This window comes from Flavobacterium ranwuense (assembly GCF_004349315.1).
Classification (GTDB): Bacteria; Bacteroidota; Bacteroidia; order Flavobacteriales; family Flavobacteriaceae; genus Flavobacterium; species Flavobacterium ranwuense.
Window position 1 is genome coordinate 173,015 of the sequence record NZ_SMLH01000004.1, and the last position, 115,343, is coordinate 288,357.

Below are 115,343 nucleotides of genomic sequence, written 5' to 3' on the forward strand. Positions count from 1 at the left end.
ATAATCATAAACATGCTGCATCAATTGCACATCAGAATAGCTACTGAGTCCACCAAGTAAATTAGTACCTTCAGGGGAAACTAAAGTTTTTATTGGTTCCGTAATAATGGTAGCCACAGAACTAATTAGAATAGTGCTACTGTGCATAAGTCGTGAAATAGTACAAAAGCAAGGGACAAGCAATTGCTCTTGGGTCATATAAATGAGCTCCTGAGTACTATTGTAGGTCGCATCCTGAAGTAATGCCGCAGCAACAGAATTCCATATCGGTAAGGATTCCTTCGAGAGTAAACTGCTGAAGGCTTTATTATATAGCCTATCAGGCGGAAAGCCTAATACTGAGGGAACAGCTGAATTATAACTTCTGATAGTAAAATCAGCGTCCAAAATAAAAGTGGTTTGAACAAACTGCTTATGGGTATAATGAGGATTGATAAATCCAGAATAAAAAAGAGATTCCTTCATTTCTTCTGCAACCATGTTAATAAGCACAACTAAGGCTTCCAATTCATCATCCTTTTCGGATCGTTGAATACGATTCGTAAAATTACCTCCTGCCATTTCGAGAAGCATTTGATACATCTTTTGAATGCGCCGTTGATCGATTTCTTGTTGCATAATGGGACACTAACTAAAATAGTCTTAAAAAAATGGTTTACTGTACTATTTATAAGTTTCCAAAAAAACTAAAGCGGATGACTCATCAGTAAAAATCCTTGTTGGAACACTTGGCTTACATATTTTAAGATAAAAAGAGGTCATAATTAGGGAAACACTCTGATTCGCAACTATGCTAACAGCTTTGGTTAAAACGGAACCGGATTGGGCTAAATAATCTCTGGCGGATTTGTCAGAATCCACAACACCTCTGATGTCACACAATATAGGATAGGCTTTCTCATTTTGCATTTGTATTCGATCGGCAACAATCCGGTGAGCTATGGTCAAATCAATGACAATATTAGGCTTGTATTCAAAAAAAAGAATGCTATTTCGAATCCAAAAATGGGCATATTCATTCTCATAGTAACCATCTGTGAGTCTCATAGTATTTTAAATATAATGGTGTTATTTGAGCAAAAATAACAATAATTAGTAATACAAAAAGTACCAAAATAGCACAATTAGCGTAAAAGGGTATGGAATTATCAAATCGGGAGTATAAGTTATCATATTTGGATTTTTGCATAATTGGATGCAAGTTTTTTTGTTTTTTATACAGAATTTTACCCACTAGACAGCACCAATCATATAGAAAATCTTCATAAAATTTTACATTTCAATAACTTAAACTTAAACAATATGGCAAAAATCAAGCACAACAATTTCATTGATACCGTCGATGAGGTAATCTCTGGAGCAAAAAAAGAAGGTGTACTACATCTCTATGTAGAAGATGAAGTTTTAAATGGGAGAACATTACAAATTAGGGGTAAAAAAATGTTTCATTTTGGCACTACCGGGTATTTAGGACTGGAGCAAGACAACAGATTAAAAGAAGCAGCAATAACAGCTATTCAAAAGTATGGTACACAATTCCCACTCTCCAAAACCTACATTTCCAATCCGTTATATAGCGAATTGGAAAATAAGATTGAGGCTATGTATGGAATCTCTCCAATCATAACTAAAAACAGCACATTAGGTCATCTGGCAGTAATTCCAACAGTGGTAAGGGATGAAGATGGAGTAATTCTAGACCATCAAGTGCATTGGAGTGTTCAGAATGCCTGCCAACTATTAAAGATAAGAGGGATTCCTGTAGAAATGATCCGACACAGTAATTTGGATATGCTGGAAGATAAAATTAAATTCCTCACTACAAGATGCAATAAAATATGGTATATGGCAGATGGTGTATATTCCATGTTTGGCGATTATGCTCCTATACGGGAGCTGATGGAGTTATGCAAAAAATACTCACAGTTGCACCTCTATTTTGATGACGTACACGGAATGAGTTGGAAAGGAAAAAACGGAACAGGATATGTATTAGACATTTTAAAAGAATTACCCGAAAATGTAGTATTGTTTGGTACTTTAAGTAAAACATTTGGTGCCAGCGGAGCGACATTACTTTGTACTGATAGCCGACTGCGTGAAAAAATTAAGAACTTTGGTGGACCGCTTACTTTTTCCGCACAACTGGAACCGGCTTCCGTAGCAGCTGCAATCGCTTCAGCTGACATTCATCTTTCTCCCGAAATCACAAGCTTACAATGTGATTTATCTGAAAAAATAGAATATTTCAAATCACTATTGGAAAAAACCACACTCCCAATGATAGCCTTAAATAATTCCCCAGTATTTTTCTTGGGTACCGCTATGCCGTTGACCGCATATAAAATGGTGCAACGGCTCTTTAACGAAGGTTTTTATGTAAATCCAGCCATTTATCCGGCAGTCCCAATCAAAAACACAGGTATTCGAACCACACTTTCACGACACAATCAAAAAGAAGAAATAAAAGCATTAGTAGAAGCGATGGAATACCATTATCCAAAAGCCTTAGAAGAATCGGGTAATAGTTTAAACAAAGTGAATACAGCTTTTGGCATAATGGAGACGATACTGCCAATAGAAACCCACAAGAAGAAAAATTTTCCTTCCGATGTAATGAAAAAGTGTGTTCCTGACGACCTTAGGCAAACAATAACTTTTTCGGAAGAAAATGTAGAGATAAAAACGGACTTAGTATTACAATACGAAACATCGATAGAAAAAATAAATAAAAAGAACTGGAATGAAATTTTAGGAAGACGAAGCACATTCGACTGGGAAGGATTATCTTTTTTAGAAAATGCTTTTACAAATCCGAACTATCCTGAAAACAATTGGGACTTTCATTATTATGTAATCAAAGACAAAAACGGAATTCCTGTACTGGCAACTTTTTTTACATACGGACTTTGGAAAGATGATATGTTGGCACCAGAATCGATTTCATTACAACTGGAAGAAAAAAGAAAACAAAATCCATTATACCTCACATCAAAAGTATTGGGAATGGGTTCCTTATTCACAGAGGGCAATCATTGTTACATCAATAAAGCACATCCATTAGCAGAAGAAGCCATAATGCTTTTACTAGAACAAGTTGAAACATTGTACCATCAATTAAACGCCGATATGGTAGTATTAAGAGATTTCGAGGTAGATGAAAAATTGAATCGTATTTTTCACAATCAAGGTTTCTTAAAAATAAGCATGCCTGAAACCTGCATTATAGAAAATACACAATGGAGTAGTATCGAAGAATTTTCTGCTTCGCTTTCTACCCGTTCTAGAAAACACTTTACAAAAGAGATACTGCCTTTTGAACAGGCTTTCGATATTGTAATAAAAAATCACTTAACAAACGAAGAATTAGAGCAGGCATATAAATTGTATCTGAATGTGAAAAATATCAATCATGCTATAAATACATTTACCTACCCGATAGAAGTTTTCCAAAAAATGGAAAAGCATTCCGGATGGGAATTCATACTTCTATATTTAAAAAACGAAATCTCAAATCCATTGGTTGGAATTCTGTTTTGTTATAAAAATACGTCGCACACTTATGTTCCAGCATTGATAGGAATGGATTATGATTATGCAAAAGAATTCCAACTCTATCGACAACTCCTGTTTCAGGCAATCAAACGCGCTCGAGAACTGAACTTAAATAAAATTGATTTTGGCGTATCTGCCACTTTTGAGAAAAGAAAATTAGGAGCCACAATAATTCCAAAAGTAGCCTACATTCAGGCAAGAGATAATTTTTCAATGGAATTAATGGGTACACTTCAGAACGAAGACAAAACACGCTCTGGCAATTAAAACTAATTACAACCAAAAAATATAACCAATCCACTTTTCACTCCCCTCTCCTTTTGGAGAGGGGTTGGGGGTGTGGTTTAAACCAGAAACCTATGTTTAAAAACACTGTTGAAGATTTTAATTCTAAAATAAATTCGATAATTTATTCCGAAGAAAACCATCTCAAAAAAGCAACTGGAGGTATTGATTTATGCAACAAAACGGTATCCAAATTAAAAGAGATAGTGGAGCAGAATGATTTCGAAACAGTACCCGCTGAGATTGATTTTTTCAAAAATATCAAACCACTCCCTATGAGTTACCTAATCTATTATACCGAAGTACGCTCTTGTGAACTGCGAAAGCCAAAAACAGGCACTTCATACCAAATAGAATTTTTCGAAAAGGAAATGCGCAAAATCAATAAGTTCTTTTCTCGAAACAGGGATTTTGTGAATTATATGGAACAAGGAAATACCTATATAGATCATCAGTTTTTTACAAGAAACCCTGGCAATAATTTCCCTTTCACTCCGATGACCGATTATTACCAATATCCCGAATTCTCCTCCTCACACGACATGCTCTGGGCAAAAATAAAAGCAATGTACCGTTTCATTCATTACATCCGCGAAGCAATGCAAAAGCTCAATGCTGGACATGAAATACTATTTGAAGAGAAAAAACATAAAGTACTGGCATGGACAGCTCCAAAAACAGCACTCACAGAATTAATCTATGCCTTACATTCCAATGGGGCTTTAAACCATGGCGCGGCCGACATAAATACAATAGCGGCATCATTCGAAGACTTTTTTAATATCAAAATAGAAAATATCTACAAAACCTACACCGAAATTAAAGAACGCAAGAGTAGTAAAACAAAATTTCTGGAAGAATTGATGGCGAATCTACGGCAAAAAATGAGTGATGAAGAGGAATAATTAAAAATCGGTAGTCAATCGGAACCTACGAAGAATAGTATTACAAAAACAAACTCGTAATCGACTGTCAAAGCCAAATAACAGGGACTTTTTGTATTTCTAAAGAACAGCTTAAAATTATGTTTTTTTAGCCTTTTCTTTTAGAAAACCCATCCTACGAGTCATTTTTCATTAGAAAATGATATTTTTTAAATACAGAACTACAACAACACAAAAAAAACACAGATAAAAAACGCCAATACCCACCAAAACAGGCTTTAAATAATGTTTAAATGTTAAATTTCTTCGGTAGTCCGGTTCGTATGGGGATAAAAAACAAATAAAAGCAGTCAATTTTGTCTCAGTAAAAAATTACAATAGATACAAACTTAAACCACTTTCAAATGGCTGCAACAATTATGACAGTAGAAGATTTTAAGGAATTCAAAATAGAACTCCTGGAACAAATCAAAAAAATAGTAGAATCCCAAAATACGGCTAGCATCAAAAAGTGGCTAAAATCCACAGAAGTACGTAAGCTACTAAACATTTCTCCCGGAACACTCCAAAACCTCCGCATCAACGGAACTCTTGCCTATACTAAAATCGGTGGCACTATCTATTATGCCAATCAAGACATTGATAAACTATTGGAACAGAACAAAGTCAACTCAATTCCCAATCTCTTCAAATAAACATTCACCTTCCTCTGGAGAGGTGCCCATAGGGTGGGGTAGAAAAATACACAAGCAATAAACCATAAATTCAAAACAATGAATTACATAAAACACCTAACTGGCTTTTTCGACAAAGTAGCCAAAGACAAAGTGCTCAATCCAACACATGTGAGTATGTATGTGGCTTTGTTTCAATTCTGGAATTGCAATCGATTCAAAAATCCAATCAGTATTTCGCGTGATGAGGTGATGCGAATCAGCAAAATTAGTTCTAAAGCGACTTATCATAAATGCTTAAAAAACTTGCATTCTTTAGGATACATCAATTATGAGCCGTCATATAATCCATTCAAAGGGAGTCAAGTATATCTTTTTAATCTTTCTGACGAACTAAAACCAATGCCCAAAAACGAAAAAAATACCAGTTCAAATACTGAACCTGTTTTTAAACTCGTTACTGAACAAGTAGTGAACAAGTCTTGTACTAGTAGTGGGACTGGTAGTGAACAAGCGCTGGTATCTTATATAAACAATACAAACATACCAAACATTTCAAACAATTTAAAGATTGTAAACTTGGATGAGCAAGCACAAAATTTTCAAATTGAAGATGATATTTTAAAAAATGTTGATACCGAAAAGAAAGAAAAAAAGTTGCGCGAAAAAAAGAAAGAAGATTTTATCACTTCGAGCGTGTCATCCCGAGCGCAGTCGAGAGACGATAAACCAACAATCGAAAAAGTCAAAACCTATTTCCTCCAACAAAACTTCCCGGAACTTGAAGCACAAAAGTTTTTTAATTATTTCTCAAGCATCGGTTGGCTAGTTGGTGGTAAAACCCCGATGGTCGATTGGCAAGCTGCAGCACAAAACTGGATACTAAACGCAAACAAATTCAACACCAATGAAAACCCAAACAGAGCAAAACACCTCAACACAGTCACTGACAAAGACTATTCGGAGCCACTTTAACAAGTCCCGTCAGTTCGAGTGTTTTTTGTGTAATGCAATGGAACAAAAAAAGTATCGAGAACCTATCAATAAACGAATCACCAAATGGAAACAGAAATAAAATCCCACTATAACTACGATGAAGTAATTATTTGGCTCGAAAAAAAAGGCGTTGAATTATACGGAAATCATTTCAAAATCCTTGAAAGCGATTACCCTATAATTTACAAACTCATCGCTTATTTCCTAAAAGACGAAGCAGCGTGTTTTCAATACAACATCAACCTCAACAAAGGAATAATGCTTTCTGGACCAGTCGGCTGTGGCAAAACATCACTTTTGAATTTAATGAAATACCTAACCCCAACGGAACACAAATTTTTCGTTAAACCTTGCCGAGATATCAGTTTTGAATTTATCCAGGATGGTTACGAAATCATCCACAAATACAGCAAAGGCAAACTCTACCAATCCGAACCCAAAACCATCTGCTTTGATGATCTTGGCACAGAAAACAACCTAAAATATTTCGGAAACGAATGCAATGTAATGGCAGAAATTCTATTAAGTCGTTACGATATTTTTACAACGAGAAAAGTCCAAACACATATAACTACAAATTTATCAGCAAGTGAAATTGAAAATGTGTATGGTAATCGTGTTCGCAGCAGATTAAGGGAAATGATTAATTTGATTGCTTTTGATAAAGAATTTGAAGATAAAAGAGTTTGATAAGTAGGTTAATAAGTCAAAACTAGACAAACAAATTAATCAGAATTATTTTCTATTTTGGTAAACCATATAAATGGTGGATTATGAAGATAAATAAAATAAAAATTGAAAATTTTAGACTTTTAAAAAACTTTCAATTAGATCTAGAAAATGAATTATCATTGGTTATTGGTAAAAATAATTGTGGGAAGACTTCTTTATTGGCAGTATTAGATAAATTCTTAAATCAGTCAGATAAAACTAAATTTTCATTTGATGATTTTAATATAGATTTTAAGAATGAAATTAAAGCATTAGTTGAGAATCCTTCCGAAAACGATGATATTTTTGAGCAAAAAGGCATCAAATTAAAACTATTTATTGAGTACAATGAAGAAGATAATTTATCTAATGTTTCAAGGGTAATGATGGATTTAGATCCAAATAATAACTTTATTGTTTTAGGCTTTGAATACGTTCTTGATTTCGAAAAATTAAATAAATTAAGAATTGATTATAATGAATTCGCAAAAAAAGAAGCATTAAAAATTAGAAAGAAAAAGGATGATGAATCCAAGTCGTTGAAAGATTTATTTTATTTTTTAAAAGCAAATCATCAAGAATACTTTGTGTTCGCTAGAAAATCGATTGAGTTTGATTTAAGTACTAATGAAGAAAATGAATTGAATTTTATCGATTTGATAAAAGAAAAAATTAGCATTAAGGAAATAATTAATTTTAAATTTATTAGGGCTAAACGTGATGTTTCTAACAAAGAAGCTGATAAAACGTTATCAATTCAAACATCAAAAATTTACACAAAGACAGAAGCAAGTGATGAACAGCAAGAGGCAATCGATGACTTTAAAGACAAATTAAGTGATACAGATTTTGTATTAAGTGATATTTATTCAAATCTATTTAAAAATGTAATTGAAAAAGTCAAAATATTCGGTGGTGTCAAAAAAGATGATTCAATTATTGAAATAGTTTCAACATTGCAGCATCGTGAGTTACTTGAAGGCAATACAACAGTTATGTATAATCATAATGAAAGTTCATTGCCAGAACATTACAATGGTCTTGGGTATATGAATTTAATAAGTATGATATTCGAAATTGAAATCCTTATTCAAGATTTTAAGAATAGTAAAGATGAAAAACCTTCGGATATAAATTTGCTATTTATTGAAGAACCGGAAGCGCATACTCATCCACAGATGCAATATGTATTTATTAAAAACATCAAAGAATTATTAAAACAAGGAATTAAAAGAGATGATGGTCAAAGTGGCGAATTGCAATCAATAATTAGCACACATTCTTCTCATATTGTTTCTGAAAGTAATTTTGATGATATTAAATACTTAAAAAAGAATGGCAATAATTCTGTAATCGCAAAAAACTTAAAAGAATTAAAAGAAGAATATAAAACAAATACCAAACAGTATGAATTTCTAAAACAATACCTTACAATCAATAGAGCCGAGATATTTTTTGCTGACAAAGCAATATTAATTGAAGGAGATACAGAAAGAATTTTGTTTCCAACTTTGATGAAAAAATATGATATTGAAGAAGAAAAAAAACATAAAAGCCTTGGAACCGTTGATAATTCACTTCCTCTTCTTTCTCAAAACATTTCAATTATAGAAGTTGGGGCATATTCTCAAATTTTTGAAAAATTCATAGAATTTATTGGCATAAAAACTTTAGTTATTACGGATTTAGATACTATTGGATTAGATGATAAAAAATGTGAGCCCTCAATTGGAGTTAACTATTCTAATGATGCTTTAAGCTTTTTCTTTAATAATCCGACATTAATTGATTTAAAAGGTTTTACTATTCAAAATAAGACTTTTAGTAACACTACTGGTTTATGGAATGTTGATGGTAATGGTAAACTATGTGTTGTTTATCAAATACTAGAAAATGGATTTAATTCTCGCAGTTTTGAAGACTCCTTTATTCATTTAAACAGAGATTTTATTACCCCAATAAAAAATGAATTTAAAGGCTTGAAAAATCGTACTGATTTTGATAATACAGCAAATAATGCTTATCAATTAGCTGAAAATTGTATTAATAAAAAAACTCATTTTGCTTTGGATATATTATATCATAGCAACGATGATTTTAGTAATTGGCAAATACCAGGATATATAAAAGAAGGATTGTTATGGTTGAAACAGGATTAGTTTTAGAAAAAAAAGATGAGTTTCAAGAAATTATGGAACACATCCGAAATGGAAATAACTTTCTTTTAAGTGGTGGAGCTGGAAGCGGAAAAACTTATTCTCTTGTACAAGTAATTAAACAAGTAATTGAAGATAATCCAACTTCTAAAGTTGCTTGTATGACATATACCAATGCAGCTGTTAAAGAGATTGAAGAAAGGGTAAATCACGATAATTTGAATGTTACCACCATACACGATTTTCTTTGGGACAATATCAAGCATTTTCAAAAAGAGCTTAAATCTACATTGGTAGAATTAATAAACGATGTAAATGAAACAAAAATAAAAATTGATAATGAAACTGTGTTGCCGGATTATTTCAATAGTTTAGACGGCGATATTCAATACAAAGAATATTTACGCCTTAAAGAAGGTATTATTTCTCACGATGAATTATTAATTATTGCCAACAGTATGTTTCATAGTTTTCCAAAACTATGTGATATTTTAAAAGATAGATACCAATTTATATTTATTGATGAATATCAAGATACTCACAAAGAAGTAATTGAAATATTCCTTACGCATTTAAATCAAAGTAAAAAGAAAAATATAATTGGCTTTTTTGGTGATGCAATGCAATCTATTTATCCAGATGGTATAGGTAATTTAGATGATTATAAAGGTACTGATGCCGAAAAGGTAAAAGAAGTTAAGAAAGAGCAAAACAGAAGAAATCCAAAATTGGTGTATGAATTAGCGAACAGATTACGAGTTAATTCCGATGGTTTGGTTCAAACTCATTCCGATGATAATAATGCACCCAACATGTCGGATGGAACTGTAAAAGATGGTAATATAAAATTTGCTTATTCAAATGATGGTAATTTACAAACTTTTAGAGATTATCTAGGCTGGGATTTTTCAGATTCAAAACAAACAAAAGAATTGAATTTAACCCATAATCTAATTGCAGGAAAAGCAGGATTTAGAGGTTTAATGGAAATATACGATCGTGATAGAATTATTGAATTAAAAAATAAAATTACAAAGAAAATCAAAGAAGATAATATTGAAATTTCTGATGATGCAACATTTGGTGAAGTCATTGATCAAGTCAATTTAACTGTAAATCCTTCGACACAAATTGGAATGTTTATTGCTCAAAATAATGATTTATATACAGCTGCAAGGAATTATAAATTTTCAGATTTTAGAAAAATATATTTGGAAAAAGACCAATTATTAGATGATAAAAAACAGGATAAAGAGGATGAAAATAAAAAAGGGTCAAAAAGAGATCATTTAATAAAACATCTTTTTAAAATTCAAAATATTATTTCATTATATCAAAACAAAAAGTATAATGAGTTTTTAAGAATTACTGATTTCAAATATAATTTTAATAGCATTGAACAAAAGCGATTACTACAAAAAAATATAAATGAATTAATTAATGTTGGAGATAAAACAATTGAACAAATAATTACAGAAGCTAATGAAAAAGGTATTTGTCTTATTGATGATAATTTACTAAAATTTATAACTGAGAAGAAATATGTTTATAATCGAGTAAAAAATATAAAATTTACTGAATTTCAAAAGCTATATGATTATTTAGAAGGTGCTACACCATTCTCAACACAACATAAAACAAAAGGCGATGAATTTAGCAATGTATTAGTTATTCTAGATAATGGTAAATGGAATGATTATAACTTTGAATATTTGTTTTTAAATACTGGTACACTGAGTGTTTTAGAAAGAACTCAAAAAATATTTTACGTTTGTTGTACACGAGCAAAAGATAATCTAGGAGTTTACTATCATAATCCTAAACCAACTGTTATTGAAAAGGCAAAAGAATTATTTGGAGCTGACAATGTGGTTTGTTTAGATTAATAGAAGTGTAATAATTAATTAAAAAGGAGTTCGATAATAATGACTAAATCAGAAGAATGGGCGTATAATTTATGTAGAGATTCTTTTTTCTCATTATTTAGCTTTGTGAATCCTATTGGTAAAAAAGGAAAAGAGCTTTGCGATGTTATTATTATTTGTGACAAGGATATAGTATTGATATCAGTAAAAGAAATTAATATTAATCTAACTGGCAACTATGAAGTTGATTACAACAGATGGAATACACGAGCAATTGAAGATTCTGTAAAACAACTCAATGGAGCAGAACGCTTTCTAAATACCGTTTCTTCGTTTAAATTGAAAGGTTCAGAGGAAGATATAGAATTACCAATAGAAAAAAACTTTTTCAAAATTGCTTTAGTAATTGGAGGAAGAGGCAAATTTCCTATTCTAGAATCTATTAGAAATAATGGATATGTAAATATAATGGATGAAGTCTCGTTTCATTCAATTACTTTGGAACTTGATACAATAACAGATTTTATTAGTTATTTAAGAGAAAAGCAAACCAAACTATCAAATGTTCATTTTACGGGTAATGGAGAAGAAGATTTGTTAGCTTACTATTTATTCAATGAATTTAATTTTCCAGACAAAACATATTTAATTTTTGATGAAGGATTATATAAAAGCCTCAAAAAAGATAAATTTTTTATTAAAGAAAAAGAGGAAAAACAAGAAAGTTATAAATGGGATTTCATAATTAATCATTCAGCTCAAAATCATTTTGCACAAAACGGTTATAATACCAAATCTTTAAATAGTTTGATGAAAGCGTATGAGATAATGGCGCAAGAAACAAGATTTGAAAGAGTAAAATTAATAAACAATTTAAATGAGGTAATTAAAACTAATATCAGGGCAAGAATTTATTTTTCGCCCACATTTAATCACGTTATTTATGTGTTTATTTCTGGGAAATTTAATAATCCAAAAGAAAGATTAAAAGAATTGGAGATTAGGTGTATGGTCGCTGCCTTTTTAATGAATAAATCGGCTGTTGTAATAGGTATTGCTTGGGAAATTCAAAAAGATACAGAAGTATATGATGTAGCATACCATAATTACAATAATATATGGAATGATAAGTTGGATAAATCCTCATTAATTGCAATTAATGAACTTGAGTATTTTAAAAAACATTATGACCAAATAATCTTGAACAGATAGTAAAATAGTATCATTGGAAAAAGAAACAGAAAATATAAGAACGATTGAAACCGTATTAAATCTTGATACAGGACAGATAATTTATGCGAATACTTTTTTGGAATTAGGTGACCATATTGTTTTTCCTTACAGAGAAAAATGTCAAGATGCTTATAAGAAAAAAAGAGAACCATTTCTTGTTTGTGATACTTGTGGTCAAATGGTACAAATAAGTGGCGGAAAAGGTGTAAAAGGAAAGATTAAATACTTTAAGCATTTAAAAGACAGTAATGATTGCCCAATTAAGACCGATACAAAATTATCCCGAGAAGACATTTTAAGAGGGAAATTTAATGGTCAGCAAGAAGGAGCTTTACATATTGAAACCAAAAATCTTATTTATGATTTTTTATGCCTAAATAAAGAAACTAAAGGAGAGATTTCGTTTGCTAAACCAGAAATGGTGAACAAAAGTGAACGAAATTATCTTGAATGGAAAAAGCCCGATATAACTTCCGTATTTAAAGAAAAGAAATTAGTTTTTGAAATTCAACTTGCAACTACTTTTTTAGATGTAATATGTGAAAGACAGCATTTCTACAAAGAAAATAAGACTTTTATAATTTGGGTTTTTAAGAACTTTGAAATAGAAGCAGATAAACAACGATTTACTCAAAAAGATATATTCTATTCAAATAACAGAAATGCTTTTATTTTAGATCAAGAAGCAATTAATTTGTCCAACATTAATAATGATTTATTTCTATTATGCCAATATCAAAAGCCTAAATCTAACGTAGAAAACATTGAGTATGAATGGGAAAGTAAATACATAAATTTAAACGAATTAACTTTTGACGAAGCTTCTTATAAAGTTTATTATTTTGATGTTGATAAAGCAGAAAATAAAGTTAAATTAGAAATTGATAAGAAAATTTTAGAACGAAAAGAAGCGGAAAGACTAATTAACGAAGAACAGAAAAAAATAAGATTACAAGAAATTGAAAGACAAAAGCAACACGAAAAAAATAAAACTGAAAGACAAAAAGCAATAGATGAAGAACAACTTGATTATGAAAATAAAAATGCTTTGTTCTTTGAAAGATTAAAATTGAATCATAGTAATTTAAGCCCTTTGCAAATTATATTCAAGTCAGAATTAAATGAAATACACACAAAAATTGATGAATTATTTAGAAACAGTTATACCCCAACAAAAAAAGATCTAAATTTCCTTATAAGTGAATATAAAATCGAATTGGATAATTATAAAACATCCTATCGAAACTCAATTCTATATTTTTTGTCATTAGCAGTAATTTACACAAAATTAAAAGACAATTTAGATTGCTTAAAACACTTATCAAAAATTGAAAGAGTATTGATTGCGGTTTTATCTATCAAAGAAAAAAAAGTAATTGGTTATAGTTTCAAAACTTTAGTAGAAATACCAAACTTTTATTTTAATCCAAAAGGTAAAATTGGGTTTGCACATATAATTTTAGAAGCAATTAATACTTACTATGGATTAGATAATTTTTTAAGAATTGAAGATAAAAAAGGGAATTTTAAAAGAAAATTAGAGGAGTATAATATTACTAATCCTATTAAGGAGGTAAGTTATAATCCAATAATTTCAAGTATATTCAAAGATTTAAAATTTGAAAATGACACATATTAAATATGAATACTTTTATTAATCTAACAGCTCAAAAATCTAAAGGTATTGATTACAGTATTTATAAAAATGCTCGTCAATTAAGAAAAGATGCATTGCTCATTGCAGAAAACAACAAATCCTTTGCTAGTGGTACTTCTTTACTTATTTTAAGCTCCGAAGAAGCAATCAAATCAATCTTGGTATTATTGCATAGTCAAGGTTATAAAACCTACCTTATAAAAGATGCTAAAAAGTTTTTTACAGATCATAGAGTTCGGCATCAATTGGCACAATTAATAGAATTGTCAATCGGTGTTCTAGAAAGTTTTGATAAAAAGGAATCTAATAAACCGGTTACTTTATTAAAAACAAAAAGTGACTTTTGGAATGGACTAGTAAATGGAATATTAGAGATTGCTTTGGCAAGCAAACCATTACTAAATTCGGTAGAAAGAGTAAAAAAGCTAACCGAATTCGACGATAAAAAGAATCAGGGTTTTTATGTCGATTTCAGAGATAGGTTATTAATTCCACAAATAGAAATAACAAAAACCGAATTTATAGAAACTAAAGTGGTTGTGGATAGAATCTTTAGGTTTTACAAAGGATTAAAAATTTTGTTCCATCCTAATATTAAGAATCATTACAAAGAAGAAAATATAGAAATTTTAAAAAATCAATTAAGAGTTTTTATTGATGGAGCCTTAAAGGATTATTCTTTTGAAAAAAATAAATTATGAAGAATGAAAATAATTTTAAATTAATAGCAATTAGACCTTTAAAAAATTGTAATAAGAGATTTTTAAAGAATTTGAAAGCTGGTAATATCTATAAGTTTTACAACGATTATACATTTTTAAATATAGATAAAAATGAGGTAATTGGATTTGAAGAAGTCTTCAATATAGATCATATACAAACAATTCCAGAAGATTTATATCATATTAAAACAGCAGATGGAAAAAAAATAGATGTTAATATTTCTGCGATTGTTGGAAATAATGGTTCTGGAAAAAGTAGTCTATTGGAATTACTATATTCACTTTGCTATGTAATTGCAACAAAGAAAGGAATTATTGAAGATGTTGAAAAATTAAACACCTATATCAATAATCCAAAAACTGATCATAATTTATTATTTAATAAAATTAATAATCTTCAAGGAGTTTTAGATGACTTACAAGTTGAAATCTTTTATGAAATTAACAACGAATTTTTCGCAATTAAATATGAAAAGCAACTAATATATCATAAAATAGTAACCCTTGAATCAGAATACAATGAATATTTTGAAGATAAATTTTATTTAAAAAATGAAGTAATAAAGAGAAAATTTAGATTTATATATGACAAATTATTCTTTTATACTATTTCAATAAATTATTCATTGTATGGCTTAAATACTGAAAGTGATAATGATTGGCTTTTTGATTTATTTCATAAGAACGATGGTTATCAAACTCCTTTGGTAATTAACCCTTTCAGAAAAAAAGGAAATATTGATGTGAATTCGGAGTACCATTTAGCTCAAACAAGACTGATGTCTAATCTTATGGATAATTCATTTAAAGTCAAAGGAATTGTAAATGGTAAAAAAATTGATTCAATATTATTTGAGCTTGATTTCGGTAAATTTAATCAACTTGGGGCATTAACTATCGACAATGTTATCGAAACTTTCAAAAAAGACTATGGAATGAGTGATAATAATTTTATCACAAATGTATATAATGCACTATATAGAAATAAGGAAGATAGAATTAAGGAAATTAATATTCAAGAAGTAAAACACTTTGATATTTTAAGTAAATATGTTTTTAGGAAAGTTTTTAAGATTGCAATGAACTACGATGAATACAAAGGTTTTTATGAAATTCCAAAAGAAGGTAAGCCAATACCTAAATTCAGAAGTTTTTTTGAACAAATTTTAAAATTAAGCGACGATAGAAGTCATATAACCCTTAAATTAAGACAGATTTTAAATTGCATTAGATTTAATACTTTAAATGAAGATTTATTATATAAATGGAAAATTAAAGATGATGACTATGAGAAAAGTGTAAATAAGATTAAAAAACATTACTTTGAAATTAAAACGACTGATTTTATAGAAAGAATAGAAAAAATTAAAAAGTCAAACCCTAATTTTGAAATTAGCGAACTCATCCCAGCATCTTGTTTTATTCCTTATTTAAGAATAGAGAATAGTATTTCTAATAATTCTATTTCAGATTTTAAAATATTGAGTTCTGGGGAACAGCAATTTATACATTCTATTCAATCAATTCTATATCATATAATAAATATTAATTCAGTATTCAAAAGTAAAAATGAAAAAATAAAATATAATTTCTTGAACATTGTTTTAGATGAAATTGAGCTTTATTTTCATCCAGAATTCCAAAGAAAGTTTATTTCTGAATTATTAGAAGGAATAAAGAGCCTTAACATAAAAAACATTAATGGTATAAATATTTTATTTTCAACTCACTCTCCTTTCATTCTCTCGGATATCCCACATCAAAATATTTTAAAATTATGTAATGGTGAAAATTTAAAGTTCGACTCTGATTACAAAACTTTTGGAGCAAACATTCACGATTTATTAGCAAATGATTTTTTTATGAAAGATGGGTTTATGGGAGAATGGGCAAAGAAAAAGATTGAAGAAGTTATTGTTTTTCTGAATTTTAAATATTTTGAAAAAAGAATACAAACAAATGGAGAAGAAAGTTTAACGAACTTTGAAATAGAAGAATTTAATCAATTAAAAAATCAAATTGGACATACAGAAAAATCTAGTATAAAAATCGATTTTGATTATTGTAATAATTTCATAAATTTAATAGGAGAACCAATTATTAAATATAAATTAAAATCAATGATGGAAGATGTGTATGAAGTTGAATTCAAAGAAAAAACTGCAAAAGAGAAAATTTTTGAAATCGCAAAACAGGCAGGTTTAAATATAAATTTCAATTAGAGTATTATGCTTCATTTAGATAGTAATAGTTTAGAAATAAGTAATGCAAGAATTCAACATTGGAACTTTTTTTCTTGTAGAACTTCCAAAAAAATAACTGGTATTAATTGTGCAACTGTAAATTGTAAAGTATGTAGTTCAACAAAATCTCATAATTTTAAGTCATTACCTGTTATCCACACCAATCTAACCCATTATTTGAATAATGAAATACTAGAGAAAATAATTTGTGGAGTACCTTTAATTTTAGAATTAATCAATAATGATTTATTTTCAAATGTGCTTTCAATTGCTGATAATAATCTATTAAATAACTATTTTACTGCTACTAAAACCGAAAAAACAGATGCTAGATTTAAAACCATTCACGAATTAGTTTTTGATATAGAATCGATTTTTAACTACAAATACTTTATAGGTTTAGAGCCTAATAAAAGTTTATATTCCGCTTATAATTTAGCAGAAAATTTAAACCGGATATCTTGTACCTATTGTAATAGAACCTACACAACAACAATGTGTTCCAGTAAGGGAGAAAAATTAATGAGACCTCAATTTGACCATTGGTTTCCTAAATCCAAGTATCCATTATTAGCAATATCTTTCTATAATCTAATACCAAGCTGTAATACTTGTAACAGTTCAGTAAAAGGAGATATTGTATTAGAATTGCAGAATCACGTTCATCCTTACTTAAATTCAAATCAAAATGAAGATTTTGAGTTTAATTATATTTATTCAAAAAGACTAGATAAGTATAAAGTTTATATTGCAAATAAAAATTCAGCTAGTAAGACTTTCAACACTATAAAAACATTAAAAATAGATAATATGTATAATGCTCATATTGACGAATTAAAAGATTTAATTAAAATAAAGCAACTTTATTCAGACACCTATATTCAAAAGATAAAAGCTTTTTTTCCAAAAGTAATGATTAGTGATGATGAAATTTTTCGTTTACTTTTTGGAACTGAATTGAATAATATAGATTTTCATAAACGACCGTTAAGCAAATTTAAAAGTGATATTTTAAAAGAATTAGGCATAATAAAATAATGCTAATAGTAATCAATACAGATAATAAGATAAATAATTTTTATAAACTTATTAGGAATTGAAAAGCAAAAAGTCTATTTCTTAATATTCCAATTGATTATTTGTATTCGTTTAGAAAAAAATACTAAAGTTCTCGTTTAGCAAGATGATTAATTTAATTGCATTAGAAAAGGAATTGAGGATAAAAGAAAATAAGTTGAACTTATATTTCGTAACAGAGAATATATACTGAATTATTTATATTTTTATACTTTTTTATTTATACGATGATTTTATGAAAAAGCATACAACAAAGCTTACTTCGAAGAGTATAGAAGGTAGTGGATTACCATCAGACTATAAAAAAGCAATAGCTGAATATATTTGGAATGGTTTTGATGCAGATGCTTCAATAATAAACATAAATTATGATGCAAATGAAATTGGATTTATAAATAATTTTTCTATTTCAGATAATGGTTCTGGAATTAATATTGAAAACATTTCCGAAACTTTTGGAAATTTTATGGTTTCAATCAAAGCAAACTCATTTTCAGAAACAGGTTTTATAAAAGGCAAAAAAGGTAAAGGAAGATATTCATTTTCAACTTTTTGTAATAAAGCAACTTGGAATACTACATTTCTTTCGAATAAGGGAGAGTTTCTTAATTATAATATCGAAATCAATAAATCAGATATTCAGGATTTTTCAACTTTAGATACAATTGTTTCAAAAAAGAAAGCAACTGGAACTAATGTAACTTTTGAAAGCTTTTATTCATTGACTGGAGATTTATTAGAAGATGATGGATTTGAAAAATATCTGTCTAGCGAATTTGGTTGGTTTTTATACCTAAATCTTGAAAAGAACTATAAAATTAATATCAATGGTATTCCGTTAGATTACTTTTCCATTATAGCAGAAACTGAAAATAAAGATCTAATAATTGGTAATTTAACTTTCAAGGTTAGTTACATTAGATGGAATGAAAAAATAGGGGACAAATATTACTACTACTTTTTAAATAGTAGTAAAAAAGAAACCTATAAAAAACACACTTCTTTTAATAATAAAGCTGTTGATTTTCATCATTCAGTATACATTGAAGCAATTTATTTTGATGATTTCAAAATCACAAAAAATGACCAACCAGCATTTGAATTCTCTGGAAAAAATCAATCCGATAGTACCTTTAAAGTTTTAGTAGAATTATTAAATGAATTTGTTTCGGAAAAAGAAAAAGTATTTATTAGAGATGAAAAAGCAAATGAACTAATTGATAAATTTAATAAAAATAAAGTATTCCCTGAATTTAAGAATAATCCATATGAGCAATTTAGAAAAACAGATTTAGAGACTGTTATTAAAGAATTGTACAGTGTTCAGCCAAAAATTTTTCAAGGCTTAAAAATTGCTCAAAGTAAAACCATAGTTGGTTTTTTAAATTTATTATTGGATACCGAACAAAGAGAAAGCGTACTTGACATTATTGATAATGTAGTTAATCTAACAGATGATGAAAGGTATGAACTCTCAAAAACTTTAAAGAAAACTAAACTTTCACATATTACAACTTTGATTAAATTTTTAGAGAATAGATTTAATATTGTTCAAATTTTAAAAACATTAATCTATGATTTAGAAAAATTCACAAACGAAAGAGAGCATATTCAAAAAGTAATTGAAGATAATTATTGGCTTTTTGGCGAGCAATATCATTTAGTCTCAGCTGATAAAAACTTTGAAATTCTTTTGAATAACTACTTTAGTCATTTAGAAATTAAAAACACCACCCCTGAAATAATTGAAACTAAAGAAAAACTAAAAAGGCCTGATATTTTTATATGTAGAAAATCAGATGTTCCAGATCCAAACAGCAATGACTTAACCATTGAAGAGAATATAATTGTTGAATTAAAAAGACCGAGTGTCATTATTGGTAATGAACAATTTCAACAAGTTGAAAGATATTTGAGAATTATTATCGAGGAAGAGCGTTTTAATAGTTCATATAGAAATTGGAAGTTTATTTTAGTAGGCAAAAAAGTTGATAGTTATATTACAGATTTATATGAAAATCAAAAAATAAAAGGGAAAAATTTTTTAGTTCAATCGATAAGAAATTACGAAATATATGCAATGACTTGGGATGATTTGTTTAAGTTATTTGAAATAAAACACAAACATTTAATTAATAAATTAGATTTTAAAGAATTTGTAATTGATGGTTTGGAACAAAAAGGCATTCAATTAAACAAAGACGCATCTGATGAGTTAACAAAAATCGCAATAAATGGGCAATTAAATTAGCCCTATTTTACAAATAATTATTTAGAATATCAAATGCTCAACCCAACCGAAATAAAATCAATAGTAAGCTCTGGAGAAGGATTTAATGCCGAATTCAAAGTAAACCTACCAACCAATTTAAAAAGTATTACCGAAGAAGTATGCGCTTTTGCAAATGCTTCTGGTGGCGTTGTGTTAATTGGTGTTGATGATAAAAATATAATAAAAGGTGTTACTCTTGATAATTCCAAGCGTTCTGCAATACAAAACTCTATCGGGGAAATTTCACCACCATTACAATGTGAATTCTACATTGTTGATGTTGAGGGTAAAAATGTTGCAGTTATTGAAGTGCCGTCTGGTCAAAACAAGCCTTATGTTTTATCAGGTGCAATTTATGTGCGCCAAGGTCCAAATTCTCAAAAACTTACAACGGTTGAAGAAATGAGAAACTTTTTTCAGCAAGCTGAAAAAATATATTTTGATGAAGCTTCTTGCAAAGAAATTGACATCAAAAAAGATATTCCAAAAGAAAATATTGACACATTCCGATTTGAAGCAGGATTAGTAAATAATACTTCAGACGAGCAAGTTTTTAGTAATTTAAAGTTGATTAGTAATGAGGGATATTTAAAAAATGGTGCTGTTTTATTTTTTGCCAAAGAACCGGAACGCTTTTTTGAAAAAGCAGTTATTCGCTGTGTAGCTTTCGATGGTTTAGATAAAAGATACATTATTGACGATAAAATAATGACCGGCACACTATTTCAACAATACCAACAAAGTATGATTTGGCTTAAATCTAAACTAAATGTGCGATATGATATTGAAAGCGAAGGTGGAAAAGCAAGAAAAGAATTATGGGAAATTCCAGAAATTGTTTTCAAAGAAGCCATCATAAATTCACTTGCTCATAGAGACTATTACGATAAAGGCGGAAGAATTACAATTGAATTATTTAATAATCGTGTTGAGGTTACAAACCCTGGCGGATTAGTAAGCTCCATTACAAAAAATGAATTTGGCAAAAAAAGTTCCAGCAGAAATCCTTTAATTTTCGGGTTATTCGAAAGAATGCGATTAGTTGAACAGATTGGTTCTGGCATCAGCAGAATGCGTGATTTAATGAAAGAAGAAGGATTAACACCTCCTGAATTTAATACCGATGGAATGTTTACAGTCGCTTTCAGACGACCTTTTGATTTCCAAATGTGGGTGAATAAGTGGGTGAATAATTTATCAGAAAAACAAATTATAATTTTAAAAGCCATTCACGAAAATTTAGCAATAAAAAAATCTACTTTACAGGAATTGACTGATTTTAGTGCATCTGCCATTGATAAAAATTTAGAAATCCTCAAAAAGGAAGGGTTATTAGAACGTGAAGGCACAAAAGGTGGGGTTTGGATTTTACATTATATTTATCCAAAAGTAAGTGAATAAGTAAGTGAATAAATCATTTTGATAACCCATTATCTCATTCAGCTGCACAAAACTTTCATTTAGTCCAAGTATTCCTAAACTCAAGTCTTTGTTTGCTTCATTTCACTAATTACTTTTGTGATAGCGAGGACATTTTTTTTTCGTTCGGGGGTAAAAGACGTTTTACATTTCATAAGCCACTCCTTTGCCAACGCTCCAAAAGTTTTTGTACGCCCTAGAATGTTTTTATTTCAAAAGAAAATTTAATACTAGTGCAACAAAAACTTTCCCCAAGCTGTGTTACATAATTGAGTATTATAGTTCATCACAAAGTGTTAATATTGTTTTTTTGGTTTTTGCAATGAAGCTATAATATCATTTATGTAAAACAGCCGCCACACCCAACGCGCTTGTGGTTTGCTTCAGGACAACTTTTTGAGCAGCTCCCATCGCATCACCCAGCCGCTCAAAAAACCGTCCTTCGCAAACCACTATCAAGGTACCGAACAACACTTTCTTTTATTTACAAGTATTTATTCCGCAAGAACTTTATAATTGTTTTATCAGCGCTGTGTTGAAATCGGTAGTATTTGCATTGCTTTTGTAAGTGCCGAAAATAGCAAGGAATATTTTCTATAATCTACAACTTTTGTTTATGCTATTTTTGGCACCCACAAAAACCAAAAATGCCAGCAAGAGTGTGATTTTTTATTTGCCAGAAAACAGGAAGTAATTATTTTCACGATGGCCAAGATGCCATAACAATTCCATAGAATATTCTTTAATAATTGGAAATCTAATAATTCCAAGACCGTTTGTGGCATCAAGCCATCATAAAAACAATCAGAAGCATCCTAGTAAACAAATAAAAAACCACACACTTGCCTGCGCTTCTGCCACATCGCACTCGGAATTATCTTTTCATTGTTTTTGTAAGTATTGAAAATCACTTGGAAACTTTTTGCTATAAAATTAAAAAAATCCGTAAAGTGATTTTCAATACCCACAAAATAAAGTCCAAGAAAGAGTATGAATTTTCAAACCAGAAAAATAATTGGAATGGATTTTATATCTCTTTTTTCTGTTTTAAAAATTCATACCCTTTCCGAAGAACATTATCTATTTCATCAACATTTTTCGAATCCGTGTTCGGTAGAAACTTCTCGGTTGAAAGGAAAATAAAAAATAAATAAAAGAAAGTAAAGGTAAGTTCCGGTTTCAAGAAAAGAAAGTTCAAGCCCTACGGGTTTTAGAAAAAATCTCCACCCATCCGGGTAGTATTTTTTCTAAAAAACTTGCTTTTCTTGAAACCTCCACTTGAATGACGACTTTCTTTTTTTCTTTTTTTCTTTTAAAAATTTTATGTGTGGCTTGTGGTAGCAAGGCACATCATCTTAAAAACCGAAAGTATGCCAAACTTTATCATCAAAACGCACCGAAAATACACGTTATACACCAAACCCCATTTATTCATTCTTAACAAAGGGATGAACAGCGGAAAGCCACAAAAAGAGCCATTCACGAACAGTTTTGTTATCATTTTTCAAAATGAAGAAGATTGTGAAAGCATTTATTTTGTAGCATATAGTTTATGGCAAACTAAATTCTGGCATCAATTTTTAGTAGACTCTGTTATTCCGTTTTTACGGCTTCCAGACTTCGTAAAAGAATTTAATCCGAAAGCTAGTTTGATGATGTCAGAACACGAAGAGCATTTAAAAAATGTTGCAACTCTCAAGCTTTTAGAGCAAAAAGAAAAGCAATTTCACGAAAACATAAATCTCATAAATGACTTACGTAGAACCATTTTATATAGGTATTGCAGAAAATAATTATGAACTTAAATCAACACAAATGAAACTATTTATTTTGTACCAAACCGATGTTTGGAAAAGCAAAGCATCAAGAGTATGTTTTGGAGTATTTGACAGCAGATATAAGGCAATTGATAGCGCAAAATACAATAATTTGTATTGTTCTTGCGCTGAAGTAGTAATTGAAGAAGTTACTTTAAACCTTTTTGAAGAAAATTAATTTTTGAACAAAAAAAATGCCCAATCCAATCGGAAAGGGCATTTTGAAGTTTAACCCAAAGGTCACCACAACTAGAGTTAAACTATTTTTTGTGCTTCTTAATAAAGAATTTGAGTGCCAAAGATATTATAAAACTGACAATTGCGCCAACTGAGGCTAATATTACAGTTTTCAAAACATCTTCCGAATGCAGATTCGGCAAAACACTTAAAAATGTACCGCCTGCGGTACCAATTACAGTTGAATTACTGTGTTGCATCGACTTTTCCTGTTGTGGTTGTCAATTGGCTAACCGCCGAAATAACACCGCCAGCAACAGCCAAATAACCTCCGATAGAAGTCAGCACAACTGGCAAAGCGATTGGCGCAGCTAAAATTGTTCCGCCAACGGCAGCCAATGCCAAACCAATATTTCGAAGCACTTTGAAAAATTTTGGTGTTGGAGCTTTCGCTCTTTTTATTACATTCATAATTGATGAATTAAAGATTTGACAATCAATTCAACACTTTCTTCTTTATCCAAAGCTTTATAAACCAATTCTTTTAATTTGGCAAAAGCTTTTCGAGACATAAGACCTAAACCTGGTCCAGAAAGTTTTGTTACTGGAGCAATACAACCATTCAATTCTTGTAAAGCATTATTAGCATGATGAAATAAAATTAAACTTCTATTTTTTACATCCAAAACCTCCAAATGCCATTGAAATTTCTTGCTGTATCGCTTTTTTATAAAATATTTCCCTTCCGGAATGCAGGAAACTTTCGTTTCGTTTTTCTTCCAAGGTAATTCAATGGTTTTACAAATCAATTTACCCTCGCATTCGAGTTTACCGTTAGTTCCATCAGGGAAATAAGTTCTGGATAGTACCAAAATCATCTTACAATCCGCTTACTTGCACCAATGCCAATGGATTATAAGAACCATTTTTCAAAGGATACATTCTACCATTGACCTCTTGATAAAACTCAACTCCAAGAGCTAAAAACAAAGGTTTTGTACTGTTAGGAGTTACCGCATTCAAATGATTGATAGCAACAGTTGGAGTCATATCCCATGGAAGAATGGCAGTTTCAGAATTTGTAGTAACGAAAACTTCTGCTTCAAAATCAATTTCAGCCCCAGCTGATATAATTTTAAAATGGGTAGTTCCTCCTGGAGCTGCAATCATATTGGCAGGAATAAACGATGCCAAATCAACCGTGATTTCGCCAGCGACTCTATCAATCGCCCCAATAAAAGGAGCAAATAGGGTAGTTCCCAATTTTCCACCGATATTGAACTCAAAGCCTACTAACAATTCCGCTTCACCATCAATCACATTACGCAATCCACGTTCATTAACCAAATCCGCTTGGATCACTTTGACCATAGATTGGGTAAGTCTGCCCACCATTCTGCTGTCGGCAGAATTCAAAAGCAAAGTTCTTAATGCCGTTCTCAAAGTTTTTCCGGCCTTCCCGGCTCTTCCAAATTCGGAACCATTCTCACGTGTTCTCTGGAACGCTGGATCGTTCGCAATTCTGTTCGCATCGACTCCGCCTTTCTCTCGAGCCAAATGTCCATCTTTGGTTTTATAAAAAGTAATATCCCCGATAGTACCTTTCAATTTAATTATGCCTTTCTGTCTTGCCATAATTTCTAAAATTTAGATTAAAATTTATTTTTCAAATCCTTAAATCATCTTTTCCGTTGCAACATCTTCCGATTGATTTTAAAACAAATTTTAGCCAATTAAAGCGAATAAAAAAGCACTCACTATTCCATATGTCACAAAGTGACATAAATGACTTAAATCGACATAAATACCTGTTTACAACCATCAGAAAACATAGTAAATTGCGATAGTAGATTATATTTAAGAAAAACTTATATTTATATAATCTTAAAATTTAGCGCATGGTAAGTTCAAGCTAATCAAAGCCTAGTCAAAACTACAGATAGAGTATGAATATTGAAAAACAGAGAGTTTGCATCTATCCAAAGGACATACAGCGCATAACAGGAAAGAGTTATCGCCAAAGTACACGATTGATGCAAAAGGTTAAAAACGACCTCAAAAAACTCGAGAATGAGTTTTTAACGATTGATGAGTTTTGTTTGTATGCAGGAATAAAATACGAACAAGTGGCTCACTTGATTTTTGGCTGAAAACTAAAAAATCAAAAAAGGAAAATATTATTTCCAAGCATCATCAACCTGTTTAATAACTAGTTCATTATTTAGTATGAATTTATTGCATATAGATTTGGTCAATCCCTTATTAATCAGTAAATTTACATTATAAGATTTAGTGATATTTGTAACCGTTTAAAGGAGCAAAATCGAGACCCTTCTGTTTTAGACTAATGTATTTCATTATATATCAGCGCATTAGAGATTAAGTTCTAATCCCTCATCGCCCACCACCTATTTTAGGAATGATATTATAAAATTCCACAATCTTACTAAAAACCTGCAAATTTCGGATTTGCAGGTTTTTTTATTTATACCTGTTTTCTCCAAAATTTTCAAAAACGCTCAAAATTACATGGCATTTTTATGGCACTTTTAAATTTAGAAAAAATGTGCCACAAAATAAAGGTTAAATCATTGATAACCAACATGTAAAACACGTTAACGACTTGATTTTTAGACGCTATAATTCGACATTTACTAATTTAAATTGTTGAATTATGTTAGAAAGCAGTTTTGGATTAACCTTCTTTTTGAAGGTTCCACGAAAAAAAAGCAATCTTAGGTATATTTACCTAAGAATAACCGTTGATGGAATTCCTAAGGAAACTTCTACCAAACGTAAATGGGATATTACCAGATGGGATCAAAAAGCAGAAAGAGCTATAGGTACAAAAGAAGATGCCAGGACCATTAATTTTTTTCTTACTACAATTGATACTAAAGTCAACCAGTACAGAAATGATTTAGTTTATGCGGAACGTTCTATTACATCTCAAAAAATAGTAGACTTTATTATGGGACGTGTAGCCCCAAAAGTAAAAGTCCTTGAAGAATTCCTTAATCATAATAACGAATTACGTGCCCTTGTGGATAAAGGCGAGTATGCCATTGGAACACATGAACGTTTTGAAATATCCAAAAAACATATAAAAGAATTTTTATTATTCAAATTCAACTTGGAAGACATGGAATTCCGGGACTTGAATTACGAATTTATAAAAGATTATGAATTTTATCTTAAAACAGTAAAGAGTTGTAATAACAATACTGCTTTAAAGTACATTACAAATTTCAGGAAAATTGTAAGGCGGGCACTTGATAAGGAAATTATCAAGGAAGATCCTTTTAAGAAATTTAAAGGGAAAAAGACAAAAACAAAGAAAAAACCACTAACAGCAGTTGAATTGCATAAGATTGAGAATTATACTTTTTCTACTCCAAGATTGACTGTTATACGTGACGTATTTATCTTCCAATGTTACACCGGTCTGGCTTACATTGATGCGTTTCAACTTAAGAAAGAAGACATCAAGATAGGCATTGATGGCGAATACTGGATTATGTCTGATCGCCAAAAAACAGAATCAGAAACAAATATTCCATTATTGCCCAAGGCTCTTGAAATTATAGAAAAATACAAAGACCATCCGCTTTGTCTTAGTAGAAGAAGTGTTCTTCCAGTGAAGTCAAATCAAAAAATGAATGAGTATCTAAAAGAAATTGCTGATCTGTGTGGGATAAATTGTGTATTAAATACCCATAAGGCAAGACGGACTTTTGGCAGTACAGTTACACTTGCTAATGATGTACCAATTCATATTGTGAAAGAAATGCTCGGGCATCGATCGGTACAACAGACAGAAGAATATGCAATTACCGAGCAGCAGACGGTTGGCCGGCAGATGATTGAATTAAGAAATAAATTAAATAAAAAAGCATCCTTCGAACCTGAGGATAGCTTAATAATTTTGGAAAGACTTGAAAAAGAAATCGCATTAATGAGAGAAAAGATTTTTATTAGTCTATAGTGATGATTGAATGGCGCTTTACTGAAAAACACGTATTAATACGTACATATACATCTAAAAAAAACCTTAGGTTTATCCTTAACTGATTTAGATAAGATCATTTTTACTAAAACACAGCAATAATAATAAATACCTGCTAATAGGGATTGTCAATAAATAAAAGAGTACACTATTTAATATTAAACAACCAATACCTTATACACAATGGCTACACAGAAATTTACTTACACTATAAAGCATCCTGCGGGTATCGCGGTAACGCTTTTTAGTATTAATTACAAACCTCACTTCAAAGAAACATTGGATAAGAACAAGGAATATAGTGACGGTACCTATATTATAAAAGGCGATCTTGAACTGACAAGTAGCAAAAGTTCGATTTCAGTGCGTATTGAAGTCGTCGGAGAACCAAATTTAAAATTCAGTTATAATATCAAGTTTAATAATAAAGCTGTATTTCCAGAAGATGTTGAGCTAACCACAAGTACAGAGGGCGTATTGAACGACACTCGTAAAAATATTCCCACATCATGAGATGCTTTCTTATTCTACTTTGTATTAGTATTGGCACAATAGTGTACGGACAGGGACTTACTAAGAACGCTGATGGGGAAAGTACCGTGATTATGCACGGAGCTAATATTGGCATTGATATTGGAAAAACTGAGCTTAGTTTTAGTTTCAACAATCTTCAGAATGCGATTGGAGAAGATCGTGAGCCAGTTTATGGCGTTAGTGTGAAAGGGGGAAACAAAGAAGGAATCTCCAGCCTATTTAAAAAGGGAGAGTTCATACCAGCAGCTTCCCTTGATGCAATACTTGGGTATTCTTTCTCCAATGGCTCGAAAGCCAGTTATAATCAAGCCATAGATGATATTTCTGTACGACAGGAAAAATTCGAGAAAGGATTTGAAAAAGCGCTACCTGAAAGAATAAAAAAACTAGTTATAAATAGTGAGCTCACTACGGAAAAGAAGGCAGCTCTGATAGATGTTATACCAAGTGTAGCGTCCGTTGAGAGTACAGAAACGAAATTTCACAAATTGCTTGAAAGTGACGATGCTACAGAACATAGTGAGCTCCTGAAGATAAAAGCCGGCATGGTCCTAATCAAGAAGGAATATTTAGATCGCACTAATGCTTATGATGATGAAAGGGCTAAAGTATATGAATCAGCTCTTACGGAATATTGGCAGTTCATCTTTTTCTCTTATGGCGGAATACAGGGTAGTGAATTTAAGAGATTCGAGACCTTTAATACTGAAGATTTATCAAAAAGCTTTATTGATGAAAGCTTCAGAGGCGGTAAATTCGGAGGGGGAATAAATGCTCAATGGCGCTTTTTACGGCTTGGTTTTACCTATGGCTACTTAAAGACTAATAATTTTTCATTGCTGACCAAAAAAGAATATACCCTTAAAAAAACTGTAAGCAACAATGAACAAAGTATTACAGAAGAAAAGAAAATAACGGCTTATACTGGAACTTATGGAGAGGTTGAGGTCAATGAACTTAATTTGGATCTTATTGTCAACCTCAGACTGGATGCAAAAGCTAAAAGTCATGTGCTTATAAACCCGTATTTACGTACTCAGTTGATGTCGAGAAATGCACTAGTGCTTCCCAATTCGACAAATATTGGCCTTGGATTTTATTTCTTCAAGGATTCTGGCAAGTTTTTAGGTGGATTTTATACAGAACTGCCCGATGTAAACAATAACTATGAAAAAGCAAAGCCAGAGGCTGACCGTAATTTGAGGGCACCATTGGAACGGATGACTTTCGGTATTGTTGGTAAATTTACACTAAATACCATCCTTAAGTAGCAACAGAATGGTATCTGGTCTCGTAGGAACATTATTCCTGATCATCAGGAACTAAGATAATGTCAAAGAGATCACTTTGGTAATATTCTGTGTTCACTTTTGTAAAAAAGATATAAAAAGAGCCATAAAGTTTGTAAACAGACTTTTATGGCTCTATCAGTAATTCTACTTTGCTTCTATATCCAGGATGATATGAAGGTGTATACCTGACATATCCCATTTCTTGCAACTGCTTAAAATACTTATGGTATGTTGGCAGTGTACGAATATGCGCCAGCGCCATGATTTTACTCCTACTTACATGTATCGTTCTTTTTTGACCCTGCCGATATCCTAAATACAGAATAGCACTTAGCAAGGAAAAATGCCAGACATTCAACCTGTTGTCATTTTCAAATACAGCTAAGTAATCTAATAGTTCATTTAAATCCATGACTATTAGTCTTCGTTAAACAGTTTAATTAGATCCTCTTTATTATAGTAATAAGAACCTAATACTTTCTTGAACCGCACTTTCCCTGTTACCCTTAAATTTTGCAATGATCCTGGTGACATATCCATCAATTTTCTAACTGCTCGGCTTTTGAGCCATTCTGGGTGAATATTTTCTTTCTCCCTTAGTTGAGCATCTTCCATTATCTTACGGATATCATTTATCAAGAGCAAGCCAAATTGCCGCAAATCATCCTTCGTTAAAATATCACTCATCATCTACCTCTTTTTGAATTAAATTCTGCAATACCAATTTATTTTGGTTATGCAATAAAATTAATTAACGACTATACGTTCTTATAATGAATGTCTTTTTTTGGAATTATTTGGCTTGTTATGTCAAATTAATATTTTTCAACTTGAACCTGCAATTGAAATGACATGATAGCAATCATGAAATATATAGTGCATATCCCATTCGGATACCCGCTGCAGATAGTTTTTTTGTCAAGTTACAAAATCACTTCGTATGGGTCCGAATAAAGAGACTTTCGATCTGCTAAAAAAAAAGAGGTGCTGAAGATGAAGTAGAAGAATGCCTTTGACTATGCTTTGGTAAGAGATGCACAGCAGATGGATACCACCAAAGGCATATTGTTTTGGAAATACTACGCCGTGACAGGCTACTATCAGAATGTACGTAATTACAAAGAAAATAAAGCCAAACTGCAAAATTATTGTAAGGGGCGGGCACAGCTAAAGTCCTAAAAGGCTTTGAACTGTATACCTCTTTTACAACAGACGCAGCGGAAATCTAAACCTTAATTAAATAGCTATAGGCTATCGGGGATTGAGGTTTAAATCGGTCAAACGTAATATATTTAAATTGGTTAGTTATATTTGCCTATCAATAAACGATTTGCATTATTTCAAATTATTACGACCATGAAAAACGCTTTCTACGGTTACTCTTTCCAAAAGCTGGTCACATCGCTGATGCTGACAAAGATGGATGTGGAAAGAAGCATTGAATCCATAGAGATAGAAGCTTTGGTAGACCATAAATTTGACGACATCAGGATAATCAGCAGTGACAAGGAGTATTTTTTTCAGATAAAAGATTTCGCCACCATCTCACTAAACGACGTTGTTGTTTCCGGAACCGGAATCACTATTGCAGGAAAACTGCACAAATTGTCCATGGCAACAAATGTGTTATTTTTCAACAGGATCGAAATTACGCCCGATTGCGAAATCTTGGGCATACCTGCACTTCGGCTAGGAAATATCTATATAATATCACAATCAGGATTAGAGATAGATCAAAGAATAGAAGTGCTTTATAAAACAGACCACCTTAGAAAATACATTATCGATCAGTTTTTCAGCGAATGTCTCGATAAACGAAAACTGCTGATGAAGATAAGTGATTTGCCAGCTTTGAATATCTTCAAGACCTATTTGATAGAACCTACCGTCAACGTGACTAGGAAAGTGCTTGATGTCGAAAATATATTGCTTATTGAAGGCAAACCAGGTGTCGGCAAAAGCCATTTGGTGGTAAATCTGGAAAAACAATATAAAAATAACATCATTTACCGTTTCTGGGTTTCCAATCATGATAACGACTATAACGAGCGGCTAAAATACAACAACTTCATTCAGGATTTCTCAAAGAAGCTGTTCTGGAACCTGAAACCGTATACCGAGGCACAAGTTATAGGGAAATTAGCGGAACTTGAAAAAACCGTTATAATAGATGGTCTTGACCATGTCGAAAACTACAATCCAAATGAACTGGAAGCATACGTTACCTTTATTGATAATCTGATGGAGCATTGTAAGGTAATTGTATTGAGCCGTCCATTGCAACGTATATTACCTTGGAAAAAACAATTGCTCGGAAATTGGAATCATGGACAGACAAAAACGGTTTTAAATGAACTTTACCATATCCAGGATTACAACACCATTCAAAAAATATTTACAATAACCGACGGTTATCCAATACTAGTAAGATATATTGCCGAACAATATAGGATTGAAGGGAGTGTGCCCGATTTCGAAGCATTTGACACCATCGACAAGTACTACGAGAAAATAATCGAAGGCGAAAAAGGCAAACAGGCATTGGCGCTCTTTCTTTGCGTTCGGTCATACCTGATGCAGTCTGAAATTGACCTCTTCCTTGATGCATATGGTGCGATGTTCGTAAAGGAATTTGTCACGGAGCATCCCTATCTTTTTGAACTGCGGCTTAACAGGATTTCGATGTTTCACGATAGTTTTATTACGTTCCTACGCAAACGCAACACCGATTACAAATTCATATTAGACAAGGTTAATGCTGTTGTATTCGCTTTGATAATCAACGGGGATAAGCGATTTCAATCACGATTTTCCTATTTTGATCTTTCAAAGGAAGAAAAGCAAAGCATCATAAGAAAGTACGCTTCAATCATAGAGTTTAAGAAACTCATGGAGGGTGTTATTGACTTCGAGGCGGTACGCGACTTCTATTTTCAGATACGCGAAGCACTGTCCACGATGGTACCGGAAGTTTTAGAAATCAGGCAATACTATGATTTATCCCTGATATTAAATATGGTTTCTCGTGATCATATATCCACGCTAAATGGATTTCACTACACCTATTGCAGATCGTTGTTCTTTAATGGTTATAGTATTGAAGACATCACAAGTACCCGTTACTTGTTCGGCATGTTTTACTATTTAGAAACAAACGATGGGTCGCTTCTTTTAAATACTACCAGCGATGATAACTATGAAACAAGCCGATTCTTTAGTGAATTACAAAATGATGCGCGTGAAGAAATTGAATTCTTTGAAAAGCATAAAAAACCGCTTTCAGTTTCTAAAATCCGTTCACTCTTGAATGACAGCTCCAATATGCGGTACAAGGAAATTGTCACCTATGTTCTTGAAGACCTGTTCATATATACAGAGAACAGAAAAACCTTTAAGATTTGGTATAGCGGAATAAGCGAATACATGAAAGGCAATGATTGGAAGGCTGTTACTATTCTTGAAGAAGTTACATACGTTTTAGGTATCGATCAATACGCGCTGTCTTATATATTAAAGCAGGCACGAGAATATCTTTTGGCGATTGGAATGTTGCCCAAGAAAAATGAATTTTTGAATATGTCTTTAAAACAGTATATAGTGAATCACAGGCATGACGGCAGCTTTACGATGTGGGTAGACATACTCAGCTATATGCGGTTGGCGTTGCAGCAGGAACGCAAGATAGATCTGGGTTCGATTTCATTATTTTGGAACAAATATTACATCCGAAAAGACCACTCTTTATATACTTTGGATACCGCACTGCCAGTATTTGAAAGGCTTGGATACATAGAAATGTTCGATTCGGTATGCCTCATCAATAAGATTCAGATCATGTCCGAGAAAGGATATCGTGGATTGTTGGCAGATTACGTGATGGAGCACCCGCCCGAATTTATAGCTTCGATTCTTGAGGATTTCCATAGCGATAATTTAAACATTTCGTGGTTTCTATTAGAGCCAGAATATATAAACGTGCTTCCTGATAGGATTTATAATATCGAGTTGAGAAATCAAATAAGATACCATCGCACCAATAATAACATTCCGTATGATGAGGTGGAAAATCTGCTCGATTCAAACAGGTTGGATAAGTTTCGCGAAGATTTGGCTTTTCATCGATATAGCATTTGGATTAAAGATAAAAGACCAGAAATTAAGAAGCTGAAGGCACTGAAAATTCCTTACAATACATTTAAGGAAAAGGACTACGTCAGCAGCTCAACACCGGTTTCATATTTAGAGCAGGGAATTTTGGACAGTTCGAATAAGCACCTTATTATAGAAAATGGACTTAATCCATCTGAGGTTGCTGCTTTCGGCGACGGTTATTATGCTGCTCTATCTGATATCGAGATCTATAATATATTTTCAAAAGAGGACTTAGGGGCAAACATACAGGGAATGTTATTCAATGCAATGACTTCCCGGTTGAGGACAATAGATCATTTCCATTCCCTGTGGCCATTCCCGGGAAATGTGATTAAACTTCTTTATTCAAATGAAGTGGTTGATGATTTTGAGGAATATTTCAGGAGTTTTATAACCTATCTCGATCTTTCAATGTTCGATTTGAAAAATACTGTCGGCGATCCCTATTAAAAGTTTGTTTATATTTACCACTATATAAGCCATTTAAAATTTAAAAGCCATGCAAAAAATTTCCCTAACAGTTATCTGTTTTTTTCTCCCGATTTTTATTTTTCAAGATTTCAATCCCGCGTTACATCTTATTCTAGTTGGAATTCTCTATGAAGCTAAGGCAACTATTGGACTTATGTTACTTTCACTTTTAGCAGGTTTTTGGAGTGTTAAAGCATTTTTCAAGTTGCTGTTCGGAGGATTGAGATTTAAGCATTTTATTGAATTGGCTATTACAATAGGAATTTGTTGCACTGCTTTTACAGGCGTCAAATACAAATTCAAAAACCTGCACCAGCGTCCTTTAAGGCTACTGCAAGGCGAAATTTTCCTGATCCCTGATTTTCAAAGAGTAAAAAGTGATTGGCAGCAGGCAAAAAAAAGTTTCGAAATATTCAGACGGACAATTCAAAGTTTGAGGATCGGATTACCCAAGACTTTCAACAACTAAAAAATTACTGTAACGACAAGAATTTTGTTTAAAACGTTTAATGACACCCTCATAAATAACTATTCCTTGTTTAACATACTTGACTTTCCATTCTCCGTCAACGGGATAAATTATCGGTGAATCGAATGTTGTAATATTCCATCGATAGTTAGACGCTAACTTAGAGGAATAAACTTTATATTCAAACTGCGTCCAAACTTCAATATAGTTTTCTAAGATCTTTTTCCTTGTAGTTTTCCTATTAGGTACAATGATTTTATAAAGCCATGGATGCTCATATTGGTTCTGTCTTAGTATATTGTGGTTATCAACCTCTTTGAATTTTTTAAATCCAAGTTTTTTCCATTTTGCAGCAGAGCTTTTGGGGGCACACATAAGTGACAAAACTACCGTCCCCTGTAGCCGGACTTTTTCTGTTATGGCATCAAGCAACATTTTTCCAATACCTTTTCGGTGCTGTTCATATTGAACAACGGCTAGGTCAATATGGGTATATTTTTCATTAAACGCAAATTGCATATAACCTATAGCTTCATCATTGTCATTTACATAACATACAAAATTATCATCCGTAAAATTGGAGTTGGTAAAGTTGTAATAGAAGGATGATTTTTTTTCAAGCATCTCACTATGCAACCAGGTCTTGATTTGAAGCAGGTACTTTTCTTCAGGAGTAAATATTATTCTCATTGGTTGTAATTCAATTTCTATTGTGTTCAATTTCTATTGTGGTTTGTAATTGACCATCTCTAAAAGAATTAATTTACCCTTCACTTTCCAGTCATATTCAGGCGGATTACTGAATATGGACAGATCATCTGGCATGTAATGATAATAGAATATAGACCGGAAAGCTGCTTCGGCATCTTCTGTATAAGGCCAGGCACTGCCGCTTCCAAAAAACTTATACACTTCGTAGGGTGGCGGTCCTTCCATGGTCAGTGAAGTCAGATAAGGCCTCGGGTCAAAATCTATCTTGTCAGCGGTAACGGTTCCTATAATTTTATATTCTTCTTTTAGGATACTGAGTTTTCCCCAGCCCCAGGGTGCTGGAAACTTAATCATTGTATAATCCGAGATATTGTATATCTCATGTTGCGTACTCCATTCCGGGACTTCTATTGTAAAGATATTGTCCCTAAGCCGGTTCATTTTACCTCGCATAGCTAGATTTTAACTTATCTAAACTCTTCCTTGTGTACTCCTTAACAACTTTGATATTCATAATTTGCTATTCATTTGATTTTATTTCTATCATGTGCAGTTCTTCAACTGAAAAATATTGATCCGGCCGTGTTTCAGCAGGCTTTCCATGTGTTCACGCTTGCCGGACTTTACTATGCAAATTATTTCACTCCTTTTTATCTCTTTTAGTACTTAACGATACAAGGCTGTCAAGAATATTTTCACCGCCATCGTACTCGGTGCCTAACTCTTCAGGAGTAAATGCCATATGAGGCCAGACAGGACTATACAACAAATCTACAAGTTTTGTTTTTCCTATCTTTTCAGAAAATTCGTCAGCATACTGTGGATCAGCGATAGCTTTGTAATAGTGATTCGCCGCCCCGGCAATTACATCAGCTATCTGCACAGTGTGAACATCTTTAGAGTCGGCAAATTTAATATCGATCAGTTTTAGGGGGAGTTTTAATTTTCTCCTGTCGGTACCTATTTCACCTTCTTCATTGATATTGCTGACAAGATCAATCAGTTCCTTATGATGTACCAGAGGCTTAGAATTATCCACAAAGGCATAGAAACTCTTATCTGTTTTTCTTCCCCAATAGTCTATCAGGTTGATAAAGGCGGATAAGGTGGAATCAAAATTATATTTATCCCAACGGTCTAAAATGTCATCGATATATGGATAGCTGCCTAAAATGAGTAACAGGGCATCCACGAATTTTTCATCCTTGCTCGATGCTATAAGATTCTCGACTGCCGTATAGAACTTATCGATATGAACTTCATCCCGGAACTGAAATAACTTTATGAACGCGTGCTTATATACTTCCACAGCATCTGGATCGCAGAATACCGGTACGCAGAAAAAAAGCATATTTGTAAGGGCAATGTTTTGCCCATCTTCATAAACATCAGTATCTATATCCTCCTTTAGCACAGGCTCTATCAGCCTGTCAACTGTATGGAGCCATATACAGTACTGTTTATGGAATAAAGCTATTTGTACGGTCTCATCCGATATAATGTCGTGGTTTAACAGTGCTATAATTTCATTTTGGTACCTTTTGCTTTTCTTAAGCCGGGCGAATTTTAATTCATTCCCTTTGGCTGTTAAAATCCCACGAAGCTCCTGTGCCTCGTTTTCAGTTAATCGTACTGAAGACAATATGAAAACCGGTTGCTCACTATTTAGCAAATCGCTACCTGTATTGCCTGATTCATCGAAAGCATACAATTGTTCCTCCATATGTTGCGGACTTTAGTTATTAATAGCTAAATGACATGATTTCAAAACAGCAGGTATAAAGATTTATATACCTGCTGGGAATTTGATAAGCGTGAGAAATGTAAAATTACTAAATTATATTAAAGAAGAGAGAAGCTATCTGTACGATATCCTAAGAATTGCGCTCTACTTTTTAAGTTGATGGTCGTAATTTTTTTCCAAGACACTAAATCCATCCTTTTCAAGATCATACAGCGTAATAAAAGGTAATGGCAGGGTTTGTTTACGAAGGTGCGGTGTCAACATTTCCTCATTTGTAACAAAGAATGACTTTACTGTAAAACCCGTCAGATCGGCTTTGTAAACTTTGCCTACAGCATCAAGATTGGTTTTTAACCACTCATGCCTTATCATATGTTTTTCAATCCATCCTTTATCTGACGAATTTTCGCCAAATAGCTTTGTAACCTCCTCAATCATTTCCTTGACATTCCTGCTGGGAGACATACTCTTACATTCAAGACTGTATAATAGTTTATTGACCGTCTCAATAATAAGTACATCAACATCACCAATATCTTCCACATGATGTAATGGAGCCTTCGGCTTGATATAAGCATCTGTATCCATTATTAAACTAGTTGGATTTATTGATTTTACCACTGCTTCAACTAAATCATCACCTCTCTTATTGGCAAATTTTCCTAGAACTTTACTTACTTCGCTTCCTGCAGAAGATCTAAAACGTCCGGACAGCAGTTGCTGCATCCATGTAATTCTGCATTGCAGCAGATGCCGTACACCCCAGTAAACTCTACGTTCACCATCCACGTCTACAATAATCAAAGGCTTACGAAGCAGTGACAACATTCTATTGTTTCGCCAAGGGATAATATCAATAAACTCATACCCTCCAGCCGGTAATGTATCTACTGTCCCTCTAGAATAAAGACCTAAAAATTCTACCGCCCGATCAAATTCATCGCTAGAAAATTCATCCATATATTTGTTGACTTCGGCATTTAACTCTTTTAGCGGCATGCTGGAGCACGCATCCTCTTGAAGGAACCCTATGTGAGCCAAACCTTCCACAAATTCACATAAGCGGGAGAAGCTAATACCATAATCTTTGAGAAAAGCTTTTTCCAATGCAGCAGGAACAGGTTTTTCATCAATTGTAAGGTGCTGTGGAAAGACGTGCTCGTAAGTTTCTATAGCATCAGTAATATGTTCTGTTACCTTTGCTCTTTGAAAAGGGTCAAAAATTTCACGGATATTTTCTTTCTTGGTGCCAATTCTTTTTGACGGCAGAACCGAGAGTTCTATATCCAGTAAATCAAAGTGTATCTGGTCTCCACTAGAACCCCAAGCAAGGATTTGTGCCATAATAGCCATAAGTTCATCAATTGCTGTTGTACTCACAGGAAGACTTCCTTTGAAAGGCTCCGCAGCAAGATGCTCAATCAGACAGCGAACTGATAAGGTGGATTTATCCAGATCTTGTAACTCCTTCGACAAATCTATGTGGTGCTGTGCAACGCTGACAAAGCAGGCTATCCTTGTTGGCGTGTTTATCCTTACCCGCTCTCGCTTATTAATCAGCCCCTCATTAATTCTGATTAATCTCTGTAATAATTCCGTAGAATCATACTGATTAATTTTAGTTCGTAAATAAGGAAGTAAAGCTATCTGAACTATATTTGAAGTAAGCTTTTCCTTCTCCTTTTTAGTAGTCAATTCACCAACTGCGGGAGCATCCTTACCAAGAAGGGGGACGATATTATCCAGTACAACGTTGACATCATGTTGTTGAACCAATCTGTAGCCAGATAGATTCTGAGGGTCTAACAAAAGGTTATCGCTGGTGTCCAATATATATACTTTTTTCTTATTGCCCAAGGGGGCAATAAGATCTACACTGTTGTTTATTTCCTCATCCGTAAAACCAGTTTTTAAATTTTTAACAAGTAAATCGTTTAACCCAGTCAGGATTGCTTTTACTAATTGTCTTTCTCCCTCGTTATCCGCCCCATATAAATAGGGTAGAATTTGATGAGGAACCGTAATATTAATGTTATCCACTGTTGATCTAACTTTAAAGTTATCAAACAGTGCCGTTTCTCTTATAAAATTTCTTTCTATTTCTGCAAATTTGCTTTCATTGTCCAAATCGAAGGTAATCTTAACCGGCACACTTCCTAACGCTGACAATTTTAATTTAATAACATCTTCCAATTGCCACAACCAGTAAGCAATGGCATCACATATTTCCCAATACATATTCTTTAATACTGGGCCTGAGTTATCTGACATGGCTAAGGGTGAGATCCAAATGTACACCGGCAGGTTTTCCACCAGTAAGCTGAGTTGTCCGCTTCCAATCTGCTCAAGATTTAGATAGGTACCTCCATATTTATCCATCTTCATGACTTCTATCAACCGTACCTGTCCATCGTCTTTAAACGGAACAGCATGTAAGTCAACGTTCCATTTGGATTTTAGAAGTAAATCAAATCCATACCCAGGCTCAATTGTTATATGTATTGGTCCTGCATTATCGGAACAGTAGAATGAGTTGTCATTGTCCTGATAAAATTTAAATCTGTCTATAAAGGAACTAAATCCCATCATAGAATCATGAGCTTTTTCATTTGCTATAGCAAATTTGTAGAGATCAATCGCATCAACATCTTTCAAGCCACTAATAATGCTCAGTTCGGAAGCTTCAAGCAGCAAGGTTTGCCCATTTACAGCTTTGTTTGCGCCAGCAAAAAACATTTCACCAATACTTGAAACAATTTGCAATTCAAGTATTTGATACCTTTTAAATTCGGGCATATCCAATACCGCTTTAAAAACAGCTTCGCGATCTTGCTCATCTTTCACATTTTGCCCCGGATATCTCAGATACATAAGGGCGATTTTATCATCATCGAAACGATAAACTCCATATCTTAACGAAGGAGCATTTTTATTTCCTGTTACATCAAGAGGAAGGTATTTGAAGCCCATCTTTTTGAGTTTCAATTGTAAATCGAGCCATAAAAAATCATGGTACGCCTCAACCAACAGCTCATAACAACCTATCCTTTTGGCTTCGCTCTTTATAAACTCCACTAAGGCATAACTTAAATTGGACGGCGAAACAACTACAAATTTATCCTGACCATTTATAATAGGTCTCGTGATTAATGGACTGTCTTGGCCAAAGTTAGCTCCTATATCAGAAGAGGAAATGTCAAGAAGAAATGCATTCAGAATTGCAGTTTCAATATTAGATGTCTGTAATAATCTGTGCATTTCCGGCCTTGTTATGACAACTGATTTTTTCAACAGTTTCAATTTTTCTTCATCTGGAAATTTCACCAGTCCTTTATCTACTTCCCCGACTTGGTAACGTGTATAACCTATGACTTTAGCAATATGATCAGATATTTCCAAAATAAGCATTGCAGCCTTATAAGCAATTCCCTTAAACTCATCTGGCAGCTTATTGTCCGGATTTTGAAATACAGCTTTGAGAAGATTGTTAAGGATAAAAGAAGTGCTGTCACTGATTCCTGGAAATATCAAATAGTCACCTCCATGAAAAGTTACTACATCCGTAAAAAGATTAAACGGATCGTCTTCCATCGCCTCGCTGGGATATTCTGCTGCAAGGAAACTTTTCAGTTCACTTACAGAGGGAATCGCACTATTAGCATTAAAATATTTAATCGCTTCTTCGGTTATTTGTTCAAACTTGTAATTTTTTCCGTGGTTTTCTTTTAATATACTGAGTCCTGCAATAGCTTGTAGCAGATCTGTGGTATTATATTTTTTAAAAAAAATTGAGAAACCTATTGGCTGGGTTACATGAGAGCTGGCATATTGAGCTGAAGGCTTGTTAAGACAGCATCTTTTATGTTTTTTTCCACTTCCGCATGTACATTGATCATTTCTTCCTGTTTTCATCGTTATGTTGGTTGGTTAGTACCACAAATTTAGACCTAATTTTCTTATAGCATGCTCTTAACAATCTATTTATTTTTAATGATTATTCTGTACTTAATATTCTTCAAAAAGCACAAAAAGCTAGTTAACACTTATTAAATTTAACTCCTTTTCCTATCAAGGTAAGTGGATTATTTATTCTCATTTGCATTTGTCTAATACAATCCTTATCGCTTCCCTTCATTTTTTTATTTAAGAATCTGTATGCGTTTGTCTCATTTTAGGAGCAAAGGTAACTCCGTGTTCTTGTCAAAAATCGCTCTTTCCTTAGTGTTATTATCAAATACACTCCCTGCTTTTTATTTATAATATCCACAACTTTAAAAAAAATGCTTTCCTATTTGCGCACCTATGCGCAAAATAATAGAATCGGACTATCCTGCCGGAACATTTCCCAATACGAAAAGGATAAAAAGGCAGCTAAGGTATTATGGACACCAGCCGCCCCTGCCACCAAAAGACTACGGCATAAACGGTTTCCTCCCCTAAAGGGTACCCCTCCAATTATTCCGTTTCCTTTTGGCTTTCCGCATTGTCCATACCTTTTTATGGCTTTCTTTTTTTCCTTTTTCTTTTGGAAAAATGCTTTTTGAGGCAGGCAGGTTAAGAGAAAAAAACGAAACAGGATTGTATAACATTTAAAGAACACAGACTATGAACATCATTGGAAGAGTGACAAAAGATGCGGAAGTACGCACATTGTCGAACAGCAAACAGGTAGTAAATTTTTCAGTAGCAACCAACGACAGCTACCGAAATAAAGCGGGCGAACGCATAGAGCAGACAACGTACTTCGATTGTGCTTACTGGATTAGCCCAAAGGTAGTGGATATACTTACTAAAGGTTCTCTTGTGGAACTAACAGGCAGGGTAAGTGCAAGGGCATGGACAGGTAATAACGGAGAAACACACGCAGGGCTGAATTTCAATACCTCAAATATCAAACTGCATTTAGGTGGCAAAAAATCAGAAACAGTACAAGCTACCACAGGAACCAACAATAGCAAACCAAAGGAAGACCTCCCGTTTTAACAACAAGTATCTAAACAATTTTCAAACCTTTTAAATCATTTTATCATGGCACATAATATCAATTTCAACAGCAACACAGGACGTTATTCATTCTTTAGCGTAAAAGAAAAAGCGTGGCACGGATTAGGACAAATTGTACAGGACTATCCCACTAGTGCGGAAGCGATTAAACACGCAGGGTTGGACTATGAAGTCGCTAAAAGCCCGCTATACACAAAAGGTTCGGGTATTATCGAAACCGCAAACGGTATTGAGATAGGTAGTAGCGAATTGGAAGTACCCAACTATTTTGCTAACATCCGTACCGATAACAATGCAGTTCTGGGCGTTGTGGGCAAAGACTATCATATTGTACAGAACTGTGAAGCATTCAATTTCTTTGATGAGATTGTTGGCGGTGGCGAGGGAATTTTGTATGAAACCGCAGGAGCGTTGGGAAACGGCGAACGCATATTTATCACGGCAAAACTGCCAGACTATATCCGTGTAGGCAATGGCGACGATGTAACGGAAAAGTACATTTTCTTAACCACTTCGCATGATGGAAGTGGAAGTATCACAGCCGCTTTTACTCCTATCCGCATCGTATGCCAAAACACCCTTAACGCTTCGCTCCGTAATATGAGCAACGTAGTACGCATCAAACATACTTCGGGAGCAAAACAACGTTTGGATGATGCTCACAAGGTTATGGGATTGGCAAATACGTTAAGCAGTCAGTTAGAGGGCATATTCAACAAGTGGGCTAAAGTTAAGGTAACAGACCAAGAAGTGAGAAAGCTAATCCAATTGGCACTCTGCCCGAATAAAGAGACTTTCGATTTGCTCAAAAAAGGTGCTGAAGATGAAGTTTCAACCTTGTTCAAAAACACCGTAGAAGATGCTTTTGCCTATGCTATGGTAAGCGATACACAGCAGATGGAAACTACCAAAGGCACATTGTTTGGGGCATACAATGCTGTGACGGGCTACTATCAAAATGTACGCAGTTACAAAGATAATGAAGCCAAGCTACAGAGTATTGTAATGGGCGGTACGGCACAGTTAAAGTCCCAAAAGGCTTTTGAACTATGTACCTCTTTTGCAACAGAAGGAGCGGAAATCTTAAACCTTAATTAAATAACCACAGGCTACCGCCTTAAATGGTGGTAGCCTTTAAAAACTTTACGAGGTGAAGGCAGTAGATAAAATGGACAATTAAATTTTTAGCACGATGAACACAAATTTTTTCAATCAGATAGCACAGATGGACATACAAGGAGATTTGCACCTGACCATAGCAAAGGGAGCAGAAAACAACCTTATTGTATCGGTTATGCTCCAAAACGAACAATGCGGAGATAACGCAAAGAATATCATACCGCCCCTTAATCTTCGCGGAACAGCAGAAGAACTTGACAACGGTTTTTTTGAGAAGATAACCATACCTATACAGACTGCTTCGGGTTTAATGGTGGATATGGAAGGATTTATGAAGCAATTGGAAGAAACCAAAAAGCAATCGGCAATGGAGAAAGAAAAAGCCGACAGGCAGAAGAAAGAACAGGAAACCAAAGACAAGAAGTTTAAAGACGGCATGGCAAAGGCGGATGAATTGGAAAAAGAAGGCAAATTCCGTGATGCGTGGATGAAAGTACCCGAAATAACAGAGTTCCCCGAAAAGGCTGACGAGATACGCAGACGCAAAACGGAACTATCCGACAAGTTTTCCGCCCCAAGCCTTTTTGGAGCAGAGCATCAACAGAATGTATAACCGTAAAATTCAGAAATCATGTTATTAGCAACGCAATTGGAACGAGTGTTTGTACTCAAAGATAAGGGGCAGGATATTATACTGACCGATCCCGAACCACGTTGGAGCGTGGAAGCGGTATTGAATTTCTATGCCAATAGTTACCCCATTTTGACTACCGCCAAAATATCTGCACCCGCCATTAGGGACGATGCGGTCGAATACCGATTTGAGAGTGTAATGGGTACTAAAGGTTAAACCTAAATTTAAAAGCGATGAATTATGTACAAACATATCATATCGGGAACAATCAACCCTCCCGAACAAAAAAGACAAAGGCTGTTGTACCAACAGCTCAGCGAGTTCACTCATTGGATGCAAAAACCAAAAGATGCAAACGAGATTCAGAAAGACAAACGCAAATCAGTACCAACGCAAATGTTGCCAATGGTTTTCTAAAGACTTCTTTCCTGCCAAAACTCAAAGAAACGAAAACGGTACAGGCTTGTGAGAAAACAGCAAAAACGCAGAGGGATTTTTATAAGTCCCTTTCCAAACTTGCTGGGCATTACAAGATAGAACCCATGCAGACGAGCCAATTTGACTATCCCTACAATATGGCATTGGCTATATGGGATATGGAGGAAAAGCTAAAACAGAGTGTTTTAAACTGGCAGGAAATACGTTTGCTACAGGACAGTAAGAAAACCTATTTTATCAGTGAGGAAAAATACAACACAGGCACAACCCTGTATTATATTCCGATTGAACCGCTTTATCAAATGTTACACGACCCTAAGCGGAAAAGGAATGCCCAACTGCTTATTTCCGTTTGCTCTTACCTGTACTACATTGCTGATATTCCCTATTTCAGACAGGAAGACAGCTATCTGTATTGGATGTACGAAATGCACAAAGAATGGGTGGAACAGGACGATGAAACAGACGAAGCAGAAAAGTATCAACTTGAATTTAGAAAAGCGGAATTGATTGGGGATTGCATAGAACAAAAGATTTTTAATCGTATCAATCTTCAGGTATTTGAACAGCGATTAAATTCTTTTACGAGCCGTGATACCTTCGACCACGATTGTCGGCAGGTGGCTTGTACTGCCTTTGCTTTATACACCCAATACCCACAGGAAAGCATTTTCCGAAACGCACCCATAAAGGATGACCCCGACAATGAAGAGGACGAAAGCGAAACCATTGGCATGGAAAAGTACATTTCCTTTATATCGAACATCAAAGGATGGCTGTACGAGAGCATTACCGACAGCATCAACAACGAGTTTAACGAGTACGGAGCAATGCAGGAACCTACCATTTGCAAATGCTTTGACGCAAATGAGGTAATGAATACCAGTCTTGATTTTGAGAACAGATTATTTGCCCTGTTGGACGATATGTGCAGTCTATTGTATAACTATGAAACGACAAGAAAATGAATAACACAAACGACATAACCGCAAGTTTTGGGGCATTATACCACCCAAAATCCGCTTTGGTTTTCTATGAATCCAAAGGAACAGATACCAATGTATATGTGGAACATTTCGATATGGACAAAAACGGCAATCCCATTAATGCCCATCCACTCTCAGAAAGAGAAGCCAATGCATTGGCAAAGGCATTGCAGACTGAAAAGAACAAGGATAAAGCCTTTTTAAAATCCAATGGGATTTTGCCAACCAACATTCTGCATATCAATCCCAATACCGATAAAGGTGCGGTATTATGGTACACCAAGACGCAAAGGCGACAGCTGTATTTTGTGAACGATTTGAACATTCCGAGCGGTATGGCGAATGTACCTCCTATGGTTTGGTATGCCAGTAAAAACAGTCTTTCGGTATTTGCACTCACAAGCGACAGAAGACCGACAGAAAAAACACCATTGTATTTCGCGCCTTTTTTCAACATCTATGAAGACGGCAGAGTATGCATGGGGTCTGTCAATATCAACATCAAAAACTCCGCTTCGGTAGAGGAATTTACAGGGGCTTGGGAAGACTATTTTTTCAACAGCTATTTCAGCCATTTATTGGGGCAGAACAGTCCAATAACAGGCAATTGTGTACATCTTTGGAAAGACCTTGTCCAAACAGGGAAACCCTTTCCTAAAGAAGTATTGAAAAAGAAAAACAAAACACTTGAAAATCTATTATGATGAATACAGAGAAAATAAAAAAACATTTTACGGACAATTACCTGATAAGTCCGACAAACCCTATTACCGTAAACCTAATCGGTGCGGGTGGTACAGGCTCAAAAGTATTGACCGCCTTAATGGAAATAAATCACAGCTTAATTGAACTCGGACACGCAGGGTTATCCGTCCGCCTTTGGGATGATGATATTGTAACGAGTGCCAATTTAGGCAGACAGCGTTTTGCAGAGTGCGAAACAGGATTGTACAAATCCGTTGCACTCGTAAACCGTGCAAACCGTTTTATGGGAACGAATTGGAAAGCGGAAACCGTGAAATTTGAAAAAGACGAATTGAAAAAATTGCCTAAACACGCAGAGGCAAGTATTTATATTTCCTGTGTAGACAGCGTACAGGCTCGTTTTGATATTGCGGATATTTTAAACCTGCAAAACAACCGCAGACATCATAGAGACGCACCAAAATATTGGCTGGACTTTGGGAACAGCCAACATACGGGACAGGTTATATTATCCACTATCGGAGAGATAAAGCAACCCAACTCCGAGAAATACGAAACGGTGGCAAGCCTGCCATTTGTAACTGATGAATTTGGAGAATTATTAAAGCAGTCTGAACAACAGGACGACACACCGAGTTGCTCATTAGCGGAAGCATTGGAGAAACAGGAATTATTTATCAATTCTGCATTGGCTCAAATGGGATGCTCCCTTTTATGGAGCTTGTTCCGCTATGGAATGACCCAATACAGAGGGTTTTTCCTTAATCTGAAAGATTTCCGTTCACAGCCCATTCCAGTCACCTGACCCGAACCCCGATAGTTATCGGGGCGGGCGGCAAAAAGACAGACCCTTCCTCTGGTCGGGACAGTCTTTTTGCATTTAAGCGGTGCAACCCCTTTGCCAAAATGCACGCTTGACACTTACCGCGCTTCACATTTTATCAAACAGGTTGCGATCTGATTTATACGGGATATTCTTTATCCCTTTTGTTGTTTTAGAAGACTTCTTTTCTTTCCACATCAACGACCAAAGAAAAGAAGCAAAAGAAGGTCGCTTTGGACTTATCCAATTTTATTACTTTCTTTCGTGAGTACATCGAAAAAGAAAGTAACAAAGAAACCTCCTGTTATGCTCAATCCTATTTTAATAATCAATAAAAGATTACAAATTAAATAATTTTTCAAGTTCAAAATTTTGCATTTGATAAGCATTGCAAAAATGAATAGATGCTTGTGAAGTAAGAAATAGAAATAAGTTATTAATTAATCCTGATTCTGTTCCTACTTTCTCTTCGCTAAAAAAATCCAAAAAGGTGCCAAAACCTCACAGAATCCCATATTAGATTATTACAGTAAAAAAAGTACTAATTTCTAAAAATAAGTCGAAATCCCAATGTTAAACCCTGCAGTAGTTGCAGGAGGGTTTCCTAAAATATCGGTTTGTTTCTGATAGCGATAATTTAGTCTAAAAACAGTCTGTGTGGTTGGACGGAAACTTACCGCGGGCATGATGCTCCAGATATCGTATCCGATATTTTCACCCGTTTCATTAAAAGTTCCGACGTTCCAATCCACATATTCCAATCGACAAGCTATGTTTAATACTGCGTTTTCCCATCCTAAAATGTTTTTTTTAAGAACTGGTTGAACGATATCCATAAAGCCACCAAACTGTTTCTTTCCAAATTGTTGTCCATAGGTGCTCGGAACATCTACTTTAATCCACGCCCATTCACCCGTTATAAATGTTTTTACTTTTGGCAAAGTAGTGTTGAAGTCTATTGCAAAAACATCAACACGTCTTTTTTCGTCTATAATTACCCCATCATCTTTATACTTATTGTAAACCCCTCCCATATAGGATAGTCCTAACTCCCCAATTTTACTGTTTCGAATAGCAATTTTACCAGTAAATAAGGGTGTTCCGCTATTTATTTCTTCAAAACGTTCTGGATTGTTTTTGGCAGCTGGCAGAAAAGTTTTGTTCTCTGTATTTTCAATTATCGAATTATCGAAACTTCCTGAGAAATAAGCTTCATATCCAATCATCCAATTGTTCGAGTATTTTTTTCCAAAAAGCCCAGCCCCAGCATTGCTAAAAGTGCTCGGTAACATTTGTGTTGCTGAAATGGGTCTATCGGTAAATTCCCATTTTGGACCATCGTGATTCTGATTGAAAGCCCCAATAGGGTTCATGATTATTCCTCCTCTAAAATTAACCAAGGGATGAAATTCCACATCGACAGAGGCGAACTCTATGGCGATTTCTTTTCCGCCATCTTCAAATTCGATTTCGCTTAAAAATTTCACACGTTTGCTGATTGCCGATGACATAAATATGGTTAATCGTCTGGCCTGAAGTTGATGTCCTTCGGAAACGCCATCGGTGGAAAGGCGTTGCCAATTGGCTTCTAGATAACCTCCAACGGCTATGGGTGTTTTTCCAATATTTAAAAAAGGACGATTGTAAACAGCATCCATATTCAACGCCTGTTTTGTACTATCTTTTTGGGTTCTTTTTAGTAAACTGGAGTCTATTTGTGCATAGAAATTTAAGGAAAATAAAAATGTTATATAGAGGAATTTTAATCTCATTTTAATGATATTTTAAGGGTATTGTTATCTATTTTAATTGGAAAATTTCGTAAATTTCTGTCTGCTGGGCCGTTTTCTACACTTCCTTTGTTGCTAAATTCACTTCCATGTGCTGAGCATTGTAATTTGTCTCCAAAAACCTGTAATTCGGTTCCTTGATGTGTACATTGCATTAATAAGGCGCTATAATTATTGACACCAAATCGATAGACACAAATAGGATATTTCAGTTTCTCGTTTTGTATGATTATGTATTTTTTATATTTGATTGTTCCATTGTCTTTGATTTCAAAATCAGTTAATGGAACTAAAATATCAGAACCGTCTATGTCTTTTGCCAAAACTTGGGAAGAACTGCAGCTTTGCAGCAAAGAAGCACCTGCCAATCCTGCTAAACAACTAAAACCGCATGTTTTTAGAAACTCTTTTCTATTCATAATTACATTGATTTTATAAATTTGAGTAATGCCTCTTTGTCTGACTGTGAAAGATTCTGATAGTTAGTTTTACTATTGTTTGCTTCGCCGCCATGCATTAAAATAGCTTCTTCAATACTTTTGGCTCTTCCGTCATGCATTAGAAAATAGTTTCCTCCTTGGGAGTATTCGGAGAGGCCTATACCCCATAATGGCGGTGTTCTCCATTCATGTGTTTTTGCACTTCCTTCGGTATAGCCATCATCCAATCCGCTTCCCATGTCGTGTAGTAATAAATCAGTATAAGGAGCAAATGTTTTATTCGAAAGGGCTTTAATAGGTGAGTAGCCTGTCTTTAATTCAGATTTATGACAGCCTGCACAATTAATTTGATTGAAAATAGTTGCGCCTTTATTAACAGTTGCATCACCTTGATTGCGTTGAATAGGGGCTTTTAGTGTTTGTAAATAAAAAGCAACATCGTTTACGGTACCTGTAGCAATTTCAGGATCGATTTCCAGATGTGTATAGGTATCAATAGGTCTGAATACGGATGTTATTCCCATATCTTGATTGTATGCGTTTGCCGTTTGATGTAATAAACTATGAGCTCCTGCTTTTTTACCAAAGCGACCAATATATTTTCCGTTTTGAGAAACAGCATTTGATGTTGGGATTACAAAATCAGGAATGTCTATCCAGTTTGGAACACCGGATATTCCATCGCCATCACTGTCAGTAGGATCTGCCATCGCTAAGATAGCTGCATCTGTAACAGATTCTAAAAATCCTAGACCTGTATTTGCAGGTGGTGTAAATTTGGCAAAAGTAGCTCCAGATGGGATTTGTTCGGGTAAAAAACCAGGTAATGATCGATTTTGTAATTGTGGACCACCTAGGTTTAAGAATAAGTTTCCTGTTTCATCAATTTGTCCAAAACGGGTAAGTGTGGTAGAGGGGTGTCCTTTACCATCGCCAGCATGACAGCTGATACAGCTTGACGCAACAAAGGTAGGGCCAAGTCCTGTTTCGCGGGTAAAAACCTCATTGAACGCCGCATCACCTTTTAAGAAACGTGCTAACTCTTCATGAGAGAGTCCTTCTACGGTTCCATCTAAAACTTCATCATCAGCAGGAATTTCAGTATAGTTTTCATCACATGATGTAAATAACAGGAGCAAGAGTATCGGTATAACTCTAAAGAACAAGTGTGCGGTTTTCATTTGTGTAAATTAAAATTTAGACAAATCTAAATAAATATTTTAACATGTCAAAATAAATTAAAAATGAATCGGTATAAAAATCATCTAAATTTTATTCTTACTTTTACATCTGTGAAATGGATGAACCTCATACTATCAATTTATCTAATAGCACTTTCGTTTTTGCCTTGTGCTGATTTGGAAGTAAATAGTCTGGCACATACATCAAAAGAACTTTCCTCCGATAACGAAAACCATTCCCACAATAAAGAAAAAGATTTATGTTCTCCTTTTTGCATTTGCAATTGTTGTGGTGCACAGATATCCAGTTATTTTCCAACCATCACTTTTGATTTTCTTACAGTTTCGGCAATTATCAAATTACCATTACCAACTTACAAATCAATTCTTTCTGCCAATTTCTACGGAAGTATCTGGCAACCGCCTCAAATAGTATAATGAACCCCGTCCCGACACTTCGGGATTCGGGATGACGAGTTGTAGACTTTCTACAAAAACATACAGACAATCTCTTGTCTATATTCTCATTCATTATACCTTAAAAAATGTTAGATAAAATAATACAATTCAGTATAAAGAATAAATTCATTATACTATTATTCACCTTGGTTCTTATATCTTGGGGCAGCTATTCTGTTAAAATTTTACCCCTCGATGCTTTACCCGATGTAACCAATAATCAAGTACAAATCATTACTACGGCACCTACTCTTGCCAGTCAGGAAGTGGAACAATTAATCACGTATCCGCTTGAACAAGCTGTAAAAACCATTCCAAAAGTCATCGAGTTACGAAGTATTTCTCGATTTGGATTATCAGTGGTTACTGTCGTATTTAAAGACGATGTAGATATTTATTGGGCAAGAGAGCAAATTTTTCAACGCTTAAAACAAGCCGAAGAAAACATACCAAAATATGCAGGTACACCCGAATTAGCACCAATATCAACAGGTCTTGGCGAAATATACCAATATGATGTGTATGCCAAAAAAGGATATGAGGATAAATACGATGCGATCAAGTTAAGAACCATTCAGGACTGGATAATTATTCCGCAATTACAAGGAATTGAAGGAGTTGCCGAAGTAAGTACTTGGGGTGGTAAACTTAAACAATACGAAATTGCAGTAAACCCAAACACGCTTAACAGTTTAGGTGTAACGATTACTGAAATTTTTGAGGCATTAGAAAAAAACAATCAAAATACAGGTGGTGCATACATTGAAAAAGACCAATATGCTTATTTTATTCGAGGTGTTGGTATGGCAACGGGTATCAAGGATTTAGAAAATGTGGTGGTCAAAAACAGAAATGGTTCGCCTGTTCTTATTCGAGATGTCGCGTCCGTAAACGAAGGAATATCATTACGATATGGCGCTTCAACCAAAGACGGAAAAGGAGAAATTGTTTGTGGATTGGCTTTAATGCTAAAAGGCGAAAACTCTAGTGCTGTGGTGGAAAGGATTAAAGAAAAAATGATCCAAATCAACAAAACTCTACCAGAAGGAGTGGTTGCCGAAGCTTTTATCGACAGAGGGAAATTAGTAGATAATGCTATTGGTACAGTTACCAAAAATCTGCTTGAAGGAGCACTTATTGTAATTTTTGTGCTGATATTATTTCTGGGAAACCTTCGTGCAGGATTAATTGTAGCATCGGTTATTCCGTTAGCAATGCTTTTTGCGGTTATTCTGATGAATTATTTTGGCGTTAGCGGTAACTTAATGAGTTTAGGAGCAATCGATTTTGGAATTATTGTCGATGGTGCAGTAATTATTGTCGAAGCTACGATGCACCATTTACAGAAACTTAAAAGGGAAAAGGATTTAACCCAAGCTGAAATGGATACTGAAGTATATAAATCAGCTTCAAAAATTCGTAACAGTGCCGCTTTTGGAGAAATTATTATCTTAATTGTGTATTTACCAATATTAGCATTAGTCGGTACAGAAGGAAAAATGTTCAAACCAATGGCAATGACCGTTGGCTTTGCCGTTATTGGAGCGTTTATATTGTCATTAACGTATGTTCCTATGATGAGCGCAATGTTCCTATCAAAAAACACCGAACACAAACCTAATTTTAGTGATAAAATGATGGGATGGTTCGAAAGAATTTATGCGCCATTTTTAGATACAGCTTTACGATTAAAAAGAGTGGTTTTAGGACTTGCCGTTGGACTTTTTGTTTTGGCAGTTGTAGTGTTCCAAAATATGGGAGGCGAATTTATTCCAACTATCGAAGAAGGTGATTTAGCGATCAATGCTACCATTATGACAGGAAGCTCATTGACACAAATGGTAAAAACAACCACCGAATATGAAAAAATCTTAAAAGCAAAATTCCCGGAAATAAAAACCATAGTTTCAAAAATTGGTAGTGGGGAAATCCCGACTGACCCAATGCCAATAGAAAGTGGCGATTTGATTATTGTGCTTAAAGACAAAAGTGAATGGACTGGTGATTATGAAAATTGGGAAGATTTGGCGAATGCAATGAAAGAGGAAATGGAAGCCATTCCTGGTGCAAATATTGAAATATCCCAACCCATTCAAATGCGTTTTAATGAATTGATGACGGGAAGCCGAAGTGATATTGCGATTAAAATTTTTGGAGATGACTTGGAAGTTTTAGATACAAAAGCGACTGAACTTATTTCGAAAGTAAACAACATAGAAGGCATTGGCGATTTGAAAGCCGATAAAGTAACAGGTTTACCACAAATAACAGTTAAATATGATTACAATAAAATTGCTTTGTATGGTTTGAATATTGCAGATATCAATCAAATTATTCGTTCCTCCTTTGCAGGTGAAAGTGCTGGTAAAATCTACGAAGAAAGCAAACGTTTTGATGTGGTAGTTCGAATGAACAAAGACAACCGAAGCGATATTACCGATGTTAGCAATTTATTTATTCCGTTACCAAACGGACAACAAGTACCACTTTCACAAGTAGCATCCATTGCTTACGAACAAGGTCCGGTACAAGTTAGTCGTGAAGATGGAAAACGAAGAATTACCGTGGGTTTAAATGTTCGGGGTCGTGATATAAAAAGTGTTGTTGAGGAGATTCAACAAAAATTAGATAAAGATTTTAAACTTCCAGCAGGATATTATATTACGTATGGTGGGCAGTTTGAAAATCTGGTAGAAGCTACAAAAAGACTTTCAATTGCTTTACCCGTTGCCTTAGGTTTAATTATGGTGTTATTGTTTTTTACATTCAATAGCATCAAACAAGCAGCATTAATTTTTACTGCCATTCCGTTATCTGCCATTGGAGGTGTTTTTGCCTTGTGGTTACGAGGAATGCCATTTAGTATTTCGGCTGGAATTGGATTTATTGCTTTGTTTGGAATTGCGGTGTTAAACGGAATTGTATTGATTTCTTATTTCAACCAACTCAAAACAGAAGGAATTACAGATCCATTACAACGGGTATTAATTGGTACAAAAACCAGACTTAGACCAGTATTAATGACTGCTGCAGTAGCCTCTTTAGGATTTTTACCTATGGCTTTATCAACCAGTGGCGGTGCTGAAGTACAAAAACCATTAGCAACCGTAGTTATTGGCGGCTTATTCTCGGCAACATTACTAACATTAATCGTTTTACCAATTTTATACTTACTCTTTGAAAAAGGAATTAAAAGAAGAAAAAAAATGTCAAATCCAATTGTAACAGTAATCGTTTTATTAATTAGCACTGTTTCTTTTGCTCAAAACAGTCAAACGATTACATTAGAAAAAGCGATCGAAATGGCTAAATCAAATAACATCGATTTAAAAATTGCCGACAAAGAAATAGAAAAACAAACGGTTCTCAAGAAAACAGCTTTTCAAGTTGATCCATTGCAGGTCCAATACCAAGGCGGACAGTTTAATAGCGTTGCTTATGACCATAATGTTTCTGTTCAACAGTATTTCCCAATTGGAAAAATAACAAAAGCCAATCGACAATTACAGGAAGAGTTAATAAAACTGGCTGAAAAACGAAAAGCATTATCGGAATATGAAATTGAAAAAGCAGTTTCGTTAGCGTACTATCAATATTTGTATGGGGGTTCTGTTCAAAAATTAAATAATGAGTTGAACGATATTTACAGCAAATTCCTCAAAAATGCAGAACTGCGTTTTAATACCGGAGAAAGTGGCAATATTGAAGTAATTAGTGCCAAAGCCAAAGTAAAAGAAATTGAAACCCAAAAAGCACAATTAGAATACGATTTGATGGTGTATCAAAAGCAATTACAGTATTTTATTCAGACAGATAACAATATTGTACCTGATACAACTACTCCTTTGCAGTATACAAATCTAACTGATTTGAATACCTCGAAAGTAGAAGGTTTGGTAAACGATTATTACCTGCAACAAATTTCTGTATATCAAAAAGAAGCCAATACCTTCAAGGCAATGCGAACACCAAAGGTGGGATTAGGATATTTTGCACAAACCATTGATACAAAATCGTTGTTTCAGGGGTTTACAGCTGGCTTGCAAATTCCGTTGTTTGGTGGCGTAAATACGGCTCGTGCAAAAGCCTCGGAGATAAGTATTTCACAATCGCAATTAGAATTAGACAAAAGCAAATTGACTTTGAAATTACAAATGCAAGAATTACAAAATGAGTTCGAAAAGCAGAAAAAAGGTTTGGTTTATTATCAAAATGAAGGTTTGCAATATGCGGATCAAATCATCATAACGGCTCAAAAAAGTTATGCCAACGGCGATATGAGCTACTGGTCCTATATCAGTTTTCTAAATCAGGCAATCGATATTAAAAAGCAAAATGCAGAAGCGATAAACGCCTACAACCAAAGTGCGATTCAATTGCAATTTCCATCATTCCCTAATAATTAATTAATCATCAGTATGAAAAATATAATAATAAATACAATTTCAAATATCAAGATTAGAACATCGTTCTTACTTCCTGCTTTTTGTTTTTTTCTGCTCATTTCTTGTGGCGAAAAGAAAGCAGAGGATGTACACGAAGAGGAAAAATCAGAAAATGAAGTAGCTTTAACCGAAAAACAATTTAAAACAATCGGTATTGTAACGGGAAGTATAGAAATGAAAAACCTAAATACCATTATTAAGGCAAATGGTTACACTGCTGTTCCACCTCAAAATATGGCAAATATTTCCACTTTAATTGGTGGTGTTGTCAAAGATATTTATGTGTTAGAAGGTACTTATGTAGCCAAAGGTAAAACTTTAGCAACCATTCAAAACCTTGAAGTTACAGAAATGCAGGAAGATTATAATTCGGCTATTGCCAATATCGAATACTTACAATTGGAATACAATAGACAAAAAACATTAAGCGATGAAAATGTAAATCCACGTAAGATAGTTCAGGAAGTAAAATCAAAATTAGCAGTCGAACGAGCCAGAGCACAAGCAGCAAAAAACAAATTACAAGCATTAAACGTAAGTTTAAATGGAAAAAGTTCTTTGATTCCTATTGTCTCACCGATTAGTGGGTATGTAGGGAAAATAAGCGTGTCCAAAGGAGCTTTTGCCGAAACGGGTGTTACACTTTTTGAAGTCGTAGATAATAGCCAAATGCACTTGGATCTGAATGTATATGAAAAAGACTTAGGGACTATTTCAGTAGGTCAGGAAGTCGATTTTGTATTAACCAATCAGTCGAATAAATCCATCAAAGGGAAAATATTTGGAATTAATAAATCCTTTTCTAACGAAAGTAAAACGGTGGCGGTTCATGCCAAAATAAATCCAGGCGATGCCAAAGATTTAATTTCCGGAATGTATGTTTCTGCCAATATCAACATCAACAATCAAACCGTTCAAGCATTGCCAAAGGATGCAATTGTTAGAAATGGAGATAAATATTTTATTTATATCCAGAAAGACCCACACGAGGAGAAACCAGCAGTAAAAAAAGAAGATCACAAACTCGAAGAAGGAGAAACACAAGCTGAACATAAAGAAGGCGAAACAGAGGAGCAAAACGAAGTGCATTTCAAAGCGATTGAAGTGGTACCGGGAACGACCGATTTAGGCTACACCGAAATCAAGTTGGTTGAGGAAATTCCTGCTAACGCAAAGATTGTGATTAAAGGGGCTTTCTATTTATTGGCGGCAATGAAAGGCGGCGGTGAACACGAACATTAATAATCAATCTTTATAAATTAAAATATGAAACTAAAATCAAACATCGATAAATTAGGGACTTTAGGGCTTTTTGTTACAGCCTTATTTTCGCCTTGTTGTTTTCCGCTATTTGCTTTTGGTGCATCTGCGCTTGGATTAGGAAGTTTTGAGCTTTTTGGTGGATGGACAATTTGGATATTTTCAATAATGGTTTTGGTTTCCATCGGTGGTTTAATAATTTCGTTTCGTAAGCACCGTAGTTGGTATCCTTTATTTATTGCTATTCCAAGCGCAATATTTATGGCCTATGCTATTTTGATTAATAGTAATAATCACCTTATTTATGTGGGTATGTTAGGGATGTTAATTGCAACAGCGGTAAATTATTACAGAAATAAGTTAGACCATAATTGCGAAACTTGTATAACATATGAAGGGAAAACCGTTGAATTGAAATCAACTTTAACCTGTCCAAATTGTAAACATAAAAAAGTAGAAATAATGCCAACCGATGCTTGTCAATTCTTCTATGAATGTGAAAAATGTAAAATGGTACTCAAGCCGTTAGAAGGTGATTGCTGTGTTTATTGTAGTTATGGTTCAGTAAAATGTCCACCAATACAATCAGGCGAAAATTGTTGTTAATTAATAATCATAAAGTATAATTTAATTTTTAAAAATGAAAAACTCAATCTTAAAATCAATGTTGCTGTTAGTAGCAATATTCTTTATTTCAAATGCAGCTGTTGCGCAACAAAAAAGCCATCAGAAAGCAGTAATCAAAACCAATATTTATTGCGACCACTGTAAAGAATGTGAAACCTGTGGCTTAAAATTCAAAGACCAGATGTTGAAAATTAACGGTGTGAAAATGTATGAACTGGATGAGAAAAAAATGACCATTACGGTCTATTATAATCCTAAAAAGACTGATTTACAAACTATAAAAGTAGCTATTTCAAAATTGGGGTATGATGCTGATGAAGTAAAAGCAGATCCTTCAGGATATGAAAAATTAGACGGCTGTTGCAAAGTATAACGATGAAATTCTATATTACAATACCAAAAGCACTGATGCCTTTTTACCACAACGAGTTAATTACTGCTCAAAACGATTTGAAAAGTAATAATTTGCAAAGTAGCTGGTGTCATTTGGAGCGAGCACATATTATTGGACAAAAATATCCTTATGAACATACTTATGTCCATTGGAAAATGTTGCAATTTGGATTTAGAATTAAAAGTCCTAAAGAAGTAATTGGTCAAATACCGAGATTGCTTGTTGGTGGAGTAAAATCGTTTGTTGGTCATATTCCTGTCGGTAATACAGGTGGTGCAAATGTACCTCCGTTGAAACCTATGGAAATACCTGAAGATATTAAAAAAATATTTATAGATTAAATTATGGAAAATCAAAAATCACATTGGGAAAATGTTTTTATAACTAAAAACCCGAATGAAGTAAGTTGGACACAAAAATATCCAAAGATTTCGATGGATTATTTAGAAAGTTTGAACCTGTCGAAAACCGCAAATATAATTGATGTTGGTGGTGGTGATAGTAATTTAGTAGATGCTTTATTAGGTAAAGGATATGAGAATATTTGGGTATTGGATATTTCTGAGTTTGCTTTAGAAAGAGCAAAGAAACGTTTAGGAGATAAAGCTGATAATGTACATTGGATTGTTTCTGATATTTCAGAATTTCAACCCAAAGAAAATTTTGATTTTTGGCACGATAGAGCCGTTTTTCATTTTTTGACTGAGCAGGAGGATATTGATAAGTATGTAGCAATAGTAAACAGTGCTATGGCTGATAACGGAAATTTTCTATTAGGTACTTTTTCTGAAAATGGACCACTTAAATGTAGCGGATTAGAAATAAAACAATACTCCGAAAATTCAATGAAGCAAACTTTTAGTGAAAGATTTGAAGCAATAAAGTGTTTTACCGAAAACCATACAACGCCATTTGATACAATACAGAGTTTTCAGTTTTGTGGATTTAAGAGAAAATAAATATGGTACATCAACATAAATACGATGCAAACGGCAAGCAGCTTTGTTGCACACTAGAAGAAAAAATAAACAACAAAACCGACAAACAAACGGGATGTTGTACCGTTGACTATAAATCCGAACATGCTGATGGTGACGGACACGACCATGACCATTCAGGCGGAAATGAAAGTACTTTCAAAATGTTCTTACCCGCAATTATTTCATTCGTTTTACTCCTTGTGGCCATTGGTTTTGACAACTACTTTACGCAAACATGGTTTACAGGTTGGCTGAGGATAATCTGGTATGTAGTTGCCTATGTTCCAGTAGGCTTCCCTGTTTTAAAAGAAGCATTGGAAAGTATTCGCAAAGGAGAAGTATTTTCGGAATTTTTATTGATGAGCATTGCTACCATTGGTGCATTTGCAATTCGTGAATATCCGGAAGGCGTTGCCGTGATGTTGTTTTATGCCGTTGGTGAAGTGTTTCAAACCTTGGCTGTTCAAAGAGCAAAAACAAACATCAAATTATTATTAGACCAAAGACCTGATGAAGCAACAGTAATGAATGGAGAAAATGCGACTATAAAAAAAGCATCTGAAATAACCATTGGTGAAATCATTCAATTAAAACCAGGAGAAAAACTAGCATTAGACGGAAAGTTACTATCGGATACAGCTTCGTTCAACACCGCAGCCCTAACAGGAGAAAGCAAGCCAGATACCAAACAAAAAGGCGAAACCGCTCTTGCCGGAATGATAAATCTGAATACAGTTGTTTTGGTCGAAGTAACCACAGCCTACACCGACAGTAAATTATCTAAAATTTTAGAAATGGTGCAGGAAGCAACAGCTAAAAAAGCACCAACCGAGTTATTCATTAGAAAATTCGCTAAAATATATACCCCAGCAGTAGTGTTTCTTGCCATCGGGATTTGTTTGCTTCCAATGCTATTTGTAGAAAACTACATTTTCAATGATTGGTTGTACAGAGCCTTAATTTTCTTGGTTATCTCCTGCCCATGCGCATTGGTTATTTCTATTCCATTAGGCTATTTCGGTGGCATTGGCGCAGCAAGCAAAAACGGGATTTTGTTTAAAGGATCTAATTTTCTGGATCTAATGGCATCCATCGAAGTAGTGGTTATGGACAAAACTGGAACACTGACCAAAGGGGTTTTCAAAGTACAAAAAGTGGTTGCTGTGGATATTTCTGAAGCCGACTTAGTAAAATATACAGCAGCACTAGAAACTAAATCGACCCATCCCGTTGGAACGGCTATTATCGAATATGCAAAAGGTTCAGAAAAAGACGCAACCGTTACTGACGTAGAAGAAATTGCAGGGCATGGACTTAAAGGAAAAGTGGACGGAAAGGAGATCTTGGCAGGAAATGTAAAGCTGATGAAAAAATTCAACATCAGTTATGATGTCGAAATCGATAATACACCTTTCACGATTATCGTTATTGCAATCAATCAAAAATATGCAGGGTATTTTTTAATTGCTGATGAAATTAAAGAAGATGCCAAAGAAGCGATTCAGAGTTTACATAAAATAAACGTGAAAACCGTAATGCTTTCGGGCGATAAACAAGCCGTTGTAGATGCAGTTGCAAAAGAATTAAACATAGACCAAGCATACGGCGATTTATTACCGGAAAACAAGGTAGAAAAAGTGGAGGAATTGAAATTACAAAACCTAAAAATTGCATTCGTTGGTGATGGTGTAAACGATGCACCAGTAGTTGCCCTTGCCGATGCCGGTATTGCAATGGGCGGTTTAGGAAGTGATGCAACAATTGAAACTGCTGACATCGTTATTCAAAACGATCAACCTCATAAAATATTCACAGCAATAAACATAGGAAAACAAACTAAGAAAATTGTCTGGCAAAACATCACTTTGGCATTTGTGGTTAAAGGGATTGTTTTGGTGCTCGGTGCAGGTGGTTTAGCGACCATGTGGGAAGCCGTTTTTGCCGATGTTGGTGTAGCTTTATTAGCCATTTTAAATGCCGTGAGAATACAGCGAATGAAGTTTTAAATCTGATATAAATAGAAGCGTCCCTTAATAGGGACGCTCTTTAAAATATTTATGATTTTTTTGGAGGTGTTTTTCCTCCTCCACAACAAGAAGCATCTACACTACAAGATTTTTTCTCATTAGAAACAGTTGCAGATTTTTCAGCTGTAGTACCCGAAACCGTTACTGATGTCTTTTTTGAAGAAACAGCTTCCTGTTTAGATATCGGATTTACTGCTTTTTTAGATTCTTTTTTAACATCTTGCGCATTCACATTCATTGCAAATGCAAATATTAAAATTGTGATTATATTTTTCATTTTTATTTGATTATCCTTAATTTATAGCTAAAGTTGGCGAGTTCTGCGTGCAATTTTCACGCAGAACTCGCCGATTTTAGCAGATTCCATATCAATCTATAAAAATCCGTTTTATATATCATATAGCTAATCAAATCGTGTGCTATTTTTTACCAAAATTTATTTTTGGGACATAAAATAATAAATACTATTGAAAAGTTTCTGTTTTAAAAAGACTGGCTTTATTAATATGCTAAAAAATAAACTCAAGCGTAGTATAAAAAGTTCTAGCATCAGAAGGTATTATTCCTGGTCCTGGATAACCGGTTGCTCTTCTGGTGAAATAACTATTGTTTGTGAAATTAGTGATCCCGGCTTCCAGTTTCCAGTTTTTCCATTTGTAGGAGGTTGAAAAATCAGCTACATAATAGGCTGGAATTTGACCAAAAATACCATACGTATTGTCATTTGCATCTGTTTTACTGTTGTTTGCTTCCGTAAATTGAGAGGATACATAGGTAAATTGTACACTCGAAATAAAATTTTTATACCCAATTCCTGTTCCTGTTTTTATATTATAAAGCGGTACAAATTCGACCTTGTTGCCTTCAATATTTGGTGCGTCTGATTTTAAATATTCCGAATTGGTAATAGCAATATTAGAAAATACATTCCAAACAAAGTTGTCGTTTTGTTTGAAAAATGTTTTATTTAGACTCCAATCGAACATCGTTTCAAAACCATAAGTGACAGCAGTTCCAATATTATCTCTAAACCTTACAATTGCTGCTGAACCGTTAGGGTTTCTAGTTTCGTATTCACCAATTTTATCATCATAATACAATCCGTAAACGCTTGCGTCAAAAGTTACTTTGTCGCCTATTTGCCCGCGAATTCCAATATCTGAAGTATAGCCTTTTTCATCTGTAATATTCTCATCAATCACCTGACTTGGACTTACCGTTCGAATATCATTAAAAGTTACCGAGCGATAATTTTGTGAAACATTCCCATAAAATTCAATTCTGTTTTGTGGTTTATAGCTCAATCCAACTCCTAGTAAAACAAAGTTTCGGTCTTTTATATTATTCTCAAACTTAGTTTCGTCTAAAATTACATTTCCGGCTAAATCCAGATTTATTTTTCTATAAGAACCTTCTGCCTGTGTTTTTATTTTTTCAAATCTAAAACCTGGGGTAATCGAAAAATTTGATGTTATCTTAAATATATTTTCTCCAAAAACAGATAGATTCAAGTTGGGATACGTATAATTGGATTGGTTGGCATAAAAAGGGAATTCTGCATCAGCAACATTAAAATTGGCATCGCTACCCGAACTTCCCGGACCTTGAATTCCTGAATTTTTGGATTGATAATATTTGGCTCCAATTAAAAAAGCACTGGTATTTTCTTTTATTTTGTACCGTTTTAAAAATCGTGCTTCTGCTCCCCAATTGACAAATTCACCTATTATTAAATCTCTTTCCGTTCCTACTACATCAGGATTAGAAACCCTATTAGAACGATAACCAACTGCTTTTCGACTGGCATCTAATCCAAATAATTGCAATGAAAAATCGGCATTAGCATCAAATTTATGTTTTAATCTCAAAGCAAATAAATTCCAATTTACCGCAAACCAATTTCGGGTTCTATTACTTTGCGTCGGGTTTTCGTTAAACATCACATCAGTCAATCCGCCGGCTTGTTGCGCTAAATAATTAAAATAAGTATAATCAAAATGCAATGATGTTTTATCATTGAATTGGTAATTTAAATTCCCAAAATAATTCTTGCTCTCAAATTCAGAATTAGGTCTAAAACCATTTCCTTGCTTGTAATTATAAAAGGTGTAGTAGCTGAATTTATCTTTTGTACCGCTTAATGAAGTAAAATTGGTAAACAATCCATAAGACCCAATAGTATTTCTTGTCGTAAATTCGAATGGTTTTTTGCTGGGTGTTTTTAATTTAAAATTAACTAATCCACCAAATTGCGTTCCGTATTGTAAAGATGCTGCGCCGCGAACTACTTGTATTTCTTCTAATGCTTCGGTGGGTGTGGCATAATAACTTTCAGGATAACCCAAAACATCAGCACTTATATCATAACCGTTTTGACGGGTATTAAAATTCGATGTTCTGTTTGGATCTAATCCTCGTCCACCAATACTTAATTGCAAACCGCCATCGGAACTTTCGTTGATTGTTAGTCCCACAACTTGTGCAAATATTTGACGGGCATTATTAGTTGCCTTGTTTGCCGTAAGTTTGTTTAACGAGATTACTTCTGTTTTCTTTCCGGCATAAATGGCCGTTTCATCAATGTCTTTTAATTTATTGAGTGCAAATATTTTTTCCTTTTGTTTATTGATTACCACTTCCGAAAGGTTGGTAACTTTATCTAAAACAATAAGAATGCTTTCTTCAGATGTTGAAACTGTTTTTTCTAAAACAGCATAGTTTTCTTTGTAAAAAACAAGTTCATAATTCCCCGATTTGTCTAATTCTATTGAAAACTCTCCTTTAGAATTAGATAAATATTTAGTCCCGGAAGTTTTATTATATACTTCAACTAAAGCTATTTTTTTGCCATTCCCATCTGTAATAACTCCCGAAATTTTATTTTGGGAGAAACTATTTATCGTAAACAATAAAAATAGAATGCAACTAAAATCCTTTAATTTCGTCGTTAAAAGGTAATATCCAAGTTTTGTGGTGGAATGTTTCATTTTCTTTGGCTAGATTTATTTTTGGATTGATATATTTTTGGCTTAACCTTCCGTTGAGAGCGACGTAGCTTTCTACTCTAACTTCGGGGTCATCAATGCCTTGTTTTTGGTAATAATCGTGTAAAAAATGTGCGTATTCCAAAATAAAATCCGGTTGAAACGACATTTGCTTTTCCTGAAAAGTGGTTAAAAAATGACTGTTATTTACCATTACATTTTCTTTCGTTTTCGCATCGGTAACACTAAATTGGGTATAACCGGCTTTTTCCATAAGCATCACGCGCCACGAAAACCGAAATCCTTCTTCTGTCCAAAATAATTCGTCCGGATACAATACATATCGGAAAGGAAACAATAACTGGAAAGTTATAAAACAGGTTAAAAAGGCTATTTTAGTTTTATAAATCCCATTGAAATTCTGAATTTTTTCTTTTCCGTTCTCAAAAACAGTTATACTGAAATTGAATAATTTTGAAACAATTTGTAAACACTTTTTATGAAAATCCGCATCAAAAAAGAGTAATGAACTTACGATCATTATATACGGAAAAACACCAATTGGGAAAAGAATTTTAGTCAGAATATGAAATACTACCACTAAAACAAAAGCGAATAATCGAGTTCTTTTATAAAGTAATAAAAAAGGAATACTTAAATCGTAAATCATTCCGGTCCAGCTAAAAACGTAATGCACCCAATTCTCGTTTAATAAAGAACCAATTATAGGTAAATTAGAGTTATTGGGTAACCAGATTTTGAGTGGCATAGCTTCAAAAAGCCAGTCGGAATTGAGCTTAGCCAGGCCTGCATAAAAATAGACAATCGCTAACAAAAGTTTTAAAATATCAGTGCTCCAACTCGGGATTTTTTGAAAGGCAATTTTAGGATTTCTATAGGCATCAATAGAAAAATAGGCATTTGCCGGTAAAAAAATCAGTATAAAACTCACAACCGTAATAAAATAATAATGGTTCAGGTAAGTGGTTTTATCCATAAATTCAATATAGGTAAAACTCAGAAAAAAAGTAATAATAGATACTTTGTATTTGTATCCAATAGCGACAAATAAAGCTGCCAACCCTGAAATAAAAAACAATAAATACGTATAAATTCCTAATGGCTTTACCCACTCAAAGCCATAATACGTAAAGTGAAATTGGGGTTGGATATAAAATTTATCAATCCAACCGTAACTCACAAATCGTATTAGACTTAAAACCATCATAAAGCCAAACGCTAGCCTAAAAAAAGCTAGCGTTGATGCCTCTGAATATTTATTTAGATATTTTGTTGTACTAAAACCCATAATTAATCGCCATCGCCATCTACATAATCAATAGTGATGTTTAATGCTTGCATCATATCTAGTTTTGTGTAGATCACATTTTGCTGTAAAGCATCATAAGCGGCAATCATTTTTGAATTATCAGTATTTACTTGTTGTGAAAAACTGTTGTTAAGCGTATTGTTTACTGTATAAATAGTTGCAAATTGATTGTTTATAATATCGCTTAATTTTTGACCATTTCTAATAGCATTTAAAAAATCTAAATAAGATTTTAGACCTTCGCCAGTTGTTGTGCTATTGAAATGTTTTCCATTAAAAAAATCTTGTTGTGCTTTTATTGAAATATTCAACAACTCTTTTGAAATATCATTTTTATAATAACCTTCCACTTTTTCCGGATATTTGACACCGCTTGAAAAAATCCCTGCCGGAATTCCTATTTTCCCAGTACGAATATCTTTTTCAAGATTTTTTACAAATAGATTTGTTGTTTTGTTTACTGAACTACTTACCGAAGTCCCGTTATTAGATACATAGCTATTTCTAAATCCTGAATTCCAATCTGTTACAACTGCATCAATATTTGTTTTTAGTTTGCCGACAACAGCTGTTAAGTACTGCTTGTAATTTGTAGCATTTGTATTTGTAGTATAAAAACCAACAATTGATGCATCATTTGTACTCAAACCATTTATCAAATAATCCAATGCTGGAAAACCTTGTTTGTCAAGTTGAGACAACAATGCCAGATTGTAAGTTCCGGATGAAATATTTGATTCTATACCGATTGTATTCGTTGGATAAGTATTGGAAGCCATATTAAGATTGATTTCCTCTGCTTTACCCAAATTATACATCGATATATATTGATAGGCTTTGTAAGCGTCCAACCAAGAACTTCTAACCGCTTGAAGATTTACTTCCGTTGGAGTCGCAACAAAAGTATTTGAGTTCGTTATTAATATTTGAACCTTTGCTTGATAATTTACATAACTTGGAACAATGATATTGTCAGCCCAGTTGGTTAAAAGTGCTGTTCTATCATAATTATTCTCGTCAGTATTGTTATCTCCCTCATTTGATGAGCAAGCTACAACTACAACAATCAGACTTAAAATTAAAAGTATCTTTTTCATTTCTTAAAATTTTTTACAAAAGTACAAAAAGCAAGAGAAGTTAATTCCTCTTGCTTTGTTTTTTATTCTTAAATTAATTTACTGTTGCAGCTTGAGCAACTGTAAAACCAAATTTTGTTGCAATTTGTATAGATATAGCATCTAGTTTTGCTCCCAAGGTATCGATAGCCCACAAACCATTTGTTCCGCTAGTTAGTGAAGCCAACATGGCATCTACTTCTACTTTTGTAAAATAAGGACTATTTGTTCCTGGCTTATTTGTATAACGCAATGACATAATAAATCCATAACCTTCAGACAAAGCGTGAAAAGCTTTAGCACCATTATCAGTTGCTAGTTTACCTTTTCCTTCTTGTAAATAAAATACTGCTCTAACCGCAGGAATCATTGCTAATTTTGCTTTTATAACATCAATTTGTGCGTCACGAACTTTATAATCATTGGCAACAATTGCTGCTCTACCTTTACGGAAAGCCAAATCAATATCAGCTTTAAGGGTTTTAAAATCAGTATCGGCATTAACTTGATTGATATAACTGCTCCAGAATTTGAAAGTGTTTGGTGTAACAGTCAAATTATCTGCTCCATAAATATAACCATAAGCTTCATCCCAATTATGCTCCATTTCTGTATAACTCTTTCCTGTTAATAATATTTTGTTCGTATTATCAACTTTATTGGTTCCGCCATCAAGCTTGCTTACACTTAAATAATTATTGACAACTTGATCCATAAAACAAGCGCCCATCATTCCTTTTAATAAAACTTGTTGAGGCTCTAATCCATTTGCTGCAAATAATCGTTTGCTTGTTCCATCTAAATAAGCACCTGCAACACCCGCTGAAGCAGTTGCTCCTTGACTGGCAGCATCAGCATTGTCGAATTGGGTTTCAAATAAATCACGAACACTTACTTGTTCAGCTATTGAACCACCACCAAGATATAATGAAAAATAATCTTTTGAAGCAGCCGTTTTATCTTTTAATTGTTTTCCTGAAGCGTTTAAGCCTGTACCAGTAAAGCGATTGTTTGTATTTAAATACATTTCAGACAAAACTGCATCATCGGCTACAGTTCCGTTTGAAGCAGCTGTTTTAAAATAATTTCCCATTTCATCAAGCATTAATAAACGACTTGATTGTCCTGAATAATCTACAGAAGTTACCGCGTTTCTTTCAAATGTGTAAGTTGCAGGAACAGTATAATTAAAAGTTTCTTCAACTGGTGCATTATCATCATTTGAACAAGAAGCAAGTGCTAATAACAAAATTGGTAATGCGGAAAGAGATAATTTTTTAAAGTTCATTTCGGTTAATTTAGATTGAATTAAAATAATTTTCTGCAAATATAAAACCTAAAATGTAACAAACAAATTTTTTATTTAAATTTATTCTAAATAAAATGTAACGACTTAACAAAACTTTATATTTTTGTTTAAATTTAATTATTCTAAAGAAATATAAATATGGAAAAGTATTTTTAAAAGTGTCACTACTTTTAAAGCAGGGGTTTTAATAATTTTTTGTAATAATGATGATACCAATAATTCTACTGTAACAAAAAAACAACTTGTAGGAAATTATGCAAATATTGCTTTCGCAAATTATAAAAAAGCTTATGACGATGCAGTATTTCTAGAAACCGCAATATATACTTTTACTGCAACTCCAACAGAAGCAAATTTTACAATAGCCAAAACAGCTTGGAAAGCATTTAGAGAAAGTTATGGTACTACCGAAGCATTTCGTTTTGCCGATGGACCAATTATTGTCCTGAGATAGTCACATTAAAAATAAACATAAGATTTTTCTTATTATTCTATTATTCTAGCCTGTAAGGTGTTCAACTGTGAAAAAGAGTTCGACAGTCGAACTCTCACGCCTCCTTCAACTACAACTTTTTACCTTAAAAAACTTAGAATTATTAAAAAACGTTAAGAACACTTAGTTAAAGATTTTAACCTTAAAAAATGATCATCAAAAAATAGTTACTTAAAATATTAAAAATCAAAACATTAGGCTGTGATTTTAAGCTATCAAAAAAAGTTAAAATCGGTATAAGGTGTTCGGCTGTAGTCCCGGCGACTTCCAAAATCATTAGAATGTTGACCCTATTTGAACCAGTATTTCCAGTAAATACAGATGTTGAGAAAATTAAGCAATATTCATTCAATTATTTGAACCATAAAAAAACCTCAAAAATCAAATGACTTTGGAGGTTTGTAATTTTTTGTGGTCGATAGGGAGTTCGAACCATTACTCCAATAAAATTAAAGCATTTTAAAAGTTATTTTTTTTAAAATAACAAAGATTAAAGTAGTTTAGTCTTTATCTATTTGCTTCCCTAATAATACTCTTGATGAGAATATAAATCAAAACAAAATAGTAGTGATGAAATTTTTTTAACAAGTCTTTAGCGAGAATTAAGTTTATTTCTCTAACTTTGTTTAACATTAGATTTTCGATACAAATGAAAAAGTTTCACATTTTATTAATCGTTGTACTTGGCTTCTTCTTGATGCCAACGGTAACTTTTGCGTGTGAAAATAATTCAGAAAAACAATCTTGCAAAAAAGAAATCTCTTCTAAAACAGATAAAAGAGATTGTTGCGAAGGTGATAATCATTCGAAGAATAAAAATCATAAAGGTTGTGGAGGAAAATGCAGCCATTCTAAATGTGGTTGTGCTTCTTCTTGCAACACATCTGTTTCTATTAATGAATTGAACTTTAATAGAAATATTTTTAATTACTTTTCAGAAAAACAAAATTTTTACAATTACGAGACCCCCATTTCTTCTGGTTTCAATTCTTTATGGCTTATACCAAAAATAGGCTAAATTTTAAATTTGATAGCCATAATTGTGTCAAATAAAAAGCAATTATTGCTTTAAAATCATTTTTTTCTCAGTTAATTTCATTTTCAAAAGGACGGCTTTGTTGTGCTGTCATTTTGTTCTTGTTTAACTAATTCATTTTAAAATTATTTTACAATGAAATCACTAAAAAAAATAGTGATGGCAATAACTCTATTGCTATCAGTCGTAGTCGCTAACGCGCAAATTAAAAACGCTAAAACCGAAACCGTAAAAATATTCGGCAACTGTGGCATGTGTGAAACTACTATAGAAAAAGCAGGAAATCTCAAAAAAGTTGCCAAAGTAGATTGGAATGCAACTACTGGAATGGCTACTATCACTTATGATACCAAACAAACCAACCAAGATGAAATTCTAAAACGTATTGCTTTAGCTGGATATGATAGCGAAAAATTCCTTGCTCCAGATGATGTATATAACAATCTTCATGGCTGTTGTCAATATGATCGTGAAGCAAAAGTTGCAGTAAAAACCGAAATTAAATCAGACCCAAGTGATAGCGAAAAGGCGAAGCAAATGGCAACTATGGAAAATCATAGCGTTCACGCCAATCAATCAGAAACTCAAAAAATAGAACAAGTAACTCAAAATCAATTAAAACCAGTTTTCGATAATTACTTTTTATTGAAAGATGCTTTAGTAAAAACGGATGGCAAAACAGCTTCAATGCAATCTAAAAAATTGCTTTCTGCAATGAATGAAATAAAAATGGAAACATTGAAAATGGATGTACATATGATTTGGATGAAAGTTTTTAAAGATTTAACTGCTGATGCAAAAAATATTTCTGAAACACAGGATATCAAAAAGCAAAGAGAACTTTTTAAATCATTATCTAAAAATACGTATGAGCTGATAAAAGTTTCAAAATTTACTGAACCGGTTTATTATCAATATTGCCCGATGCAAGATGCCAATTGGTTAAGTAAAGAAAATACAGTTAAAAATCCTTACTACGGTTCACAAATGTTGAGTTGTGGTAAAACAGTAGAAACAATAAAACAATAAAATTAAAACTTTAAAAAATGAAAACATTAATTATCGTACTAAGCGTATTCTTAGCAGTAAATACATTGGCATCAGCTCAAGAAGCTACAAAATCTTCGCAAAAGGAAGCTCAAAAAACAACTTACACCTGTCCGATGCATCCAGAAGAAGTGAGTTTAATAGAAGGAAAATGTCCAAAATGTGGAATGGAATTGACAAAAATCACCGAAAAAATTGATACCCACGCTACAAAAGGAAGTCAACCTAAGAGTAAAACTGTAACGAAATATGTCTGTCCAATGGACGGCTTAACTTCTGATAAACCTGGAAAATGTTCTAAATGTGCAATGAAGATGGTAAAAACCACCGAAAAAATAGATACCCACGCTCTAAAAGGAAGTCAACCTATGAGTAAAATTGTGACAAAATATGTTTGCCCTACGGATGGTTCTACTTCTGTAACTGAAGGAATATGTTCTAAATGTGGAACGGGAATGGTAAAAATCACCGAAACAATAGATACCCACGCTACAAAAGGTAGTCAACCTAAAAGTAAAATTGTGACAAAATATGTTTGCCCAATGGACGGCTCAACTTCTGATAAACCAGGAAAATGTCCAAAATGTGGAATGGAAATGACTGAAAAAAAGTCTAAAAAGTAAGAAGCTAATAATATCAATTTAAAAAAATAATAAAATGAAAAATCTAATCCTTTCAGCCATAGCAATGGCATTTGTACTAGTTTCTTGTAACCAAAAAAATAAAGAAGCTGTAACAACTGATTCAGAAAAAACAGAAAGTACTTCACAATTGTATGCGTGTTCTATGCACCCCGAAATAACAGGAAAAAAAGGAGAAAAATGTTCAAAATGTGGTATGGAATTAACTGTACCCGTTGTACAAAATGAAGCAGCTCATGATCATACTGATGGTAGTCATAGTCACGATGATGCAGCGACAGTCGAAGTTAATACTGAAGCTACATCGGTTACCCAAACAACATTTTCTACAAATGAAATAATTTCTGATTATTTAAAATTAAAAAACGCACTCACAAAAGACGATACAAAAGGAGCAGCCAATGCGGGCAAAGCATTATATGCAACTTTAAATAAAGTCAATACCAATACAATAGATCCAAAATTAAAAACAGAATATATTGATATTGCTGATGATGCTAAAGAACACGCAGAACACATTGGCGATAATGTTGGAAAAATTGACCACCAAAGAGAACATTTTGCGATGTTGAGTAAAGATGTGAATGATTTGATAAAAATATTTGGAGCAAAACAAAAACTATATCAAGACTTTTGTCCTATGTATAATGAAGGAAAAGGGGCTATTTGGATAAGTGAAAGCAAAGAAATAAAAAATCCTTACTACGGTTCGAAAATGCTTACTTGTGGTTCTATGAAAAAACAATTATAAAATGAAAAAAATCATCAAGAAAATACTCATAATTGGGTTTGTTATTTTTTTGCTGATGCAGTTATATCAACCTGCTCGTAATGAAAGTTATGAGCAGGAATTAACTGCAAATTTCACAAAAATGTACGATGTTCCTAAAAATGTTGAAACTATTTTACGGACATCTTGCTACGATTGTCACAGTAATAACACTAATTATCCTTGGTATTCATACATACAACCAGGACGGATTTTCATGGAAAATCACATCAAAAAGGGAAAGAAGGACTTAAACTTTAGTGAGTTTGGCGACTATTCTAAACGAAAACAAGGAAGCAAATTAGAAGCTATTATCAAACAAATAAAATCTGATGAAATGCCCTTAGCGTCCTACACGTTACTTCATAAAAATGCAATAGTAACACCTGCTCAAAAAGAGGAAGTAATCAATTGGATAAATAAAACAAAAGATAGTCTTTCATTAGAAAACTAAATATTATGGTAGAAAAATTAATATCATTTTCACTAAAAAATAGATTTGTTGTTCTTCTCGTCTCAGCTTGCTTATTAGCTTGGGGTATTTATAGCGTGCAACAAAACCCGATAGATGCCATTCCGGATTTGTCCGAGAATCAAGTTATTGTATTTACAGAATGGATGGGAAGAAGTCCACAGGTTATAGAAGCTCAAATAACATACCCTTTGGTTTCAAACCTGCAAGGAATACCAAAAGTTAAAAATATTCGCGGTGCATCTATGTTTGGGATGAGTTTCGTATATATCATCTTTGAAGATAATGTAGATGTGTATTGGGCAAGAACTCGAGTGTTGGAACGGTTGAATTATGCCCAACGATTATTGCCTCAAAATGTAGTGCCCACATTAGGACCAGATGGAACTGGAGTTGGCCATGTTTTTTGGTATCATTTAGAGGCTAACGGTATGGACTTGGGAGAACAAAGAGCTTTACAAGATTGGTACGTGAAATTTGCATTACAAACTGTTCCCGGCGTGGCTGAAGTAGCATCATTTGGTGGTTTTGAAAAACAGTACCAATTAGTGTTAGATCCCTTGAAAATGCAGTACTATAATGTGAGTATGATGGAAGTGATGAATGCAGTCAAAGCAAATAACAATGATGTTGGTGGTCGAAAATTTGAAATGAGTAATATGTCTTACATAGTAAGAGGTTTAGGGTACATAAAAAACATAAAAGATGTAGAAGACATTGCTATTAAAAATTATAATTCCGTTCCAGTAAAGGTAAAAGACATTGGTTCGATACAAATGGGTGGAGATTTACGCTTGGGAATTTTTGACGAAAACGGAACAGGTGAAGTTGTAGGAGGAATTGTAGTTATGCGTTATGGTGAAAATGCAGATAAAGTTATAAAAGCTGTAAAAGAAAAAATGAAAGAAGTTGAAAAAGGATTGCCTGAAGGCGTTACTTTTAAAACGTCTTATGACAGAAGTGAATTGATAGAAAAAGCAATCGCATCGGTTAAAGGAACTTTAATAGAAGAAATGATTGTTGTTTCAATTGTTATACTACTTTTTCTTTTTCATTGGAGAAGTGCTTTAATTATCTTAATACAATTACCTATATCTGTGGCTATTGGCTTTATTTTGCTTGAAGCATTTGGTATATCATCTAATATCATGTCATTAACGGGGATTGCATTAGCTATAGGTGTTGTCGTCGATGACGGAATTGTAATGGTGGAAAATGCGTATAGGACAATTTCGGAGAAACAGGAAGAGATGGAGAGTAATCAAAATAATTCGGAAATAAAATGAATGATAAAATAAAAAATATATTCAAAAAAGAACATGACCCCTTATCTTCTGAAGAAAAGTTACAACTTATAGAAAAATCTTCAAAATTAGTTGGTCCAGGTGTCTTTTATTCAACACTCATTGTGATAGCTTCCTTTTTACCTGTATTTCTTCTCACGGGTATGGAAGGTAAATTATTCAGCCCATTGGCTTGGACAAAATCGTTTATACTTATAGTAGATGCTTTTTTAGCCATTACCCTTACTCCAGTTCTAATTAGTTTGCTGCTTAAAGGCAAACTTCGTCCAGAAAACAAAAATCCAATTAATAAAAAACTGGAAAGCATATATACTCCTATTTTAATTTTTTGTTTAAAATGGAGGAAAACAGTATTAGGTATTAATATAATTGCGCTCCTAATTGGCGTTTTAATGTTTACCCGTTTAGGGACAGAATTTATGCCACCTTTAGATGAAGGTTCCGTGCTTTTTATGCCTGTAACATTGCCAGACGTATCCAATTCTGAGGTAAAAAGAATTTTACAAGTGCAAGATAAATTGATAAAATCAATACCCGAAGTAGCACACGTATTGGGAAAAGCCGGACGCGCTAATACAGCAACCGATAATAGTCCAATAAGCATGATTGAAACTATTGTTTTACTAAAACCCCAACACGAATGGAGAGAAGACAAAACGAAAGCCGATATTATTAATGAAATAAATAATAAACTTCAAATTCCAGGAGTTACGAATGGTTTTACACAACCCATCATTAATAGGATTAATATGCTTGCTACTGGTATTAGAACCGATGTAGGAATTAAGATTTACGGAGCAAGTTTAGACACTATCAATGTTTTATCTCAAAAAATAAAAAAAGCCCTTGAAGGTACTTCTGGCGTAAAAGATTTATATGCGGAACCGATTACTGGAGGAAAGTACATCGATATCGAGGCAAAAAGAGAGGCCATTGGCAGATACGGACTTACAATAGATGATATAAACAATGTGGTGGAAGCGTCTATTGGTGGAATGAAACTTACTACAACCATTGAGGGAAGACAACGATTTTCTGTAAATGCAAGATATGCACAGGAATACAGAAATAGTATTGAGGCGTTAAAAAAACTCCAAGTGCAAACAATGGAGTTTGGTCCTATTCCATTAGAAGCCGTTGCCGATGTAAAAATAAGCGATGGTCCTCCAATGATAAATAGCGAAAATGCAATGCTTCGAGGCAGTGTCCTGTTTAATGTGCGAGAGCGTGATCTAGGAAGTACGGTAAAAGAAGCGCAAAAAAAATTGAATGCAATGATCACTAAAATGCCCAAAGGCTATTATGTGGAGTGGAGCGGACAGTGGGAAAACCAAATCAGAGCCAATAAAACATTAAGCATGATTTTACCTATAGTTGTTATCATTATTTTCCTTATTCTGTACTTCACCTATCATTCTATGAAAGAAGCACTGATTACAATGATAACCGTACCGTTTGCTTTGATTGGAGGGATTTTTATGGTCTATTTTTATGGAATAAATTTATCTGTAGCCGTCGCAGTTGGTTTTATAGCACTATTTGGAATGGCAATCGAAACCGCTATGTTAATGACTATTTATTTGAATGAAGCAATGAATAAAATGGTAGAAAAACACGGGAACAGTGCAGCAACAATTACAGAAGCAATTTTGAAACAGTACATTATTGACGGTTCTGCCAAAAGGTTGAGACCAAAATTGATGACCGTTTCCGTTTCGTTATTTGGATTAATCCCTATTCTTTGGGCAACAGGAACCGGTGCCGATGTGATGCTGCCAATTACGGTTCCACTCATTGGGGGTACAATTACCTCAACAATTTATGTATTATTAGTAACCCCTATAGTTTTTGAGATGGTGAAACTTCGAGAATTAAAAACAAAAGGCAAAATAGAACTTATAGATGTTAAAGAATAACTATTATATCGCAATAAGCTGTTTGATTTTAAGTACTGCTAATATGGTGGCGCAAACACTTTCGTTGGATGCTGTTTTGACGAATATCAAAACAAATAATCCACAACTAAAAATGTATGATGCTGATATTCAAAGTATGGATGCTGCTGCAAAAGGTGCCAAAAGTTGGATGGCACCACAAGTGGAAACGGGTTTTTTTATGACACCATACAATACCAAAATGTGGAAAGCAAGTGATATGGATCCAGGAATGGGATCTTACATGGTTGGTGTTACACAAATGATACCGAATGCTAGAAAACTTAAGTCTGATTTCAATTACATGAATGCAATGTCATCTGTTGAAAAAGAAAATAAAAATTATACGATTAATCAATTAAAGGCACTGGCAAAAACGAATTATTACCAATGGCTGGTATTAAATAAAAAAATAAAAATTGCGGATGATAATTTATTGCTTTTAGACTATATGATAAAAAGTATGGAAATACGCTATCAGTATAATATGGATAAATTGCCAACCTATTACAAAGCAAAATCGCAATACGGTGTATTACAAAGTATGATTGTAATGTTACAAAATGACATCTCTCAAAAACGAATTATGCTGAATACTTTGATGGCTAGAGATAAAAACACTTTGTTTGAAATAGATGAAACCTATAAATTAAATGATTTTGATGCCATAAAAGCAGATACAACCTCACTTTCCCAAAACCGAAGTGATGTTAAAGCGATTGAAAAAACAATGGTATTAAATCAATTAAAAATTGAAACCGAAAAAGCAAAATTATTACCAGAATTTGGTGTTAAATATGACAATATGTTTGCCTTTGGAGAACAGCCAAAACAATTCTCTTTAATGGGAATGATTACTATTCCAATGCCTTGGTCAACAAAAATGAATAAAGCCAATATCAACAGTTTTAAAATCAAGAATGAAGGTCTCAACTGGCAAAAGCAAATGATTTTGAATGAAGCAGCAGGAATGATTTCGGGTATGAATACAGAACTGATAAACCTAAAAAAACAATATGATATTGCTGAAAAAAATATCATTCCTGCCTTAAAACGAAACTATGATACTGCAATATTGGCTTGGCAGAATAATACGGGAGATCTGTTTGTAGTATTGGATGCTTGGGAAGCATTAAATATGGCACAAATTGATGTTTTGGATAAGTTGCAAAATATTTTAAATACACAAGTAGAAATTGAAAAACAACTAGAAATCAAATAATTATGAATAAATATTTAAAATATAGTTTGGTTTTAATCGTAATATCTAGTATAGGATTTGTTGTCTATTTCTTTGCAATAAAATCAGATAATCACTCGGAGAATTCACATCAAACAGAAGTTTATACCTGTTCTATGCATCCCGAAATTATTCGCGACAAACCTGGCAATTGTCCTATTTGCGGAATGACTTTGGTAAAAAAAATAACAGAAAGCCAAGCTGAGGAAGACAATTCTATTGACAACCTTTTGAAACCTACTGATAATTTTATCGTCGGGAATTATCAAACTACAACAGCTAAAGACACTACATTAAGCAGTGAAATAAACTTACCTGGAATAGTGTCTTACGATCCAAATTCATCAGTAAATATTGCTGCTAGAATAAGTGGAAGAATAGAAAAAATGTATGTCAATTATAAGTACCAAAAAGTAGCTAAAGGACAGAAATTATTTGATTTATACAGCCCTGAATTATTGACAGAACAGCAAAATTTTATTTATTTAGTTTCCAATGATTCCGATAATACAGCAATTATTAAAGCCTCAAAGCAAAAATTATTGCTTTATGGAATGACTAAAAATCAGATAAATTCATTGTCTTCTTCCAAAAAAGTAAATCCTCAAGTTTCAATTTACAGTCCAGCTTCTGGAATTGTTCAAGGAACAGAAAAAATGGATAATACAAGCAATTCGTCGATGCAAAGTGCAAATAACAATACAGAAATATTAAACATAAAGGAAGGTAACTACATAAAAAAGGGAGAAGTAGTTTTTAAATTAGTAAATACCGATAAAGTATGGGGCATTTTTAATGTTAGCCAAGGGTACAATAGTCTAATCAAAACCAATCAAACTATCAAAATTGCTACAGAATTAGACAAAAACGAATTCATCGATGCACAAATAAATTTTATTGAAACTCAATTTAATCCAGCAGATAAATCCAATAGAATTAGGGTATACCTAAACAACAATAAACTGAAATTACCCATAGGTCTGCGATTGCAGGGAATTGTGAAAACAAATTCAGTACAAGGGGTTTGGTTGCAAAAACAAGCATTAGTGAGTATTGGCAACAAGAAAATAGTTTTTATAAAAAAGAATAATGGCTTTAAAGCAACTGCAATAAAAGCAGGAATTGAAATAGATGATTTTATTCAAATTATCAGTGGAATTTCCGTTGAAGATACCCTTGCTAAAAATGCACAATATTTAATTGATAGCGAAAGCTTTATTAAAACCGAGTAATCATGAAAACGATAAAAATAATAGGCATTCTATCAATACTACTTTCTGTATGTATAGCTTGCAATACTAAAAACAAAGAAGACCATAGCAAACATAAAAATAAAGAAACTATTTTTTACACTTGTTCTATGGATCCTCAAGTAAAGGAGGATAAGCCTGGGAAATGTCCCATTTGTCATATGGAGTTAACTCCAATAAAAAGTGACGACACAGCTCCAAATGAGATAAGCTTGAGTAAACAGCAGCTACAATTGGGGAACATCACCACGCAAACTGTTGCAACAACTCAAAGCAGTTTAGAGCAAAATTATACAGGGGTTTTAACAATTAATCAAGAAAAAATTAACACCATTTCTGCTAGAGCAATGGGGCGAATTGAAAAGTTATACTTCAAAACGGTTGGTGATTATGTTGCTAAAAACGAACCGGTATATCAATTGTATAGTGAAGATATTGCCATAGCCAAACAAGATTACTTCACAGCATACAAACAACTTACCATGCCAGGTGATTTTGGAAAAAACGCACGTACGATGCTCATTGCTGCCAAACAAAAACTATTATTCTTTGGTTTATCCAATGCCCAAATTGAAACTATAAAATCGAGTAAAGAAATTTCTCCGTACACTATTTTCTATAGTAAAAGCAGTGGAACTATCTCGGAGATAATAGCAACAGAAGGCAGTTATGCAATGGAGGGTGCTGGTATAGTTAAATTGGCAAATTTAAATAGTCTTTGGCTCGAAACACAGGTGAATATCAATTACGCAAAAAGCATGCACCTTGGACAAAACGCCAAAGTTTCATTTACTGATTATCCTGATAAAACTATAATTGCAAAAATTTCATTTATCAATCCTGAAATAAATCCAAACACCAGACTGCTTTTAATTCGAATGGAAGTACCCAATCCGAACTTACTTTTAAAACCCGGGATGCAGGCAACTGCAAGATTAACACAGTCCAATATAAAAGGAATATTCATACCTACAGATGCAGTAATCAGAGAAGAAAATGCGTCTTACATATGGATTGAAAAAAGACCGGGAGTATTTGAAAGCCTAATGGTGGAAACTGGAGCGGAAACCAATGGGATGATTGAAATTAAATCGGAAATGGATCCTTCAAAAAAAGTAGTTATTACTGGAGCGTATGCTATAAATAGTGAATATAAATTCCGCAAAGGAAGCGACCCCATGGAGGGAATGAAAATGTGATATTTGGTGTCAATGATTATGAAAATATTAAATTGAAAGCAAATTTATACTAAAGTAAAAATGAATAACCTAACGCAGATAATTCAACAATACAAAACCGATACATAAAGCGTTTACAACACATGGTTTGTCGATAACGACCAAAGGCTAAAAGCGTTTCGAACCTACCATTAGAAAAATTGGAGGAAACTAAAAAAACAAAAAAATAATAAAATCAATTTAAAATCAAAAACCATGAAAAAAATAATACTAATAAATTTCTTTATTTTACAGGCTTTAGTAATTTCGGCACAAGAAAAAGTTCAAATAAAACTAACTTCTGCAAGCCCATCTGCATCATTTGAACAAGAATTGGGTAGCACAATAATCAAAGTTTCTTACAGCAGACCACTAGCAAGAGGCAGAAAAATATTTGGTGAATTAGTGCCTTTTGAAAAACTCTGGCGAACTGGCGCCAGTGATTGTACTTCAATAACCACCAACGAAGATATTGTATTTGGAAATACTACTTTAAAAATGGGTAGTTACTCAATATTCACAATACCTTCAAAAAAGGAGTGGACAATAATTGTAAATACAGATACTACATTACATGGAGAAGCCGGATACGATGCCAAAAAAGATGTTTTTCGTTTTACAGTTCCAGTGGAAAGCATACCCAGTTTTTATGAAACATTTACAATCGAAATAAATGATATTAACAGCAAAGGAGAGGGATTCCTAAAAATAATATGGGGAAATTCGATGGTGAAAATTCCATTAAAAAGTAAAGCAGATGAAAATATTTTAGCAGTAATAGATAAAAATATCATTAAAGAAAAAACCCTTGATGCTAATTTATTATTTCAAGCGGCAAACTATTATTACAGTACAAACAGAGATTCCAAACAAACAATAGCTTGGCTAATTGAAGCCGAGAAATTAGATCCGCAGAATTTTTACTATCCTAATTTGAGACAAAAAATAGCAACGGAACTAAAAGACTATTCCAGTGCAATTGAAGCAGGTAAAAAAGCTTTATCAATAGCAGAATTAAAAAAAATGAAAAGTGTAGAATCACTCAAAAAACAAATTTTAGAGTTGGAGTTACTATGGAAAAAATAAATCAATTTTAAACTAAAAAAATGAGAAAAATTATAGTATTAATATTCATTATGTCTATTTATTCCTTTGCCCAAGCACAGGATATGAAAGGGATGAATATGTCAAAAAAAGAAAATACTAAAAAGAAGCAGCCCGCAACATACACCTGCCCAATGCACCCCGAAATTCACGCTAACAAGCCAGGGAAATGCCCTAAATGTGGAATGACGTTGATAAAGGAAAAAGCGAAAGCGGTTAAGAAATCGGTAGTTAAAAAGCAGGATGAAATGCAAATGCCCATGAAAAAGACTTCTAAAAAGAAGGACGACATGGACAATATGAAAACGGATAATAATAAGGTGGCATCCGTAACATACACCTGCCCAATGCACCCCGAAATTCACGCTAACAAGCCAGGGAAATGCCCTAAATGCGGAATGACTTTGGTAAAGGAAAAACCGAAAGCAGTTAAGAAATCGGTAGTTAAAGAGCAGGATGAAATGCAAATGCCCATGAAAAAGACTTCTAAAAAGAAGGACAACATGGATAATATGAAAACGGATAATAATGAGGCTCCTCAAAATCATGAGATGGGCAAAATGGATATGCCAAAAGCAAACTTAAGCTTTTTAAAGACAATTGTAAACAACATACCGCCAAGGACAGTTCGATACGATTTGTATGTGCGAGACACCATCGTAAACTTTACCGGAAAACCAAAAAGAGCCATAGCAGTAAACGGACAAATACCAATGCCAACACTTACGTTTACGGAAGGCGATACCGCTGAAATTTATGTGCATAATGAATTGAACGAAGAAACATCGTTGCATTGGCACGGTTTGTTTTTACCAAACAAAGAAGATGGTGTGCCAAACCTTACACAAATGCCAATCAAACCGCATACTACCCACTTGTATAGATTTCCAATTATTCAACACGGTACACATTGGTATCATAGCCATACTGGTTTGCAGGAACAAATAGGAATGTACGGTTCTTTTACTATGAATAAAAGAGAAGAGCTTGATATTCCCACCGTGCCCATAGTTTTAAGTGAGTGGACAGATCTGAATCCCAATAATGTACATCGAATGTTGCATAATGCTTCGGATTGGTTTGCTATTAAAAAAGGAACAACCCAAAGTTATGCAGAAGCCATAAGAAGCGGATATTTTAAAACAAAACTTAATAACGAATGGAAGCGAATGAACGCTATGGATGTGAGCGATGTGTACTACGATAAATTCTTAATAAACGGAAAAAATGAAAGCCAACTTTCACAATTTAAAGCAGGCGATAAAGTCCGATTACGAATTGCAAACGGCGGTGCATCAACCAATTTCTGGTTGACATATGCTGGCAGCAAAATAACGGTTGTAGCAAGCGATGGTAACGATGTGGAACCCGTTGAAGTCGATAGATTACTAATTGCAGTTTCCGAAACTTATGATGTGATTGTTACCATTCCTGCCGATAAAACAGCTTATGAATTCTTGGCTACACCCGAAGATCGCACAAAATCAGCCTCATTATATTTAGGTGATGGTATCAAGCAATTAACGGCTCCGCTACCCAAGTTAAAATATTTTGAAGGAATGAAGATGATGAACGGCATGATGAAAATGAACGGAGATTTAGACGATATGGGAATGCAAATGTCGCTTAACCAAATGGACATGAACGTAGTCATGTATCCGGAAATAACTGGCGAGCTAAAGAAAAAAGGCGCCGATAAAATGCCGGGTATGAATATGGAGGGAGATAAAATGGATATGAATAAAGAGGAAATGAAAGATAAGGATATGGGCAATGAGAAAAAAGATGCGATGAATATGGGAGACCATAAAATGCAAGGCATGGATCAATATGATTCCAATGCACTTTCTGATATCGTGACCTTGAACTATGCCATGTTGAAATCGCCAACAAAAACCAATCTTCCGAAAGATGCACCAGTAAAAGAATTAAAGTTTGAACTTACCGGAAACATGAATCGTTATGTATGGAGTCTGGATAACAAAGTAGTTTCAGAAAGTGATAAAATCTTAATTAAAAAAGGAGAAATCGTACGCATGATCCTTCACAACAATTCTATGATGCGCCATCCAATGCACTTGCACGGACATGATTTTAGGGTAATCAACGGACAAGAAGATTATGCTCCAATGAAAAACATCATTGACATCATGCCAATGGAAACTGATACGCTCGAATTTGCAGCCACCGAAAGTGGCGATTGGTTTTTTCATTGTCATATTTTATATCACATGATGAGCGGAATGGGCAGAGTTTTTAGTTATGAAAACTCCCCTGCAAATCCATTAATCCCAAACCCAAAATTGGCGCAACGCAAATTGTTTGCTGACGATAGAGCATTTCACTTTATGGCCGAAAATGATTTTGCCACAAACGGAAACGATGGAGAAGCAATGTATCAAAGTACACGTTGGAGTATCGGCACCGAATGGCGATTGGGCTACAATGATCATCACGGTTATGAAATCGAAACCCATATTGGAAGATACATTGGAAAAATGCAATGGTTAATGCCTTTTATAGGTTTTGATTGGAGATATAGAAAAATGGGGATAGACGAGCAAGAAAGAAATTTATTTGGGCAAACCAATACCAAAGACCACAGAGCTGTTTTTAGTGCAGGGGTTAATTACACTTTACCAATGCTTATTATCGCTCAAGCCGAAGTATTTACCGACGGAAATGTGCGTTTACAGTTTGAACGAAAAGATATCCCAGTCTCTAAAAGACTACGAATGAGTTTAATGTGGAACACCGACAAAGAATATATGGCAGGCTTACGTTATATTATCAAAAGAAACTTTGGAATAACTACGCACTATGATAGTGATATGGGAATTGGATTAGGTGCTACTTTGAATTATTAAGAAACTCAAATTTTAAATTTGTATAAAGGATGCTTGTTCTAAAAGACAAGTGTCCTTTTTTTGCAATTATATTTTTTATAAAATCAAAATATATCCCTGATAATGTGTGAATTATATAATTTTTATTAGAATTTCACAATACTTTTTCAAGCTAAAAAGCTACCTTTAAACTGCGAAAATTAATTCGCAATTAAAATTTAGCAAGATGAGTCATCAAAAATTTAAAGATTGTATCGATGCTTGTTCAGAATGTGCAGTAGAATGTTCACATTGCGAAAGTGAATGCTTGAATGAGCAAGACGTAAAAATGTTAGCGCGTTGCATAAAACTAGATCATGATTGTGCAGCTATTTGTTTATTTGCAATGCAGGCTATGGCAAGCGGAAGTGAGTTTACGGAAAAAATCTGCAAATTATGCGCCGAAATTTGTACAGCTTGCGCCGAAGAATGTGAAAAACATGCACACATGGAGCATTGCAAAAATTGTGCGGAAGCCTGTCGCAAATGTGCTGTTGAGTGCAGTAATATGAGTAAAATGTGAGTATTTTAATCTCTTAAATAAAGTTTCGTTTAGAGGAATTATTTAAGAGATTTTAAACCATCAAAATTATAAACTATGAAAACATTACAAAAAATCACATTAATTATTGTATCGATTGGTTTGTTTACATCTTGCCAATCCAAAACTGATGTAAATCAAATTCTTTCAAATTCAGATACAAAAAAGGCAATTATGGATACTATTGCAAACAATAGCGATATGTCTAAAGATATGATGCAAGCGATGATGAACAGTAGTAAAGGAAAAATGATGATGACAAATCACGAAAACATGATGAAAATGATGAAGGATAATCCAGATATGATGAAAGGAATGATGACCGAAATGATGGAAGCATCTAAAACAGATACTACGATGATGTCTGAAATGTGTAAATCGATGATGGATAATCCTAAAATGATGGATATGATGAAAAATAAAAAAATGCAATCACACAAAATGACTGGAATGGATAAAAATATGGATATGTCCAAATAATACAAATACAAACAATATTAAAATATAAAAAAAATGGAAACTCAAAAAACGTACACCTGTCCAATGCACCCAGAAGTTACTTCGGATAAACCAGGAAAATGTTCCAAGTGCGGAATGAATTTAGTGGAGGAAAAAGAATGAAAATTCTACTAGCAACTGATGGTTCAAAATATAGTAAAACAGCAATTAATGAAATTGCCAACAGACCATTTCCGCCAAAAACCGAAGTGTGTATTGTTTCTGTTTATGAAAGAATGTCGCTAATAAATACTCTTGAGCCAATGGGAGTTTCACATGAATATTATGCTGAAGTTGATCACAACGCTTTTAAAGGCGCAGAGAAAATTACGGAAAATGCAGCGAAAATTTTGCGTGATAAAAATCCGGCTTTAATTGTAAGTACAATGGTTATTGGTGGTTCTCCAAAAAGTGCAATACTCAAAGAAGCTGAAACATTCGGTGCTGATTTGATTATCGTTGGTTCTCATGGTCATGGGGTTATAGAAGGCTTTCTGCTTGGCTCGGTTTCGCAGGCGGTGGCATTAAATGCAAAATGTTCTGTGGAGATTGTACGTAAATAAAAAAGGCAGTGTCTCACTAACTGTGTAAGTCGAAAAGTTATTCTGAAATAGTTCTGATGACAGCACTATTTAATGGATCTGAAAATCTAGAAACTGCAATCAATCTTTTCTATTTATTATTTATTTGACAATTGTTTATCGGTTACAGCCTGCTGTTCCAACTTCTTTTTTTCTCGGGAATAACCTCATAAGAAAAGTAGTCCGGCTATAATTAATACAAAAGCCAGCCAACGGCCGATTCGTTCCAAAAAACGAATCAATACTGCTTTTTCGTAGCTTGTAAAGCCTTCAACACCATTAGGATTACGTCTGTTGAACTGCCTTTTACCGATCCAATACCATAAAAAAAAGTCCTATTGACAGCGCTAGAATTCCCATTATCAGTAATGTATAGTCCATAATTTTCTGTTTTAGTATTAGAAAAAAGAAGGAATTAAAGAAGTAAAATTAAAGATTTAAAACCTAAAAAATAAATCGTAAAAAATTGACCTGCCGTATTTTAGCAGATCAATTTACTTTATATGAATCGTCAATGATTTTATCAATCGCTGCTGTTCAACTGAAAACTCAATTGCTTCTCATTACCAAAGTTATCTGAAATCCATACCTCGAAAGATTGTGTCACACTAGACTGTGAAGTATAATACAGTCTAAACTGCTCAGCTGGTAATGGATACAAATCATTGGGGAGATACGGCAGCTCATTGAAGTATTGCAGTGTACCTTGACCATCATATTGAAAATAGCGGATATAATATTGAGTCCCGTTATAATTCTCAGCCCTTTGAATTGCAAGTCTTATTTCAATTGTTTGACCATTAGCAATCTCGTCAGGAACCGGCATTGCCACAATATCAAATGGAAAACCTTTTTGGATTTTCAAATCTTCCTTATCGCATGAAGAAAGGAGGCATGCGCTTATCAATATTGTAAAAAATAGACATAGATATTTAATCCATGCTGCGAACCGTTCACTATTGTAATTGATTAATTGTTTCATAATTGCTGTTTTTAAAAGTTATATCGTAAACCAACACTTGCAGACGGTCGAAGCTGTTCTAGTGATGTTCCCCAGAATACTTTTGCCCTTGCCTGAACCAGCAATACAAAATGATCCGATAAATAGGTTTCCAAAGACAATTTTCCTCCCGCGCCATAGATAAAGTTCTCTTCATTGAGAATCTTTGCACCATCATATAGTATGTCATTTCCACGATTGATGGTTTCATAACCGATAAGCCCGGTGATGGCTGCATTGAGGGAAATATTTTTTCTTGTATCTCCCAACAGATAGAAACTGTAGCCACCTTCCATACTGTACGTTTCCTGTGGTATTCTCAGTTCTTTGTATTTTGAATATTGGTGGGTATATTCCAATGCCCATAGTCGGTAATTACCATTTCTGCCATTTACAGTCAGCCCTATGCTGAGGTAATAATTTCTGCCGGGACTATCATTGGATAAGGTTCCTGTGTTTATTTCCAGTCCTTTTTGTTTGGGCAGCATTCGCTGTGCCTGTACAATAGTGATGCTTGTTACTACAAACAGCACTGCAAATAGATATTTTTTCATTTATTGTTTTTTTTTATTGGGGTTACTATATTTTTAGGTGCATATCCTTTACAACATTCGCCTTTATCAAATCCGAATTTTCCACCTGAAGTGTTTGATGCCTGCCGCCGTTCTTCTCGAAAATCTCAATCAGCAGTACCTTGTCATCGGCAATGGTAAACTGGTCCAGCAGGAACACATTTTGTTCGACTGCTTTTCCGCCAATCTCATCCAGTGGCTTGTAAGTACGAAGTGGTATCATTGGTCTTTCCTGTACTACGGTACGTTTGGCTAACTTTTTATCTACCACCTTAAAATTGATAAAATCAATCTGGAAAGGAACATTAGTGCGGTTTACAAGTTCCGTATGGAAATAGTATTTCCCGTCATGGATGTAAATGCCTTTGAGGATAAACTGTATGCCGAAACTTTTAGCGCCGATATGCTTTATAATGCGCTTGTCCATTTTGTAGATGGTTTCCAGTAACAGACCAGCCAATGATGGCGGGTTGTTTCCCAACTCCTCAAAAAGCACATCGTTTCCGCTGGCCTTGTCCACAGTCTTTTGCATTGTCTGCAGGTCATAACTTAACGTCTGTGGGCAGGAACTGTAATACACATTGAAACTGTAAAAGCGACCGTCGTTTGTAATCACCGAAAAATTGGTTTCGGGTTCAAACTCCTTTACCGAGGCTTTTATACGAAGCACATTTTCGGCATCATCAGCTTTTCCGGCAATCAGGAATTTGCTTCCGAGATCCACATAACGGATAGCAGTTGGGAAAATCAGGTGGGAAGTCTTATCATAAGTTACTTCCATTTGGTACGGTTCTATCCCGCCTAAAGCAAGCGGTGATTTTATAGTATCCTGCGCAATAGAGGATACAACAGAGCCAATCATTAGGGCAAAAGCCCAAAAGGTTTTAAAATGATTTTTCATTATTTAATTGATTTTTAAGTTTACTATTACTTTTTATTTTTTAGAGACAAGGAAAACTTGATGCCCTGCCTTTAGGGTGACTTTCGGTGTCCTTACTTTTTTGGAGAAGTACCCCGAGATTCCCTGAACCACTCCTTTGCTCATATCTGCGGCTATTTGCTGTCCTGCCGATTGGGTCAGCATGAGGCTTGTTCCGGAAGTCTGGCTCATATTGCCGGCCATTTCGGTAAGGGCATTCATTTCCGGTGAATACGGCACGTACAGACCTTGCTGGCCATCGAGATCATAAATGGTGATATCCACTGGGATGATATTACCGTCCAGTTCTATGGAAGTAACTTTTAACTGTAAACGTCCTCCCTGAATCTTAGTATTAGCAGTTAAGATTGTGCCCTTCGGAATGATACGGTTAGGTGTTTTAGCAGGCTCCAATAAACGCAACTGTACCATGCTTTCGCCGATAATGGTCTGTGTTTCCTGTACACAGGCTTTGATGCTGTTCTTTGGCTGTATCACTTGCTGCGCCGAACCTGCTGTATAAAAACTGCGGTTTCTGGTTTGGCTCCAGTCGGACAAAAAGGTACTGTCACTGGGTTCACGGTACAGTGCTGATACAACACTTTTTCCTGCCGGGGTGAATGGGGCAAAATATTCCTTCTGCGTAGTCCCAGGAGTAACAGTACTACTGTTGCTGTTTGCACCTTCGCTGGTATTTGTTCCTGAAGGAAGGTACTTTGCAGCCATCTGATAGGATTTCTCCATCAAAGCCAGTTGGTCATCTGCGGTTATACCGGCAGGCACTTCCTTTTCAGCCAGTTTTTCTTTCAGCTCGTCCAATTGCCTGCGGAGTTCCTGTGTTTCGCCATTATCGTCCTGATAGAAAGAACTCAATGTACTTTGTGCATTGCGATAGCTGTTTAGTGCCGGGTTGCCGGATTTTCCAGTGCCACCGCCAGTTCCACTGCCTGGGTCTTCTTCATCAGATGCTGCCTCTGTTGCGTCATCGGATGAACGGTCCTCGTTCCAATAGTCGGAGAGTGTGGTAAGAGCGTTGCGTTTTTCCTGCTCTTTCTGTTCCAGCATGTCCTGCTCGTAGGCCTTTTGTTTGTCTGCCTGCATTCCCGCATCGCTCGCCTCTGGAACGGCATCGTTCAGTCCGATGTTTTCGATTTCCTTTTTCTCGGAAGACGGTTTAAATATCAGGTACATACAGCCTAAAAACACGATGCCCATTAAAACAAATATCAGGGGCTTTTTAAGCCTTTCCTTCTTTCTTTTTTCATCATCGGGTAGATTGGATGTTTTGTTTTGGCCGCCCTCCTCAACAAGAATGCTGACCTTTTTTTCATTTTCCTTCATAAATCTTATTTTTTAGAATTGTTATCAAAGTGTCCTGCGTTGCAAGACTTTCTTTCTTTTTACCGACAGGGTTTTCAATATGCTTTATCACCATGTCATTATCGGATCTTGTCGTATCGAGTCCTACTTTAAAAATGACTCCTATGGTAAGCAGCAGATACCCTGTAAAAAAGCACAGTGTATAGCTGTGTTGTTTCTTTACGGGCAGTGCCTGCCAGCGCTGGTCCAACCTGTCAAACAACTTGTTCAGATTTGTTCTTAAATTTTTCATACGGCATTTTTTTAGCGTTCGATGACCTCAATATCCTTGTTCTCCGTCACTGTGAACTTTTCGATATTGAATCCTTGCGGGTTATTGTCCGAACGAACTGAGTTTACCAGAAAACAGGACGTAACCAGGTTACGTTTTGTCACGTTGCTGGAACGGATGATGAACTGTTTGGCATAGGTACGTACGGCATAGGGATAGGTCTCGAAATTGCAGGCCACACTGTCTATTTCGATGCGCTGCTGTACATTGCCCGATATGATGCGATTGTAATACCCTTTTTCCGAAAGGTCACTGTAATAATCGAAGGCACTTTTATCGGCGAGATTGAACGCCCGTTTCATATTGCTTTCAATGGCGTTCTTGTCGGGAGCGAGCGTAAAGAACAGTTCGTGAAAACGTCTTACGTGTTCCCGGGCTTCCACCGGACGGTTAATGGAGGCATCCTGCGCGAGTGCCAGCATCAATGATTTGCCATTGTCCAGGACATAGATTTTTTGCCGTTGCTGTTCCGCAAAGCGGTAGGAATGCCATACGGCATATCCTGTGACCCCTGTGCAGAGTACAGCAAACACAATGGCGTACAATCTGATCTGCCTAAAACTGTTTTCGATATTTCTTAGCGTTTTAAATTCCATTTTTCTCAATGATTAATTGTTTACTAGCCTGCCTCCAATATTTCCAACTGCTGAACCGGCTCCGGCTCCAGCTATATTTCCGGATTTCATTGCCGTCTGGTTGACATTACGGGTAAAGTTACCTGCCCCGCCGGCCTGAATAATCCAGCCAGTCACCGTCGGAATGGTAAAGTAGCCCACAATACCTATAATCATAAAGATGATATACACGGTGTTTGAAGTATCCGGGATGAAAGTCGGATCGGCAAGCATTTCAATATCACGCTCTATAATCAGGGATTGGATTTTAGCAAGCATCGAGCTGAACAGGTCTGCTACCGGGAGCCATAAATACACACTGACATATCGGGTGAGCCACTGTGTGAGCGTAGATTGAAAGCCGTCCCATACCGATATGGCAAATGCTATCGGTCCGAGTATGGACAGGACAATCAGGAAAAAAGTACGTATGGTATCAATCACCAATGCCGCCGCCTGAAAAAGTATTTCCAGCAAATTGCGAAACCATTCCTTTATTGCTTTCTCGATTTTATAGGCTTGTCTGTCCATATACATTCCTGCCATTGTTCCAACATCGGCGGGCGACCAGCCCAATTCTTCCAGTCTTTTATCAAACTCTTCGTTCGATACCAAATAGGCCGTTTCAGGGTCGCGAAGCATCGCTTCCCGATCCAGTTGGTCTTTTTTTGCCTGTAAATCGTTCAGGTCAAGCACCTGATTTTCGAGGATGGAGTGGGTTCCTGTAACCACCGGACTTAGAACAGCATTGATGGTTCCTAGTACCACGGTCGGAAAAAACATGATGCAGAGGCCTAATGCAAACGGACGCAGCAAAGGGTACATTTCAATCGGCTCTGCCCGGCTGAGCGCCTGCCATACCTTAATGGCTACATAGAACAAGGCTCCTAAACCAGCAAGACCTTTGGACACTGCCGCCATATCGGCGGACAGTGGCAGCATCTCATCATATAGCGAGCGCAGGACTTCGTGAAGATTATTAAATTCCATAGCTTACCAGTATTTTTGGTTTGAAGGCCCATAGAGTTCCAGCACTCTTTTGGTATTGTTCTGCTTCTTTGCCCTTAGAATGCTTATGGAGATATTCTTGTTGGTATAGTAGCGTACCAGGCTGTGGTATTCTTTTACTTCTTTGTACACACGGTCAATAATATCCATGCGCTCTTTGTCATTCAGGGACAGGCTTGATGAGCTTACAATCTGTTTGAGTTCTTTCAGCAGCTCGGTACTCTCACCCAGCAGTGCTGAATAGCCATTGGCAATAGCTGCCAATTCGCGAGCAGAAAAGTTGGGATCGTTCATCATCTTGCCAAAGTTCTGTACATACATTTCCGACACATCACCCACCAGCAGTACAGTCTGCTGTACTTTGCGCGCATCTTTCACCAGGTTGTTTACCGCCTGCAGCTTGTCGTAATATTCTTTGCCCTGTTTATATACCTTTTCCACTTCCTTGAAATTTTTAATAACATTGGATACGGTGGATGAAGTCTGTATAATTTCATTGGCACTGTTCAAAATACCTGAAGCCAGGTTGGTGGGGTCTGTAACTACCCACTGGGCTTTCACAGAAGGTGTAACGGCAAGGATGAGCGCCGTATACATCAGAAACATTAATTTTTTCATTGTTCTTCGATTTTTAAATTAGTAATCATTATTGATTTGTTTTCTCACGTCGTCTGATGGCGATGTGCTTGATGGCGAGTTCTACATTGCCGTCCAATTCCGAGGCAAGTTGCATGACTTCCATTTTCTCGGTTTCTTCGGTGGTATAGGCGAGATATTCTTCGAGGCTGACTTCTGTGGCATATACCGCAGAGTGCGTGCCACCCAGGCCTATCCATACTTCCTTGTAAAGCCGTGAGGGATCATTGTTCATGTTGATGGAAAGTACCTGTGCTTTTTCTTTGTCGGTCAAACCAAGCATTGCCTGTATATCATCAAATTTGTTCATGTACTTGCGCTGGTCGAGCAGGATTTTACAATCGGAATTGTTGATGATGCTTTCTTTTACAATGGGTGACTGAATGATGTCATCTACTTCCTGCGTTACCACAATGGCTTCACCGAAAAATTTCCTGACTGTTTTAAAAAGGTACTTGATGTATTCCGCCATTCCTTCTTTTGCGATGGCTTTCCAGGCTTCTTCAATCAGGATGAGTTTGCGTATACCTTTCAATCTTCTCATCTTGTTGATAAATACCTCCATAATGATGATGGTCACTATAGGAAAGAGGATTTTATGGTCTTTGATGGCATCAATTTCAAACACGATAAAGCGTTTGGAAAGCAGGTCTAACTGCTTATCGGAATTGAGCAGGTAATCATACTCGCCACCTTTGTAATACGGTTCCAGTACATTGAGGAAATTGGCAATGTCAAAGTCTTTTTCCCTTACCTGTTTTTCTTCCAGCACCTTGCGGTAATCGCCCTGAACGAATTCATAAAAACCATTGAAAGAAGGATATAAGTCACTTTGTTTGATACGTTCGATATAACCGCTTACCGCATTGGACAATGCCACCTCTTCTGAACGAGTTGGTGGTTCATCATCTCGTTTCCATAAGGTGAGTATCAGTGTTTTGACGCTTTCTCTCTTTTCAATGTCGAACACACCATCATCGGTGTAGAAAGGGTTAAAGGCAATCGGGTTGTCTTCGGTATAAGTAAAATAGACCCCGTCTTCGCCTTTGGTTTTGCCTTTGATGAGCTCGCACAATCCCTGATAAGAGTTACCGGTATCTACTAGCAGGACGTGTGCGCCTTGCTCATAGTATTGCCTTACCATGTGGTTGGTAAAAAAAGATTTACCGCTTCCCGAAGGGCCCAATATAAACTTGTTCCGGTTGGTGATGATACCACGTTTCATGGGCAGGTCTGAAATGTCCAGATGGATGGGTTTGCCTGTGAGCCTGTCTGCCATCTTGATGCCAAACGGTGATGGTGAATTGTGATAGTTCGTTTCTTCAGTAAAAAAGCACAAAGCCGGTTCAATGAACGTGTAAAAGCTTTCCTCACTTGGAAAATCACCGGCATTGCCGGGCATTCCCGCCCAATACAATGTGGCAACATCTGTAGTGTTGTGGCGGGGCTTGCATTCCATTAATGCGAGTGCGCTCCCGCTGTCATTCTTTAACTGCTTGAGTTCGCCGGAATCTTCGGACCAGGCCATGATGTTGAAATGTGCCCTGATGGACGATAGCCCAAAAGAATGGGCTTCGTTTAGGTAACGCTCAATCCATTCCTTGTTGATTTGGTTGGCACGGCTGTAGCGGGCCAATGAGTGCATGTTTCGTGCAGATTTTTCAAACTTTTGCAGGCTCTCATCGCTGTTATCCAAAAATAAATATTGGTTGTAGATATGATTGCAGCTGAGCAACAATCCCACTGGTGCAGCAAATGACAGACGGCAGTCGCTACGGTCCGTAGATAGTTTTTCGTAACGGGTATCTGCCGATACCGTTCCGGGCAAATCGTCTGTATCGGATAAGGTGTGCAGGCACAGCCTTTTGTTGCCGATGCGGACTTCTTCACCTCCGAGTGCGATGTCCTGCATTGGTGTTCCGGCTTCTCGTGACAAAGTGAGGTACTGTTCCAGTAATCCCTGTTTTCCTTCCGCACCGATAATATCCTCTTCGCTCAGACGCTGCAGTTTGATAAATCCGCAGTCGTTGATGATACGCTCAAACTGAGCAACCGCTTCCATAAAGCGATGGATCGCTTCCTTATCCCTGATTTCCTTTGGGATAAGCGAGCCTTTGCAGAGCGATGAGAAATTGCTCTGCATGCGCATTCTTTCCTTCGTGGTCTTGGTCAGGAACAGGTAGCAGTAATGATTCAGGAACGGACGCTCGTTGAAATGACGTTGGTAGGACTTTGCCAAAAAACTCTGGTCGTCTTCTGCCACATCAGGGGCGTAGCTTTCCTTGATGTACCAATCCTGTTTATGTACTACCGTAAAATCAGGCAGGGTTTTGATGGCTTTATGCCAAGCGGAATGAATGGCTTCGTATTCGGCAGAGGCAACTGTAAACAGTTCCGGTAAATACACCTGAAAGCAGGCGGTAATGTCCGCATCTTTTGACAGGATACAATTGTTCTCTACCGCCAGTAATGGAAACTTGCTTTCCAGTGTTGTGGTTTTTGCTGCATTTCTCATACGACACTGGATTTAGGGGTGAACTTCAGGTAGCGGTGTACAGGCTTACGGCAGATGATGTAATGGGGATGCCTTTTTCTTGCACCGACTTTCATCAGTCCATGTTCTCCATACTTTTTGTTTAGGGAGAAGGTCTGCCATACAATCAGCGAAGCGCCGCCGGCTCCGAGAAACAGGCAGATGTAAGAATTGACCCCAGCCATGTAAAGTATCATGACCAGGATAAGCGTTCCGAGTAATCCAGCAGCGAAAATGAACAGGTATTGTGCCTTGAGTCCTTTAAATTCTACTGTTCTTCCGATACCTTTATTGATATTGTAATTGTTCATATATCAATTTTTAAAGGAAGAATGAACGAAGAATGGTAGCCGCTACAATTAGGAAGATACACGCACCAAACCAGCTTGCCGCAGTCTTACTGGTATCGGGATCTCCGCTGCTGAATTTGTTATACACTTTAACACCGCCGATGAGGCCAACCACTGCTCCGATGGCGTAGATGAGCTGGGTCGCGGGATCGAAATAGGATGTTACCATCTGGGTTGCTTCATTGATACCCGCTGTACCGTTGCCTTGGGCAAGCGCACTGAAACCTATCAGCATTGCCACTGTTGCCAACAGAACTTTTTTTCTTTGTTTTTCCATGGTTAAACAAATTAATTGTTATTGTTTTCCCGCACCCTGCGGGCTATCGGGACAAAGGTGTTATAGAAATGAAGGCGTTATAAGTATATGTCTTTGAGAGGTAATACTTGGCAGTAAATGACAGGATTTTTGTATATTAGCGAATTGATCATTATAATAACCTGATGAAATAAGGAAATGCAAATTGCCTATGAACGACACAGAATCATTATTAACAAAACATACAGTTGGGCCTCAGACGATAGGGTTTGATTATCAATTTTACTATTTTATATATCTATCCTTGAACCTAAAATTTGGAGAAAAAATTGGATTTGAGGTCAAAGAAGATATTCATATAGATGTGGCTGATGGTACAACGGTTTTACTTCAAATGAAGCATTCTGTCCTCCAAAATGCAGCAGGACAAATTCAAAATTTAACCTCTTTAGATTCTGACTTATGGAAAACACTAAGTAATTGGAGTGATTTTATCAAAGTAGATAAAAATAATACAGACAATTTTCTAAATAAGCACATTTTTATTTTAGTGACCAATAAAAACCACTGGGATAATAATTTCATTGATGCACTTGAAATTTTTAAAACGGATCTTGATCTTGATAAATTATTAGATATTCTTTCAGCACTGGAGGCAAAAACTCAAGATACTATTCTTAAAAGTTACATAAAAAATGTGCGTACTCTGGGTAAGAAAAGGTGTAAGTCTTTTTTTAAAAAATTAGGGATTGAAACTGGTGTTGATGATATCATACAAAAAATAAAAAACAAGATTTTAGAAAATGTAAAACAGCATAAATTTATTGATCCTGTTTTTGAAAGTCTCTCATCAAACATGTATTTGGCAAAATTCACTGATATTAAAGACCGAAAAAAGTTTGAAATAAGCTTTGATGATTTCAACATTAGATTTGGCAAGTGTTTCCAGGTTGCATTTGTTACAGGATCGCTGCCTCAAAGAAATTTACCAGTATTACTGCCAGAGAATTTGGAAGAGCAGATATTTATTAAACAGCTTATAGATATAGGAGAAGTTGACTCAGGCTCAATATATATAAGAGATTATACAACTCAAATGCTTAAATTTCTTAATGATTTTACATATTGGTCAGAAGAGAGTTTTTTACTTCCGATGGATGTTGAAAGTTTCAAGCAGAATAGTATTCAAACGTGGCTGAATGAATTTAAAGTAAAATATAGAAATATTGAAAAGAGAATAAAATTAGGAGAAAACCTCAATGACTTAGAGGAGGATATTAAAAGTATGGGATTAGAAATTGTAGATTATGTTAAGAGACAAAATTTACCGATCCCAGGTTTTGCAGCATTAGGGCTTGAATCAAGCAATGGCCACTATTATGTATTGTCTGATAAACTGGAAATAGGCTGGCACTTAGACTGGAAAGAAAAATACAAGAAATTATGAAGGAAGTTTACTATGTGTATAATAATGAAGCTATAGCAAGCTGTGTGTTTTTGTCAATCTTGGATAAAATTGAAAGTATTGATATCGCTCGAAGCTGTTTAATTTTACCTTTTTTATTAGATGATAAAACTGTCAGTTTTATAAAAAAAAATAATAGTACAGAATGCAATTTGGAACACCTCGTTAATATTAACCAAAGATTGTTTGCTTCATTCAATAAAAGATATTTATCATTATTGCCTGTATCAATTAACTCGTTAATAATTCTAAAAAAAGGAGAACAATTGTATGTCAATGACAATATAATAAGAAAAAGTAATACTAAAATTAATATTGATGTTGAAGAATTAGGCGATCGATTTTCAAAACTAATGGAGGTTATTCCAGTTTTTTTATCACTTATTGAAAATTATTCGACTAATCAACTTTACAGAATACTAAAGGTCCAATTATGAAATTCACACTCCACGAAATAAAATTATGGTTTAAAAATGATTTTTCTGAATCAAAAAGTTATGAATTCCTTCCTAACAAGGTCAATGTAATTACTGGAAATGCTACTACAGGTAAATCAAGTTTTTGGAGCATTATAGACTATTGTCTCTTATCAGGAAAAGTAAACCTTCCTAATACTATTTATGAAAAAGCTTTGTGGTTTGGTATCCGATTTACGATAAATGACAAAGAAATTTCTATTGTAAGAAAAGCGCCTGAGAAAGGGGCTCCTGCATCTGATCTTATATTTAAAGAAGGGGGATTTCCGGATAATTTTGAAATTAAAACACCAATTGAAGAAGCAAAAACTTTTTTAGATAATGAATTTGGAATTAATGATGCTTTAAGATTTCCTTATGGCAATGAGTTTGGTAAATCCTCGCTTAATATTTCATATAGACATTTCCTATTATTTAACGCTTTAACTGAAACTGTTATTGGTGCTCCTGAAACATACTTTGATACAATTTTCTTCGGTAAAGAAGAATATGAAAATGCACTTAGCCATATTTTTGATTTAGTGATAGGAGTAAATGATTTGGAAAATTTAAAAGCACTTGAACGTCTTAAGGAAATTGAAAATGACTTAAAAAAAATTCAAAGTCAAAATAAAAGTAATGAAACCAAAGAGAAAAACTTTGGTGTTAGTGTACGTAGACTGCTGGATAAATGCAAAGAATACAGTTTTGTTGAATTTGACTATTACAGTGAAACTACTGAAGAGGCTTTAGTTACAATTCAGGAAGTAATTGAAAACACAAAGCAGAAAGCATCTAATTCTAACTTGTTTTTAGAATTAGATATACTGAACAAAGATCGTAGTAGAGTCCAAGGACAGATAAATGCTGTAACCCAGTACCAAAGGGAGTACGATCTATACAGAAGAAATTTAAATAAATCAGCAGACAGCTTGCAGCCTATTGAATTTCTTAATAAAAATCTGTCTGACCAGCTGGTAAACTCTTATGAGACAAAACTTTTTCTCGATTCCCTTCAAATATCTCTATATAATATCAAAAGTTCGCTTACAAAAAAAGTTACTGAACCTGTAAAAGTAGATGGTGATGTTAAGGAATTAAAAGATCAGTTAAAGACTATTAATGATAAAATTGAGGAATTAACTAAAATTCAGAAAAGCTATCTGGCAGAAGGCCAAAAATTCATTGTGTTAGGTGAAATAAAAAATGCGTATGAACAATTGCTTAAGCGTGAAGTTGCTAAACCAATTGATGCGGTTAAACTCAATAGGCTAAGTGAAGAGAAAGATAGACTATCTAAGATACCAGGGGAAACTTCGCAGATAAAATATACTATGCGGACATTTTTAAACGACTGTATACAGCGTAATTTTGATCTTTTAAAATCCCTGCCCGCATATAAGGATAGTAAATTGGATTTCAATACCGAGAAAATGATTTTACAGCTTATTCCTAAAGGACAGCTGTTTCCTTTAGATAATGTTGGAAGTAAATCTAATTATATGTTTATGCACTTATGTGTTTATTTAGGACTGCATGAACACATGATTAATATACAGCAGGATCACGTTCCTCAGTTTTTATTTATTGATCAGCCAAGTATTCCTTATTATGCTAGTGATAATCAAAAAGGGAATGATGATAAAACTAAGCTGCTTGACGCTTTCACATTACTAAACTCTTTTATTGAATATATAAATAAAACAAAAAAGCAGTCCTTCCAAATATTCATGGTTGAGCATGCGTCTAAAGATTATTGGATTGAAAACAATTTATCATATTTTCATACAGTAGATGAATTTAATGATGGTAAGGGGTTAATTCCTCAAAATATTTACAACAATTAATTTATGGACAATATATCACTGGGAAAAATAGACAAGCTAATCATCCATTATATTGGTAACAAAAACAGTGGTGATGGAGTTAGATTTGCAGAGGAATTGACAGATTTTAGCAAAGTAGAAGAACATTTAAGCAACCTACTGGTTTCAAATTTCAAAGCAGAAGAATTATATCATTTTTATTTTGATCCAAATTTGAATCTTAATCCGATTTATCAGTTTGCAAGTTCACTTTTTAGGAATGAACAATCATATATAGAAGAATCAAAAAATGTCGGAAGATATCTATATGATAAAAGTACACACCCTAATATAAAAGGTGGAGAATTATTCGTTGTGTATATAAAAGATTGTCAACTGAACGATGAGATTGTTGACTGTATCGTACTGTTTAAATCTGAAAATAAGGATACAATTCTCAAGATTAATAGTACAAATAAGGGATTTGACTTGACAGATATTTCGGGTTTAAATATTAATAGACTTGACAAAGGATGTCTGATTTTTAACACTGAAAAAGAGGAAGGCTTTATTGTATCTATTATTGATAATACTAATAAAGGTTCTGAAGCTCAATACTGGAAAGATGACTTCTTAAGTGTCCGACCTAAAAAAGATGACTTCCATCAGACAAATCAATTTTTAGGCATCGCAAAACAATTTGTAACTACGAAACTTTCTGATGACTTTGATGATATAAGCAAAACTGATAAGATAGATTTTTTGAATCGTTCGGTCGATTACTTTAAGAAGCACGAAACTTTTAATAAATCTGAATTTGAAGAAGAAGTATTTGGAGATACTAATGTAATTGAATCCTTTAGAAAATTTGACAACAGTTACAGGGAAGATAATGAATTAGACTTAAAAGATAATTTTCAAATTTCGTCTCAGGCTGTTAAAAAGCAGTCACGAGTCTTTAAAAGTGTTTTAAAACTCGATCAAAATTTTCATGTTTATATTCACGGAAATAAAAATTTAATAGAAAAAGGGGTTGAAAATGATGGTAGGAAATATTATAAAATTTATTTCGAAGAAGAAAAGTAGAATATATGGCTAGCATTAAACATCCAGTATTTGAGACTCATATATTAGAAGGAATGTGTCGAACAATAGGTGATACAGTAACAGGTTTATCCGGAACAGAAATTGGTCAGATTCTATTAAACTCCAACATACCTGATATTGATCCACAAAACACTAAGTGGAAACGATTGTATAGTGCATTTGCAGATTGGCAGAATAAGCATCAATGTTCAAATCATATTCTCAGGTTTATTCAAGATGCCTTGCAACCTGTAAGATATATTGGAAAGGAAGAAACTTTCCATAATAGAAGATTAGAAATTAATAAAAGATTGTCTTTTATTGGAACAGAACTTACCGAGGCTGGAAAATATAAAGAAGTAGAAAAAGCTACGACAATTGCAGAAGCAGAGCAAAGGGCAAATCGCTTAAAGCATAAGTTAGAAATCCGAAACGTGCATGCAACAATATTTGAGTATTGCAAAGCTGAGTTGTTAGTAGAGAACTATTTTCATTCAGTTTTTGAGGCTACAAAGAGTATAGCAGATAGGTTAAGGCAAATGACAGGACTTTATGCAGATGGTAATGCTTTGGTAGAAACTGCTTTTTCAACTAGTAATCCAATGATTCGAATAAACTATTTAAGGAACGATACTGATAGAAGTGAACACATTGGGCTTTGCAATCTAATAAAAGGTATTTTCGGTTTAATAAGAAACGCAACAGCACATGAACCTAAAATTAAGTTTGAGATTACGGAAGAGGAAGCCCTTGATATTCTAAATACAATATCATTTATTCAGAAACGACTTGATAAAGCCATATGATATATTGGAGAGTTATATAAACTCCCCAATATCAAACTCTCCCAAATCATTTTTCCGCAAAGTGGAAGAACCGGCATCCGTTTCAGAAGAAAGACTCCCGTCCAATAGCTCGGCTATCTTACGGGAGGCACTTTCCATGGAATTTTCCAGCAGGCTGAATAATTCGGTTCCCTGTATTTTCTGAACAATAGCAACCGCTGTTTCCTTTTGAGATGGCTCCAATTTTTCTTTTTGCAGCAGCAACCCCACGGAGCTTAGTTCTTCAAAGGTAACCCCTTGGGCAAAACCGTAATCCCCACTGGATATTCCGTACCTGTTCCATTCTTCTTCCTCTTCCTCAAAATCAGGCATGTTTCTGAAAATATCGTCCAGTTCTTCCTGCGGAATTTCTATGTCAAAACCGTTTTCGCCGGTTTCTGATTCAAAATTATCAATCTCCTTTACTGGCTCTTCGTTTAGGGTTTTGGAGGTCCTATTTGGCACCGAAAGGCTTCTCGTTGGTTTGGGAATGCCCATTATTTCAGGCAGATTGGGATTTACGAATGGTGGCTGCTCTTGTTTTGAAACCACCTTTTTTATGATGATCTTGTCCTTTGTTAAAAGGACAATGACGATCAGCAGACATATAACAATCAACACTTCCATGGCTAAAAAATTGGTTTATGCTTATCATTATAACTCTTAGTAATCTGTTCTCCAAACTCTTGAAAATGGTACTCTAACAAATTATCCAAATAGGCATAAATAGTGATCTTGTCTTCACCGATAACCTGTATGATACGGGACATCTTCTCGTGAAAATCAGGACGTATGTATACCGATTTTCCATTTCGGGCATTGGTTTCAGCTCTTTTGAAAAATATTTTTTCGTAATCCGTTTCATTTATCTTTTTTACCTTGCTTCGCTCTTTGATTACCAGTTTTTCTTGTTCTGGCTCTTTTGCTTGTTCACCGGGAATTTGCATACCTTCCTTTTTCACGCCATCCTCCATTATAGCCATCATCAGCTCTTCGTCGATTTCAGGCGTAACTTTTTCCTTATTATCTTTTTGCATAGAATTATAATTGAATTGTTCTTAAAAACTCAGTCATAAACTGGTCTAATCGACAGGCTTTCATCAGCCGCTTGTCTGGAGGCAGTATGGTAGAACGAAAAACGGTCTTAGCAACTGCTTCACTTTCCTTGCGAAAACGCATGCTGTTCATAATCTGGGATTGCATAAAGCTTAGTCCGAGATCGCTGATGAGTTCGTTGTAGATGTCATATAGCGGTGAGCGTTCACGCCCATCCACCTGATTCCAAAACAGGCTGATATTTTCTATAGATGTTTCTCCCTTTTTCATGATTACGTCCGTCATCAACTGCGTAAAAACGAGTGTACTTTCCATGACCAAACGGTCCGCCGTAATAGGCGTGAAAATATGGTGCATTCCTGCCAAAGCTTTTAAAATCCCAGGCGTATTCACCGTTCCTGGAAGGTCAAAAAAGATAACATCGATGGGCACTGTCGACGACTCTGCGAAGTCATGTGCAGCTTCCAGCAGGCCTTCAGCTTTATGCTTCATAATAGGATAAGCTTTTTTGTTAATGGTTGTGAACTGCTTATAAGCTATCCGCTTGAATACATCGTTTTCCATGACCATAGCCATATCACGGGTACGCATTTTAATCAAACTGTATTGCGGAAAGTCACAATCAAATATGGCTACATTATAGCCGAGCCGGTAGTGTAATATACTGGCAGCAATTGCTGTAAATGTACTTTTGCCAACACCTCCCTTTTGAGAAGAAAAGGCAACAAATAGTGTTTTGTGTTTTGTCTTCATTTGTATATCTGTTTTTAATTATATATTCACCTACAATGATCTACACCATCCTATGTATGACATCATCTATATGGCACTGCACATATTTATACATCTTCTTATATACTTGTCTGCACATAAACCCATTTTCATACATCAGCGACTATTTATATCCGTATCTCTGTATAATTGTCCGTCCGCGCATAGAAAGCAATCTATTCAAATACTGACCTGCATAATGTTAATCATTTGCATATAGGAATCTGAATACCTATGATTTTAAGTCCTTAACTAGTGTTCTATGTAGCTACACAATTGCGGTGGTACATATAGCACTAAGCCTGAATGCTAGTACAAAGAAATGCAGATAAATACCCGCTCATATCAACCTGTCCCTCATTGGCATTAGGTGGCACTCTTTGGCAGTGAAACACACTGCAATGGTTCCATTTTGACGGCTTTACTTTGTAAAGGTTTTGATAAGTCGAACAGATGAAAAGCTTAAATCAATTTGTGGGTAACAACCGGAACGGCCTCAAGCCGTTTTTCCCTGCTAACTTTAATCCGCCTGGAAGGGCGGATTTTCCTTTCACCCGAAAGGAGCAAGTTGTGTTTTGAGCTGCTCGAAATGAATTCCGCTGCTCAAAACAACTTGCCCCGCAGGGAGCTAAAAACATCCTCCAAAGTCGATGTTTATAAATTTATAATTGGATTTTTATGGACCAAATCAATAATAGACAACCAAGGAAATCAGGACGCAATCCTAAAAAGGATCCTGCCGTATTTCGATATTCCATATCATTGAGTGCTGAAGAAAACGCCCGTTTTCTTTCACTTTTTGAACAATCAGAAATGACTGCAATGGCACATTTTATTACTGCCTGTATTTTTCAAAAGACTATTAAAACGATAAAAATAGACAAGGCTACAATGGATTATTACATGAGACTGACCACGCTCTATGGTCAGTTTCGTTCTGTAGGAGTGAATTATAATCAGATTGTAAAGCTGCTTTATCGCAATTTTTCGGATAAAAAAGCCGCAGCCTATCTCTATAAACTTGAAAAACAGACCACTGAAATGGCAGGGTTATGTCAGCAAATCATACGGCTTACAGGAGAATTTGAAACAAAATATCTTAAAAAAAACGACTGAAATGGTGGCTAAAATTGGCAGGGGACAAAATTTTACCGGTGTACTTTCTTATAATCAACTCAAAGTAGAAAAAGAAAATGCAGAGGTTCTTTTTACCCATAAGATGTTAGAAACGCCTGATGGTCATTATTCTGTTGCTCAAATGTTCCGCTCTTTCGAGCCCTATTTGCTGGCAAATCGCAAAACGGAGAAAACGGTACTGCATATTTCCCTCAATCCAGATCCAAAGGACAATGTCAGTGATGAAAAATTTACTTCTATTGCACAGGAGTATATGCAAAAAATGGGATACGGAGAGCAGCCTTTCATTGTGTTCAAGCATACTGATATTGAGCGTACCCACATTCATATCGTTTCGGTTTCCGTGGATGAAGAAGGCCGGAAAATTTCGGATAGTTATGAGCGCAGACGTTCGATGGATATATGCCGTGAGCTGGAACGAAAATACGGTTTAGCCTGTGCAACAGACAAAGAATACAAACAAAACGAGAATGCATTCCGCCCAGTGAATTACAAAACCAATGACATTAAAGGCCAAATCGCTTCGGTGGTACGGTATCTGCCTAAACACTATCAGTTCCAAAGTTTGGGAGAATACAATGCTTTGTTGTCCCTGTTTAATATTACGGCAGAAGAGGTCAAGGGAGAACTGCACGGGCAGCCCAAACAAGGCCTGGTCTATTTTGCCCTGAATGAAAATGGAGAAAAAGCAAGTAACCCTTTTAAAGCATCCCTTTTTGGAAAAAATGCAGGATACATCGAGCTTCAAAATCATTTTACAGCATCCAAAGAGGCGCTTAAAGAAAGTGATGCGAGGCTTACAATTAGAAAAACAATTGAAACGACCCTGCAATCGGTCACTGACGAACAGGACTTTAAAAAACAGCTGACTGAAAAAGGCATTAATGTGATTATTCGCAAAAATGATACGGGACGCATTTATGGAATTACATTTATTGACCACAATTCCAAAACGGTATGGAATGGTTCGCGTTTGGGAAAAGAACTCTCAGCCAATGTATTCAATGACTGGTGGAATAATGGGCTACAACCTGAAGCAAAAAACACTGAGGATACCCAAACAATTTTAACTAAAACAGTATCCGAAAGTTTACCAATTGAGAAACCTCACGGTTTATTTGATTTTCTAAGCAATCAAGGCCCAGTGAAATCTGATGATGAACATAGCAGTATAGAAGGTTTCGGTGGGTTATTGCCGGAAGCTCAGGGAGAAGATTACCAAGAACAGGATTTTGCTAATAAGATGAAGAAGAAAAAGAAACGAAAGAGAGGTCAATAGGTTTTGTTGTTCATTATGAACTCCCGATTATGAAGATACTTTCAATCCCCAAGCATAGCTCCAATACAAAACCTTCGGAGCAGTTGGTGTCTTGAACTGATAAATACCATAGATGTATAATGAAAAAAGGATGAATGCTCCCCAACTAAATCCTATACACAATATACCCTGTCGTTCTGTCGGATTGAACATACCCGCAACCAATGATTTTACTATAAATGAAGGGATAATACAGCATATTAACACACAGATTACCCACGGTAATATCCATAACTTCCGGTTGTTTGCCTGCAATCCGATGATGGTTCCTTTAAAGAAATAAATGATGCAGAAAATAAGGTAGGTAAATAATATGGAGAAACCCCAAATTTTTAATTTGTTGGTTTCTTCTCCCCACAACTTTTGCGACAGTAAAAATCCGGCATAAAAGAAAATACCGAAAATAGCAGCCATTTTTAAGACGAAAATAAAAACCCCAGCGATACCAAACATTAATCCTGTTGCAGATTTACTTTCTTCATTTTTCCGAGCTTCATATTCTTGTTCACTTTCACTTGGATCAATATCAGGATTATAGTAATTCATATTATTTTTTCTTTAATGTTGATATTTAAATTGATGAGATACCCAAAATAATTTTCAGGACTATAAATTTAATAAAAAAAGCGATGTAAAATCTAAACCTGATTGGAACCACTTAACGCCAAACACTGCCACACACCTCCAATGTCTGCCACATTTTTATAGCCACGCTGCACAGCCTTTAAATTCACGCCCGAACATTTAATAATTAGAAAATGCAGGGAGAAGATGACTTAAGGGGATTAGCCAAGATTATGGAGTTTATGCGAACCGTAAGTATTTTATTAGTACTGATGCACTGCTATTGGTTTTGTTATGGGTTCTTCAAAGAAGAACAATGGACATTATCTATCATTGATAAAGTATTGGGAAACTTTCAGCGAACAGCTGGACTGTTTTCCCATACGCTGTATACGAAACTATTTGCTTTGGTTCTTCTGGCGTTAAGCTGTTTGGGTAGTAAAGGAGTGAAAAACGAAAAGATTACCTGGATAAAAATTTATATAGCACTCACAATAGGTTTTGTTTTTTTCTTTCTCAATACTCCATTACTCAGGTTGCCAGTAGAAATGGCCACATTTTTATACATTTTCACTTTGAGTTTGGGGTATATTTCCCTGCTGATGGCAGGTGTATGGATGAGCAGGTTACTCAAAAATAACCTCATGGATGATGTCTTTAATACTGAAAATGAAAGTTTCATGCAGGAAACCCAGTTGATGCAAAATGAGTATTCTGTCAATCTGCCAACCAAATTCTGGTATCAAAAAAAACAGCACAATGGCTGGATTAATATTGTAAATCCTTTCCGCGCGACTATTGTATTAGGAACACCCGGTTCCGGTAAATCCTATGCCATTGTAAACAATTACATTAAACAACAAATCGAAAAAGGTTTTTCGATGTATATCTATGATTTCAAGTTTGATGACCTTTCAACCATTGCTTACAACCATTTATTGAAACATACCGACAAATACAAAGTCAAACCAAAGTTTTACATAATCAATTTTGATGATCCCAGAAGAAGCCACCGATGCAATCCTATCAATCCCGATTTTATGACCGATATATCCGATGCCTATGAATCTGCATATACCATTATGCTGAACCTGAACCGTTCATGGATACAGAAGCAGGGTGATTTTTTTGTTGAAAGCCCGATTATCCTTTTGGCAGCTATTATTTGGTTTTTGAAGATTTATGATAATGGAAAGTATTGCACTTTTCCTCACGCGATTGAACTGCTCAACAAAAAATACGCAGACGTCTTTACAATTTTGACTACCTATTCCGAATTAGAAAATTATCTCTCTCCATTTATGGATGCGTGGCAGGGCGGCGCTCAAGATCAGCTGCAGGGACAGATTGCTTCTGCTAAAATTCCTTTGTCAAGGATGATCTCGCCACAGTTGTACTGGGTAATGACAGGTGATGATTTTTCACTGGATATCAATAATCCTAAAGAGCCTAAAATCCTCTGTGTGGGCAATAATCCTGACAGGCAAAATATTTATTCTGCTGCCTTAGGATTGTACAATTCCAGAATTGTAAAACTCATTAATAAAAAAGGACAGCTCAAAAGTTCGGTAATCATAGATGAGCTGCCAACAATATATTTTCGCGGGCTGGACAATCTGATAGCCACTGCACGAAGCAATAAGGTAGCAGTATGTTTAGGGTTTCAGGATTATTCGCAATTGACAAGAGATTATGGAGATAAGGAAAGTAAAGTAATTCAAAATACCGTAGGGAATATTTTTAGCGGGCAGGTTGTAGGTGAAACTGCTAAAAGCCTTTCGGAACGTTTTGGTAAAATATTGCAGCGACGTCAAAGTATGACGATCAATCGGAATGATAAATCAACCTCCATTTCCACACAATTAGAAAGTCTTATACCAGCTTCAAAAATCTCTACCCTAACTCAGGGAATGTTTGTAGGAGCCGTTTCCGACAACTTTGATGAACGTATCGAGCAAAAGATTTTTCATGCGGAGATTGTGGTAGATAATGAAAAAGTCGCTGCTGAAACCAAAACGTATCAGAAAATCCCGGAGATACTTTCTTTTGTAAATGAACAGGGAGAAGATATGATGAAAGCTGAAATTGAGGCTAACTACAAACAAATCAAACAGGATATTATTGGGATAGTGTCGGCTGAACTCGAGCGAATTAAAAATGATCCGGACCTGCAACATTTGGTACCAAAGACAGATGATAAAAAAAGTAATACTCCTAAATAAACACACCTTTTCAGAGCTGCAATCAGGAGATTTTCACTTTCTGAAGAGGTTGTGACACTTTATCCTCTTGTTGCTTTTGTTCGTGGTCCTGCACTTGTTGTTCCGGAGTAATTGACAATTGAATTTTTCGATCCAGGGCTGCTAATTCGTTTTTTAATTCCCCCAGTGCATTCTCTTTAGTCCATACGTTGTTTACTACTTCTTCAAGAACAGGGATATCTTTTTCAATCTCTCTTATCTTCTTCTGTTCCTGTCCTATCAATCCCGGTAGTTTCTCCAATGCATTTAAAAAGTTCATAGATGCCAGTTTAGGATCGGTCGCAATTTGCCCATTGTTAAAGGTGTATTTGATATTGCCTTCTCCCTTTATGAAGAATCTGTTATCCCTAATAGTAATTCCTTCTTTTTGCGAAACCTCGGTTTTTACCAAAAGTGTAAATCCGTACAATGTACCGATTTCTTCATACTGTCCCTCTGTACGTGCTTTATCAGCAAGCAGGTTGAGCTTTTGACCAATCTGTTTTACATCCGCATCCTCCGATAATCCAATGAGCTTGACAGGATTCAATACTGTGTCATCCTTATTTTTCTGGATGCGTTTTTCAATATTCTGCCAATCGATGGACATTCGTTCCATCAGTGATTTTGCAGATTCAAGGGTTGCCGTACTATTTTCCAGTTTATATCTTGACATAGACTTGGAACGAGTGAAAGCCTGTCTTTCGCTTTCCAAAGAAGTAATCTTTTTTTCCAATTTCGCTTTCTCAAGCAAATCGGTATTGCCGGAAAGAATGGCGACATATTCTGAGAAATTCATTCCCGATTTTTCATCCATACCTCCTTCGTCAATGGTACGCTTACCGAGACTATTATTTTTGAGCTGGTCAATAAATAATTGTTTATTGTACAACAGGTTAAATTTGTAGCTGTCTAAAGATTTTTCAACTGCATAGATAATCACATCGACTTTGTTCTCTGCAAAATATTTGGCAATTTCATTGCCTTTACGGATGGCCCTGCCATCCCGTTGGGCTAAATCACTCGGTCTCCAAGGCGTGTCCAAATGATGTACAGTTACAGCACGCTTCTGGGCATTGACCCCTGTTCCCAACATATCGGTTGATCCAAACAGTATTCTGATTTTCCCTTCGTTCATAGCGGTGATGAACTCCTTGCGCATCTTGTCGGTTTTTGCCTCCTGAATAAAACGTATTTTATGTGTAGAAATCCCATGATCCTCCACCAGCTTGCGTTTGATTTCCGAATACACATTCCACTCAGCCGGTTTGTAGGTGCCTAAGTCGGAGAATACAAACTGGGTTCCTTTTTGGGCATTAAAGCGATAGTAATATTCTGCCACCTTTGCCGCACAATGGGAAGCTTTGCTGTCTGGGTGGTCATCATACTTCTGACTGATCATACGCATATCTAACGACATCTTACGGGCATAGTCGGTAGCGATTAACATTTTTGCTTTTTCTTCGGAGGCAGATAGCTTTGATCTTCCCAATAGTGTCGCATCACCCGTTTTGGCAAACTCCATCAATTTTTGAATGAATATCTCCTGCTGCGGGGTTGGTGGAATATTATGTAATATTTCATTCTTCTCTGGCCGATCAATACCAATATCTTTTGCTGTACGGTAATCCGTAATCTCTGTGTAAAACTGAGCCAGTTCCGGTACTTTGATAAAATATCGGAAGCGTTCTTTTTGAACAATATTGTTGGCTACAGAGAATTCATAGTCGGTAGTCTTTCGTGCATAGATAGCTGCCCATGCATCAAAACAATTGATGCCTTGTTTTTCCAATGCCTGTGGACGAAGGTATTTAAACAATAAATAAAGTTCGGTCAGCGAGTTGCTAATGGTGGTTCCGGAAAGAAAAGTAGCTCCTAAATCTTTCCCGCTTCGTTCCTGTATGGTTCTAATTGCAAACAACAGATTCAATGCCTTCTGACTTCCCTGCATATTACCGAGTCCCGCAACACGGTCATGGCGGGTATTGAACATCAGATTTTTGAAACGATGGCTTTCATCCACCAATAAGTGGTCAATACCCATCATCTTAAAATCGACTATATCATCCTTGCGGTTTTCAATATCATGCTGGAGTGTTTTGAGTTTGACTTCCAGATTTTGTTTTCGTATGATAACGCCCTTGAGCATTGCTCGTGATATTTCTTTTCCCTGTGACTGCAATGCCTCAAGGTTTTCTCCAACACTATCCAGTTCTACCTGTAATATCTCTTTTTGCATTTCCGGTGATTGCGGTATCATCCCGAATTGGTCATGGGTAAGAATAATACAATCCCAATTGTTGTTTTTAATCTCTCCGAAAATACGAAGGCGTTTTTGAGGTGTAAAATCTTCTTTGCCGGGATATAATATTTTAGCATGAGGATACGCTTTGCGGTAGGTTTCTGCTATTTCGTGAACATTGGCTTTCATGCCAATAATCATAGGCTTGTGTGCTAGACCCAGACGTTTCATTTCCTGTGCGGCAGTACACATAATGAGTGTTTTTCCGGCACCCACCTCGTGGTCACAAATGGCTCCTCCGTTTAGTTTGATCATCCATACCGCATCCTTCTGGCTAGAATACAAATCTTCTATGCCCAAAGCTGTTCGATCCAGTCCGGGAAAGTCCTGATGGCTGCCGTCATATTGCGGACGGACGAAACAGTTAAAGGTGTCATTGTATTTATCGGTCAGGCGTTTCTTAAATTCATCGTTTTGAGCATACAGCCACTCAGAAAATGCTTTGCGGATTTCGTCAATCTTAGTATTAGCCATCTGGATGGCTTCCATATCCCGAACCTTTATTTCCTGATCGCCATGCATTACTTTCTTGGTAATATCAGGTGTGGTATTGACCAATCCATGTTTAAGCAGGGTAATTCCGTCATAAGACCGGCTTTGGGATTTTATAGCATACTTCTCGGTTATATGGATATTTTTGGTATCACAATTAATTGAAAAGTCATCCGTATTCTCCGTGTAATAGATCCGTACATCGGTATCAAACAAATGAGAAGCAAAACGGTTGTAAATACCAGTGGGTATCCAGCGCTCGCCTAAATTAAAATCCAGTTCTTCAAATTCAATGCGTCTCGGAACAGCTTGCTGCAGAGCGGACAGACTATCACTGGTTTGCGAATCTTCAGGGTTTAATTCTAAATAGTCCTTTATTGTCTGGGCTTTTTCTACTACATTTCCTGAAACCCATCGCTCCGATATTTCATATGCTTTTTCTATAGGATTATAAAAAATACGCCCCTGCAACACCTCTCTCAGATTGTCAACTGATAACCCGCTGATCTGCGACATATAATCCAAATCGACAGTCCCATACTTGTTGAGTGATGCAGCTAATGCCTCATTAGGATTATCAGCTGTTAGCGTATTAACTGAAAAGCTGACCGGGTGGTGGAAGATATCCGATTTGTGAACCACACCGCCAACCACGCGTTCCAGATAAGGGATTTCGTTTCCTGCACTATCGGTTTTGATAAGTTGTATGTTTTCAGCGCTGTTCAGGCTTCCATATCTTTTGACAAAGGCGTCATACAGACGGTTGAATGTTTCCCTTTCTTCCTTATGTTCGGTCTGCTTTTCAGTTTCTTTCTGGTATAAGTCAAGATAGACATCTCTTATGGAAACATAAGCCTCAGCTCTTGCTTTTTGGATTGGCGTTAAGTGTAGGGGAAGGAATATTGCCTGCCTGTTGTCGTTATCGAAGTCTTTTAGATAACCTATATGGCCTTTATCAATAACAAGGCATTCATTACGGTGGAATGGCTGGATTTTTCCCGTATAAATAGTGGGACCAGGAATTTCATTGATTACCGGAGTTGCTTGATTTTGACCGTTACCGTTCGTACCTGAAAATAAATCCCCAATCGAAGTCTGCTTATTGCGATTGTGAGGAGTAGTGGAAGCCGATGGCGTGTAGAGCTGCTGCGTTGCGCTAAACAAATTTCCCTGATGGCCATTTATTGCTTTTTTCCTTTGGGAAGTTGGTTTTTTGGTTTTGGCAGGACTTACTACGTCCATAGTTTGTACCTCATTTTCAAAGAGGTCAAACAAGCTCAATTGAACTTCATTGGCATTGCTTTTTGTTGTGGTAAATAAATCCTGTTGTCTGTGTTTTATTGTTTGTTCTTCAGCCACAGGGGACATAAGCTTTGACTCATCCGGAATATGCAATGCAGTATCCATATTATGTTGCCCATCGTACAATCCAATATCCAAGCGAATAGCAAAGTCGGCAGTAAGCATCTCTTTGAGGTCTTTGGCAATACCTTCTATACCGTCCTGATGCTCATAGATCCACGTGGGCTTCCCGTACATATCGGTGCCTTTGTACAAAGAGGTATGCACAACACGTTGCCTGTTTTCAAATAGTGTATTATTGATAGTGTTATCCAACGTTGTATAGGTTTGGCAGAAACGATTTTCCAGTTCGGATAACCCTTGCTTGCCAGTATTTTTTTGCAGGATTATAAGATCACTCCCAACTTCAGTTCCGGCATAATCCGTAAAGAGGTTATTTGGCAAACGTATCGCTGAAATCAGGTTACAGTTTTGCATCAATACCTGACGTATTGGCTCATTTTTCTGGCTATTAAGAACGCCTTGTGAGGTAATAAACGCCATTAAGCCTCCATCACGAAGCACATCTACACCTTTTAAAAAGAAATAATTGTGAATACTTCGGGCAGCCTGCACACGAGCAGTATCTTTACTGCGCACAAAGGAAAGGTCAAATACCGATATATCTCCAAAAGGAATATTGCTGGCAATCACGTCATAACTTTCTTTCTCTCTATCCGGGATTTCTTCAAATCCCGTAATGCGAGTGCTGCTATCTGGATAGAGTTGTTTTAATACCTTTCCTGTAAGTAACTCCTTTTCGTATGCTGTTATTTGTGATACCCCATCATTTTTAAAGGCTTCAATAAATGCCCCTATTCCTGCCGATGGTTCCAAAAATCGTTCGATACTTATTCCGTTTCCCTTTATGGAGTCTACTATGGCTTTAATTACGGTAGGCGGGGTGTAAAAAGCCGTCAATACGGAGCTTCTCATGCTATCCACATATTGACGGTATTGCTTTTCATCTGCAGTGTTTTCGCGTAAGAGTTGATGAAGCTCTTGAGTGAGGGGAAATAAATCCTGTTCGGATTTTACCCATTTCCCGATGGCATCGGGCGTATCTATAGGATTCAGCACAAATTTAAGGCCACCAAAACCACTATAGAGCATCATTTGCTGTCGTTCGGTTTCGGTAGACTGTCGATTTTCTTGCTCTAAGCGAAAAGCAATTCGTAACGCTTCAATGTTATGCTTAAGATGCTCTTTTTTACTGAACGCCATTTTCTTCAATCCAGATTTGAATGGTTCCTACCAGTTCAGTATAGAGCAAGTCAAATTCGGGACTGTCAGCAAAATCATCGGATAGTTTATATCCTGCAAAGACAGTTTTGCAAACAGGCATCATCTTCTGGGCAAAGGGGCGGAGTTCTTCATCTGCCATCAATGTATCAAACTCATTGCATACCACTTGAAACACCGTATCAAATTTTGAAAAGTGTAATCCTTCAAATAATATGTACAGGGCAATCTTATTGCATTGTTCAATTGTATTGCCAGCCATAAAGGCGTCATTGTATGATTTTGCTGCTATTCGGCCACGTCTGTCAATAAATTCTTTATTTCCGGATAGCTCAGGAAAACTTGTGTTGAGTAATTCCTTTAATCTCAATGAGTAATAGGATATTTTATTTTCTGCTGCCATAAGTGTTTTATTAGATGACTGTAAATTTACTCCATTAGAAAGCAACAATAAAAATAAAGAGATGGATAGTATTGAAGATTCTTAAGGCATTATTTGACGGGAAAAGGCTTTAAATGGCATTTTATTTTGTATTGTACCTATCCAATTCCATTGAAAAATTATCTTTACCTATAGGTAATCCAGCATGACCTGCTTGTTGCGGATTGTATAAATAAGAGGTTCAATTTTTTGCTGAGATATCATGGCGTTATTGTTCATTATTTCTCTTTTTTGTTTTTTTGAAATTCAAAGGAAGTCTCCGCTCTTTCATTCATAACGATATAGGCATCAAATTTTTTTCCCGATTTACTTTTCATTCCTTTAATAAGGGAGGTTTTTCCGTTTCTGATTAGATGCTCTAAATCCGATACATTCAATTGCACACTGCATATATTTCTGAACTGAATCCAATTGCAAAGGGCATCAGGACACTTAACAATGTTATCCCTGATTAATAGATGCTGCTTTTTACATTTCGGACAAGCAAGGTCTGGGATTTTTTCGAATACGATGGATGAGACTAATAATTCCTGTGTAATTGAAGTTGCATAGTCTTCCATTTCTTTTTGGAATGTCATGGCATCTGCTTCGTTATTCTCAATTTTATGCAAAGCCAGTTCCCATTCTGCGGTCATAGCCGCATCAGCAATTTTCTTGTCTTTGACCAGTTCATATACCTGCATCCCTTTTTCGGTAGGGACAAGTGATTTTTTATCCCTTCTGATATAATCTCTCTTAAAAAGCGTTTCAATAATTGCTGCCCGTGTTGCTGGAGTCCCGATTCCTATGTTCTGTAGAGCTTTTCGCTCTTCTTTGTTTTCAATTTCTCTTCCAACATTTTCCATGGCAGACAATAATCCAGCTTCGGTATATAAAACAGGAGCTTTGGTTTTCTTTTCCAGTATGGTGGCATTTTTGATTTTCAATTCATCATTATTTTGAAGCTCCGGTAAATCCTGTATGGTATCCTCATTGTCATCTGAAAAATTACCTCTAATGGCTCTCCATCCTGGCTCAATCACTTTCCAGCCTTTCATTGTAAAATCATGATGCAATACCTGTAAAATAACATTAGTTATTTCTTTAGAGCAGACTTGCGAAACCGTTTCCAATAAACGGAAAGCAATCATTTCATAAATAGTGTTTTCTTTAGCGGATAATGCTGAGGGAATCTTATCAGTAATTAACAATCCATGATGGTCCGTTACCTTAAGATCATTGACTATACGATTATTTAATCTTCCCCATTTCACCTTGGAAACGGCAACTTTGAAAGAGCTATGATGTTCCAATGCTTTTAAAAGATTGGGAATTTCCTGCCAGAGATCCTCAGGAATATATTTGCTGCCTGTCCTGGGATAGGTTATGAACTTTTTCTCATAAAGGTCTTGGGCAATGGAAAGGGTTTCCTCTGCGGAAAAATTTAATTTTATGTTGGCCTCCTTTTGTAAGCCAGTCAGATCAAATAGTAAGGGAGGTTGTTCTGTAACCGTTTTGCTCTCTATGGAAGTAACGGCAGCAATTCCACTACGCTGGATGGATTTTAGGGTATCTTCCGCTAGTTTCTTATTCTCCCATTTGTTCTTGGAAAGACTTTTAAAATTGCTATATCCTTTTTGGTGATCCAATTGCACTTGCCAATAGGTCTGAATGGAAAAGTTTTTGTTCTCCTGATATCTCCTGCATATTAACGCTAGTGTGGGTGTCTGTACTCTTCCCAAAGAATATACGCCATTTCCTGCGGCAATGCTCAAAGCCTGTGACGCATTAATGCCTACTAGCCAATCCGCCCTGCTTCTGCCTTGTGCTGCGTTGTATAGTCCGTCGAATTCCTTTCCAGGCTTAAGATTATCAAACCCTTCCCGGATAGCCTTTTCCGTTAATGAACTAATCCATAAACGTTGAAATGGCTTTTGGCAGTTCAGGAATTCATAAATGTAGCGGAAGATTAATTCCCCTTCACGCCCTGCATCCGTAGCTACAATAATACTATCACAGCGGTTTGTGACCTGTTCAATGATTTTTAGTTGCTTTAAAGCCCCTATATCGGCCAAATAAATCTTGCCCTTCTTAATTTTTCGGACTGTCAATAAAAATGGATTAGGCAATATAGGCAGGGAGGCTTTATGAAATCCGGAAATTCCATAATCTTCAGGCATGCCTAAACCTACCAAATGCCCGAAAGCCCAGGTAACGCAATAGCCATTCCCTGTGATATAACCCTCTTCTTTTTCAGTGGCTCCCAACAGGTCGGCTATTTCCCTTGCTACACTCGGTTTTTCTGCAATAATTACTTTCATGACACATTACATTTTACGTCCTTTGGACTTTGCATTTGCTTCGGGTGCTTCCTGTTGCTCCTGCTGTTTTTTGTTATCGGGATTTGTTTGCCCTGATTGTAAAGGCTCTTTGATGTTCTTGGTCGCTTCATTGGTTTTGCCTTCCGAATTGACCGCAGTTTGTATTTTATGGGCTTCAGTAGGTTTCACCTGTTCTTTGATCTTATTTGGATTTTGGAAAGAGAAGTCTGTTTTATTGTTTTCCTTATTGAAAGTGATGTAACCATTATATTCCTTGCCTTTCTTATCCACCAATCCGCTAACATAAACAGTCTGCCTGTCTTTGAACTTTTGATATTGCTCATTATCCAACTCTTTATCTCTAAAGGTTTTCGGAGCTTCCTGCGATTGGGTTTGCTGACTGCCTTGAGTCTGTTTATTGGTGTTGCTCCTGTCAAACAAGAACTCAACAAAACGTTTGTCGGCATTGAATTGTACGGTTGCATCAAACTCAGTTCCTTTCTTGGAAATCATCCCTTCAATATAAAGTGGTTTGCCTTCTAGCAAGGTTTGCTTTTGCTCTTCATTCAGTTTCACCCCTTTGATTTCATTCGGTATGTTTATTTTATCGGTACGAAGGGCTACCAATTCATTGGTCAGCCTATCCACACTGATGATTGAAGGAATCTGTTCTCCTGTTTTAAGATTGGTAAGATTCACAGCACGTCCCATATTACCCGTTTTAAGGAGATTGTCTTTGTCTTCCTTGCTGAATTCGTGTCCGAAAAAAGGAAAATTCAA

The 115,343-nt window shown here is 35.1% G+C and carries 97 protein-coding genes and 2 pseudogenes (2 of these 99 running past the window's edge); 62 read left to right on the forward strand and 37 right to left on the reverse strand.

Features of this window, described 5'->3' with window-relative positions; genetic code table 11:
- Nucleotides 1–582, reverse strand: partial view of a helix-turn-helix domain-containing protein gene (locus tag E0I61_RS09050; RefSeq protein ID WP_165930206.1) — the 5' portion only. 297 nt of this gene lie to the left of the window's left edge; only the first 582 of its 879 coding nucleotides appear in the window; it begins with the start codon at nucleotides 580–582; the stop codon falls past the left edge of the window.
- An 81-nt stretch (nucleotides 583–663) separates the two neighbouring features.
- On the reverse strand, nucleotides 664–1,047 hold the full coding sequence (locus E0I61_RS09055; protein WP_132070831.1) for a DUF7793 family protein: 384 nt from the start codon (nucleotides 1,045–1,047) through the stop codon (nucleotides 664–666).
- A 255-nt stretch (nucleotides 1,048–1,302) separates the two neighbouring features.
- On the opposite strand from E0I61_RS09055, the gene E0I61_RS09060 reads away from it, so the two are divergent.
- The 16 genes from E0I61_RS09060 (at nucleotide 1,303) to E0I61_RS09135 (ending at nucleotide 23,744) form a co-directional block, all read left to right on the forward strand.
- Nucleotides 1,303–3,822: a bifunctional aminotransferase class I/II-fold pyridoxal phosphate-dependent enzyme/GNAT family N-acetyltransferase gene (locus E0I61_RS09060; RefSeq protein ID WP_132070833.1), complete on the forward strand. Its 2,520-nt coding sequence runs from the start codon at nucleotides 1,303–1,305 to the stop codon at nucleotides 3,820–3,822.
- 92 nt (nucleotides 3,823–3,914) lie between these two features.
- Nucleotides 3,915–4,745 (forward strand): RteC domain-containing protein, encoded by an 831-nt coding sequence (locus tag E0I61_RS09065; protein ID WP_132070835.1) that lies wholly within the window; start codon nucleotides 3,915–3,917, stop codon nucleotides 4,743–4,745.
- Between the two features lie 383 nt (nucleotides 4,746–5,128).
- The gene (locus E0I61_RS09070; RefSeq protein WP_132070837.1) at nucleotides 5,129–5,419 is read left to right on the forward strand and encodes a helix-turn-helix domain-containing protein; all 291 of its coding nucleotides are present in this window, start codon (nucleotides 5,129–5,131) and stop codon (nucleotides 5,417–5,419) included.
- A 78-nt stretch (nucleotides 5,420–5,497) separates the two neighbouring features.
- Nucleotides 5,498–6,373, forward strand: coding sequence for a transcriptional regulator (locus E0I61_RS09075; protein ID WP_132070839.1), 876 nt, complete (start codon nucleotides 5,498–5,500; stop codon nucleotides 6,371–6,373).
- Between the two features lie 84 nt (nucleotides 6,374–6,457).
- Nucleotides 6,458–7,084: an ATP-binding protein gene (locus E0I61_RS09080; protein ID WP_132070841.1), complete on the forward strand. Its 627-nt coding sequence runs from the start codon at nucleotides 6,458–6,460 to the stop codon at nucleotides 7,082–7,084.
- An 83-nt stretch (nucleotides 7,085–7,167) separates the two neighbouring features.
- Nucleotides 7,168–9,264, forward strand: a complete 2,097-nt coding sequence (locus tag E0I61_RS09085; RefSeq protein WP_132070843.1) for an AAA family ATPase — start codon at nucleotides 7,168–7,170, stop codon at nucleotides 9,262–9,264.
- The gene (locus tag E0I61_RS09090) at nucleotides 9,246–11,147 is read left to right on the forward strand and encodes a UvrD-helicase domain-containing protein (protein WP_132070844.1); all 1,902 of its coding nucleotides are present in this window, start codon (nucleotides 9,246–9,248) and stop codon (nucleotides 11,145–11,147) included. Before E0I61_RS09085 ends, E0I61_RS09090 begins: the two co-directional genes overlap by 19 nt.
- A 39-nt stretch (nucleotides 11,148–11,186) precedes the next feature.
- Nucleotides 11,187–12,338, forward strand: coding sequence for a hypothetical protein (locus tag E0I61_RS09095; RefSeq protein ID WP_132070846.1), 1,152 nt, complete (start codon nucleotides 11,187–11,189; stop codon nucleotides 12,336–12,338).
- Between the two features lie 13 nt (nucleotides 12,339–12,351).
- Nucleotides 12,352–13,998, forward strand: coding sequence for a DUF6035 family protein (locus tag E0I61_RS09100; protein WP_132070848.1), 1,647 nt, complete (start codon nucleotides 12,352–12,354; stop codon nucleotides 13,996–13,998).
- A 2-nt stretch (nucleotides 13,999–14,000) separates the two neighbouring features.
- Complete coding sequence (locus E0I61_RS09105; RefSeq protein WP_132070850.1) at nucleotides 14,001–14,717, forward strand: AbiV family abortive infection protein; 717 nt, start codon at nucleotides 14,001–14,003, stop codon at nucleotides 14,715–14,717.
- Nucleotides 14,714–16,960, forward strand: coding sequence for an AAA family ATPase (locus tag E0I61_RS09110; protein ID WP_132070852.1), 2,247 nt, complete (start codon nucleotides 14,714–14,716; stop codon nucleotides 16,958–16,960). The genes E0I61_RS09105 and E0I61_RS09110 overlap by 4 nt, the downstream gene beginning before the upstream one ends.
- 6 nt (nucleotides 16,961–16,966) lie before the next feature.
- Nucleotides 16,967–18,019, forward strand: coding sequence for a hypothetical protein (locus E0I61_RS09115; protein WP_132070854.1), 1,053 nt, complete (start codon nucleotides 16,967–16,969; stop codon nucleotides 18,017–18,019).
- A gap of 274 nt (nucleotides 18,020–18,293) precedes the next feature.
- Nucleotides 18,294–20,309 carry an ATP-binding protein gene (locus tag E0I61_RS09120; RefSeq protein WP_132070856.1) on the forward strand — a complete coding sequence of 672 codons (2,016 nt, stop codon included), beginning with the start codon at nucleotides 18,294–18,296 and terminating at the stop codon, nucleotides 20,307–20,309.
- Between the two features lie 33 nt (nucleotides 20,310–20,342).
- On the forward strand, nucleotides 20,343–21,731 hold the full coding sequence (locus E0I61_RS09125; protein WP_132070858.1) for an ATP-binding protein: 1,389 nt from the start codon (nucleotides 20,343–20,345) through the stop codon (nucleotides 21,729–21,731).
- Between the two features lie 1,388 nt (nucleotides 21,732–23,119).
- Entirely contained in the window at nucleotides 23,120–23,542 is a 423-nt protein-coding gene (locus E0I61_RS09130; protein ID WP_132070860.1) for a DUF6943 family protein, read from the forward strand.
- Between the two features lie 22 nt (nucleotides 23,543–23,564).
- Complete coding sequence (locus E0I61_RS09135) at nucleotides 23,565–23,744, forward strand: hypothetical protein (protein ID WP_132070862.1); 180 nt, start codon at nucleotides 23,565–23,567, stop codon at nucleotides 23,742–23,744.
- Nucleotides 23,745–23,989: 245 nt separating this feature from the next.
- Here the strand turns inward: E0I61_RS09135 and E0I61_RS09145 are convergent, their stop codons facing one another.
- From E0I61_RS09145 to E0I61_RS09155, 3 genes are read right to left on the reverse strand one after another with little or no spacing between them, the layout of a single operon-like run.
- The gene (locus tag E0I61_RS09145; RefSeq protein ID WP_132070864.1) at nucleotides 23,990–24,214 is read right to left on the reverse strand and encodes a hypothetical protein; all 225 of its coding nucleotides are present in this window, start codon (nucleotides 24,212–24,214) and stop codon (nucleotides 23,990–23,992) included.
- The gene (locus E0I61_RS09150; protein ID WP_132070866.1) at nucleotides 24,211–24,621 is read right to left on the reverse strand and encodes a DUF5675 family protein; all 411 of its coding nucleotides are present in this window, start codon (nucleotides 24,619–24,621) and stop codon (nucleotides 24,211–24,213) included. Before E0I61_RS09150 ends, E0I61_RS09145 begins: the two co-directional genes overlap by 4 nt.
- Before the next feature lies 1 nt (nucleotide 24,622).
- On the reverse strand, nucleotides 24,623–25,378 hold the full coding sequence (locus E0I61_RS09155) for a hypothetical protein (RefSeq protein WP_132070868.1): 756 nt from the start codon (nucleotides 25,376–25,378) through the stop codon (nucleotides 24,623–24,625).
- A 1,039-nt stretch (nucleotides 25,379–26,417) separates the two neighbouring features.
- Here E0I61_RS09155 and E0I61_RS09165 point away from each other — a divergent pair.
- The 3 genes from E0I61_RS09165 to E0I61_RS09175 all read left to right on the forward strand — a co-directional run bounded on the left by E0I61_RS09165 (nucleotide 26,418) and on the right by E0I61_RS09175 (nucleotide 29,554).
- On the forward strand, nucleotides 26,418–27,728 hold the full coding sequence (locus E0I61_RS09165) for a site-specific integrase (RefSeq protein ID WP_132070870.1): 1,311 nt from the start codon (nucleotides 26,418–26,420) through the stop codon (nucleotides 27,726–27,728).
- Between the two features lie 204 nt (nucleotides 27,729–27,932).
- Nucleotides 27,933–28,262 (forward strand): hypothetical protein, encoded by a 330-nt coding sequence (locus E0I61_RS09170; protein WP_132070871.1) that lies wholly within the window; start codon nucleotides 27,933–27,935, stop codon nucleotides 28,260–28,262.
- A gap of 41 nt (nucleotides 28,263–28,303) precedes the next feature.
- On the forward strand, nucleotides 28,304–29,554 hold the full coding sequence (locus tag E0I61_RS09175; protein WP_132070873.1) for a hypothetical protein: 1,251 nt from the start codon (nucleotides 28,304–28,306) through the stop codon (nucleotides 29,552–29,554).
- 438 nt (nucleotides 29,555–29,992) lie between these two features.
- On the opposite strand, the gene E0I61_RS09185 is transcribed toward E0I61_RS09175, so the two are convergent.
- Entirely contained in the window at nucleotides 29,993–30,265 is a 273-nt protein-coding gene (locus E0I61_RS09185) for a DNA-binding protein (protein WP_235832093.1), read from the reverse strand.
- A 666-nt stretch (nucleotides 30,266–30,931) separates the two neighbouring features.
- On the opposite strand from E0I61_RS09185, the gene E0I61_RS09190 reads away from it, so the two are divergent.
- Complete coding sequence (locus E0I61_RS09190; RefSeq protein ID WP_132070877.1) at nucleotides 30,932–34,177, forward strand: NACHT domain-containing protein; 3,246 nt, start codon at nucleotides 30,932–30,934, stop codon at nucleotides 34,175–34,177.
- 49 nt (nucleotides 34,178–34,226) lie between these two features.
- Nucleotides 34,227–34,667: a hypothetical protein gene (locus E0I61_RS09195; RefSeq protein ID WP_132070879.1), complete on the forward strand. Its 441-nt coding sequence runs from the start codon at nucleotides 34,227–34,229 to the stop codon at nucleotides 34,665–34,667.
- Here E0I61_RS09195 and E0I61_RS09200 read toward each other — a convergent pair.
- The 4 genes from E0I61_RS09200 to E0I61_RS09215 form a co-directional block, all read right to left on the reverse strand.
- Nucleotides 34,644–35,387 (reverse strand): GNAT family N-acetyltransferase, encoded by a 744-nt coding sequence (locus E0I61_RS09200; protein WP_132070881.1) that lies wholly within the window; start codon nucleotides 35,385–35,387, stop codon nucleotides 34,644–34,646. The genes E0I61_RS09195 and E0I61_RS09200 overlap by 24 nt on opposite strands.
- A gap of 3 nt (nucleotides 35,388–35,390) precedes the next feature.
- On the reverse strand, nucleotides 35,391–35,819 hold the full coding sequence (locus E0I61_RS09205; protein ID WP_132070883.1) for a hypothetical protein: 429 nt from the start codon (nucleotides 35,817–35,819) through the stop codon (nucleotides 35,391–35,393).
- Nucleotides 35,820–36,018: 199 nt separating this feature from the next.
- Nucleotides 36,019–37,101: a DUF3800 domain-containing protein gene (locus tag E0I61_RS09210; protein ID WP_132070885.1), complete on the reverse strand. Its 1,083-nt coding sequence runs from the start codon at nucleotides 37,099–37,101 to the stop codon at nucleotides 36,019–36,021.
- Between the two features lie 165 nt (nucleotides 37,102–37,266).
- Nucleotides 37,267–41,034, reverse strand: coding sequence for a YecA family protein (locus tag E0I61_RS09215; RefSeq protein ID WP_132070887.1), 3,768 nt, complete (start codon nucleotides 41,032–41,034; stop codon nucleotides 37,267–37,269).
- A gap of 693 nt (nucleotides 41,035–41,727) precedes the next feature.
- Here E0I61_RS09215 and E0I61_RS09220 point away from each other — a divergent pair.
- The 7 genes from E0I61_RS09220 (at nucleotide 41,728) to E0I61_RS09250 (ending at nucleotide 46,813) form a co-directional block, all read left to right on the forward strand.
- Nucleotides 41,728–42,105: a single-stranded DNA-binding protein gene (locus E0I61_RS09220; protein ID WP_132070889.1), complete on the forward strand. Its 378-nt coding sequence runs from the start codon at nucleotides 41,728–41,730 to the stop codon at nucleotides 42,103–42,105.
- A gap of 45 nt (nucleotides 42,106–42,150) precedes the next feature.
- Nucleotides 42,151–43,224 carry a DUF932 domain-containing protein gene (locus tag E0I61_RS09225; RefSeq protein ID WP_132070891.1) on the forward strand — a complete coding sequence of 358 codons (1,074 nt, stop codon included), beginning with the start codon at nucleotides 42,151–42,153 and terminating at the stop codon, nucleotides 43,222–43,224.
- Between the two features lie 94 nt (nucleotides 43,225–43,318).
- Nucleotides 43,319–43,858, forward strand: a complete 540-nt coding sequence (locus tag E0I61_RS09230) for a PRTRC system protein E (protein WP_132070893.1) — start codon at nucleotides 43,319–43,321, stop codon at nucleotides 43,856–43,858.
- Nucleotides 43,859–43,876: 18 nt separating this feature from the next.
- A complete protein-coding gene (locus tag E0I61_RS09235) occupies nucleotides 43,877–44,095 on the forward strand; it encodes a PRTRC system protein C (protein ID WP_132070895.1) in 219 nt (72 codons plus the stop codon).
- 17 nt (nucleotides 44,096–44,112) lie between these two features.
- Nucleotides 44,113–45,285 (forward strand): hypothetical protein, encoded by a 1,173-nt coding sequence (locus E0I61_RS09240; RefSeq protein WP_132070897.1) that lies wholly within the window; start codon nucleotides 44,113–44,115, stop codon nucleotides 45,283–45,285.
- Nucleotides 45,282–46,007, forward strand: coding sequence for a PRTRC system protein B (locus E0I61_RS09245; protein WP_132070899.1), 726 nt, complete (start codon nucleotides 45,282–45,284; stop codon nucleotides 46,005–46,007). The genes E0I61_RS09240 and E0I61_RS09245 overlap by 4 nt, the downstream gene beginning before the upstream one ends.
- Complete coding sequence (locus tag E0I61_RS09250; RefSeq protein ID WP_132071120.1) at nucleotides 46,007–46,813, forward strand: PRTRC system ThiF family protein; 807 nt, start codon at nucleotides 46,007–46,009, stop codon at nucleotides 46,811–46,813. Before E0I61_RS09245 ends, E0I61_RS09250 begins: the two co-directional genes overlap by 1 nt.
- Nucleotides 46,814–47,379: 566 nt before the next feature.
- Here the strand turns inward: E0I61_RS09250 and E0I61_RS09255 are convergent.
- The 3 genes from E0I61_RS09255 to E0I61_RS09265 are packed head-to-tail and all read right to left on the reverse strand — an operon-like array spanning nucleotide 47,380 to nucleotide 50,242.
- A complete protein-coding gene (locus tag E0I61_RS09255) occupies nucleotides 47,380–48,603 on the reverse strand; it encodes a hypothetical protein (RefSeq protein ID WP_132070901.1) in 1,224 nt (407 codons plus the stop codon).
- Nucleotides 48,600–49,040 (reverse strand): QcrA and Rieske domain-containing protein, encoded by a 441-nt coding sequence (locus tag E0I61_RS09260; protein WP_132070903.1) that lies wholly within the window; start codon nucleotides 49,038–49,040, stop codon nucleotides 48,600–48,602. Before E0I61_RS09260 ends, E0I61_RS09255 begins: the two co-directional genes overlap by 4 nt.
- A 2-nt stretch (nucleotides 49,041–49,042) precedes the next feature.
- Entirely contained in the window at nucleotides 49,043–50,242 is a 1,200-nt protein-coding gene (locus tag E0I61_RS09265; RefSeq protein ID WP_132070905.1) for a di-heme oxidoredictase family protein, read from the reverse strand.
- 63 nt (nucleotides 50,243–50,305) lie between these two features.
- On the opposite strand from E0I61_RS09265, the gene E0I61_RS09270 reads away from it, so the two are divergent.
- The 9 genes and pseudogenes from E0I61_RS09270 (at nucleotide 50,306) to E0I61_RS09305 (ending at nucleotide 60,413) form a co-directional block, all read left to right on the forward strand.
- Nucleotides 50,306–50,680 carry a DUF6660 family protein gene (locus E0I61_RS09270; protein WP_235832094.1) on the forward strand — a complete coding sequence of 125 codons (375 nt, stop codon included), beginning with the start codon at nucleotides 50,306–50,308 and terminating at the stop codon, nucleotides 50,678–50,680.
- 107 nt (nucleotides 50,681–50,787) lie between these two features.
- Entirely contained in the window at nucleotides 50,788–55,107 is a 4,320-nt protein-coding gene (locus E0I61_RS09275) for a CusA/CzcA family heavy metal efflux RND transporter (RefSeq protein ID WP_132070907.1), read from the forward strand.
- A gap of 12 nt (nucleotides 55,108–55,119) precedes the next feature.
- Nucleotides 55,120–56,388, forward strand: a complete 1,269-nt coding sequence (locus E0I61_RS09280; RefSeq protein ID WP_132070909.1) for an efflux RND transporter periplasmic adaptor subunit — start codon at nucleotides 55,120–55,122, stop codon at nucleotides 56,386–56,388.
- A 24-nt stretch (nucleotides 56,389–56,412) separates the two neighbouring features.
- A pseudogene (locus E0I61_RS16455) lies at nucleotides 56,413–56,742 on the forward strand (MerC domain-containing protein); the annotation flags it as partial.
- Nucleotides 56,743–56,790: 48 nt separating this feature from the next.
- Nucleotides 56,791–57,012, forward strand: a complete 222-nt coding sequence (locus E0I61_RS16460) for a GDCCVxC domain-containing (seleno)protein (protein ID WP_235832099.1) — start codon at nucleotides 56,791–56,793, stop codon at nucleotides 57,010–57,012.
- A 34-nt stretch (nucleotides 57,013–57,046) separates the two neighbouring features.
- The gene (locus E0I61_RS09290) at nucleotides 57,047–57,406 is read left to right on the forward strand and encodes a heavy-metal-associated domain-containing protein (protein ID WP_132070913.1); all 360 of its coding nucleotides are present in this window, start codon (nucleotides 57,047–57,049) and stop codon (nucleotides 57,404–57,406) included.
- Between the two features lie 2 nt (nucleotides 57,407–57,408).
- On the forward strand, nucleotides 57,409–57,768 hold the full coding sequence (locus E0I61_RS09295) for a DUF3703 domain-containing protein (protein WP_132070915.1): 360 nt from the start codon (nucleotides 57,409–57,411) through the stop codon (nucleotides 57,766–57,768).
- 3 nt (nucleotides 57,769–57,771) lie between these two features.
- Nucleotides 57,772–58,386 carry a class I SAM-dependent methyltransferase gene (locus tag E0I61_RS09300; RefSeq protein WP_132070917.1) on the forward strand — a complete coding sequence of 205 codons (615 nt, stop codon included), beginning with the start codon at nucleotides 57,772–57,774 and terminating at the stop codon, nucleotides 58,384–58,386.
- A gap of 2 nt (nucleotides 58,387–58,388) precedes the next feature.
- The gene (locus E0I61_RS09305; RefSeq protein ID WP_132070919.1) at nucleotides 58,389–60,413 is read left to right on the forward strand and encodes a heavy metal translocating P-type ATPase; all 2,025 of its coding nucleotides are present in this window, start codon (nucleotides 58,389–58,391) and stop codon (nucleotides 60,411–60,413) included.
- 49 nt (nucleotides 60,414–60,462) lie between these two features.
- Here the strand turns inward: E0I61_RS09305 and E0I61_RS09310 are convergent, their stop codons facing one another.
- From E0I61_RS09310 to E0I61_RS09330, 5 genes are all read right to left on the reverse strand, one after another.
- Nucleotides 60,463–60,711, reverse strand: coding sequence for a hypothetical protein (locus E0I61_RS09310; protein WP_132070921.1), 249 nt, complete (start codon nucleotides 60,709–60,711; stop codon nucleotides 60,463–60,465).
- Between the two features lie 232 nt (nucleotides 60,712–60,943).
- Nucleotides 60,944–63,421, reverse strand: coding sequence for a TonB-dependent receptor domain-containing protein (locus E0I61_RS09315; RefSeq protein ID WP_132070923.1), 2,478 nt, complete (start codon nucleotides 63,419–63,421; stop codon nucleotides 60,944–60,946).
- A complete protein-coding gene (locus E0I61_RS09320; protein WP_132070926.1) occupies nucleotides 63,360–64,727 on the reverse strand; it encodes an HTTM domain-containing protein in 1,368 nt (455 codons plus the stop codon). The genes E0I61_RS09315 and E0I61_RS09320 overlap by 62 nt, the downstream gene beginning before the upstream one ends.
- 2 nt (nucleotides 64,728–64,729) lie before the next feature.
- Entirely contained in the window at nucleotides 64,730–65,845 is a 1,116-nt protein-coding gene (locus E0I61_RS09325) for an imelysin family protein (RefSeq protein WP_132070928.1), read from the reverse strand.
- Between the two features lie 73 nt (nucleotides 65,846–65,918).
- Entirely contained in the window at nucleotides 65,919–67,151 is a 1,233-nt protein-coding gene (locus tag E0I61_RS09330; RefSeq protein WP_132070930.1) for a DUF4856 domain-containing protein, read from the reverse strand.
- Nucleotides 67,152–67,434: 283 nt separating this feature from the next.
- Between E0I61_RS09330 and E0I61_RS16465 the strand changes: the two genes are divergently transcribed.
- The 17 genes and pseudogenes from E0I61_RS16465 (at nucleotide 67,435) to E0I61_RS09410 (ending at nucleotide 84,166) form a co-directional block, all read left to right on the forward strand.
- On the forward strand, nucleotides 67,435–67,626 hold the full coding sequence (locus E0I61_RS16465; RefSeq protein WP_262708578.1) for an imelysin family protein: 192 nt from the start codon (nucleotides 67,435–67,437) through the stop codon (nucleotides 67,624–67,626).
- Nucleotides 67,627–68,314: 688 nt separating this feature from the next.
- Nucleotides 68,315–68,683 (forward strand): hypothetical protein, encoded by a 369-nt coding sequence (locus E0I61_RS09340; protein WP_132070932.1) that lies wholly within the window; start codon nucleotides 68,315–68,317, stop codon nucleotides 68,681–68,683.
- Between the two features lie 153 nt (nucleotides 68,684–68,836).
- The gene (locus E0I61_RS09345) at nucleotides 68,837–69,730 is read left to right on the forward strand and encodes a DUF3347 domain-containing protein (RefSeq protein ID WP_132070934.1); all 894 of its coding nucleotides are present in this window, start codon (nucleotides 68,837–68,839) and stop codon (nucleotides 69,728–69,730) included.
- Nucleotides 69,731–69,747: 17 nt separating this feature from the next.
- A complete protein-coding gene (locus tag E0I61_RS09350) occupies nucleotides 69,748–70,371 on the forward strand; it encodes a heavy metal-binding domain-containing protein (RefSeq protein WP_132070936.1) in 624 nt (207 codons plus the stop codon).
- A 34-nt stretch (nucleotides 70,372–70,405) separates the two neighbouring features.
- Nucleotides 70,406–71,140 carry a DUF3347 domain-containing protein gene (locus tag E0I61_RS09355; protein WP_132070938.1) on the forward strand — a complete coding sequence of 245 codons (735 nt, stop codon included), beginning with the start codon at nucleotides 70,406–70,408 and terminating at the stop codon, nucleotides 71,138–71,140.
- A gap of 1 nt (nucleotide 71,141) precedes the next feature.
- Nucleotides 71,142–71,612 carry a heme-binding domain-containing protein gene (locus E0I61_RS09360; RefSeq protein WP_132070940.1) on the forward strand — a complete coding sequence of 157 codons (471 nt, stop codon included), beginning with the start codon at nucleotides 71,142–71,144 and terminating at the stop codon, nucleotides 71,610–71,612.
- Nucleotides 71,613–71,617: 5 nt separating this feature from the next.
- The gene (locus E0I61_RS16540) at nucleotides 71,618–72,916 is read left to right on the forward strand and encodes an efflux RND transporter permease subunit (RefSeq protein ID WP_131993948.1); all 1,299 of its coding nucleotides are present in this window, start codon (nucleotides 71,618–71,620) and stop codon (nucleotides 72,914–72,916) included.
- On the forward strand, nucleotides 72,913–74,850 hold the full coding sequence (locus tag E0I61_RS16545; RefSeq protein ID WP_132070942.1) for an efflux RND transporter permease subunit: 1,938 nt from the start codon (nucleotides 72,913–72,915) through the stop codon (nucleotides 74,848–74,850). Before E0I61_RS16540 ends, E0I61_RS16545 begins: the two co-directional genes overlap by 4 nt.
- The gene (locus tag E0I61_RS09375; RefSeq protein ID WP_132070944.1) at nucleotides 74,837–76,090 is read left to right on the forward strand and encodes a TolC family protein; all 1,254 of its coding nucleotides are present in this window, start codon (nucleotides 74,837–74,839) and stop codon (nucleotides 76,088–76,090) included. Before E0I61_RS16545 ends, E0I61_RS09375 begins: the two co-directional genes overlap by 14 nt.
- 2 nt (nucleotides 76,091–76,092) lie before the next feature.
- Nucleotides 76,093–77,340 (forward strand): efflux RND transporter periplasmic adaptor subunit, encoded by a 1,248-nt coding sequence (locus E0I61_RS09380; RefSeq protein WP_132070946.1) that lies wholly within the window; start codon nucleotides 76,093–76,095, stop codon nucleotides 77,338–77,340.
- A 2-nt stretch (nucleotides 77,341–77,342) separates the two neighbouring features.
- Nucleotides 77,343–78,557 carry an efflux RND transporter periplasmic adaptor subunit gene (locus E0I61_RS09385; protein ID WP_132070948.1) on the forward strand — a complete coding sequence of 405 codons (1,215 nt, stop codon included), beginning with the start codon at nucleotides 77,343–77,345 and terminating at the stop codon, nucleotides 78,555–78,557.
- Between the two features lie 234 nt (nucleotides 78,558–78,791).
- The gene (locus tag E0I61_RS09390; protein WP_132070950.1) at nucleotides 78,792–79,661 is read left to right on the forward strand and encodes a DUF2911 domain-containing protein; all 870 of its coding nucleotides are present in this window, start codon (nucleotides 78,792–78,794) and stop codon (nucleotides 79,659–79,661) included.
- Nucleotides 79,662–79,681: 20 nt separating this feature from the next.
- The gene (locus E0I61_RS09395) at nucleotides 79,682–82,546 is read left to right on the forward strand and encodes a multicopper oxidase domain-containing protein (protein ID WP_235832095.1); all 2,865 of its coding nucleotides are present in this window, start codon (nucleotides 79,682–79,684) and stop codon (nucleotides 82,544–82,546) included.
- A 205-nt stretch (nucleotides 82,547–82,751) separates the two neighbouring features.
- Nucleotides 82,752–83,087, forward strand: coding sequence for a four-helix bundle copper-binding protein (locus tag E0I61_RS09400; protein ID WP_104000220.1), 336 nt, complete (start codon nucleotides 82,752–82,754; stop codon nucleotides 83,085–83,087).
- 75 nt (nucleotides 83,088–83,162) lie between these two features.
- Nucleotides 83,163–83,585 (forward strand): membrane or secreted protein, encoded by a 423-nt coding sequence (locus tag E0I61_RS09405; RefSeq protein ID WP_132070952.1) that lies wholly within the window; start codon nucleotides 83,163–83,165, stop codon nucleotides 83,583–83,585.
- A 45-nt stretch (nucleotides 83,586–83,630) separates the two neighbouring features.
- Nucleotides 83,631–83,723 (forward strand): annotated as a pseudogene (locus tag E0I61_RS16475) (heavy metal-binding domain-containing protein); the annotation flags it as partial.
- Complete coding sequence (locus E0I61_RS09410; RefSeq protein WP_165930207.1) at nucleotides 83,723–84,166, forward strand: universal stress protein; 444 nt, start codon at nucleotides 83,723–83,725, stop codon at nucleotides 84,164–84,166. The pseudogene E0I61_RS16475 and the gene E0I61_RS09410, both read left to right, overlap by 1 nt.
- 541 nt (nucleotides 84,167–84,707) lie before the next feature.
- On the opposite strand, the gene E0I61_RS09415 is transcribed toward E0I61_RS09410, so the two are convergent.
- The 11 genes from E0I61_RS09415 to E0I61_RS09465 form a co-directional block, all read right to left on the reverse strand.
- The gene (locus E0I61_RS09415) at nucleotides 84,708–85,166 is read right to left on the reverse strand and encodes a DUF3872 domain-containing protein (protein WP_132070956.1); all 459 of its coding nucleotides are present in this window, start codon (nucleotides 85,164–85,166) and stop codon (nucleotides 84,708–84,710) included.
- Nucleotides 85,167–85,177: 11 nt separating this feature from the next.
- Complete coding sequence (locus E0I61_RS09420) at nucleotides 85,178–85,672, reverse strand: conjugal transfer protein TraO (RefSeq protein ID WP_235832097.1); 495 nt, start codon at nucleotides 85,670–85,672, stop codon at nucleotides 85,178–85,180.
- A gap of 91 nt (nucleotides 85,673–85,763) precedes the next feature.
- On the reverse strand, nucleotides 85,764–86,657 hold the full coding sequence (gene traN, locus E0I61_RS09425; protein ID WP_132070960.1) for a conjugative transposon protein TraN: 894 nt from the start codon (nucleotides 86,655–86,657) through the stop codon (nucleotides 85,764–85,766).
- Between the two features lie 33 nt (nucleotides 86,658–86,690).
- Entirely contained in the window at nucleotides 86,691–88,016 is a 1,326-nt protein-coding gene (gene traM / locus E0I61_RS09430; RefSeq protein ID WP_132070962.1) for a conjugative transposon protein TraM, read from the reverse strand.
- Nucleotides 88,003–88,287, reverse strand: a complete 285-nt coding sequence (locus tag E0I61_RS09435) for a nitrogen regulatory IIA protein (protein ID WP_132070964.1) — start codon at nucleotides 88,285–88,287, stop codon at nucleotides 88,003–88,005. Before E0I61_RS09435 ends, traM begins: the two co-directional genes overlap by 14 nt.
- A gap of 11 nt (nucleotides 88,288–88,298) precedes the next feature.
- Nucleotides 88,299–88,922, reverse strand: a complete 624-nt coding sequence (gene traK, locus E0I61_RS09440) for a conjugative transposon protein TraK (RefSeq protein WP_132070966.1) — start codon at nucleotides 88,920–88,922, stop codon at nucleotides 88,299–88,301.
- A 12-nt stretch (nucleotides 88,923–88,934) separates the two neighbouring features.
- Nucleotides 88,935–89,930, reverse strand: a complete 996-nt coding sequence (traJ, locus tag E0I61_RS09445) for a conjugative transposon protein TraJ (RefSeq protein ID WP_132070968.1) — start codon at nucleotides 89,928–89,930, stop codon at nucleotides 88,935–88,937.
- Nucleotides 89,931–89,933: 3 nt separating this feature from the next.
- Nucleotides 89,934–90,566 carry a DUF4141 domain-containing protein gene (locus tag E0I61_RS09450; protein ID WP_132070970.1) on the reverse strand — a complete coding sequence of 211 codons (633 nt, stop codon included), beginning with the start codon at nucleotides 90,564–90,566 and terminating at the stop codon, nucleotides 89,934–89,936.
- Between the two features lie 28 nt (nucleotides 90,567–90,594).
- Nucleotides 90,595–93,099, reverse strand: coding sequence for a TraG family conjugative transposon ATPase (locus E0I61_RS09455; protein ID WP_132070972.1), 2,505 nt, complete (start codon nucleotides 93,097–93,099; stop codon nucleotides 90,595–90,597).
- Entirely contained in the window at nucleotides 93,096–93,428 is a 333-nt protein-coding gene (locus tag E0I61_RS09460; protein ID WP_132070974.1) for a DUF4133 domain-containing protein, read from the reverse strand. The genes E0I61_RS09455 and E0I61_RS09460 overlap by 4 nt, the downstream gene beginning before the upstream one ends.
- A gap of 10 nt (nucleotides 93,429–93,438) precedes the next feature.
- On the reverse strand, nucleotides 93,439–93,744 hold the full coding sequence (locus E0I61_RS09465; protein ID WP_132070976.1) for a DUF4134 domain-containing protein: 306 nt from the start codon (nucleotides 93,742–93,744) through the stop codon (nucleotides 93,439–93,441).
- A 190-nt stretch (nucleotides 93,745–93,934) separates the two neighbouring features.
- On the opposite strand from E0I61_RS09465, the gene E0I61_RS09470 reads away from it, so the two are divergent.
- From E0I61_RS09470 to E0I61_RS09490, 5 genes are read left to right on the forward strand one after another with little or no spacing between them, the layout of a single operon-like run.
- Nucleotides 93,935–95,170: a hypothetical protein gene (locus E0I61_RS09470; protein WP_132070978.1), complete on the forward strand. Its 1,236-nt coding sequence runs from the start codon at nucleotides 93,935–93,937 to the stop codon at nucleotides 95,168–95,170.
- The gene (locus tag E0I61_RS09475; protein ID WP_132070980.1) at nucleotides 95,167–95,625 is read left to right on the forward strand and encodes a three component ABC system middle component; all 459 of its coding nucleotides are present in this window, start codon (nucleotides 95,167–95,169) and stop codon (nucleotides 95,623–95,625) included. The genes E0I61_RS09470 and E0I61_RS09475 overlap by 4 nt, the downstream gene beginning before the upstream one ends.
- Nucleotides 95,622–97,490: a DUF3732 domain-containing protein gene (locus E0I61_RS09480; RefSeq protein ID WP_132070982.1), complete on the forward strand. Its 1,869-nt coding sequence runs from the start codon at nucleotides 95,622–95,624 to the stop codon at nucleotides 97,488–97,490. Before E0I61_RS09475 ends, E0I61_RS09480 begins: the two co-directional genes overlap by 4 nt.
- Before the next feature lie 3 nt (nucleotides 97,491–97,493).
- A complete protein-coding gene (locus E0I61_RS09485; protein WP_132070984.1) occupies nucleotides 97,494–98,534 on the forward strand; it encodes a nucleoid-associated protein in 1,041 nt (346 codons plus the stop codon).
- 5 nt (nucleotides 98,535–98,539) lie between these two features.
- Nucleotides 98,540–99,340, forward strand: coding sequence for a TIGR02391 family protein (locus E0I61_RS09490; protein WP_132070986.1), 801 nt, complete (start codon nucleotides 98,540–98,542; stop codon nucleotides 99,338–99,340).
- Between the two features lie 12 nt (nucleotides 99,341–99,352).
- On the opposite strand, the gene E0I61_RS09495 is transcribed toward E0I61_RS09490, so the two are convergent.
- From E0I61_RS09495 to E0I61_RS09505, 3 genes are all read right to left on the reverse strand, one after another.
- On the reverse strand, nucleotides 99,353–99,856 hold the full coding sequence (locus E0I61_RS09495; RefSeq protein ID WP_449404229.1) for a conjugal transfer protein TraD: 504 nt from the start codon (nucleotides 99,854–99,856) through the stop codon (nucleotides 99,353–99,355).
- A 131-nt stretch (nucleotides 99,857–99,987) separates the two neighbouring features.
- Nucleotides 99,988–100,395: a DUF3408 domain-containing protein gene (locus E0I61_RS09500; protein ID WP_132070990.1), complete on the reverse strand. Its 408-nt coding sequence runs from the start codon at nucleotides 100,393–100,395 to the stop codon at nucleotides 99,988–99,990.
- Nucleotides 100,396–100,399: 4 nt separating this feature from the next.
- On the reverse strand, nucleotides 100,400–101,167 hold the full coding sequence (locus tag E0I61_RS09505) for a ParA family protein (RefSeq protein WP_132070992.1): 768 nt from the start codon (nucleotides 101,165–101,167) through the stop codon (nucleotides 100,400–100,402).
- Between the two features lie 696 nt (nucleotides 101,168–101,863).
- On the opposite strand from E0I61_RS09505, the gene mobA reads away from it, so the two are divergent.
- On the forward strand, nucleotides 101,864–102,301 hold the full coding sequence (mobA, locus tag E0I61_RS09510; RefSeq protein ID WP_132070994.1) for a conjugal transfer protein MobA: 438 nt from the start codon (nucleotides 101,864–101,866) through the stop codon (nucleotides 102,299–102,301).
- A 1-nt stretch (nucleotide 102,302) separates the two neighbouring features.
- Nucleotides 102,303–103,601, forward strand: coding sequence for a conjugal transfer protein MobB (gene mobB / locus E0I61_RS09515; protein ID WP_132071128.1), 1,299 nt, complete (start codon nucleotides 102,303–102,305; stop codon nucleotides 103,599–103,601).
- Between the two features lie 27 nt (nucleotides 103,602–103,628).
- On the opposite strand, the gene E0I61_RS09520 is transcribed toward mobB, so the two are convergent.
- Complete coding sequence (locus E0I61_RS09520; protein ID WP_132070996.1) at nucleotides 103,629–104,186, reverse strand: hypothetical protein; 558 nt, start codon at nucleotides 104,184–104,186, stop codon at nucleotides 103,629–103,631.
- A gap of 212 nt (nucleotides 104,187–104,398) precedes the next feature.
- On the opposite strand from E0I61_RS09520, the gene mobC reads away from it, so the two are divergent.
- Entirely contained in the window at nucleotides 104,399–106,426 is a 2,028-nt protein-coding gene (gene mobC, locus E0I61_RS09525) for a conjugal transfer protein MobC (RefSeq protein ID WP_132070998.1), read from the forward strand.
- Nucleotides 106,427–106,448: 22 nt separating this feature from the next.
- Here mobC and E0I61_RS09530 read toward each other — a convergent pair whose 3' ends face one another.
- The 4 genes from E0I61_RS09530 to E0I61_RS09545 form a co-directional block, all read right to left on the reverse strand.
- Entirely contained in the window at nucleotides 106,449–111,803 is a 5,355-nt protein-coding gene (locus tag E0I61_RS09530; protein ID WP_132071000.1) for an N-6 DNA methylase, read from the reverse strand.
- Nucleotides 111,790–112,224, reverse strand: a complete 435-nt coding sequence (locus tag E0I61_RS09535) for a DUF1896 domain-containing protein (RefSeq protein WP_132071002.1) — start codon at nucleotides 112,222–112,224, stop codon at nucleotides 111,790–111,792. The genes E0I61_RS09530 and E0I61_RS09535 overlap by 14 nt, the downstream gene beginning before the upstream one ends.
- Nucleotides 112,225–112,481: 257 nt before the next feature.
- Nucleotides 112,482–114,563, reverse strand: coding sequence for a type IA DNA topoisomerase (locus tag E0I61_RS09540; protein ID WP_132071003.1), 2,082 nt, complete (start codon nucleotides 114,561–114,563; stop codon nucleotides 112,482–112,484).
- Nucleotides 114,564–114,569: 6 nt separating this feature from the next.
- Nucleotides 114,570–115,343, reverse strand: the 3' portion of a protein-coding gene (locus E0I61_RS09545; RefSeq protein WP_132071005.1) for a DUF3945 domain-containing protein. 672 nt of this gene lie beyond the right edge of the window; only the last 774 of its 1,446 coding nucleotides appear in the window; its start codon lies off the right edge, out of view; the stop codon is at nucleotides 114,570–114,572.

What these genes read in the sequence shown, in the direction of transcription:
- E0I61_RS09055 (WP_132070831.1), bottom strand. Translation starts at nt 1,047, where the DNA reads ATGAGACTCACAGATGGTTACTATGAGAATGAATATGCCCATTTTTGG.
- E0I61_RS09060 (WP_132070833.1), top strand. Translation starts at nt 1,303, where the DNA reads ATGGCAAAAATCAAGCACAACAATTTCATTGATACCGTCGATGAGGTA.
- E0I61_RS09065 (WP_132070835.1), top strand. Translation starts at nt 3,915, where the DNA reads ATGTTTAAAAACACTGTTGAAGATTTTAATTCTAAAATAAATTCGATA.
- E0I61_RS09070 (WP_132070837.1), top strand. Translation starts at nt 5,129, where the DNA reads ATGGCTGCAACAATTATGACAGTAGAAGATTTTAAGGAATTCAAAATA.
- E0I61_RS09075 (WP_132070839.1), top strand. Translation starts at nt 5,498, where the DNA reads ATGAATTACATAAAACACCTAACTGGCTTTTTCGACAAAGTAGCCAAA.
- E0I61_RS09080 (WP_132070841.1), top strand. Translation starts at nt 6,458, where the DNA reads ATGGAAACAGAAATAAAATCCCACTATAACTACGATGAAGTAATTATT.
- E0I61_RS09085 (WP_132070843.1), top strand. Translation starts at nt 7,168, where the DNA reads ATGAAGATAAATAAAATAAAAATTGAAAATTTTAGACTTTTAAAAAAC.
- E0I61_RS09090 (WP_132070844.1), top strand. Translation starts at nt 9,246, where the DNA reads ATGGTTGAAACAGGATTAGTTTTAGAAAAAAAAGATGAGTTTCAAGAA.
- E0I61_RS09095 (WP_132070846.1), top strand. Translation starts at nt 11,187, where the DNA reads ATGACTAAATCAGAAGAATGGGCGTATAATTTATGTAGAGATTCTTTT.
- E0I61_RS09105 (WP_132070850.1), top strand. Translation starts at nt 14,001, where the DNA reads ATGAATACTTTTATTAATCTAACAGCTCAAAAATCTAAAGGTATTGAT.
- E0I61_RS09110 (WP_132070852.1), top strand. Translation starts at nt 14,714, where the DNA reads ATGAAGAATGAAAATAATTTTAAATTAATAGCAATTAGACCTTTAAAA.
- E0I61_RS09115 (WP_132070854.1), top strand. Translation starts at nt 16,967, where the DNA reads ATGCTTCATTTAGATAGTAATAGTTTAGAAATAAGTAATGCAAGAATT.
- E0I61_RS09120 (WP_132070856.1), top strand. Translation starts at nt 18,294, where the DNA reads ATGAAAAAGCATACAACAAAGCTTACTTCGAAGAGTATAGAAGGTAGT.
- E0I61_RS09125 (WP_132070858.1), top strand. Translation starts at nt 20,343, where the DNA reads ATGCTCAACCCAACCGAAATAAAATCAATAGTAAGCTCTGGAGAAGGA.
- E0I61_RS09130 (WP_132070860.1), top strand. Translation starts at nt 23,120, where the DNA reads ATGCCAAACTTTATCATCAAAACGCACCGAAAATACACGTTATACACC.
- E0I61_RS09135 (WP_132070862.1), top strand. Translation starts at nt 23,565, where the DNA reads ATGAAACTATTTATTTTGTACCAAACCGATGTTTGGAAAAGCAAAGCA.
- E0I61_RS09145 (WP_132070864.1), bottom strand. Translation starts at nt 24,214, where the DNA reads ATGAATGTAATAAAAAGAGCGAAAGCTCCAACACCAAAATTTTTCAAA.
- E0I61_RS09150 (WP_132070866.1), bottom strand. Translation starts at nt 24,621, where the DNA reads ATGATTTTGGTACTATCCAGAACTTATTTCCCTGATGGAACTAACGGT.
- E0I61_RS09155 (WP_132070868.1), bottom strand. Translation starts at nt 25,378, where the DNA reads ATGGCAAGACAGAAAGGCATAATTAAATTGAAAGGTACTATCGGGGAT.
- E0I61_RS09165 (WP_132070870.1), top strand. Translation starts at nt 26,418, where the DNA reads ATGTTAGAAAGCAGTTTTGGATTAACCTTCTTTTTGAAGGTTCCACGA.
- E0I61_RS09170 (WP_132070871.1), top strand. Translation starts at nt 27,933, where the DNA reads ATGGCTACACAGAAATTTACTTACACTATAAAGCATCCTGCGGGTATC.
- E0I61_RS09185 (WP_235832093.1), bottom strand. Translation starts at nt 30,265, where the DNA reads ATGATGAGTGATATTTTAACGAAGGATGATTTGCGGCAATTTGGCTTG.
- E0I61_RS09190 (WP_132070877.1), top strand. Translation starts at nt 30,932, where the DNA reads ATGAAAAACGCTTTCTACGGTTACTCTTTCCAAAAGCTGGTCACATCG.
- E0I61_RS09195 (WP_132070879.1), top strand. Translation starts at nt 34,227, where the DNA reads ATGCAAAAAATTTCCCTAACAGTTATCTGTTTTTTTCTCCCGATTTTT.
- E0I61_RS09205 (WP_132070883.1), bottom strand. Translation starts at nt 35,819, where the DNA reads ATGAACCGGCTTAGGGACAATATCTTTACAATAGAAGTCCCGGAATGG.
- E0I61_RS09210 (WP_132070885.1), bottom strand. Translation starts at nt 37,101, where the DNA reads ATGGAGGAACAATTGTATGCTTTCGATGAATCAGGCAATACAGGTAGC.
- E0I61_RS09215 (WP_132070887.1), bottom strand. Translation starts at nt 41,034, where the DNA reads ATGAAAACAGGAAGAAATGATCAATGTACATGCGGAAGTGGAAAAAAA.
- E0I61_RS09220 (WP_132070889.1), top strand. Translation starts at nt 41,728, where the DNA reads ATGAACATCATTGGAAGAGTGACAAAAGATGCGGAAGTACGCACATTG.
- E0I61_RS09225 (WP_132070891.1), top strand. Translation starts at nt 42,151, where the DNA reads ATGGCACATAATATCAATTTCAACAGCAACACAGGACGTTATTCATTC.
- E0I61_RS09230 (WP_132070893.1), top strand. Translation starts at nt 43,319, where the DNA reads ATGAACACAAATTTTTTCAATCAGATAGCACAGATGGACATACAAGGA.
- E0I61_RS09235 (WP_132070895.1), top strand. Translation starts at nt 43,877, where the DNA reads ATGTTATTAGCAACGCAATTGGAACGAGTGTTTGTACTCAAAGATAAG.
- E0I61_RS09240 (WP_132070897.1), top strand. Translation starts at nt 44,113, where the DNA reads ATGAATTATGTACAAACATATCATATCGGGAACAATCAACCCTCCCGA.
- E0I61_RS09245 (WP_132070899.1), top strand. Translation starts at nt 45,282, where the DNA reads ATGAATAACACAAACGACATAACCGCAAGTTTTGGGGCATTATACCAC.
- E0I61_RS09250 (WP_132071120.1), top strand. Translation starts at nt 46,007, where the DNA reads ATGAATACAGAGAAAATAAAAAAACATTTTACGGACAATTACCTGATA.
- E0I61_RS09255 (WP_132070901.1), bottom strand. Translation starts at nt 48,603, where the DNA reads ATGAGATTAAAATTCCTCTATATAACATTTTTATTTTCCTTAAATTTC.
- E0I61_RS09260 (WP_132070903.1), bottom strand. Translation starts at nt 49,040, where the DNA reads ATGAATAGAAAAGAGTTTCTAAAAACATGCGGTTTTAGTTGTTTAGCA.
- E0I61_RS09265 (WP_132070905.1), bottom strand. Translation starts at nt 50,242, where the DNA reads ATGAAAACCGCACACTTGTTCTTTAGAGTTATACCGATACTCTTGCTC.
- E0I61_RS09270 (WP_235832094.1), top strand. Translation starts at nt 50,306, where the DNA reads ATGAATCGGTATAAAAATCATCTAAATTTTATTCTTACTTTTACATCT.
- E0I61_RS09275 (WP_132070907.1), top strand. Translation starts at nt 50,788, where the DNA reads ATGTTAGATAAAATAATACAATTCAGTATAAAGAATAAATTCATTATA.
- E0I61_RS09280 (WP_132070909.1), top strand. Translation starts at nt 55,120, where the DNA reads ATGAAAAATATAATAATAAATACAATTTCAAATATCAAGATTAGAACA.
- E0I61_RS09290 (WP_132070913.1), top strand. Translation starts at nt 57,047, where the DNA reads ATGAAAAACTCAATCTTAAAATCAATGTTGCTGTTAGTAGCAATATTC.
- E0I61_RS09295 (WP_132070915.1), top strand. Translation starts at nt 57,409, where the DNA reads ATGAAATTCTATATTACAATACCAAAAGCACTGATGCCTTTTTACCAC.
- E0I61_RS09300 (WP_132070917.1), top strand. Translation starts at nt 57,772, where the DNA reads ATGGAAAATCAAAAATCACATTGGGAAAATGTTTTTATAACTAAAAAC.
- E0I61_RS09305 (WP_132070919.1), top strand. Translation starts at nt 58,389, where the DNA reads ATGGTACATCAACATAAATACGATGCAAACGGCAAGCAGCTTTGTTGC.
- E0I61_RS09310 (WP_132070921.1), bottom strand. Translation starts at nt 60,711, where the DNA reads ATGAAAAATATAATCACAATTTTAATATTTGCATTTGCAATGAATGTG.
- E0I61_RS09315 (WP_132070923.1), bottom strand. Translation starts at nt 63,421, where the DNA reads ATGAAACATTCCACCACAAAACTTGGATATTACCTTTTAACGACGAAA.
- E0I61_RS09320 (WP_132070926.1), bottom strand. Translation starts at nt 64,727, where the DNA reads ATGGGTTTTAGTACAACAAAATATCTAAATAAATATTCAGAGGCATCA.
- E0I61_RS09325 (WP_132070928.1), bottom strand. Translation starts at nt 65,845, where the DNA reads ATGAAAAAGATACTTTTAATTTTAAGTCTGATTGTTGTAGTTGTAGCT.
- E0I61_RS09330 (WP_132070930.1), bottom strand. Translation starts at nt 67,151, where the DNA reads ATGAACTTTAAAAAATTATCTCTTTCCGCATTACCAATTTTGTTATTA.
- E0I61_RS09340 (WP_132070932.1), top strand. Translation starts at nt 68,315, where the DNA reads ATGAAAAAGTTTCACATTTTATTAATCGTTGTACTTGGCTTCTTCTTG.
- E0I61_RS09345 (WP_132070934.1), top strand. Translation starts at nt 68,837, where the DNA reads ATGAAATCACTAAAAAAAATAGTGATGGCAATAACTCTATTGCTATCA.
- E0I61_RS09350 (WP_132070936.1), top strand. Translation starts at nt 69,748, where the DNA reads ATGAAAACATTAATTATCGTACTAAGCGTATTCTTAGCAGTAAATACA.
- E0I61_RS09355 (WP_132070938.1), top strand. Translation starts at nt 70,406, where the DNA reads ATGAAAAATCTAATCCTTTCAGCCATAGCAATGGCATTTGTACTAGTT.
- E0I61_RS09360 (WP_132070940.1), top strand. Translation starts at nt 71,142, where the DNA reads ATGAAAAAAATCATCAAGAAAATACTCATAATTGGGTTTGTTATTTTT.
- E0I61_RS16540 (WP_131993948.1), top strand. Translation starts at nt 71,618, where the DNA reads ATGGTAGAAAAATTAATATCATTTTCACTAAAAAATAGATTTGTTGTT.
- E0I61_RS16545 (WP_132070942.1), top strand. Translation starts at nt 72,913, where the DNA reads ATGAATGATAAAATAAAAAATATATTCAAAAAAGAACATGACCCCTTA.
- E0I61_RS09375 (WP_132070944.1), top strand. Translation starts at nt 74,837, where the DNA reads ATGTTAAAGAATAACTATTATATCGCAATAAGCTGTTTGATTTTAAGT.
- E0I61_RS09380 (WP_132070946.1), top strand. Translation starts at nt 76,093, where the DNA reads ATGAATAAATATTTAAAATATAGTTTGGTTTTAATCGTAATATCTAGT.
- E0I61_RS09385 (WP_132070948.1), top strand. Translation starts at nt 77,343, where the DNA reads ATGAAAACGATAAAAATAATAGGCATTCTATCAATACTACTTTCTGTA.
- E0I61_RS09390 (WP_132070950.1), top strand. Translation starts at nt 78,792, where the DNA reads ATGAAAAAAATAATACTAATAAATTTCTTTATTTTACAGGCTTTAGTA.
- E0I61_RS09395 (WP_235832095.1), top strand. Translation starts at nt 79,682, where the DNA reads ATGAGAAAAATTATAGTATTAATATTCATTATGTCTATTTATTCCTTT.
- E0I61_RS09400 (WP_104000220.1), top strand. Translation starts at nt 82,752, where the DNA reads ATGAGTCATCAAAAATTTAAAGATTGTATCGATGCTTGTTCAGAATGT.
- E0I61_RS09405 (WP_132070952.1), top strand. Translation starts at nt 83,163, where the DNA reads ATGAAAACATTACAAAAAATCACATTAATTATTGTATCGATTGGTTTG.
- E0I61_RS09410 (WP_165930207.1), top strand. Translation starts at nt 83,723, where the DNA reads ATGAAAATTCTACTAGCAACTGATGGTTCAAAATATAGTAAAACAGCA.
- E0I61_RS09415 (WP_132070956.1), bottom strand. Translation starts at nt 85,166, where the DNA reads ATGAAACAATTAATCAATTACAATAGTGAACGGTTCGCAGCATGGATT.
- E0I61_RS09420 (WP_235832097.1), bottom strand. Translation starts at nt 85,672, where the DNA reads ATGCTGCCCAAACAAAAAGGACTGGAAATAAACACAGGAACCTTATCC.
- traN (WP_132070960.1), bottom strand. Translation starts at nt 86,657, where the DNA reads ATGAAAAATCATTTTAAAACCTTTTGGGCTTTTGCCCTAATGATTGGC.
- traM (WP_132070962.1), bottom strand. Translation starts at nt 88,016, where the DNA reads ATGAAGGAAAATGAAAAAAAGGTCAGCATTCTTGTTGAGGAGGGCGGC.
- E0I61_RS09435 (WP_132070964.1), bottom strand. Translation starts at nt 88,287, where the DNA reads ATGAAAAATTTAAGAACAAATCTGAACAAGTTGTTTGACAGGTTGGAC.
- traK (WP_132070966.1), bottom strand. Translation starts at nt 88,922, where the DNA reads ATGGAATTTAAAACGCTAAGAAATATCGAAAACAGTTTTAGGCAGATC.
- traJ (WP_132070968.1), bottom strand. Translation starts at nt 89,930, where the DNA reads ATGGAATTTAATAATCTTCACGAAGTCCTGCGCTCGCTATATGATGAG.
- E0I61_RS09450 (WP_132070970.1), bottom strand. Translation starts at nt 90,566, where the DNA reads ATGAAAAAATTAATGTTTCTGATGTATACGGCGCTCATCCTTGCCGTT.
- E0I61_RS09455 (WP_132070972.1), bottom strand. Translation starts at nt 93,099, where the DNA reads ATGAGAAATGCAGCAAAAACCACAACACTGGAAAGCAAGTTTCCATTA.
- E0I61_RS09460 (WP_132070974.1), bottom strand. Translation starts at nt 93,428, where the DNA reads ATGAACAATTACAATATCAATAAAGGTATCGGAAGAACAGTAGAATTT.
- E0I61_RS09465 (WP_132070976.1), bottom strand. Translation starts at nt 93,744, where the DNA reads ATGGAAAAACAAAGAAAAAAAGTTCTGTTGGCAACAGTGGCAATGCTG.
- E0I61_RS09470 (WP_132070978.1), top strand. Translation starts at nt 93,935, where the DNA reads ATGAACGACACAGAATCATTATTAACAAAACATACAGTTGGGCCTCAG.
- E0I61_RS09475 (WP_132070980.1), top strand. Translation starts at nt 95,167, where the DNA reads ATGAAGGAAGTTTACTATGTGTATAATAATGAAGCTATAGCAAGCTGT.
- E0I61_RS09480 (WP_132070982.1), top strand. Translation starts at nt 95,622, where the DNA reads ATGAAATTCACACTCCACGAAATAAAATTATGGTTTAAAAATGATTTT.
- E0I61_RS09485 (WP_132070984.1), top strand. Translation starts at nt 97,494, where the DNA reads ATGGACAATATATCACTGGGAAAAATAGACAAGCTAATCATCCATTAT.
- E0I61_RS09490 (WP_132070986.1), top strand. Translation starts at nt 98,540, where the DNA reads ATGGCTAGCATTAAACATCCAGTATTTGAGACTCATATATTAGAAGGA.
- E0I61_RS09495 (WP_449404229.1), bottom strand. Translation starts at nt 99,856, where the DNA reads ATGGGCATTCCCAAACCAACGAGAAGCCTTTCGGTGCCAAATAGGACC.
- E0I61_RS09500 (WP_132070990.1), bottom strand. Translation starts at nt 100,395, where the DNA reads ATGCAAAAAGATAATAAGGAAAAAGTTACGCCTGAAATCGACGAAGAG.
- E0I61_RS09505 (WP_132070992.1), bottom strand. Translation starts at nt 101,167, where the DNA reads ATGAAGACAAAACACAAAACACTATTTGTTGCCTTTTCTTCTCAAAAG.
- mobA (WP_132070994.1), top strand. Translation starts at nt 101,864, where the DNA reads ATGGACCAAATCAATAATAGACAACCAAGGAAATCAGGACGCAATCCT.
- mobB (WP_132071128.1), top strand. Translation starts at nt 102,303, where the DNA reads ATGGTGGCTAAAATTGGCAGGGGACAAAATTTTACCGGTGTACTTTCT.
- E0I61_RS09520 (WP_132070996.1), bottom strand. Translation starts at nt 104,186, where the DNA reads ATGAATTACTATAATCCTGATATTGATCCAAGTGAAAGTGAACAAGAA.
- mobC (WP_132070998.1), top strand. Translation starts at nt 104,399, where the DNA reads ATGCAGGGAGAAGATGACTTAAGGGGATTAGCCAAGATTATGGAGTTT.
- E0I61_RS09530 (WP_132071000.1), bottom strand. Translation starts at nt 111,803, where the DNA reads ATGGCGTTCAGTAAAAAAGAGCATCTTAAGCATAACATTGAAGCGTTA.
- E0I61_RS09535 (WP_132071002.1), bottom strand. Translation starts at nt 112,224, where the DNA reads ATGGCAGCAGAAAATAAAATATCCTATTACTCATTGAGATTAAAGGAA.
- E0I61_RS09540 (WP_132071003.1), bottom strand. Translation starts at nt 114,563, where the DNA reads ATGAAAGTAATTATTGCAGAAAAACCGAGTGTAGCAAGGGAAATAGCC.